Source organism: Telluria sp. ZB4P34, from assembly GCF_059686055.1.
The window spans coordinates 115,344-222,114 of record NZ_JCASIF010000008.1 but is presented as its reverse complement, the minus strand read 5'-3'; the positions used below and the strand labels follow the sequence as shown (position 1 = coordinate 222,114).

The following is a 106,771-nucleotide window of genomic DNA, read 5'->3' as shown; positions in this document are numbered from 1 at the left end:
GCGCTGATGCCGTGCTTGCGGGCCACCAGCGATACGCTCATGCCCGGCTCGTACGTTTCCTTGACCAGCGCAGCCTTTTCCTGCACTGACCAGCGGCGGCGTCGCTCTTCGGACACCATCACGACTTCGATGGTTTGGTTGTTCCTAGTCATACTCACAGTCATATTCCCATCCGTTAGGATACAGCATCGACTGTGTCTGGTGAATCAAGGGGCTATCTCATGACAGCTTGCGACGTCAACTCGAGCGGAGCCGCCTGTATGCTGCAGAGAACAACCTCGACTTCCAGGAAGCGACATACGAAGACCTAGGCATATCGGCGTTCGACCGCTCAAATCTTACGAAAGGTGCACTGAAGGCATTCATTACGGCCGTCGAGACCGGGAATATTTCCCGTGGCTCCTACCTTCTGGTCGAGAATTTAGACCGTTTATCACGTGCAGACGTCATGGACGCGATGGAGCTTGTCACCCGGCTTGTAAGGCTAGGTGTCAAGGTCGTCTCTCTGGATTTGCGACAAGTCCTTGATGAGGAGACCATTAAGGACCCTTTGGTCATGATGATGGTCATGATGAACTTCGTTCGCGCCAACGAAGAATCGGCAACAAAGGCAACCAGGGTGGCGAAGTCTCACGCACGCAAGCGCAAATGCAAGGACCCGTTCGCCTACGGACAGGGCCCCGGTTGGTTGCGTCCGAATGCGGATAAATCCGGATGGGAAAAAATTCCTGAGAAAGTTGAAAGCGTGCAGAAGGTGTTCGCGTATAGCGCTAACGGCTTCGGTGCAACGGCCATAGCTCGCATTGCTAATAGTGAGGGGTGGCCTGTTCCAGGAACGGCAGCAGACTGGCACAAAACTTTACCGAATAAGTTGCTGCATAACCGACGAGTCTTAGGGGAATTTGAGCCCCACATTAAGACGGACGGTAAACGGGTACCGACAGGGGAGCTTTGGGCCGACTATTACCCCAGAATCATCGATGAAACGCTGTTTAATGCGGCCAGCGCCGCCGCAAACCGCCGCCGCCATCTCCCTAAACGTCGTGACGGCGGATACCACAATATTTTCCAGGGGATGCTGCAATGCGGATTGTGTGGTGCTACGCTGGCTAGAAAGGCTAAGACAAGCTCTCGTAATAGTGTTGGATACGCCCTTTACACCTGTAGTAACGTTTTCTATGTTGGCCATCTCCCTTTAAGAATCACTTATGGCACAATGATTTATATACGACAACAATCTTCCTCGGGTACCATTCCGGTTTTTCATCAAAGCCGGTCACACTGCGACTCGGGGTATGACAGTCGCTAATTCCCAAATCGACTATATCGACTTCATGATTACGGCCCCAACTGAACCTCCTCTCCAGCAAGTTGCGTCTGACTTGTTCCGGGACTTTAAAGGAGATGAAATCGGTGGCCGGCATGCCATCCGTGGTTTCAGCTTTCAGGTGTGGCATGCGGTGCTGGAAGCACTCCGCGCGCACCGCACCGGTGACGACTATGCAGTTGTACTTGAGTGGCAGCAGGATGTCGCCGTTCTGGACTCATCTTTAGCGCCGACCGGGGTCCGGTTCGTGCAGCTGAAGAAACACGAGGCATCGACCCATTGGAAGCTTAATCACCTCATTGCCTCTCCGAAAGGTAAGGATGAGGATGCGCAAACTGAGGCAGATGAAGGCGATACCTCCGGGGCCGGTGGAGCCGAGACGGTGCCCCCCCTTGAGCCAGCCAAAAGCGGGAAGGCGGCGAAGGCAAAGGCGCCCAAGAAGCCGAAGCCGTCTATCTTGGCCAAGCTCTACGCACATCGCCGTCGCTTCAAAACCTTAGGAAAGTCGCGTCTGGAGTTCTCCTCCGACGCGCAGTTTGAAATGCCAGATGGCACGGGCACAAACTCACTGCATAGTAGTGTTGAGCTTTCGGACGCCGATTCGTCAGTTCAACAGGCCATCGAAGCGAAGCTGAGAGAACAGCTGGGCCTTGACCCGGCTGAGCCAGTGGACTTGTCCGATTTCGCCTTGGTAGTAAGCGACTGCCCAGTGAACGAGCCACACAAATATTTGGCCGGTGAGCTCGCTGAAATGCAGCTCGAGTCGGAGTTGAACCTCAGCGGCTCCGCTACCATTCTCGCGGTCCTAATAATCGCTTCGTACGTAAACCTCAGGGCCGGCAGCACTCGACACGCAAAAAATTTTGCGGAGCTGTTGGACCGTGCGGTCACGCGGGGCGATATTGACCTTTATCTGGCTGCGGCCGACGAAGAATCGGTGTCAGCGCGAGAGCTGGTGGAAGAAGTTATCGAGCGGCTGAACATCGAGGCGGCACCGTTCGCGCTGGTCAAAAACATGAAGAGGCAGGTAGTGCGGGCATGTATGGAAATCACGAACCGTGCAGGCCCGGTGCCGGTTGTAACTGCGCATCTTAAAGCGCTATACGAATTGAATTCGGAATACGACTCTCTACCCCAGGTTAGCAATATATTCTCCGCTTGGTACGAGGACTTCCAGCTGTTGCAGTTAAGCGAGGCTCGCCCTTACAGCCGCGAGTACATTTACTGTCTAATGTCCATGATTATTCAAAATGCAAACCCCACAAAACAACTACCATCTGTTCCGGCTGGTCCGCAATCTGAGGACTCGCAATGAGGCAAACCGTCACCTATCACGAACTCTGGCTGGTATCCGAAAGGGACGAGAGCGGCCGATTCCTGAAGTTCAATCCCCGCAAGAACCTGCTAGCGGGAACGAATGAAACAGGCAAGTCTCGTATCCTGAAGCACCTCGTTTGGGCGCTCGGCGGCGAACCATCCACGCGCATCGCTGGAAACTGGGATGTCAATGTCGCTGCAAGCGTAGTCCTAAGTATCGAACAGAAGCGGTTCACGTTCCTGCGTATGGGACGTGACCAGCGCGCCGCCTTCAACGCTGAAGGCAAGCTCCTGCTCGCTACGGAAAATGCTCAAACTTGGGCGAGGTTTTTTGCTGACACATTCGAGTTCCCCTTGAAGTTGCAGCGCCATCAGGAGGGGGCGTTTGCGTTGGCAGGACCTGAGTATGCGCTGCTGCCGTTCTACATCGACCAAGAGGGCGGCTGGGCAAGGAAATGGGGAAACTTCTTGCGACTGTCCCAGTTTGCACGGTGGGAGCCAGTTGTTTTCGAATCCTTCCTAGGCCTGCGGCCGCAGCGGTACTTTGATGCTCAGCTCACGCGTGACGAACTCGTCTTCAAGCTGCGCGAACTGCGGCTGCAAGCCAAGGTGCAGGCGACCGCCTATCAGCACGTCAAAGCAATGCTGCCTGCGTCTGATGCGATGCTTGACGAAAGCGTGTTCGCAGAAGAGCTGCAACAGGTTGCCAGCCAGGTCGAGGTCCTTGTCGATGACGAGAACCAGGTCCGCAACGATTTATTCTCCATCGCCCAAGAGCGGCAGGAGCTTACTGGCCAACTCCAGCTCGCAGCCCGGGCAGAGCAGGACTTGGTGGAGGACTTGGCGTATCTGTCCAAGTATCCCGATGACGAACAGTTGAGCTGCCCAACATGCGGCCAGGCGCACGGCTTGTCCTTCCGAGCGAAAGTGGAACTCGCCTCAGACGCGAACGACGCACATCAACTGTTCTTAACCATACGCGGCCAGCTGGACAAGTTGAGTAAGCGTGAGGAAGGCCTGCGCAACAAGCTCGCTAGCGTCACCAAACAAATGGAGAGCCTGCGCGTTTCGACGGAGAGGCAACCGGGGCAGGGTGGCATCGCTGAAATCGTCGCCGCAAAAAGCTTGGCTACCATTGAAGAGGCATACGGGCAGACACGCCGGCAACTTGCGGACTCCATTGATGAACTCGATGAAAGCCGAACCGAGCTTCAGGCTGAACTCGACGCGTTGACGGATGCTGAGCGGGTGAAAGAGGTGCGGGCCTTTTACAAGGCAGCAGTGAAATCATGCGCTGACCGTCTCGGTATCGATAAGGCGGAAATTGCCTCTGTCAAAATCGGAGCACGGCCAGCGATGGGCGCTGGTAGCTCGGGTCCTCGAGTCTACCTGGCGATGCACATGGCAATGCTGGAGACCAACGCAAAGTACGGCAATGGGCCGCGTTTCCCCTTTATTGTCGATACTCCTCGTCAGCAAGGATTGGATGACCCGAATACAGGGCGGCTCCTTAGCGCGGTCTACAACCATGCAGAAGCAGAGCAGATTTTTATTGCAAATGAATCTGTGCCCGCCGACTGGACGCCTCCACAGGACTGCACTGTTCAAACCTTCACGGAAAAACGCCATTTTCTGCGTGAAGACGAATATCGCGCTGGGGTTGAGCAGTTAGCGCCCTTAGTTGAAGCAATGCGTGATGCTATTGCAGCCGAGCGTGAACGCGTTGTGGAGATAGATGCGGAAAGCGAAGTTGTTGAACTGGCGGCTCAAGACGACGCCGGCGACTCTGACGAGGATGACGACTAATAGCGAGCCCGTGCTTTCCAAGCGTCTGCTTAGAAAGTGGCGAGGCTTGGTCATCCATGCACGATACCCCACCTGTTTCCACGTATTCGAGAAGGGGATTCAGGTAGGCGCCGTCGCGCGCTCCAGTTCATCCAGCCATCGAATAGCTTGTACCTGGCTGGACCCGCACATTTCTTCCGATGGCTGCAACCCGCCACAAAACGCCGGCCGCTCCGGCTTACCAAAGATGCGGCAACGATTGTTGTCCGCCAGCTGAATACACCTGATACCCGCTGGTTTTCCATCAGGCATTCCAGGAATCGGACTGGTAATCGAAGGGGCGATGCAGCACGCCCCGCAGTTGTCGCGGCAGTTCATGGCATCTCTTTAGTTGACAACCGGCTTCCCGCCGGGCATGCCGGGAATCGGGCTGGTGATGGAAGGCGCGGTGCAGCAGGCGCCGCAGTTGTCTCTGCACTGCATGGGTAGGATGGGTGGACAAGGCAGGGCGGCAGTATACCGCCGTCGCGGCCGAAGCGGGCGCGTCACCCGCCGTTTTCCTGCTACGTTGCATCCATCGCACATCCACCCGCAGGAGGTCCCATGTCCAGTCCCCTCAAACCCCTGGACCGCCAGGTCGTCGTGATCACGGGCGGATCGAGCGGCATCGGCCTGGCCACCGCACAGGAAGCCGCCAGGCAGGGCGCCAGGCTGGTGCTGGCCGCGCGCGGCGCCGACGTGCTCGAGGCCGTCGTCCACGGGCTGGTCGAGGACGGCTTCGAGGCGATTGCCGTCGTCGCCGACGTGGCCGTGCGCGCCGACGTCGAGCGCATCGCCCGGGTCGCGATCGAGCGCTACGGCCGCATCGACACCTGGGTCAACAATGCCGGAGGCACCATCTACGGCCGCCTCGACCAGGTGAGCGAGGAAGACAGCCGGCGCCTGTTCGACATCAACTTCTGGGGCATGGTGCACGGCTCGCTGGTGGCGCTGCCCTACCTGAAGCACCAGGGCGGCGCCCTGATCAACCTCGGCAGCGAGGCCTCCGAGCTGGCGATCCCGATGCAGGGCATGTACTCGGCCAGCAAGCATGCCGTCAAGGGTTTTACCGACGCGCTGCGCATCGAGGTCGAGCACATGGACGAGGCGCCGGTATCGATCACCCTCATCGAGCCGACCGCCGTCGACACGCCGCTGCCCCAGCACGCGCGTAATTACATGGACCGCGAACCGAAGCTCCCCTCGCCCCAGGTCGATCCGCACGAGGTGGCGGCCGCCATCCTGCACGCCGCCGTGGTGCCGATGCGGACGGTGCGCGTGGGAATCATGGCCCAGCTCGACGTCATGATGGAGAAGATCGCGCCCGGCGTGGTCGACCGCCTGTCAGTGTTCCAGGTGCCGCGCCAGCAGCAGGACGGACCGCCGCGCAACCCCGACGGTGCCCTGTACGCGTCGCGCGCCAACGGCCGCATCTATGGCCCCGGGGCGAGCTGAAGGAATGATGTAAATACCTGTTTATATTGACAGTTTCGGTGTTCAAGGATCGCTTGACTGCCTTGCAAGCCCCGTCTATATTCTTGACTCTTTCAGTTGGGTTCTAGGCAGAAATATGCAATGTCCTCTCGACAGCAAGCCACGGTGGGCGCGCCGGAAGGATGCTCGTCCTCACGAACTCCTTGCTGCCGCCATTGACATGTTCGTCGAGCGCGGTTTCGCCGCTACCCGCCTGGAAGACGTGGCGCGCCGCGCCGGCGTCTCCAAGGGCACCCTCTATCTCTACTATACGAACAAGGAAGAGCTGTTCAAGGCGGTGGTGCGCGAGAGCATCCTGCCCTTCCTCGGCGAGGCCGAGCTGTCGGTCGCCGGGTTCGACGGCCACAGCGCCGACCTGCTGCGCAGCGTCGTCAAGAACTGGTCGAGCCAGATCGGCCAGAGCAAGGCCTCCGGCCTGGGCAAGCTGATGCTCGCCGAGGCCGTCAATTTCCCGGAGCTGGCGAAGTTCTACCGCGACGAGGTCATGAGCCGGACCACGCGCATGATTTCGAGCATTATCGAGCGCGGCGTCAGCCGGGGCGACTTCCGTGGCGTCGATGTCGCGCAGATGACCCGGGTGCTGATCGCGCCGATGATGATGCTCAATGTATGGAAGCACTCGGCCGTCGCGCCCTGCGAATGCAGCGAACTGCAGCCCCAGGCCTTCCTCGACAATCTGCTCGATCTCACTTTGCACGGCCTGCTGCCCCGCGCCGCCTGAGCCGCCTGAGCCGGGCGTTTACGCCTGCGCGCCATTTTCCTGGCGTTCAACCCCTCCAAACTGCAGACTGTCGCAATTTCCCCTGGTCCCGGGTAGCCCATCGCTAAGATGTGCGTCCTGAGGCCGTTCAACGATAAAATATCGGATTATTTATTTTTCCACTGAGAACTCAGATGAATATCGAACAAGCCCGCTTCAACATGATCGAACAGCAGATCCGCCCGTGGAACGTGCTCGACCAGGACGTGCTGGACCTGCTGCACGTCGTCAAGCGCGAAGGGTTCGTGCCGGCTGCGTACCAGAACCTGGCGTTTGCCGACGTCGAGATCCCGCTGTCGGGCGGCGAAGCGATGTTCACCCCGAAGGTCGAAGCACGCATCGTGCAAGAAATGGCGGTGAAGAAGCATGAGAACGTCCTCGAAATCGGCGCCGGTTCGGGCTACATGGCGGCACTGCTGGCGCACAAGGCGCGCCACGTGACCACCGTGGAGATCCAGCCGGAAGCCGCCAAGCTGGCGCGCGAGAACCTGGCGCGCGCCGGTGTCGACAACGTGACCGTGGAAGAAGGCAATGGCGCCAGCGGCTGGGACAAGGGCGCGCCCTACGACCTGGTCGTGGTGTCGGGCGGCCTGCCGGTGCTGCCGGAAGGCTTGCTGAAGTCGGTGAAGGTGGGCGGCCGCATCGGCGTGATCCTGGGCGACGCGCCGGCGATGAGCTTCAACATCGTCACCCGCACGTCGGAAACCGGACATGAGACGGTCAAGCTGTTCGAGACCAATGTGAAGCTGCTGGCTGGCGCCCAGGCGCCGTCGCGCTTCCAGTTCTGAGGCGCCGATGCAGCACATTACCGCACCGGAACTGGCGGCCCGGCTTGCCGATCCGGCAGCCGAGCAGCCGCTGCTGCTGGACGTGCGCGAGAACTGGGAATTCGCCACCTGCCACATCGCAGGCTCGACCCAGATCCCGATGCACCTGGTGCCGATCCGTGCCGGGGAATTGCCGGATGACCGCGAAATCGTGTGCATCTGTCATCACGGGGCGCGCAGCATGCAGGTAGCGAGCTTCCTTGAACGGAACGGATTTGACAACGTAACGAATTTGACGGGCGGGGTACACGCCTGGGCCGTGCAGGTCGATCCTTCGATGCCGAAGTATTGACTTGAATCCAAACTTTTGATGACTCCTGTGGAGAATGTGATGCAGAAACCCCTTCTTGCCGTGCTGGTTGCCAGCGCTTTCTTTTCGCTCAATGCCAGCGCGGCCGATCTGATCCAGGTGTACCAGCAGGCGCTGGCCAATGACGCGGCCTTCGCGAGCGCGCGTGCGTTGGCCGCCGCCGGCAGGGAACGGATCAACCAGGGGCGTGCGGGCTTGCTCCCGACGGTCGGCATCACTGGCAGCAGCGTCAAGAACGACCGTGACGGTTCGCCCTGGAACGAGGGCCAGCCGACCACCAACCCGATCACTGGCCAGCCGGGCACGGTGCTGGGCTCCGCCAGCAACGAGCGCACCACCGAGTACACCATCGCTCTGTCCCAGCCGCTGTTCCGCTGGGATCGCTGGCAAACCTACCAGCAGAGCAAGCTGCAGCAGGCCATCGCCGAGGCGCAGTTTGCCCAGGCCCAGCAAGACCTGATCACCCGCGTGGCGCAGGCCTACTTCGACGTGCTGGCAGCCCAGGACAAGCTGGAATCGATCCGCGCCCAGAAGACCGCGGTGACCGAGCAGCTGGCGTCGGCCAAGCGCAACTTCGAAGTCGGTACCCAGACCATCACCGACACCCACGAGGCGCAGGCGGCCTATGACCTGGTCATCGCCCAGGAATTCGCGGCGGTGAACGATCTCGACAACAAGCGCAACTCCCTGCAGGCGATCATCGGCGCGGAGCCGGGCGGCCTGGCCCCGCTCAAGACCGGCATCACCCTGGCGCCGCCGTCGCCCGCCAACGTCGACCCGTGGGTGTCGTCGGCCGAGAACCAGAACTACGGCGTGACCGTGTCGCAGCTGCAGGTGGAAATCGCCAAGCGCGAGATCTCGCGCACCCGCGCCGGCCACTACCCGACCCTCGACCTGGTGGCCAGCAGCTCGCGCAGCGACACCAGCGGCCGTGTCAACAACATGTCGGGCGTCAACCGTAATAGCGGCATCGGCGTGCAGTTCAGCGTGCCGATCTTCAGCGGCTTCGGCGTCACCAGCCGCGTGCGCGAAACCATCGCGCTGGAAGACAAGGCCCGCAACGACCTGGAAGCGAACCGCCGCCAGGCCGCGCTGCTGGCGCGCCAGTCCTACCTCGGCGTGAACAGCGGCATGGCCCAGGTCAAGGCGCTGGAAGCGGCCGAAGTGTCGAGCCAGTCGGCGCTGGAATCGAACAAGCTGGGTTACCAGGTGGGCGTGCGCATCAACATCGACGTGTTGAACGCGCAGCGCCAGCTGTTCCAGACCCGCACCGACCTGTCGCGCGCACGCTACGACACCATCCTGAACGGCCTGCGCCTGAAGGCGGCCGCAGGCTCGCTGCGCGAGTCGGACCTGGCAGCGGTGAACAACCTGCTGGCAAAGTAATCGCCGCGCAGGCCCGTCCTGCCTGACGATTGTAAAAAGCCCGAACCATGCGGTTCGGGCTTTTGTTTTTCCGGATTGCGCTAACTCATTGATTGCACGTCAAAATAGTTGACGCACGACAAGTAGCGACTGGGCGAATTTTTTTGCAAAGCTGATAAACTGGCAACGTTAACGTGCCTTCAATGGTAGTGCGGAAGAGGCCGCCAGCCATGGATGCCACAGCCAGCTTCCGTCCAGTTCATCCCTAAGGAAAAACAACATGCAAAAGAACATCGCGATTGTCGGCGCCGGTTTTTCCGGGGCTGTCATTGCCAACCAGCTCGCCAAGGCTGGCTACACCGTCGAGATCTTCGAATCGCGTCCTCACATTGCGGGTAACTGCCACTCGGAGCGCGATGCCGAAACCGGTGTCATGGTGCACATCTACGGTCCGCACATCTTCCATACCGATATCGAACGCGTCTGGGAATTCGTCAACCGCTACAGTCGCTTCATGCCTTATGTGAACCGCGTGAAGGCGATCACCAACGGCGCCGTGTACACGCTGCCGATCAACCTGCTCACCATCAACCAGTTCTTCGGCAAGACCTTCCGTCCCGCCGAGGCCCAGGAATTCCTCGCTTCGCTCGGCGACAAGTCGATCGAGAACCCGGTGACCTTCGAAGACCAGGCGCTGCGCTTCGTCGGCCGCGAGTTGTACGAAGCCTTCTTCAAGACCTATACGGTCAAGCAGTGGGGCATGCAGCCGACCGAACTGCCGGCCAGCATCCTCAAGCGCCTGCCGGTGCGCTTCAACTACGACGACAACTACTTCGCGCACAAGTACCAGGGCATGCCGGAAGACGGCTATACCGCGCTGGTCGAGAAGATCATGGACGTGCCGGGCATCACCCTGCACCTGAACACGAAGTTCGACCCGGCTAACAAGGGCGACTACGCGCACGTGTTCTACAGCGGCCCGATCGACGCCTGGTTCAAGCATTCCGAAGGCCGCCTGCCGTACCGCACGCTCGATTTCGAGGTGTTCCGCGATACCGGCGACTACCAGGGCAACGCCGTCATCAACTACTGCGACAACGCCCAGCCGTATACCCGCATCACCGAGCACAAGCATTTCTCGCCCTGGGAAAAGCACGAGAAGACCCTGATGTACAAGGAATTCAGCCGCCAGTGCGAAGAAAAGGACATCCCGTACTACCCGATCCGCCAGGCGCGCGACAAGGAGCAGCTCGAACGCTACGTGAACGTGGCGCGCGAGGAGCCGAACGTGACCTTCGTGGGCCGCCTCGGCACCTACCGCTACCTGGACATGGACGTGACCATCAACGAAGCGCTCGCCACCGCCGACAAGTTCCTCGAATGCGCCAAGGACAAGGCACGCATGCCGGCCTTCGTGATCGATCCGCTGGCCTGAGTCTTCATTCAGGCGTGAAAGAAAACGGGCGGCAAGGTATTCCCTTGCCGCCCGTTCGCCGTCAGGCCCTTTTTCTTAGCTGCTCAGGCCGGCGCCGGCCGCATGGTCCTTACGCTCGATGAGCTCGACCTTGTAGCCGTCCGGGTCGGTGATGAAGGCGATCACGGTGCTGCCGCCCTTGACCGGGCCCGGCTCGCGCGTGATGTTGCCGCCCAGCGAGCGTACATTGTCGCAGGTGGCGTAGATGTCTTCGGTCGAGAGGGCGATATGGCCGTAGGCGCTGCCCATGTCGTAGCGGTCGACGCCGTAGTTGTAGGTCAGCTCGAGTTCGGCGTGCTCCGGGTTGCTGCCGTAGCCGAGGAAGGCGAGCTTGTACTTGTACTCGGGATTGTCGCTGGTGCGCAGCAGCTTCATGCCGAGCACCTTGGTGTAGAAGTCGATGGAACGCTCCAGGTCGCCGACGCGGAGCATGGTGTGGAGGATGCGCATGAGGATGTCCTTCAGGTGAGGCGGAAAGCGGCCATTCTATGCGCTGGCCGCGATTTCTGCCGGACGCTGCCCCGTAACGGCAGCGTCCAGGCGCACCTCAGTTTTCCAGCCGCGACGTCATCGTGATGTTCGCGTTCAGCAGCTTCGACACCGGGCAGTTTTCCTTGGCGGTGTTGGCCGCCTTGTCGAAGGCTTCCTGGCTCGCGCCGGGAATCCGCGCCACCAGGTCGAGGTGCACGGCCGTGATCGAGAAGCCGCCTTCGACCTTCTCCATCGAGACGGTCGCGGTGGTGCGCAGTTCCTCGGCCGTCATGCCGGCCTGGCCCAGCTGGCCCGACAGCGCCATCGTGAAGCAGCCTGCGTGGGCTGCGCCGATCAGTTCTTCCGGGTTGGTGCCCGGGCCGTCCTCGAAGCGGGTATTGAACCCGTACTGGGCGTCTTTCAGCACGCCGCTCGCGGTCGAGACCGCGCCCTTGCCGTCCTTCAGGCCGCCGCTCCAGACGGCGCTGCCATTGCGTTTGATGGTCATCGTTGTTCCTTAGAGGTTGTTCTTGTCTGATTCGTCATTGGTGGAGTCGTGCCGGCGCATCGAGCGGTTGGCGTCCGGCAGGGGATTGGCCTGGCCGGTGGCGCCTGCCGCCGGATCGACAGCCTGCTCGAGGTCGCCCTCGCCGTTGGTGCCGTACATGTCGGTGTTCACCAGCCCTTGCGCCATGTCTTCGGCGGCCTGCTTGATGATGCCGCGCGGTTCCTGGTCTTGCGCGTCCGGCGTTTCGTCGCGCTCGTGCGGCTGGCGCTTGACGTCGTCACCCGCTTCGATGGGCGCCTTCGTGTTGACGAAGCGGTCTTTGGTTTCAGTAACCATGTTGATCTCCTTGCATGTCTTTGGATGCATCGTAACCTTGCACCGCGGAGGAAGTCGCGCAATTGACTTCGGTCTTCGTGACAATGCGAGATGCTTTTTTGCAACCAACCCGATAACATGGCAGCCTGACTACCAGCCGGACATGCAAGGTGAGCACACACGCCCTCGATTCCCATGAACACGCTGCCAGCTGCAGGAATTGCGGCGCCACGACCAGCGGCAATTTCTGCCATCAGTGTGGCCAGGCGACCCACCTGCACGTGCCGAGCGCGCGCGAGTTCCTGCATGAATTCGTGTCTCATTACGTTGCCCTCGAAGGCAAGCTGTGGCGCTCCCTCAAGCTGCTGTTCTTCAAGCCCGGCCTGCTGAGCCGCGAATACATCGAAGGCCGGCGCGTACGCTACGTGGAACCGCTGCGCCTCTACCTGACCTTCAGTATCATCTTCTTTGCCCTGTTCAAGTTCAGCGGCGTCAACATCTACAACAACGACAGCCCGGGCGGCACCCCTGCGGCAGCGATCGGCGCGCCGGCAAGGAGCCAGCCGCCGCCGGCCGTACCCGTCATGCGCGAGGGGAGGGTAGAACTCAACGATGAGGAGCGCGAGTTCGCCCGCAAGCTGGGCACGATCAGTTCCCGGCTCGGTACGAGCGCCGAGAACTTCTTCAGGATGGCGCGAGTCTCGCAGACCGAGGCGGTGAAGCGGGCGTTCTACAGCTACACGCCGTATGCGGTATTCCTCCTGATGCCGGTGTTCGCACTGTTCCTGAAGCTGCTCTACTTCGGATCGGGGCGGCGCTACGGCGAGCACTTCCTGTTCGCCCTGCACAGCAATGCATTCGCCTTCTTCACGATGAGCCTGTTCATCGTGGCGGACGGCTGGGACTTCGTCCGCGTCATGCTGCTGGTCTGGCTGGTGTTCTACCTGCCCACGGCGATGCGGCGGGTCTATGGCGGCACCCGGGGCCTTACCGCGCTGCGCTGGCTCGTCCTGCTGGTCCTGCATCTGCTGAGCCTGAGCCTGGCCGTGGCGCTGGTGGTGATCGGGGGAGCCTTCCTGAGCAGCTGAACTTGTCGGGCGAGGCGGGTCCCAGTTATACTGTTTATTTGTACAGTCATTTGGCGGCCGCTCATAGGGGGCCGCCGTGGCCCGTATAGCAGACGCCGGGATAATCGGTTAATCTGCGTAGTCCCGACCCAACCGCCCGAAACCCATGACAGTGTCGCCTGAAAAGCAAGAAATCATCGCGCTCGTGGTGCGGCAGAATACCCCCGGCATCGAGGAGCCGGCCAGGCGCCTCACCGAATTCCTGAGCGGCGAAGGCTATCGCGTGGTGTTCGAAACCGACACCGCGACTTTCCTGGCCACCCTCGGCATCGACGGCGTCGAGGCCATGACGGTGGCCGAGATCGGGGAGCAGGGCAGCTACGCGGTGGTGATGGGCGGCGACGGCACCATGCTCGGCATCGCGCGCCAGCTGGCCAAGTACGACATCCCGCTGGTCGGCATCAACTCGGGCCGGCTGGGCTTCATCACCGACATCCCGCTCGACCGCATGGTGCCCGCGCTGCACGAGATCCTGCAGGGCCAGGCCCGGGCCGAAGAGCGCAGCCTGCTCGAGGCGCGCGTGATGCGCGAACACCAGGGGAAAGACGAGCAGATCTTCTGCGGCGTCGCCTTCAACGACGTGGTGGTGGCGCGCGGCACCGGCGCCGGAATGGTCGAGCTCAAGGTCAGCGTCGATGGCGAATTCATGTACAACCAGCGCGCGGACGGCCTGATCGTGTCCACCCCCACCGGCTCGACGGCCTATGCGCTGTCGGCCGGCGGCCCGCTGCTGCATCCGAGCCTGCAGGGCATCGTGCTGGTGCCGATCGCGCCGCATGCGCTGTCGAACCGGCCGATCGTCGTGCCGGAATCCAGCGACATCGTGGTGGAGCTGGTGGCGGGGCGCGACATCAGCGTCAACTTCGACATGCAGACCTTCACCAGCCTGCAGCTGGGCGACCGCATCGTCATCTCGCGCTCGCCCCACACCATCACCTTCCTGCACCCGCGCGGCTGGAGCTATTACCATACGCTGCGCGAAAAGCTGCACTGGAACGAATATCCGACCAACGAAGGCAAGCTCACGTAACGCGGCGCATCGAGGCCGATACGCAAGAACAGGAGACCTGATTTTTCATGCTGCGCACACTTACCATCCGTGATTTCGTCATTGTCGACGCCATCGAACTCGAGTTCGCGCATGGCTTCACGGTGTTCACCGGCGAGACCGGCGCCGGCAAGTCGATCCTGATCGATGCGCTGCAGCTGGCGCTGGGCGGACGCGGCGATGCCAGCATGGTGCGCGAAGGGGCGGCCAAGGCGGATATCACCGCCGAATTCACGCTGACCACCCTGGCGGCCTCATGGCTGATCTACAACGAGTTTCCTATCGACGAAGGCGTGGCGATGATGCGCCGCGTGATCGACAATGCCGGCCGCTCGAAGGCCTGGATCAATGGCATCAGCGCCACCGCCGCCCAGTTGCGCGAGCTGGGCGAGATGTTCGTCGACATTCACGGCCAGCATGCACACCAGTCGCTGCTCAAGAGCGACGCCCAGCGCGCCCTGCTCGACAACCAGATCGTGATGCGCGACGTCGATGCCCACGAGGACATTTCCAACACCTCGGTCGCCTACAAGAACTGGCGCGCGCTGGTGCGCCAGCGCGAGGAATTCGAGAACGACGCGCGCAACGTGCTGCTTGAGCGCGAGCGCCTGGAGTGGCAGGTGAGCGAACTCGACAAGCTGGCGCCGAAGGCGGGCGAGTGGGCCGAGATCAGCAACGAGCACAGCCGCCTGTCGCACGCGGCCAGCCTGCTCGAAGGCGCGCAGGAAGCGCTGCAGGCCATCTCCGAGGCCGACCATCCGATCCTGTCGCAGCTGTCCTCGCTGAACGCCAAGCTGGGCAAGCTGGTGGACGTGGACGCCCAGCTGCAGCCCGTGCTCGACTGCATGGAGCCGGCCCGCATCCAGCTGCAGGAAGCGGTCTACGCGCTGAACAACTACATCGACAAGGTGGAGCTCGACCCGGACCGCCTGCGCGAAGTAGACGCGCGTATGGAAGCGCTGCACGGCGCCGCGCGCAAGTTCCGCACCACGCCGGAAGAGCTGCACGAAGAACACGCGGCGCTCAGGACCAGGCTGCAGCAACTGGCCGACGCCAGCGACATCGAGGGCCTGCGCAAGCAGGAAGACAAGGCCAAGGCCGCCTACATGGAAGTCGCCGCGCGCCTGTCGAAGCGGCGCGCAGGGGCGGCGGTCGAGCTGGGCAAGGGCGTCACCAGCGCGATGCAGGAGCTGAGCATGAGCGGCGGCAGCTTCGCGGTGGCCCTGAATCCCGGCGAGCCGGGCGCGCACGGCCTGGAGCAGGTCGAGTTCCTGGTGGCCGGCCATACTGGCGTAGCGCCGCGGCCGCTGGCCAAGGTGGCATCGGGCGGCGAACTGGCGCGCATCTCGCTGGCGATCGCCGTGATCACCGCGCACGCCACCGCCACCCCGACCCTGATCTTCGACGAGGTCGACACCGGCATCGGCGGCGGCGTGGCCGAAGTGGTGGGGCGCCTGCTCAAGCGCCTCGGCCAGCAGCGGCAAGTGCTGTGCGTCACCCACCTGCCGCAGGTGGCGAGCCAGGCCAACCAGCACTTCCAGGTGGCCAAGGGCGCAACGAGCGAAGGCCGCACCGTGTCGCATATCGACGTGCTCGATACCCGGGCGCGGGTGGAGGAAGTGGCGCGCATGCTGGGCGGGATCGAGATCACGGAGACCACGCGCAAGCATGCTCGCGAGCTGCTGGCGTCCTAGCAGGGTTTAGATGCCGTAAATATTGTAAATACTTTTTTCTTGTGTGCCAGAAGGCAATAATATAGACTCCGGGCAATAAATTTCTCGGAGTCAACATGAAAGTGTTTCAGCGCACACTACTCCTTGGTCTTATCGCAGTCGCTTACGCAAGCCCGACTATGGCTTCCGGCACCTATTTGTCTCCATTGTCAAAATGGAAGGATGGCAAGCTGGTCTGGTACTACAACCCTACCCATACGCCGGCAGGCATGAGCCATAAATATGTGCTCGATGCGATCCGGGAAAGCTTCGCCGAATGGACCAAGGGCTGCCGGCTCTCGGCCACATACGGCGGCGAGACCATGGTACCGGCCGATCCCTCCGGTTTCGAGGCTACTGGGCAGGTGACGATCGGTTTCTTTCCTGTCGCCGAAGCATTCGCGGGACGAGGCGGCCTGCGAATCCAAATGGATTCGGCAGCGCCAGCTCGGGCATCGCGATGCTCAATACAACGCCCACGAGCGGGGCCAACACGCACTTGAAGCCGGGCAACGCGTTCAAGTATGTTCTGACGCACGAGATCGGCCACCTGCTCGGCCTGGGACATACTGCGAACCCGTATTCGATCATGTATTCGCAGACCTCGGGCGGCATCAATGACGGGAAGTCTCAGCCTTTTGGCGAGGACCTGACAACCTGTGCCAATCTATACGGAAGTAACGGGACAGTTGACCGTCCTTATTACGGTGGTGAATTCGCGGTCGACCCTTCCTACGATATCTCGGTGCAGATGGAGAGCCGCATGCCGGATAGACGCGCGCCGGAGAATCCGCCGGTGACGGTGTTCGACCTGTCCCAGCCGGTCACGCCTTACAAGGTGATTCGCTGGAACCGGATAGCCAGGGGTGGGCTTGACATCACATGGCGCCTGGTGGCGCCGGGTGGCGCCGAGCTGGTCAATCCGGAATACTACTCGATGACCGCGGATACCAAGAAAACCCTGGCGCTCGGAGGCATGCACTGGATGACATCGACCATGCCGACCGAAAAAGGTAGAACCAGCTCGTTCCTGCCGGCCGTCAACGGCATGTGGCGGCTGCAGGCGTTTGCCGACGGCCAGCCGGCTGCCGAGTACCGCTTCCATACCATCAACGGCGGTATCGCTGCCGACGAGCGCCACCTCGAGATGGCCCTGATCGTCGAGAAAAACGGCGACAACTACGCCGTGCGCACCCAGCACTTCGACCAGGTGGGGCTGGCCTCGTTCGACATTTACCTGAACGGCGACTACCGGCGCCGCATCCAGACGAGTTTCACCAAGCCGGCGGCGGCGAGCGTGGTCGAACTGTGGGCCGTGTCCGACCTGCCGCGCACCGCCGAGTGCGTGCCGCAAGACACGCCAGACGTGGTGCGCTATCTGCCGTTCCTGAGCGCGGACGGCGAATTCGCGGACAACCGCATCACGGTCACCGAAAGCGGCACTCTGGCCGCCTACTCGGCAAAGGCGGAGATCGAGACCGCACGGGCCGGGCAACAGCACGTGTTCGTGGTGGCGCTGGTCGGCGACCAGACGTATTACCGCCAGGCCGACGGCAGCTGGGACAGCGCCGAGCATGCGATGTTCTCGTTCAGCGCGCCGGGTGCGGCCAGCTTCGATGTGGCGCGCAATATCAACAGTTACGAGTTGCCGGCCGGCGCGAGGGTCCACGTCGCCTACGGCGCCAGCTACCAGGACGCGCTCGACCGCAAGCAGGTGGCCCTGGTGCGCTCGTTTGCCGATGCCCACGGTGTCGTGGGCGGGCTCGAGCCAGTCATCGCAGGCAGCCGCGATGCCTATACGGTCGCGGTGGACGGCTCGCAGGTGCGGGTGACGCGCACCACCGACCGCTACCAGCAGGCATTCAACGTCTCGCAGGAGCTGACCATCGGTGACCGCCGTGTTGCCTTCGATATCGACGGCGTGGCCGGCCAGGCCTACCGCCTGTACCAGGCGGCGTTCAACCGCGCCCCAGATCCGAGCGGCCTGGGCTTCTGGATCGCGCAGATGCGCAAGGGCGCTTCGCTGGCCCAGGTGGCGGCTGAGTTCCAGCGCAGTACGGAATTCAAGTCGATGTACGGCGCAGCCGTCTCGAACGAGCAATGGGTAAGGCTGGTGTACCAGAACGTGTTGCAGCGCGCTCCCGACGCCGAAGGCCTGAAGTACTGGGTCGGGCAGCTCGACAAGGGCGTGGACCGAGCGGCAACGCTGGCAGGCTTTGCGGAGAGCAAGGAGAACAAGGCGAATCTGCAGCCGGCGGTCGCCAACGGCATCGAATACAAGCCGAACGGGGGCTGAAGCGGCGCGCACATGCTGGGCGGACCGGGATTACGGAGATGACCCGCAGGCACGCGCGGGAGCTGCCGGCGTCCCGGGGGAGGGGTGATCCGGTTCATCAGGCCGGATCACCCCAAGCGTCATCCTCCTTTCACTATTCTGTGGCAAAGTGATAAACCCTCCGCCTCGCGGAGCCGTCCCAACCACCACAGGAGGAAGTTCGAATGAGCATCGACAACGTGCTGTACCGCGCCCAGGCCACCTCGCAAGGCGGCCGTGAAGGCAGCTCGAAAAGTTCCGACAACGTGCTTGACCTGAAGCTGAGCACCCCGAAAGAACTCGGCGGCGGCGGTGGGTCCGGCACCAATCCGGAGCAGCTGTTCGCGGCCGGCTATTCGGCCTGCTTCCTGGGCGCCCTGAAATTCGTGGCGGGCCAGCAGAAGGTGGCCTTGCCGCAGGACCTGAGCGTCAAGGGCGACGTCGGCATCGGCCAGATCCCGACCGGCTTCGGCATCGAAGTCGACCTTACCATCACCGCCCCTGGCATGGACCCGGCCCAGCTCCAGGAACTGGTCGACAAGGCCCATATCGTCTGCCCGTACTCGAACGCCACCCGCAACAACATCGACGTGCGCCTGCACACGGCAACTTGATACGGTAATTGAACCGTTGTTGTTCGCTGTACACACGTCAGGCCCCGGGACGCCACTTATAATACGGCGTCCCTTCAAGCACCTTCACTCATGTCCTTCAGAAAAGAGCCACCTTTCATCCACGGTAGCGTGCCCTCGGCCGCCATCGTCCTGGTCAACCTCGGCACCCCGGATGAACCGACCCGCAAGGCCGTCCGCCGCTACCTGAAGCAGTTCCTTTCCGACGGGCGCGTGGTCGAGATCCCGGCGCGGATCTGGTGGTTCATCCTGCACCTGTTCATCCTGCCGTTCCGCTCGGGGAAGTCGGCTGCCAAGTACCGGACGATCTGGACCAGGGAAGGCTCGCCGCTCAAGGTGCACACGCAGAAGCAGGCGGCGCTGCTCGAAAAAGCGCTGGGCGAGCGCGGCCATGAAGGCGTGAAGGTGGAGATGGCGATGCGCTACGGCTCGCCTTCGCTGCCCGAGGTGCTCGACCGCCTGCAGGAACAACACTGCCAGCGCATCGTCGTGTTGCCGGCGTATCCGCAATATTCCGGCACCACCACCGCGTCGGTGTGGGACGCCGTCTATGCCCATTACGCCCGGGTGCGCAACATTCCCGAGCTGCGCCTGGTGCGCCACTACCACGACCATGAAGCGTATATCGAGGCGCTGCGGGTGCAGGTGGAGGCCTACTGGGAAACGCACGGCCGCGGCCAGAAGCTGGTGATGAGTTTCCACGGCACGCCCAAGCGCACCCTGATGCTGGGCGACCCGTATTTCTGCGAATGCCAGAAGACCGCGCGCCTGCTGGCAGTGAGCCTGGGCATGGGCGCCGACGAATACATCGTCACCTTCCAGTCGCGCTTCGGCAAGGCCGAGTGGCTGCAGCCGTACACGGCCCCCACCGTGCAGGACCTGGCGCGCCAGGGAATCGAACGGATCGACGTGATCTGCCCCGGCTTTACCAGCGACTGCCTGGAAACCCTGGAAGAGATCAACATGGAAGTGCGGCACGACTTCGAGCTAGCTGGCGGCAAGGAATACCACTACATCCCCTGCCTGAACGAGGCGCCGGCCTGGATCACCGGGCTGGCCGAGATCGCCGAGCAGCACCTGATCGGCTGGCCGACCATCCTTACGCCGGCCCAGCGCGCGGCCCAGCGCCGCGACGTGCAGGTCGGCGCCCAGCATGCGGCCCTGTTGGGCGCCCAGGCGAATGTTGCCGACCTGTTAAAATAAACGGTTGACGTGGCCGGGCGAGCCGGCCGGCTCGGGTCGTCCTACACGTGCCAGGGTGTCGCGCCGATTCCGACATAGCACAGCCATGCCAGCACCACGAGGGTGTACAGGACAACGGCGCCGCTGATCAAGGGAAGTCTCATGATGTCTCATTCCTGAAAGTGCAGTCATTCCTGCAAGCTTGTCAGGAAGCGTAAAACTTTTCTTTGAGAAATGATTCAGGTAAACCGTAAATCTTGTAACTAAAGATGTCTATTTTTTCACGCGCTGAACTGGAAATGCCCCTTGAAAATGTAGGACATCGCCCCATGTAGGGCCCTGTGTGTCAGTCAGGACACGATACCAACTCAGCCAAGTCCTTGATTCTAGGAGTTTTTTCGATGCAAGACCAAGAAAACCAAGAGGTGACCCAGCAGGGCGCTGCTGCGTCGCAGCTCGATCCCGCGGCTGCCGCTGCGAACGAGGCTGCACAAGCCGGCGCCGGCCAGGCAGGCGTGCCGCCGGCCGCCGAGATGTCGGCGCAGTCGGACCTGGAAGCCCAGTTGAGCGCTACCGAAGCCAGGCTGGCCGAAACCCACGACGCCTTCATGCGCGCGAAAGCCGACGCGGAAAACATCCGCCGCCGCGCCCAGGAAGACGTGACCAAGGCCCATAAATTCGCCATCGAAAGCTTCGCCGAGGCCATGGTGCCGGTGCGCGACAGCCTGGAAATGGCGCTGAAGGTCGAGACGCAAACCGTCGAAGCCATCCGCGAAGGCGTCGAAATGACGCTCAAGCAGCTGACCGCCGCGTTCGAGAAGAACCGCCTGGTCGAAGTGATGCCGCAGCCGGGCGACAAGCTCGATCCGAACAAGCACCAGGCTGTCGCCGTGGTGCCGTCGGAGCAGGAGGCCAATACCGTGGTCACCGTGCTGCAAAAGGGCTACATGATCGCCGACCGCCTGCTGCGTCCGGCCATCGTGACGGCAGCAGCGCCGAAGTAAACAGCACTGGACGCTGCGTCTGTTAAAGCTCTCTTGAAAGCACGCAGTACTTCCCAATATTGAATTAATCCGAAACTACAGCATTTAAAAGGAAAACAACTATGGGCAAGATCATCGGTATCGACCTGGGAACCACCAACTCCTGCGTCGCGATCATGGAGAATGGCCAGCCGAAGGTCATCGAGAACGCGGAAGGTGCGCGCACCACGCCGTCGATCATCGCTTACCAGGAAGACGGCGAGATCCTCGTCGGCGCCCCGGCCAAGCGCCAGGCCGTGACCAATCCGAAGAACACCCTGTTCGCCGTGAAGCGCCTGATCGGCCGTAAATTCGCCGAGAAAGAAGTGCAGAAGGACATCTCGCTGATGCCGTACCAGATCCTCGGCGCCGATAACGGCGACGCCTGGGTCGGCGTGCGCGACAAGAAGCTGGCGCCGCCGCAGATCTCGGCGGAAGTGCTGCGCAAGATGAAGAAGACCGCCGAAGACTACCTCGGCGAAGAAGTGACCGAAGCCGTCATCACCGTGCCGGCCTACTTCAACGACTCGCAGCGCCAGGCGACCAAGGACGCCGGCCGCATCGCGGGCCTGGACGTCAAGCGCATCATCAACGAGCCGACCGCGGCCGCGCTGGCATTCGGCCTGGACAAGACCGACAAGGGCGACCGCAAGATCGCCGTGTACGACCTCGGCGGCGGCACCTTCGACGTGTCGATCATCGAGATCGCCGACGTCGATGGCGAGAAGCAGTTCGAAGTGCTGTCGACCAACGGCGACACCTTCCTGGGCGGCGAAGACTTCGACCAGCGCATCATCGACTACATCATCGACGAGTTCAAGAAGATCAACGGCCTCGACCTGTCGAAGGACGCGATCGCCCTGCAGCGCATCAAGGCCTCGGCCGAGCGCGCCAAGATCGAACTGTCGTCCTCGCAGCAGACCGAGATCAACGAGCCCTACATCGCCATGGCGAACGGCGCACCGGTCCACCTGAACCTGAAGATGACCCGCGCCAAGCTGGAATCGCTGGTCGAGGAACTGATCAACAAGACCATCGAGCCGTGCCGCACCGCGATCAAGGATGCCGGCGTGAAGGTCTCTGACATCGACGACATCATCCTGGTCGGCGGCATGACCCGTATGCCGAAGGTCCTGGAAAAGGTGAAGGAGTTCTTCGGCAAGGAGCCACGCCGCGACGTCAACCCTGACGAAGCCGTTGCTGTCGGCGCCGCCATCCAGGGCTCGGTCCTGTCGGGCGAGCGCAAGGACCTGCTGCTGCTGGACGTGACCCCGCTGTCGCTGGGTATCGAAACCCTGGGCGGCGTGATGACCAAGATGATCCACAAGAACACCACGATCCCGACCAAGTTCTCGCAGGTGTTCTCGACCGCCGACGACAACCAGCCGGCCGTGACCATCAAGGTGTACCAGGGCGAGCGCGAGATCGCAGCGGGCAACAAGGGCCTGGGCGAGTTCAACCTCGAGGGCATCCCGCCGGCAGCGCGCGGCACCCCGCAGATCGAAGTGACCTTCGACATCGACGCCAACGGCATCCTGCACGTGGGCGCCAAGGACAAGGCCACCGGCAAGGAAAACAAGATCACCATCAAGGCCAACTCCGGCCTGTCGGAAGAAGAAATCCAGAAGATGGTGAAGGACGCCGAGCTGAACGCGGAAGAAGACAAGAAGGTCAAGGAACTGGCCGAAGCCCGCAACGGGGGCGACGCGCTGGTGCACTCGACCAAGAAGTCCCTGGCCGAATATGGCGACAAGCTGGAAGCCGGCGAGAAGGAAGCGATCGAAGCGGCGATCACCGACCTGGAAGGCGCGATCAAGAGCGGCGACAAGGCCGACATCGACGCCAAGACCGCGGCCCTGTCGAGCGCATCGCAGAAGCTGGGCGAGAAGATGTACGCCGACATGCAGGCGCAGCAGGCTGGCGCGGCCGGTGGCCAGCAGGCCGGCGGCCAGGGTGGCGGTGAGCAGGCGCAGCAGGACGACGTCGTGGACGCGGACTTCAAGGAAGTGAAAGACGCGAAGTAATCCCCACTGGGGACGGACGAGCTGGGTTACACTCGTCCGTTTCCCAGTGCGGGACACGCCGAGCCGCTGCGACCGTTTGGTTTCCCGGCTCGGTTTTTTTGCCGCCTTTTCTGCATAACCCGTTTTACAAGTACAACAAGCAAGGTGCCGCCAATGGCAAAGCGTGATTTTTACGAGATCCTCGGGGTCGCCAAGAACGCGTCGGAAGACGACATCAAGAAGGCTTATCGCAAGCTGGCGATGAAGTACCACCCTGACCGCAATCCCGACAACAAGGAAGCGGAAGAGAAGTTCAAGGAGGTCAAGGAAGCCTACGAGATGCTGACCAATCCGGAGAAACGCGAGGCCTATGACCGCTACGGTCATGCCGGCGTGGATCCGAACATGGGCGGCGGCGGCGGCTTCGGCGGGGGCGCAGGCGGATTCGGCGACGCCTTCGGCGACATCTTCGGCGATATCTTCGGCGGCGGCCGCGGCCGCGGCGGCGGCGGGCCCCAGGTGTACCGCGGCGCCGACCTGCGCTACAACCTCGAGATCACCCTGGAGCAGGCGGCGCACGGCTACGAGACGACCATCCGCGTGCCGAGCTGGGACAAGTGCGACACCTGCCACGGCAGCGGCGCCAAGCCGGGCACCCAACCGGTCACCTGCACCACCTGCTCGGGCCACGGCCAGGTGCGCATGCAGCAGGGCTTCTTCAGCATCCAGCAGACCTGCCCGAAGTGCCACGGCAGCGGCAAGATCGTCCCGGAACCCTGCGCGGCCTGCGGCGGCGCCGGACGCATCAAGCGCAACAAGACGCTGGAAGTGAAGATCCCGGCCGGCATCGACAACGGCATGCGCATCCGCTCGACCGGCAACGGCGAGCCTGGCACGAACGGGGGACCGGCGGGCGACCTGTACGTGGAGATCCACATCAAGCCGCACCAGGTGTTCCAGCGCGAAGGCGACGACCTGCATTGCGAAATGCCGATCTCGTTCGCCAAGGCGGCCCTGGGCGGCGAGATCGAGGTGCCGACCCTCACCGGCAAGGTGTCGTTCACGGTGCCCGAAGGCACCCAGACCGGCAAGACCTTCCGCCTCAAGGGCAAGGGCATCAAGGGCGTGCGCTCGGGCTATACGGGCGACCTGTTCTGCCACGTGGTCGTCGAGACCCCGGTCAAGCTGACCGACAAGCAGAAGGACCTGCTGCGCGAGTTCGAACGCTCGACCAATGAAGGCGGGGCCAAGCATAGCCCGCAGAGCAAGGGCTGGATGGACAAGGTCAAGGACTTCTTCGAATAAGAAGCCGGATCGAGAGAAAACCGCTGACGGCGCAAGCCCTCGGCGGTTTTTTTGTAGGGTGGGCGGGTTCCCCGCCCACGCGGTGATAGTCGAGATATGAATAGCCGCGTGGGCTGCATCGCCGTGATTTGAACGCGTGGGCGGAAGACCCGCCCACCCTACGGTATACTCTTGCCTATTCAGCACGCATCAACAGGGAGAACAATTGGAAAACAAGACGACGGGCGTGACCGCCGAAGACCTCTTCGCACGCAACCGCAAATGGGCCGCCTCGATGGTGGCCGAAGACCCGAACTTCTTCAAGGCGCTGTCGGAACAGCAGGCGCCCGAATACCTGTGGATCGGCTGCTCGGACAGCCGCGTGCCGGCCAACGAGCTGCTGGGCATGGCGCCGGGCGAACTGTTCGTGCACCGGAACATCGCCAACGTGATCGCCCACTCCGACCTGAACGCCCTGAGCGTGCTGCAGTTCGCGGTCGACGTGCTGAAGGTGAAGCACATCATCCTGTGCGGCCACTACGGCTGCTCGGGCGTGGGCGCGGCGCTGACCGGCGCGCGCGTGGGCCTGGCCGACAACTGGCTCGGCCACGTGCGCGACGTGCGCGACAAGCACGGCAAGTACCTCGGCAACGTGGCCGGCCGCGCGGCGGTCAACCGCCTGGTCGAGCTGAACGTGGCCGAGCAGGTGATCAACGTGGCCCAGACCACCATCGTGCGCGACGCCTGGGAACGCGGCCAGCCGCTGACCATCCACAGCTGGGTGTACGGCGTGCACGACGGCCTGCTGCGCGACCTCGGCATCACCGTCAGCAGCTTCGAGGAGATCGGGCCGAAGCTCGAGCGCGTGCTGCAGGGCTACATGGACGGGGACCAGATTCGTGACGAGCGGCGCGGACAGTGACCTGGCCCGCCTGCGCGCCATCGTCCGCAGCTTCGTGGACGAGCGCGACTGGGACCAGTTCCACACCCCGAAGAACCTCGCTTCGGCCCTGAGCGTCGAGGCGGCCGAGCTGCTCGAGCACTTCCAGTGGCTCCAGCACGGCCGCGCCGAGGAACTGGGCGCCGACAAGCTGGAACAGGTGCGCCACGAGATGGCGGACGTGCTGGTGTACCTGGTGCGCCTGGCCGACAAGCTCGACGTCGACCTGTTCGCGGCGGTGCAGGAAAAGATGGTGCTCAACCGGGCCAAGTATCCGGCGGAGCAGGTGCGAGGGGACGCGCGCAAGTATCACGAATACAAGAAATAGCCGCCGGCCACATGGCGTCCCGCCGGCGCAGGCCATGAATTCACCGCTCATCGCGCAGGCTGCTCCGCAATTCGTGCAGCCTGTCGCATCCCCCTCCCGCAGCGGATTCCTCCCTTTGTAGAATCGCCCCATCGAACACAAAGGGAGTATCCATGGTACGCCGCATCATCGCGGCCGCAGTCTTCGCGGCCTTGTCCGGAGCCGCCTTCGCGCAGAACGCTGACCTGCTGGCGCAGCAGGGCCAGCAGGCCTATGAGGCGGGGCAGTATGCCCGCGCCGCCACGCTCTACCTGGAAGCGGCGCAGCAGAACCTGAACGGCGGCCTGCTGTACAACGCCGCCTGTTCGCAGACCCTGTCCGGCGACGTGCAAGGCGCGCTGGCCACGCTGCAGAAGGCCCTCGAGGCCGGTTACACCAATGCCCGCCATGCCGCGGGCGACACCGACCTGAACGCCCTGCATGCCGATCCGCGCTGGCAGCCGCTGCTCGCGGCGATGCGCGACAAGGAAGCGCGCGAGGCACGCCTGTTCGATTCGCCCGTGCTCGCCACGCCCTACCGCGAGAACATCGGCGTGGACGAGAAGATCGCCGGCCTGTCGAAGTTCTGGTCCGAGGTGAAGTACAACTTCGTTTACGTCGAGAAGCTCAAGGAACTCGACTGGGACAAGCTGTATCTGGAATACCTGCCCAAGGTGCGCGCCACCGCCTCCACCGCCGAGTATTACCAGGTGCTGATGGAGTTGTGCGCGAAGCTGCAGGACGGGCACACCAATGTCTACCCGGGGCCGGAGCTGCGCAATGCCATGACGCGTCCGCTATTCACGACCCACCTGGTCGAGGGCAGGGTGCTGGTGCGCGAAGTGTTCGACCCGGCCCTGACGGCGGGCGGGGTCGTCCCCGGCGCCGAGATCCTCGAAGTCGATGGCGAGCCTGTCGCCGCCTATGCGCAGCGCGAGATCGCGCCCTACGTGAGCGCCTCCACGCCGCAGGACATGGCGCGCCGCGTGTATGGCTACCAGTTCCTGGTGGGGCCGGGCGCCAAAACACCGCGCGTCACTTTCCGCACCGCCAATGGCAAGCCCTTCGTTTTGCCGGTGAAGCGCGTCGATGGTGAATCGTTTGGCAAGGCGGCGGGCGGCAGGCCGCCGTTCGAATTACGCAAGCTGCCGGGGAACGTGGCCTATGTGGCGCTGAACGGTTTTGGGGACAGCAAGGCGGCCGATGCCTTCCTGGCGGCCTTCGACCAGATCGCGGCGAGTTCGGCGCTCATCATCGACGTGCGCAACAACGGCGGCGGCAATTCGCACGAGGGCTACCGGGTGCTGGCCACGCTCACCGACAAGCCTTTCGCCACCAGCAAGTGGCAGACGCGCCAATACCTGCCGTCCTACCGCGCCTGGAAACGCCCGATGCCGAACTTCGAAGGCAAGGCCGAGACCTGGCAGCCGGATGGCAAGCGCCGCTTCAGCGGGCCGGTGGCGGTGCTGACTTCCGGCGGCACCTATTCGGCGGCGGAAGACTTCGCGCTGGCCTACGAAGGCCTGGGGCGCGGCCCGCTCGTGGGCGAGGCCACCGGCGGCAGCACCGGGCAGCCGTTGTTCATCAGCCTGCCGGGCGGCGGAATGGCGCGCATCTGCACCAAGGCCGATACTTATCCGGACGGGCGCGCCTGGGTCGGCCATGGCATCCAGCCGACCGTCAAGGCGGCGCCGACGGTGGCCGACCTGCGCCGCGGCCGCGATACCGTGCTGGAAGCGGCGCTGGCGCAACTGCGCAAGTAGGTGCAGCTCAGGGGCGGCGGCGGCGCGCGGCGCTCAGGCCCAGCAGGCCGGCGCCCAGGACCAGCAGCGTGGCCGGCTCCGGCACGTCGGCCGGGCGGGTGATGTCGGCGGTCAGCACCGAGCGGGCGAACATGACGTCCTGCGGGATGCAGGCGCCGAAGATGCGCGTACAGCCGACGCTGATCGACACCGACAGCATGCCGTCGGCCAGCAGCGCGGGATCCAGGCCGAAACGGTACTCCTGGCCCCTGAACGAGACATTGCGTACGGTATGCTGCGCGCCGTCGAAGCGCAGGGTGAGCGTCTCCGGCAGGATGTTCAGCGGATCGGTCAGGTCGTACAGGTAGATTGCCAGCGAGGCGCTGTCGACGCTTGCACCGGGCAGGCCCTGGGAACGCAGGTCGTGAGTATAGCTCAGCGGCGTCAGGGTCGTGACCCAGATATCGGCTGGATCATGGGTATCGGTGATGATGTCTGCAGAAGCGCTGCTGCAGGCGCCGAAGACGAGTGCTGCTGCGGCGAGGATGCGTTTCAGTCCGTGCACGTTGTGTCTCCCTGAGGTGATTGGGCCGGCATTCGCTGCCGCTGTTAATCATTCATTAAGCAAAAGGCGTGCCTGCTCAGGGAATTGCTGAAATTTCAATGACTTGGCCGTGAGTGTATTGACACGCCTGCATCTTTGTTAAATTTTCCGACAGGGCAGTATGGGAGGAATAGCTGAGGTGCGGCGCAAGGCGTGAAATCTTATTTCACTAAAATTATTACTGTGAAATATTATTTCATTAACAGGGTATGGCTTACCGTGTTGGCATGTTTCACGAGTTGCCGTTAAGCTTTTGCTATGGATTTCGAGCGCCCGGCCGCAAGGGGCGCTCTCCTGGCAGATCAGCAGAAGCAAGCATGTTCCACCGCGCCCATTGATTTAGCGCAGTTGATCTGAATCATAGACCTTCGCGCCCGGACCGGAAGCCCGTATCATGGTTTCGTGCGCTTCACGACAAGGTAGAGACCATGCGCCCCATCGTCATCGTCCCCGCATGCACGCGTGATTTCGGCGAACATCCGTATCACGCGGCCCAGCACAAGTACGTCGACGCCGTCTTCCTCGGCGCCGACTGCGCCCCCATGATCCTGCCCTCGCTCGGCGCGTCGATGGACCTGGAAACCGTGCTGGCCCTGTGCGACGGCATCATGCTGACCGGCTCGGCCTCGAACGTCCACCCCAGCTACTATTCCGAAGAAGTGCTCGACCCGTCGCTGCCCCAGGACCCGGCGCGCGACCAGACCACGCTGCCCCTGATCCGCGAGGCGGTCAGGCGCGGCATTCCGATCATCGCGATCTGCCGCGGCTTCCAGGAGATGAACGTGGCCATGGGGGGCAGCCTGCACCAGGCGGTGCAGGCCGTGGCCGGCAAGTTCGACCACCGCGAGAATCCCGAGCTCGGCATGGACGAGCAGTACGGCGACGCCCACAACGTCACGCTCACGCCGGGCGGCTGCCTCGAACGCATGCTGGGGGCGCCGGAAATCCCGGTAAACTCGCTGCACGGCCAGGGCGTCAACGAACTCGCGCCCGGCCTGACGGTCGAAGCGGTCGCAGAGGATGGGCTGGTCGAAGCCTTCTCGGTCTCCACGGCGCCCGGCTTCACGCTGGCGGTGCAGTGGCATCCCGAATGGCGCATCCAGCACAACCCGTATTCCATGAAGATGTTCGGCGCCTTCGGCGACGCGTGCCGCGACTACCAGGCCCGGAAACAGTCACGGTTGCAGGCCGCAGCACGGAGCAGCGCATGAACGGTTTGATCCCCGAAGCGGCCTTTTACCGGGCAACCAGCGCCGTCCCCTAGCTTCCCTGCCTGATGCGTACAGCGCAGCGGCCCTGTGGCCGTATGCACCGATCCAGACAGACAGAGAGGCAATCATGGCAATCCGCGACAATTTTTCTTACACCGACATGGAGGAGTGGCTCAACGCGAAACGGGTCACCGAAATCGAATGCCTGGTCCCCGACCTGACCGGCGTCGCCCGTGGCAAGATCCTGCCGCGCACCAAGTTCACCAATGACCGCGGCATGCGCATCCCCGAAGTGGTGCTGGGCATGACCGTTACCGGCAACACCCCCGAGCGCGACGAATCGTACAACCGCGCCATCGCGGCCACCGACCGCGACATGATCCTGAAGGCCGACCCCACCACCATCACCATGGTGCCCTGGGCCGTCGACCCGACTGCCCAGGTCATCCACGACTGCTATTTCGCCGACGGCAGCCTGGTGGACTATGCGCCGCGCAGCGTGCTGCGCCGCGTACTCAAGCTGTATGCCGAGCGCGGCTGGAAGCCGGTAGTGGCGCCGGAACTCGAGTTCTACCTCACCGCCAAGAACATCGACCCCAACCTGCCGCTCACGTCGCCGGTGGGCCGCAGCGGACGCGCCGAAACCAGCCGCCAGGTCTACAGCATCGACGCCGTCAACGAGTTCGACCCGCTGTTCGAGGACATCTACGACTATTGCGAGATGATGAACCTCGACGTCGACACGCTCATCCACGAGATCGGCGCCGGCCAGATGGAGATCAACTTCCTGCACGGCGACCCGCTCGGCCTGGCCGACAAGGTGTTCTACTTCAAGCGCACCCTGCGCGAGGCCGCGCTCAAGCACGAGATGTACGCCACCTTCATGGCCAAGCCGATGGCGGACGAACCGGGCTCGGCGATGCACGTGCACCAGAGCGTGGTCGACCTGGAAACCGGGCGCAACATCTTCAGCAACCCTGACGGCACCGAGGCACCGGCCTTCCGCCATTACATCGGCGGCCTGCAGCGCTACATGCCCTCGGCGATGGCCATCATCGCGCCCTACGTGAATTCCTACCGCCGCATCGTGCGCCATTCGGCCGCGCCGATCAATTTGCAGTGGGGGCCGGACAACCGCACCGTGGGCTTCCGGGTGCCGGTGTCGGGCGCCCAGGACCGGCGCATCGAGAACCGCGTGATCGGCGCCGACGCCAATCCCTACCTCGCGCTGGCCGTCACGCTGGCCTGCGGTTACCTGGGCATGCTCGATGCCGTCGAGCCGAGCCAGATGGTCGAAGTCAGCGCCTACGACATGCCGGTCGAGCTGCCGCAAGGCCTGTCCGAGGCGATCACGCTGCTGCGCCGCGAAGACCGTTTGCGCGACGTGCTGGGCGAGCGCTTCATCGACGTGTACTCTGCGGTGAAGGACCTCGAGCACCAGGAGTTCATGCGCGTGATCAGTCCGTGGGAGCGGGAACACCTGCTGCTGCACGTCTGAGGGGGCGCCCAGCCCGGGTCCACATGCATCGGAGCCGAACATGACCACCAATACCCCGGTCGCCTCGCTGCGCGTCAGCGCACCCGAGGCGCAAGAGAACTATGACACCCAGGAGCTGCAGCGGCTGGACTCGGCGCACTTCCTGCACCCCTTCACCGACCACGCCGCGCTGAGGGAGCGCGGCGCCCGTGTGATCGTGCGCGCCGACGACGTCTACCTGTGGGATTCCGACGGCAACAAGATCATCGACGGCATGGCCGGCCTGTGGTGCGTGAATGCCGGCTACGGCCGCGCCAGCATCGCCGACGCGGTGCATGCGCAGATGCTGCAGCTGCCTTTCTATAACAGCTTCTTCAATACCACCAACGTGCCCGCCGTGAAGCTGGCGGCGCTGCTGGCCAGCCTCGCGCCAGCCTCCTTCCAGCACGTGTTCTTCACCGGCAGCGGCTCGGAGGCGAACGACACCATCGTGCGCATGGTGCGGCGCTACTGGCAGCTGGCCGGCCGGCCCGGTCGCGAGGTCATCATCAGCCGCCGCAACGCCTACCACGGCAGCACGATGGCCGGGGCGTCGCTGGGCGGCATGCCCGGCATGCACGCGCAGGGCGGACTGCCGATTCCCGGCATCGTGCACATCGACCAGCCGAACTATGCCGAGGGCGGGCGCGGCATGAGCGAAGCGCAGTTCGGCCTGGCGGCGGCCGGATGGCTCGAGGAGAAAATCCTCGAAGTCGGCCCGGACCGGGTGGCCGCCTTCATCGGCGAGCCGGTGCAGGGCGCGGGCGGCGTGATCATCCCGCCCGCAACCTACTGGCCCGAGATCCAGCGCATCTGCGACAAGTACGACATCCTGCTGGTGTCCGACGAAGTCATCTGCGGCTTCGGCCGCCTGGGCGCCTGGTTCGGCTGCCAGCTGATGGGCTTCCAGCCCGACCTGATCGCCTTTGCCAAAGGCGTCACCTCCGGCTACGTGCCGCTGGGCGGGGTGCTGGTGGGGAGTCGCGTGGCGCATGCCCTGATCGAGAAGGGCGGCGACTTCAACCACGGCTTCACCTATTCCGGCCACCCGGCGGCCTGCGCGGCGGCGCTGGAGAACCTGCGCATCATCGAAAGCGAGCGCCTGGTGGAGCGCGTCGCGCTGGAGACGGGGCCGCACCTGAAGGCCTGCTTTGCCGCGCTGGCGACGCATCCGCTGGTGGGCCATGCCGAAACCTGCGGCCTGGCGGCGGGACTGAACCTGGTGCGGCGCAAGGGCGCCACCGTGCACGAGTGCGAGCCTTTCCCGTCGCTGCACGCGGTTGGCATGGTCTGCCGCAAGCACATGTTCGACAACGGCGTCATCATGCGTGCGGTCGGCGACCGCATGATCGTGGCGCCGCCGCTGTCGATCACGACGGCGCAGATCGACGAGATGGCGGAGCGGATCGGCTATTGCCTGGACCTGACGCTGGAGGAAGTAGCAGGACGGGGGTGGATGGACTGAAGCCCGGCGGCGCCGGTTTCCGGCAATGTGGGCAGCCTGGCAGGCACGCCGGCATCGCATGCCTGTCTGCCTTTTGGTAGACGCCTGCGCCGCGCCAAATGCCTCCCCTACGGATACAATTTCCCTTGGGAAAAATTAGGGGAAAGCGATGATCAGGAAGACCCTGGCGGGCGCCGTGCTGGCGCTGCTGTGCGGAACCGGAATGGCGGCCGCTGCGGACTACGCCGACATGGCCGCGGCGGTCAAGGCGGGCGACAGGGCGAAGGTGGAGGCGCTGCTGGACGGCGGGATGTCGCCGATGGTGGCAGGCACCGACAAGCAGTCGCCGCCGCTGGTGCTGGCCGTGGTCACCCGGCGTCACGACGTCGCACGCCTGCTGCTGGCGCGCGGCGCCGACCCCGATGCCCGCCACGCCACCTTTTACAAGGCCACGGCCCTGATGATGGCAGTGAACAACCGCGACGCCGAGATGGTCAGGCTGCTGCTGGAGGCCGGCGCCAAGGTGAACCTGACCGACAAGATGGGCGACTCGGCCCTGAACTGGACCACCTTCTACGGCGACCAGGCGATCGCCGAACTGCTGCTGGCGCGCGGCATCGACGCCACCCTGTACGGGCACGGCAATGCGCTCGACGTCGCCATGCGCCGCGGGCACCAGGCCCTGGTGGCGCGCTATGTCGACTACCTCGGGCGGCGCCTGCCGGTGGCGCCGAAGAACGCGCCGATGTTCGACGCGGTCGCGGCCGGCAATACGGCGGCCCTGCGGCAGGCCCTGGCGAACGGCGCCGAGGTGAACGCGCTCGACGCGACCGGCCGCCAGGCGCTGGGCCTGGCCGCACGCCGCGGCGACGTGGCGATGATCCACGCGCTGCTCGACGCCGGCGCCGACATCGCCTCAGCCGACCCGATCGGCTTCACGCCCCTGATGGAAGCGGCGCGCGACGGCAGGACCGATGCGGCCAAGGCGCTGGTTGCGCGCGGGGCCGACGTGCGGCGGCGTTCCGCGTCGAACGGACTGGAGCTGACCGCACTGCACCTGGCGGCGGCCGGCGGCCATGCCGGCCTGGTGAGCTTGCTGGTGCAGCGCGGCGCCGACATCGATGCGCGTGACAGCGAGCAGAGCACGGCCCTGATGTGGGCCGTCAACCAGCAGCCGGAGGTGGCGGTGCTGCTGGCGCAGCTCGGCGCCGATCCCGACCTGCCCTCGAGCACCGGCGACACGCCGCGCGCCCTGGCCGAACAGCGCAAGATGACGGCCCTGCTGGCCGCGATGAAGCCGCGCCGGGCGGGCTGAGCGCCAGACCATCTCCGCTTGCCAGCTTCAACACCGTCATCCCGGCGCAGGCCGGGATCCCATTCCGCTGAACAGTGTCAGCTCAGGCGCTCGCCCCTGCGATATGCTCCGTCGCCTCCCCGCCGTTGCGGAAGACCTGCGGCGCCAGCGACCCCGCGAACATGCCGGCGAAGGCCGCCAGCAAGCCCGCCAGCTGGCCCGGGAAGTGTTCGCCCCAGGTGGTCACGCCTTCGAAGAACAGCAGCCAGGTCACGATGCCCGCGCCGATCGAGACGATCGCGCCCTGGGTGGTGGCGCGCTTCCAGTACAGGCCCATCACCAGCGGCACGAAAGCCCCGACCAGGGTCACCTGGTAGGCGCTCGACACCAGTTCGTAGATCGAGGTGCCTTCCATGGCGATCGCATACATCAGCACCAGGGCCGCGAAGATCACGATGGTGATCCGCATGGCCAGCAGGTTCTGCTTGTCGCTCATGCCGGGCCTGAGGTTCTTGAGGATGTTCTCGACAAAACTGGTCGATGGCGCCAGCAGGGTGGCCGACGAGGTGCTCTTGATCGCCGACAGCAGGGCGCCGAAGAACAGGATCTGCATGATCAGGGGCATCTTGGTCATGATGAAGGTCGGCAGCAGGCGCTGGTAGTCGTTCTGGGCGATCTCCATCGCCGAGTTGCCCATCACCACCACCGCCGCGGCCACGATGAACATCGGCACGAAGGCGAACAGGATGTAGCTGGCGCCGCCGATCACGGCGCCGGTGCGCGCGGTCGGTGCGTCCTTGGCCGACATCACGCGCTGGAACACGTCCTGCTGCGGAATGGAGCCGAACATCATGGTGACGGCCGCGCCGACGAAGAAGGCGATGTCGGTGAAGCTGGGCTCCGGCAGCACGCGCCACAGGTCGGCCTGCTGCGCCATGGCCAGCACCTTGTCGGCGCCGCCGGCCAGGTCGGCCGCGAAGACGGCGATGATGGCCATGCCGACCACCAGCACGATCATCTGGACGAAATCGGTGATCGCCACGGCCAGGAAGCCGCCCACCACCACGTAGATCAGCACGGCCAGGGTGCCGACGATCATGCCCGCCGCCGGCGACATCGCGCCGCCCGTCAGCACGGTGAAGACCAGGCCCAGCGCCGTGATCTGCGCCGCCACCCAGCCCAGGTAGCTCAGGATGATCGCCACCGAGCAGAAGATCTCGATGCCCTTGCCGTAGCGCTGGCGATAATAGTCGCCGATGGTGAGCAGGTTAAGTTTGTAAAGCTTCTTGGCAAAGAACAGGCCGACGAGAATGAGGCACATGCCGGCGCCGAACGGATCCTCGATGATGGCGTTCAGGCCGCCCTGCACGAACTTGGCCGGCACCCCCATCACCGTCTCGGCGCCGAACCAGGTGGCGAAGGTGGTGGTGATCACCATGATCAGCGGCAGGCTGCGGCCGGCCACGGCGAAGTCGGCGGTATTCTTGATCCGCGTGCCCGCCCACATCCCGAGCCCCAGCGTGCCGAGCAGGTAAAGCGCGACGAAAACGATCAAAGTGGTGTTCATGCGGTGCAGGCTCCGAAGGAGGGAAAGTTATCGGGCGGAAAATTCGCGATTATAAAGGCAGAATTCGGCCCTTGGATCAACTTTGCTAGTATTTGGCATCGAGTGTTGCTCAACAGGGAAGGAAACCGACATGGGGACCCTATCTTGGCATGACCGGGCGTCGAAGCTCGCCATCGACGGCCGCGCCTTCATCGACGGATGTCGCGTCGACGCCCGCACCAGGGCGCGTTTCGATTGTTTTTCTCCCATCGACGGCCGCCAGCTGGCCGAGGTGGCGCGCTGCGACGCGGCGGACGCCGATGCCGCCGTGGCAAGCGCGCGCAGGGCCTTCGAGGACGGCCGCTGGGCCGGCATGGCGCCCGCTGACCGCAAGCGCGTGCTGATCCGCTTCGCCGACCTGATGCTGGCGCACCGCGACGAGCTGGCGCTGCTGGAAACCCTCGACATGGGCAAGCCGATCCGCTACAGCCTGAGCGTGGACGTGCAGCTGGCCCAGAACTGCATCCGCTGGTACGGCGAGGCGATCGACAAGATCTACGACCAGGTGGCGCCCACCGGCACCGACAGCCTGGCCCTGGTCACCCGCGAACCGGTCGGCGTGGTGGCGGCGGTCATCCCCTGGAACTACCCGATGCTGATGGCGGCCTGGAAGATCGGCCCGGCGCTGGCCGCCGGCAACAGCCTGGTGCTGAAGCCGTCCGAGAAGGCGCCCCTGAGCTCCCTGCGCCTGGCCGAGCTGGCGCTGGAGGCGGGCGTGCCGCCCGGCGTGTTCAATGTCCTGCCCGGCTACGGCAACGAGGCCGGCAGCGCGCTCGGCCTGCACATGGATGTCGACTGCATCGCCTTCACCGGCTCGACCCGCACCGGCAGGCAGATCGTGCAAATGGCCGGGCAGTCGAACCTCAAGCGCGCCTGGACCGAACTGGGTGGCAAATCCGCCAACATCGTGTGCGCGGATTGCCCTGACCTCGATGCCGCGGTGGAAAGCGCGATCGGCTCGATCTACTTCAACCAGGGCGAGAGCTGCAACGCGCCGTCGCGCCTGTTCGTCGAAGCGTCGATCAAGGATGCTTTCCTGGAGAAGGCCCTGGCATTGCTGCCGCGCTACGCGCCAGGCGACCCGCTCATTGAGGACACGGTGATGGGCGCGATCGTCGACCCGGTCCAGATGAAGACGGTGCTCGGCTATATCGAGGACGGCCAGCGGGAAGGCGCGCGCCTTCTCGCTGGCGGCGGCCCGGCGCGCCAGGACAGCGGCGGCCTGTACATCGCGCCGACGCTGTTCGACGGCGTCGACTCCGGCATGCGCATCGCGCGCGAAGAGATCTTCGGGCCGGTGCTGTCGGTGCTGTCCTTTACCGACCTCATCGATGCGGTGCGCCAGGCCAACGCCACGCCCTACGGCCTGGCCGCCGCCGTGTGGACTTCGGACATGAGCAAGGCGATCCGCACCGCGCGCGCCCTGCGGGCCGGCACCGTGCACGTCAACCAGTACGACAACGACGACATCACGGTGCCCTTCGGCGGCTACAAGCAGTCGGGCAACGGGCGCGACAAGTCGCTGCACGCCTTCGACAAATATACGGAACTGAAGACGACCTGGATCCAGATCGGTCAGGCATAAACGCTGCCTGGCCCCGCCATTTCCAGCGCCAACTGCCGCCGTGACATGCGCGCGGCGTCCTGGTCCGCTCGTGTATCCTAGGCCGCATCACGATCCCCGGACTGCCGTTTCTGCGGGGGGGCGGCAAAAGGTTTCTCATGAATAAATTCAAGCTGCGCGCGCCCGTCACCATCGCCACCATCCTGAGCCTGCTGTTGCTGAGCATTGCCCTGAGCGTGCTGGCCCGCGGCATCCGCAAGCAGGCCGATGCCTGGCAATGGGTCGTGCATACCCGCGAGGTGCTCGAGCACGTGCAGGCCGCCATGACGCTGACGAGCGAAGCGGAGGCCGCCCAGCGCGGCTACCTGATCACCGGGAACGACCGCTTCCTGGCCGGCTACCGCCAGGCCCGCGACACCGTACTGCCCGAGGTGGCGCAGTTGCGCGCCCTGATCCGCGACAATCCGCGCCAGCTGGCGGCCCTGCGCGTCCTCGAGGATGCGCTGCGGACGCGCCTCGACCTGCTCGAGCGCGTCATGCGGGAAAAGCGCGCCGGACGCGCGCCCGACATCGCCATGCTCGAATCCGGACAGGCCTTCAAGGAGCGCATCCTGGCGCAGGCAAGCCTGATCCGCTCCGAGGAAGAACGCCTGCTGCACGAGCGCCAGGACCGCGTCGAGGCCGGGCGCCGCGAGCTGATCATCGCGTTCGCGACCACGGCCGGCGTCGCGGTATTCCTGGTGGTGCTGTTATGGGTGATCTCCTCGCGCGACGCGGCGCGCCTGCTGGCCGAGCGCGCGCGGCTCGACGCGACCTTGCGCAGCATCGGCGACGGCGTGATCGCCACTGACCCGCAAGGCAATGTGAGCCTGATGAACCGGGTGGCCGAGGAACTCACGGGCACGCCCGAGGCCCGCGGCGCCGGCATGCGGCTCGAACAGCTGCTGCGCTTCCGCGAGCGCGGCAGCGGCAAGCCGGTCGCGCTGGACGAGGCCATCGGCGACGGCGGCGAGCACGCCGTGCTGGCGGCGGGCGACGGACGCGAATACGCCATCGAACTGAGCGCCGCGCCGATCCAGCCGCAGGGCAGCGCGGCAACGGGCACGGTACTGGTCGTACGCGACGTCACCGAACGCAATGCGCGGGCGCGCGCGCTTGCCGAGTCGGAAGCCAATTACCGCTATACGATCGAACTCAACCCGCAGATACCGTGGCGGGCCACGCCCGACGGCGCCATCGAGCGTTTCTCGGAGCGCTGGCTGTCGCTGACCGGGCAGGCGCGCGATGCCGTCCTCGGGGCCGGCTGGGCGGATGCCGTGTTCGCCGAGGACCGCCCCGCGATGATGCGGGCATGGGCGCATGCCATTGCCTCCGGCGACCCCTTCGACTTCGAATTCCGCGTCCGGGCCGCAGATGGACAGGGGCGCTGGTTGCGCTCGCGCGCCAATCCGCGCCGCGACGACACGGGCGCCATCGTGGCATGGTACGGCATTGTCGAGGATATCCATGCACGCAAGGAGTCCGAGCTGGCCCTGAGCAGCCGGCTGGCGCAGATCGAGACCATCTACCTTGCCGTCCCCGTCGGACTCGGCCTGGTCGACGCCAACCTGCGCCTGGCCGAGCTCAACGATGCGCTGGCGGAAGTGAGCGCCATGCCCAAGCCTGCCGTCGTCGGCAAGGCGCCGGCGGAGGTCTTGCCGGCGCCCCTGGGAGAACGGGTCAGCCGGGCGCTGGAGCAGGTCGTGCGCGAGCGCCGCCAGGTCGCCGGCGTCGAGTTCAGCATGCCGGCGACGGCGTCGACGCCGCAGCGCGACTGGCTGGCCAGCTATTATCCGGTGCTCGACGGCAGCGCACTGCAGGGCATCGTCGTCGCGCTGCTGGAAGTCACCCAGATCAAGGCCGTCCAGCGCGAGCTGATCGAGGCCAACCAGCTGCTCGAGCAGCGTGTCGAGGAACGCACCGCCCGGATCGCCGAAGCCAATGCCGAGCTGCGCGCCTTTGCCCACACCGTCGCGCACGACCTGCGCGCGCCGCTGCGCAACGTCGAGGGCTTCGCCACCGCCCTGCTGGAGGACGATGGCGAGCGCATGTCCGAAGACGGCAGGATGTTCGCCGGGCGCATCGTGGCCGCGGTGGTGCGCATGGACCAGCTCATCACCGACCTGCTGGCCTACAGCCGCCTGTCGCGCGCCGAACTGTACTTCGAACGGGTCGACCTCGGCACGGTGGTCAAGACGGTGCTGCGCGACCTGGAAGCCCAGGCCGACGAAAGCGGCGCCCGGATCGACGTCGACTACCCCCTGCCGGCCGTGTGGGCGAACGCCACCATCCTGGTCCAGGTCGTCGCCAACCTGGTGTCGAACGCGATCAAGTTCGTCGACAAAGGCGTGGCGCCGCACATCCACGTCGGTGGCGCGCGGGACGGAATGGCGGTGCGGCTGTCGATCGCCGATAATGGCATCGGTATCGCACCGCAACACCGCGAGCATGTGTTCGGGGTGTTCGAGCGCCTGCACGGCCACGAGCGCTATCCCGGCACCGGGATCGGCCTGGCGATCGTGAAGAAGGGCCTCGAGCGTATCGATGGGTCGGTACGGATCATCGCGCGTGAAGAGGGCGGCAGCATCTTCGAGCTGACCATGCCGGCGGCCGACGAACGACAAGGGGGAGTGGATGGAAAACACGTTGCATGACGACGGGGCGGGGCTGCCGGTCCTGCTGCTGGTGGAGGACAATCCCGACGACGTGCTGCTGGCGCGGCGCGCGGTCAAGAAGGCTGCCCTGCCGGCGTCGATGCAGGTCGTGGACGACGGCGACGCGGCCGTGGCCTACCTGGAAGGCAGCGGACACTTCGGCGACCGCGAACGCCACCCGCTGCCGGCGCTGGTCCTGCTCGACCTGAAGCTGCCCAAGCGTTCCGGCCTGGAAGTGCTGCGCTGGGTGCGCAGCCGGCCGGAGCTGGACACGACGCCCGTGGTGGTGCTGACCTCCTCGAGCGAGGACGAAGACATCCAGAAAGCCTATGCGCTGGGCGCCAACTCCTACCTGCAAAAGCCGGTGGCCTTCAACGGCCTGGTCCAGCTGCTCGGCGTGCTCGACCTGTACTGGTTCAGGAACAACCTGACCGTTCCGCCGGCAGTCGCCATGGCGCGGCAATGAAGGCGGGCACGGACCCACGATGACACTGACGATACTGCTGCTCGACGATAACCCGGATGACCGCGCGCTGGCGCGGCGCGAGCTGGAACGCCACCTGCCCGGCTGCGCCATCGGCGAAGTGGGCGACCGCGCCGGCTGGGAGCGCGAACTCCAGGCCGGCCTGCGCTGCGATCTCGTCATCACCGACTTCCAGATGCGCTGGATTACCGGCCTCGACATCCTCAAGCAGGTCAAGTCCTTCGACGCCCAGCTGCCGGTCATCATGTTCACTGCCACCGGCACGCAGGAAATCGCGGTCGAGGCCATGAAGCTCGGGCTCGACGACTACGTCATCAAGAGCCCGCGCCATTACGCGCGCCTGCCGGTGGCCGTGCGCACCTGCCTCGACCGCAACGAGATCCGCGCCCGCGCGATCCGCTCCGAAACCCGGCTGGCGGCCCTGCTGGAGAACATCCACCTGGGCGTGTTCCGCATGTCGCTCGATGGCAAGCTGATCGACGCCAACCGCGCCTTCTGGACCATGCTGGGCGGCGATCCCAGCGCCCCGGATTCTTTGCGCCACCCGCTGCTGGACCAGGTCAGGAACCGGCTGCCGCAATTGCAGGCGGTATCCGACAGCGCCGAACTGCAGACCGAACTCGGCGCCAGCGACGAGGCCGGACGCTTCTACGTCGTCAAGCTGGTGCGGGTGAAGGTGAACGGCCACGACGCCATCGACGGCATCGTCGAAGACGCCACCTCGCTGCGCCGGGCCGGCGCCGAGATCCACCGCCTGAACGCCGAGCTCGAGCAGCGCATCATCGAGCGTACCCGGCAACTGCAGGAAGCCAACGAGGCATTGGAGACCTTCGGGTTCTCTGTTTCGCACGACCTGCGCGAGCCGCTGCGCACCATCCAGGGCTACGCCGCCGCGCTGCGCCAGGACCTGTCGGCGCGTGACTTCAGCAACTTCGACCAGTACGTCGACCGCATCAACGCCATCGCGCGCCGCATCGACCTGATGGTGTCCGACCTGCTCGAGTTCGCACGCCTGTCGCGCGCCGAGATCAGCATCGACGTCCTGCCGCTGCGCGACGTGGTGCGCGACGCCCAGGCGGTCCTGCAGGGCGAGCCGGCCTACCAGGCGGCCGACATCCAGGTCGACGTGTCCGAGGACCTGATGGTGCGGGCGCACCGTGCGGTGCTGGTGCAGGCCCTGGGCAACCTGCTCGGCAACGCCGTCAAGTTCGTTCGGCCCGACACCCACGCGGCGGTGCAGATCGTGGCGCGCTCGCGCGGACGGGCGGTGCGCATCGAGGTGCAGGACAACGGCATCGGCATGGCCGACGAAGCCAGGGCGCGCGTGTTCAACGTGTTCGAGCGCCTGCACGGCGAAGAAGAATATCCGGGCACCGGCATCGGCCTGGCCATCGTCAAGAAAGGGGTCGAGCGCATGAACGGCAGCGTGGGTGTCGAGGCGGCGCCCGGCATCGGGTCGAACTTCTGGATCGAGCTGCCAAGTGCCTGACATCCCGGCCGCCCAAGGACCGCTGCGGGTCCTGCTCATCGACGACAATCCCGACGACCGGGCCCTGGTGGAGCGCGAGCTCAGGCTGCGCATCGAAGCGGTCGAGGTGCATCACATCAGCGACGCCGCCGCCCTCGCCGAGAGGCTGGACGCGGGCGGCTTCGACGTCGCAGTGACCGATTACCGGCTGCGCTGGACGGTCGGCACCGAAGTCCTGCGCGAGATCAAGGGGCGCTACCCCTCGGCGCCGGTGATCATGTTCACCGGCAGCGGCAACGAGGAAGTCGCCGTCGACGCCATGAAAGAGGGGCTGGACGACTACATCACCAAGACGCCCAAGCATTATCCGCGCGTGCCTTTCGCCGTGCAGGCCTGCTTCGAACGGGTGAGCAACCGCGAACGGCTGCAGGCATCGGTGGCGCGCGAGTCGCTGGCCAAGGCCCGGCTCGAGGTCGCCCTCCAGTCGGCGGGGATGGCGACCTGGCAGGTCGACCTGGCGAGCGCGCAGCTGTCCTGCTCGATCGAGGTTGGGCCGATGTTCGGCCACCCGCCGGGTTTCGTGCACGCCGGGCCCACGGAGGCGCTGGCCCAGGTCCATCCCGACGACACGGACCGGCTGCGGGCCTTGTGGGACACGGTCCTGGGTGGGGCCAGCCGCGTCGCCGCCGAGTTCCGCGTGCTGGGTGCGGACGGGCAGCTGCGCTGGATCGCCGGCAGCGCCAAGCTGCTGCAGCACGACGGCAGCCGGGCGCGCCTGGTGATCGGCACCCTGCGCGACGTCACGGCCGAGGTGATGGCGAAGGATGCGCAGCGCAAGCAGCAGGAAGAGCTGCAGACCATCCTCGACGTCCTGCCGGTCGGGATCGCCGTCAGCCACGACGCCGAAGCGCGGCAGATCTCCGTCACGCCGTATTTCTCGGAACTGCTCGGCATCGGCCACGGTGCCGGGTACAACCGGCTCGGCACGGAGGACCGTCCTTATCTCTACCTGCGTGAAGGCAAGCCGCTCGAGCCGGAAGACTGGCCGATGCGGGTGGCCGCGCGGCTCGGCCGGCCGGTGCGTGGCGAGGAGCTCGACGTCCAGTTCGACGACGGCCGTTCGCTCAGCATCCTGGTGAATGCGGCGCCGCTGTTCGATGCCTCGGGGCGGGTGCGCGGCACGGTCGCGGCCGTCATGGACGTCAGCGCCCTGAAGGATGTGCAGCGCGAACTTGAAAAGGCGAACCGGCAGAAGAGCGAGTTCCTGTCGGTGCTGGCGCACGAGCTGCGCAATCCGATGGCCGCGATCGGCTACTCGGTCGAGATGCTGCGCCATGTGGCCTCGCCCGGCACCATCGGCAAGGCGCGCGACGTGATCGCCCGCCAGACCCGCCACATGGGCCGCCTGCTCGACGACCTGCTCGACCTGAGCCGCATCACCCTCAACCGCATCGCGCTCGAGAAGCGCCCGGTCGACCTGCGGCGCACCATCGAACTGGCCTACGAGAGCACGCGCGCGCTGATCGAGTCGCTCGGCCACGACATCCGCTTCGAACTGCCGGCGCTGCCCATCATGGTCGAGGGCGACGAGGTCAGGCTGAGCCAGGTCATCAGCAACGTGCTGAACAACGCCGCCAAGTTCACGCCGGCGCACGGCGCGATCACGGTCCGTGCGGAAAGCGGCGACGGGTGGGCCGTGGTCACGGTGACCGACACCGGCGCGGGCATCGCGCCGGAACAGATCGAGTCGGTGTTCGAGATGTTCTCGCAGGGACAGTCGAAAGTCAGCGGCGGACCGGAAGGCCTGGGAATCGGGCTGGCGGTGGTGCGTAAACTCGTCGACCTGCACGGCGGCAGGGTAGAGGCCATCAGCGAAGGCCCGGGGCGCGGCGCCACGATACGCATCGAACTGCCTTGCATGGACCCCGCCACCGTGGCGGAACCGGTCGGCGCGGCTGCTACGCCCGCGGCCGGCGCCGCCGCACGGCTGCTGGTGGCCGACGACAACGTCGATGCGGCCGACCTGCTGGCCGAGGTGCTGCGGCTGGAAGGCTATCCGGTGCAGGTGGCCTATGATGGCCGTGAAGCGATGCAGATGGCGGAGCAATGGCGGCCGGATGCGCTGGTCCTCGATATCGGCATGCCGCATGCGAACGGGCTCGAGGTGGCGCGCTGGGTGCGTGCGCAGGACTGGAGCCGCGACATGGTGCTGATCGCCGTCACCGGCTGGGGCCAGCAGCAAGACCGCAGCGCCACGCTGGAAGCGGGCTTCGACGAGCACCTGGTCAAGCCGGTCAGTCCGCAGGAAATCCTCGATGCGCTCGGCCGGCACCTGGCCCGCTAGATCGCCCGCTTGGATCGCCCGCTTAGAAGGCCATATCGCGCAGGATCTTCGAGGCGTCCCGGTTCGCTCCCAGCACCGTGCCGTCGCGCATGTGGATCTGCAACTGCGACTGGTCGTCCGCCCGCATCGATTCCACGAAATCGAGGTTGACCAGTGCCGAACGGTGGATGCGCACGAAGCGCGCCGGGTCGAGCTGGGCCTCGAGTTCTGAGATGCCGATCCGCACCAGGAAGTTCTGCCCGCGCGCCACGATCACCGTGTACTTGGAATCGGCCTTCAGGTACGCGATCTCGCTTGCTGCCAGCGGGAAGATGCGGCCGCGGTCGCGCACCAGGATGCGTTCCAGCCGCGCCGGCGCCGCCTGCGCGCCCGTGGCCTGGGCCAGTGCCGCACCGAGCGCTTCGCGGCCATGGACCGGCCCCTCCAGCAGGCGCGCCACGGCGGCCGCGAAGCGCGCCTGCGTAAAGGGCTTGAGCAGGTAGTCCACGGCGTTCAGTTCGAAGGCCGTCACCGCATACTGGTCGTAGGCGGTGGTGAACACGATGCTCGGCAGGTAGTCGAGCCGGCGCAGCACTTCCAGCCCCGTCATCTCGGGCATCTGGATGTCCATGAACACCACTTCCGGCCGCAGGCGGGAGATCTGCGCCAGCGCGCTGGCGCCGTCGGCCGCTTCGCCCACCAGGCGCAGGGAGGGGTGGGCGTAGATGGCGTCGCGCAGCACGTCGCGCGCCAGCGGTTCGTCTTCCGCGAAAAAGGCGGTTTTCAGGATCGTGTTCATCTTATGCGTAGCTTTCTTCGCGCTCGGCGGGAATGGTCACGGACACACTGAAGCCGGCGCCCGGCGCACTCTGCACGCGCAGCGTGGCGCGGCTGCCGTAGTCGAGCTGCAGGCGCCGTTCGATGGTGCGCAGGCCCAGGCCGGACGAACTATTGATCAGCGCCGGGTCGGCCCCGGGGCCGGTGTCGCGTACCGTCATGGCCAGGGCGCCGGTGGAGGCGTCGCGCCGCGTGGCGATGTGCAGGATGCCCGGCCGGCTGTGCGGGTTGAAGGCGTGCTTGATGCTGTTCTCGACCAGCGGCTGCAGCGACAGGGCCGGCAGCAGGTGGTCGCCCGCGTCCTCGTCGAGGTCCCATTCGACGTGCAGGCGTTCGCCCAGGCGCAGCTGTTCCAGTTCCAGGTAGTCGCGCACGAAATCGAGTTCCGCGCTCAAGGTCACGCGGTCGCTGCCGCTGCCGCTGTGATGGCGTTCCGTGTCCAGCACGTAGCGCAGCATGTCCGAGAACTGGAACAGCGCGGTCTCGGCGGCCGCCGGGTTGCGCTGGGTGAGCGCAATGATCGAGTGCAGCGTATTGAACAGGAAATGCGGGTTGAGCTTGTTGCGCAGCGCGCTCAGTTCCGACGCAATCACCAGGTTCTGCGCGTCCTTCATGGCCAGCGCCTGCCGGTGCGCCGCCTGGTTCGCGCGGATCAGGTGGAAGATGCCGGCGCCGAGCAGGTAGGTCATCACCTGGTAGAGCAGCGGCCAGACATACCAGTTGAGCGGTTTCCCGGTGGGGAACAGGAGCCAGAACATTCCCTGCGACAGCAGTGCGAACAGGTTGGCCGCCCCGAGATGGGTAAAGATCAGCCTGGACGGACGGTAGGCTTTGCGCTCGAGGTAGCCGGTCAGCGGCCAGACCAGCGCCAGCAGGAGTGCCGAAGGAACCAGGCTGGCGAAGGTCAGCAAGGCGCGCCCGGCATCGAAGCTCCCCTGGGTGAGCTGGTCCAGCTGTTCGGCGAGCGACAGGAAGACCCCGTAGTCGAGCCAGGCGATGATGTAGACGCGCCACATCAGGCTGAGCCGGGGTTTTTTTGAAGGCGATGTATTCATGTCGCTAGTGTCGCCCCGGAGCGGGCGCAGCGGGACTGCCATGGTGCGAAATGCGGAATCCGGTATCCGGATGGCGGCTGGGCGACGCCGGCGGCGCGCAGCGCCGCCGGGCGGCCATCAAAGGCAGGGCAGGGTGATCGTCAGGCGCGTGCGGCCATGGCCCGTGTCCATGCTCACGCTGCCGCCCTGCACCTCGGCCATCAGGCGGATCGAGTAGGTGCCCAGGCCGTTACCGCCGATCTTGTCCGAAGGCGCGTACTTCTCGAAGAAGCGCTCGCGCGCCGCCTGCGGCACTTCGCCGGCATTGTCGATCGTGACGTGCAGGTTGCCGTAGCCGGGCGCGATGTTCACCAGCACGCGGCCGCCGGGCGGCGAGGCCTCGATCGCGTTCTTCAGCACGTTGTTGAACAGCGAATAGCACAGCAGCGGTTCGCCCAGGCACAGCACGTCCTGCGGTTCGTCGAAGACGACCGTCACGTCCTCGCTGTCGAAGGTGAACTGGGCCTGCTGGCAGACCCTGGCCAGCATGCCGCCCAGGTCGAACATCTGCAGCACCGGCTGGTAGGTGCCCTGCTCCATCTTGTAGACGTCGAGGGTACGGTTGATCATCTCGAGCGCGTTCTCGGCCGCGGTCTCGATCATGGACGCATGCTCGCGCTGCGTTTCCGTGAGCGAGCTGTCGAGCAGCGCCTGGCTGCCGTGCAGCGCCACCGCGATCGGGCTTTTCAGGTCGTGGCGGGTGATGCGCTCGACGTCCTCGCGCAGGCGCGCATTCTCGATCAGCAGTTCATTCTGGCGCTTGATGTCCTGCATCGCGGTGGCCAGCATCAGGTGCGCCGACAGGCGCGCCTTCAGGATGGTCGGGTCGGCCGGCTTGGACACGTAGTCCACCGCGCCCAGGCGCAGGCCGGCCACGACGTCCTCGGTGCCGTCGCGCGCGGACAGGAAGATGATCGGGATGTGCGCGGTCTTCGGGTTGCTCTTCAGCTGGCGGCAGGTCTCGAAGCCGTCCATGACCGGCATCATGATGTCGAGCAGGATCAGGTCGATGTGGAAGGCGTCCGCGATCTCGAGCGCCTTCTTGCCGCTGATCGCGACCTTGATCGCGTATTCGTCCTTCAGTACCCCGGCCAGCACTTCGATGTTGGTCGGGATGTCGTCCACGATCAGCACGGTGGATTTCCTCACCCGCTCGCCGATCGGCGCGTCCAGGCCGATGACGTTCGATTCCGGCAGCATGGCCGGCGGTGCCGGCGTGGGCCCCGGGGTGGGCACGGGGGCCGGCGCAGGCTTCGGCGCGGGCGCGGGCGGGTTCTGGCGCATGTACGGCGCCGGCGTGGTGTCGAGCTGCACGCCCAGCATGCTCATGAACTTGCAGGCGAAGCTGTGCACCGTGAACGGCTTGATCATGTAGGCGTTCACGCCGGCCTGCAAGGCCGTACGCACCGACTGCGGATTGGCTTCCGCGGTAAGCATCATGAACGGCGTGCCGGCATAGCGGTGATCGGTCCGCATCCATTTGAGCAGCTCGATACCGCTCATTACCGGCATGCCCCAGTCGCCGACCACGATGTCGATCTGCTGCTTGCGCATGAGGTCCTGCGCGGTCTTGCCGTTATCGGCCTGGAACACGTTCAGGAAGCCGAGCTCGGCCAGCACCTGGCGCACGTGGGTGCGGATCAGGAGGTAGTCGTCGACGATCAGGATGGAAGCGGACTTGTCCATAATGTTTCTCTTACTTAAGTAGATGAAGTTTAACAACTTCTAGGCAACCCGCCTACCGCTCAAATGGCGTGGTGTTGTATGCACAGCATCTCAAGGTTTGCTGCTTTATGCGTGTTGCTGCATAAACTTGCGTTATTTTGCATGTATATGTAAATTCATGCGGATTCATCAGGAGAAAGCATGCAACTTGCGGAAGAACGGCGGCAATCGATTCTCGCCATGATCGAGAGAGACGGACGGGTGCTGGCGGCCGAACTGGCCCAGCGCCTGGACACCTCCGAAGACACCATCCGGCGCGACCTGCGCGAGCTCGACGCCGCCGGGCTGTTGCGGCGGGTGCACGGAGGCGCGGTGCGGCGCACGCGCGAGGCCAGTTTCGGCGAGCGTGCCGAGGCCGACCTCGCGCGCAAGGGCGCGCTGGCGCAGGCACTGCGCGATTGCATCCGCCCCGGCGACACGGTGCTGATCGACGCCGGCTCGACCAACCTGGCGCTGGCGCGCCTGCTGGAAGACGGGCAGGCCGCCACCATCGTCACCAACAGCCCGCAACTGGCGCTGGCGCTGGGCGACTTCAGCCGCACCCGCATCGTGCTGCTGGGCGGGACCTACCGCGCCGTCAGCGGCGCGGTACTGGGCGCCTGGACCCTGGCCGAGCTGCAGCAGCTGCGCGCCGACCTGTGCATCGTCGGCATCTGCGCGCTCGACGCGAAGCGCGGACTGGCGGCATCCGACGCCGAGGAAGCCACGATCAAGGCGGCCATGGTGGCGGGCAGCACGCGCAGGGCCGCGGCCGTCCTGAACGAACGCCTGCTGGATGGCGCGCCCTTCGCCTTCGCGCCGCTGGCCGAACTCGATTACCTCGTGCTCGAGGCCGACGCACCCGACGACACCATCGCCCGCCTGCGCGACGCGCACCCGGGTCTCGAACTCCGCCTTGCCGCGAAAGCCAGGACATGACTCACATGCACACCCAAGCCGACGCCTCCCTTTCCGCAGCCCGCTGGTCGATCTCGACCGTTTTCCTGCTCAACGGCGCCGGCATCGGCCTGTGGGCCGCGCACGTGCCGGTGGTGCAGGCGCGCGCCGGCATCGATACCGCGACGCTGTCCATGGTCCTGCTCACCATCGCCGCCGGAGCGCTGCTGGCAATGCCGCTGATGGGCGGCTTCACGGCGCGCTGGGGCACGCGCCGCATGACCCTGCTGGCGGGCTTTGCCTTTGCCGCGCTGCTGGCCGTGATCATGGGCGTGAGCGACCTGCGCCTGCTGTTCCTGTCCGCGTTCGCCTTCGGCGTGTCCAACGGCGCGCTGGACGTGGCGATGAACGCCAACGCCAGCGAAGTCGAGACCGCGCGCGGCATCCCGACCATGTCGTCGTTCCACGGTTTCTTCAGCCTGGGCGGACTGGTGGGAGCGGCGCTGGGCGGCGTGATCATCAGCCAGGGCTGGGGCGACGGCCAGGGCGCCTTTGCGATGGGCGTCGTTGCCGCCATCGCACTGGCCGTGGCGGCGCCGCACGTGATGGCCTTCGCGCCGACCCACGAGGCGGGCAGCCATTTCCAGCTGCCGCGCGGCGCCGCGCTCAGCCTCGGCCTGCTGGCGCTGCTGTGCTTCGCGGTGGAGGGCGCACTGGTCGACTGGAGCGCGCTCCTGATGCAGGAACGCACCGGCTCCGGAGCGGCGCAGGCGGCGCTGGCCTATTCGGCCTTCTCGATCGCGATGGCGGCCTGCCGCTTCGCGGGCGATCGCATGATCCTGCGCTTCGGGGCGATGCGCGTGATGGTGCTGGGCGGGCTGGCGATGTTCGCTGGCCTCGCCACGGCGGTGCTCAGTACCCGGTTCCTGCTGTCGGCTGCGGGCTTCGCCCTGATCGGCATCGGCGCAGCCAATGTGGTGCCGCTGCTGTTCGGCGCGGCCTCGCGCATCCCGGGCATGAGCGCGGGCGCCGGCGTGGCGGCGGTGGCCACGCTGGGCTATGGGGGGCTGCTGCTGGCGCCCCCGGTGCTCGGTTACATCGCCTCGCACGCCAGCATCATGGCGGCGCTCGGGATGCTGTCGCTGTCGGGGCTCGTGATCGCGGCCAGCGCGGGCATCATCAAGCGCCAGGCCTAAGTACCCGCCCATAAATAAATGTGTTTTTGGCTGCCATAACCGGCGCGTTGCTGCGTTGACTCCTGCTTGCAGTGCTCGCACTGCGGCGCACTCGCCGCCTTGCCCCGCATCGGCGAGCCGCACCTCCGGTTCTGTTTGCCAAAACTCACATTTATTTCTCGTCGGGTACTTAGGGTCTTTCTGACCTGGGCGAGGCGAGGCATGTCGGTTTTCCCTACGACCATCGCAAGCACTTCGTTGAAATGAAAAGCCCTTCCGGACCTGGATCCGGAAGGGCTCGGCGGGAGCGATGAGGATCAGAAGATGAAGTCGCTCATCACCGGAATCGCCGTGTTGCCGTACATGGCGAAGATCATGTCGACGTCGCTCGAGTAGTTGCCGTCGCCGTTGACGTCGACCAGCATCCAGCCGTCGTCCACGCCGTACATGGCGAAGGCGAGCGAGCGCTGGTTGCCGTTGGCGTCGCTGAACACGCCGATGCCGTCCTTGAGGGTGCCCTGCAGGATGTGGTCGGTATTCGAGGCCAGCTTGATGGTGGCGAAGCCGTCCAGGTTGCTGCCTTTAGCCAGTTGCAGGGCCGACAGGTCGATCTTGTCCACGCCGGTCTGGAAGTCGTGGATGATGTCGTAGTTGTTGGCCTGCTTGGCGGCGCCCTTGGCCCAGATCAGCTGCGAATCGCTGGCCTTGGCGAACTTGACGACATCCCTGGCGTTCTCGTAGCGGTACAACAGCACGTCGTCCTTGCCCGCGTTGCCCTGGAATACCACGCCGTCCTTGGTCGCCGTGAAGTAATCCTGGCCCGAGCCGCCCTTGTAGTCCAGTGCCACGCTCGGGGCGCTGGCGCTGCGGGTGACGCCGTTGAACATCACGTTGCCGGTCGATCCGGTGGCGTCGAAGGTGGTCATCACGTCGGACGTCACCGTGAGCAGGCGCACGCTCGCATCGCCCGTCACCGTGACCGTCTTGGTTCCCTGGGCATACAGGTAGGAGAAGCCGTTCACGTAGTCCGCCGCGACACGGCCTTCGTTGGTGCCGGTGGCGGGATTATCCGCTTCCATCTTGTTGACGCTGGAGTGGATGGTGATCGTTTCGACTCCGCTGGTCTCCATGATGTTGCCCTGCACCAGGCCGCTGGTGCGGTTGTCGGCATGCGCATCGTTCGCGGTCATGCTGATGGTCAGCTTGTCGTTCGTGCCGGCGGCATCCTTCAGGAAGAACTTGACGGTCTGCCCGATCGTATGGTGCTCGGCCGGCTTGCCGTACTGGTCGATGTTGACGTCTTCGCTGACGAACTCGATGCGCGAGTTGGCGCGGCCGTTGGTGAACTCGACGGTGTCACGCAGGCGACCATGGCTGTGCAGGGTGGTGACGTCGCCTGCGCGGTCGAGGTTGTAGATGCCCTTGCCGGTCGAGAAGTCCAGGGTCTCGAAGTTGGTGTAGACCTGGTTGGCGGTGGCGCCCAGGAAGGCCGCGTCGGCCGCCACCATGGTGTCGATGCCGTCGCCGCCGTTCACCTTGGCGCCATTGAAGGCCGACTGCGAGAACTCGTAGCGGTCATTGCCTGCGCCCAGGTCCACCGATGCGGTGGCGGCCAGGCCGCCACTCATGACCAGCTTGTCGGCGCCCGCGCCGGTCTTGACGACGAGGTTGCCGGTGGTGGTGGCGCTCAGGGTCTGCGCGCCGGTCGACTGCGAGCCGTCGAAGGTCTTCAGCGACGAGATGTCCTTCAGCTCGGCGTCGAACTTGCCGGCGCCTTTCAGGGTCATGGTCACCAGTTTGTCGTCCGCGGCCAGGGCGGTGGTGGCCAGCTGGAAGCTGGCGGCGCTGTCGATATTGAGCGTGGTGGCCCTTGCTGCCGCCAGGTTGACGTGCGATCCGACCCCACCCTGTGCGCCGAGAACCTGCAGGTTGACCGTCTTCGCGTTGGCATCGGTGACCGTGGCGCCGTCGCCGACTTCGGTCAGGCGCAGGTTCAGGTCGTGGTCTGCGGTGGCATTGTTGATGCTTGCGGCCTGGCTGGTGTGGGCGAGGCTGACCGAGGTGAGCGCATTGCCGCTGAGGCTGGCCGCGCCCGTGTTGCCCCGCACCGAGACCGTGTGGCCGCCTTCGGTGGTGACGGCGCCGCCGCTCGTCCTGATACTCAGTTCGACCGCGTCGGCCACCTTGGCGTTCACGGCGCCGCCGGCATTGATCTCGACCCGCTCCAGGCCGGCGAAACCCGACATGTCGTAGGCAGCGGCATTGCCGACGCCGCCCTTGGTGCTGATGCTGAGGTGCTGGATGTTGGTGACCGAGACGCCGGCCGGTGCGGCGGTCCCCAGGGCGCTGCCCTCGTCGATGAGGAACATGGTGTTGTGGCCGCCGCCGCCGTGGATGGCGTCGCCGCTCGAGAAGCTCGCCGCGGTGGCATTGTAGCTGTCGTTGCCGCCGCCGCCCTTGAAGGCCACGCCCGCGTCGGCATTGGCGCTCAGCGTGAACACGATCGGGGCCTTGCTCGCCGCGACGAAGTTGGCGGTCAGGGTGTCCAGGTTGGCGGTAGCGGCCGCAAGCGATGCGTCGTCGGTGACGGCGGAGGTCAGCTGCTTGGCGTAGGCGAGGGCGTCGTTGCCGTTGTAGGCGGCCTGCTCCGGATGCAGGTTCAATGCTGCGGTGAAGCTGCCGGCGAACTTGACCTTGTTGTTGTAGGCGACCAGGTCCGCGTCGCGCGCACCCTTGGCGATCTCGGTCACCACCGCGTCGACGGTGAACAGGCGCTTGTCGAGCGCGGCGGCCCAGTAGTCCACGCCTGCCTCTTCGCCCGGACGGCCGAACAGGTTGCGGTAGACGGTGTCCACCACGGTGCGGTTGTCCTTGCCGCCATACACCGACACGTACTCGTCCGACGAAGCGAAGGCGGCGGTAACGATCGACAGGTCGCCGCCCTGGCCGTCGACCACGCCCTTCCAGAAGGCCAGGCCGGCCGGATCGGCGGGGCGGTTGTAGTAGGCGACGTAAAGTTGTTGGATCGCGGTTTCAGTATTTGCCATGTTGTGCTCCAGATTGCGTGGGTTCATCCGAGGGGAGCGACTGTCTCGTGCAGTCGATCGCTGGGACACATTCTGGCATGGCGTGCCGAGGAATACCGCCCCCTCCCAAGGGGGAAACGAGGGGATGCATATATGCACATTTATTGAATGAACGGAAAGAACATGCTGTCGAAACAGCCTTATGCGGAATAGTCCCTATACTGGATGGGAGACGTCCGATGTAGAGTGGGTATCATGATGACTGCGATTCTCCCTTCCCTCCTCACCCTGGCCGCGATCTGCTGGGTCCTGCGCGTCAATGCGCGCGATCGCACGCTCCTCGAAAAGGAGCTCGACGACGAGTTCGGGGAAGATTCCGACCGCTAGCAGCCGCTCAGGCGTAAGGGCGCAGCACGGTGTACACGCCGTTCTTCGATTCCACCAGCGCGTAGCCTTGCACTTCCCAGGACACGGGGGGATTGTCCTGCGGCACGCCGGCGCCGCCGGCGCGGCGCGCCATCGTCACATGCGGGCGGTAGCGGCGCGCTTCCGGCTGCAGGCCGAGGGCCGGCAATGCGTCCGACAGGCGCGCATGCAGGGCCGCGAGCGCCGCCGGCGTGTTGTCCGGTTCCAGCACCGCGATCCCGTTGTGCCACAGCGCGGCACGCGTCAGGTCGAGGCGAAAGGGTTCGAAAGGCACGGCGAAGCCCTCCAGCAGCTCGGGCAGGCGTTCGCGAGGGACGCCGCCGAGGAAGTGCAGGGTGAGGTGCAGCTTGTCGGCATGGACGGGCGACGCGGGTTTCGGCCAGGTCCAGGCGTCACGCCGGGCGGCGAGGAGATGGCGCACGCCGGGCTCGGGCCACAGGGCCAGGAACAGACGGGTGGTGGGCGCTGTCGCCTGTCCGTCCATGTCGATCGTCAGAAGCAGTGTTCCGGCGCCGGGAAGCTGCCGTCCTTGACCGCCGCCACGTAGGCCGTGACGGCCGCGTCGATGCTGGACTGGCCTTCCATGAAGTTGCGCACGAAACGCGCCTTGCGGCCCGGGAAGACGCCCAGCAGGTCGTGCATCACCAGCACCTGGCCGGAGCAGTCCGGGCCCGCGCCGATGCCGATGGTCGGGATGGCCAGCAGTTCGGTGACTTCCTTGCCCAGCGCCGCGGGAATCGCTTCCAGCACCACCAGCGAGGCGCCGGCCGCCTGCAGCGCCAGGCCGTCCGCCTTGAGCTGCTCGGCCGCCGCGTCGGTCTTGCCCTGCACCTTGAAGCCGCCGAAGGCGTGCACGAACTGCGGGGTCAGGCCGATGTGGGCGCATACCGGGATGCCGCGCTCGACCAGGAAGCGCACGGTCTCGGCCAGCCAGGCGCCGCCTTCGATCTTGACCATCTGGGCGCCGGCGCGCATCAGCGTGACCGCGTTGTTGTAGGCCTCCACCGGCGTCGTGTAGCTGCCGAAGGGCATGTCGGCCAGCACCAGGGCCAGCTTGTTGCCGCGCGCGACCGAGGCCGTGTGGTAGGCGACGTCCGCCACCGTCACCGGCAGGGTCGAATCGTAGCCGGCACAGACCATGCCCAGCGAGTCGCCGATCAGGAGCACGTCCACGCCGCAGCGGTCCATCAGAGAGGCGAAGCTGGCGTCGTAGGCGGTCAGCATCGCGATCCTGTCGCCGGCCGCGCGCATGGCGAGCAGGGATGGCGCGGTGACGGCCTTGCGGACGGGTTTCGGGGCATCGTTGGCAGCCGGATCCTGACCCTGCAGGTAAGCGCTCATGGAAATCCTTTTAAGACGGTCGTTCGGAAACGCGTAGTGTAATGCGGCCGCGGCAAACGCGCAGAATATCGCCAAAACAGCTAGGTAGGGTGGTCGGCTCTGCCGACCGCGCGTTCAGCCACATCCAGCTTTATCGAAGCGCGTCCGCTCCTTGAACGCGCGCACGGCAAAGCCGTGCACCCTACGAAGCCGCCATGCCAGTTTACGACCGGAAGATAAAGTACACCGCCCCGACCAGGCACAGCGCCGCCCACACGTAATCGAGCTTGAACGGCTGGTTCATGTAGAACATCGCGAAGGGCACGAACACGCTGAGCGTGATCGCTTCCTGCATGATCTTGAGCTGGGCCAGGCTGAACTGGGTGTGGCCGATGCGGTTTGCAGGCACTTGGAGAAGATATTCGAACAGGGCGATGCCCCAGCTGACCAGGGCGGCGACGTACCAGGCGCGGTTGTTGAGGCTCTTCAGGTGGCCGTACCACGCGAAGGTCATGAAGATATTCGACAGCACCAGCAGGCCGGCGGTCTGGAACCAGATGGGCAGGCCCATGCTCAGCCGATCTTGTCGACCGCCTGGCTGGCAACCAGGGGCAGGAAGTCGTGCACCGGGCCGACGCCGGGGATGACGAGACCGGGCGCGATCTCGGCCAGCGGCGCCAGCACGAAGCCGCGCTCGTGCATGCGCGGGTGCGGCACCGTCAGGGTATCGGTGGCGATCTGCTGGTCGCCGTACAGCAGCAGGTCGAGGTCGAGCGTGCGCGGCGCGTTACGGTAGGGGCGCTCGCGGCCGTGCGCCAGTTCGATGTCCTGCAGCGCGGCCAGGAGCTGGTGCGGATCGAAGGCGGTGTCGATGCAGGCCACGGCATTGATGTAGTCGGGGCCGCTGGAGTCGACCGGCGCCGTGCGGTACAGGCCGGAGGTCTCGATCACCATCGTGCCCTCCAGCAGGGCAATCCGGCGCAGCGCGTCCAGCACGTTGCCCTGGGCGTCGCCCAGGTTGGCGCCGATGCCGACGTAGGCGATCATTCCTCGCTGCCGCCCTGTGCCGGCTGCGTCCCTGCGCCATCGCTCGTCTTGCGAGGACCGCGGCGCGGCGCGCGCTTGCGTTTTGCGCCCTCGCCGCTGCCTTCGCCACGGTCGCGCCGGTTGGCGGCCGCCAGCAGTGCTTCGCGTTCGCCGCCTTCGGCTGCGTAGAACGCGGTCCACCATTCGCCGATCTCGCCCGGCAGCTCGCCCGATTCGCAGCGCAGCAGCAGGAAGTCGTAGCCGGCGCGGAAGCGCGGATGCTCGAGCAGCTTGAACGGCGCCTTGCCGGTGCGGCGTTCGAAGCGGGGCTGCATGGCCCAGATGTCGCGCATGTCGGTGGCGATGCGGCGCTGCAGGGCCAGGTTCTCGGTCTGGGTCTCCAGCACGGCGTCGGCAGCCAGGTGCAGGGCCGGGATCGGCGCCTCGCCGGCGGCGCGGTAGGCATTCCACTTCTCCAGCACCTGGTGCCACAGCAGTGAGGCGAACAGGAAGCCGGGCGAGACGCCCTTGCCGGCTTTCACGCGCCCGTCGGTCGATTCCAGGGCGAGCGTGACGAACTTCATGCCGATCGGCTGCTCCAGTACGACGTCCAGCAGGGGCAGCAGGCCGTGGTGCAGGCCGGCCGAACGGAGTTCCTTCAGGCAGGCCAGCGCGTGGCCCGACAGCAGGAGCTTCAGCATTTCGTCGAACACCCGCGCGGCCGGCACGTTGTCGATCAGGGGCGCCATGACGGGAATCGGCGCGCGCGTGGTCGGCTCGATGGTGAAGCCGAGCTTCGCGGCGAAGCGCACCACGCGCAGCATGCGCACCGGGTCTTCGCGGTAGCGCGCTTCCGGCACGCCGATGATGCGCAGCAGCTTGGCGCGGATGTCCTCCATGCCCCCATGGTAGTCCAGCACGGTCTGCTTGGCCGGATCGTAGTACATGGCGTTGATGGTGAAGTCGCGGCGCGCCGCGTCTTCGTGCTGGGGACCGAAGTTATTGTCGCGCAGGACCCGGCCATGCTCGTCCTTCGGCGCATTGTCGCTGCCGTTGCCGCGGAAGGTGGTCACTTCCAGCAGGTCCTGGCCGAACATCACGTGCACGATCTGGAAGCGGCGGCCGATGATGAAGGCGCGCCGGAACAGGCGCTTGACCTGCTCGGGCGTGGCGTCGGTGGCGATGTCGAAGTCCTTGGGCTTGACGCCCAGCAGCAGGTCGCGCACGGCGCCGCCGACGACGAAGGCCTGGAAGCCGGCCTCCTGCAGCGTCTGGGTGACCGTGATCGCGTTGCGCGAGACGTTGCGCGGGTCGATCTTGTGCTCTTCGGGGCCGAGGATGACTGCCTGGGTCGGGTCGCGGCCGTCGTCCTTGACGCCCAGGATCTTGCGGATGAATTTCTTAATCATTGAAGAGATGGAGTGTTGGCCAACCCTGCGATTGCGCGTGGGCGGCGAGCTTAGCGCTCGGGTTGGTGGCGACCGGATGGCTGACGATCGACAGCAGCGGCAGGTCGTTGTGCGAGTCGCTGTAGAAGTGGCAGCGCTCGAACGCGTCGAAGCGCGTGCCGAGCCGCTCCAGCCAGGCGTGCATGTGCGTGATCTTGCCCGGCCCCGAGGTCGGGGTGCCGAGCAGCCTGCCGGTCAGCTTCCCTGCGGCGTCGTATTCCGGCATGGCGCCGATGTGGTGCTCGACGCCGAAGCGCCCGGCGATCGGCGCCGTGATGTGGTAGTTGGTGGCCGTGATGATGGCCACCAGGTCGCCGGCCGCCTGGTGCTCGCGCACCAGCGCCAGCGCCCGCGGCCTGATGGCGGGCTCGATGACTTCCGCCATGTAGCGTGCGTACAGGGCGTCCAGCTCGGCGCGCGGGAAGCGCGCCAGCGTGCCGAGGGCGAACTCGAGGTACTCGACCGGATCGAGCACGCCTTCCTGGTACTGGGCGAAGAATTCGTCGTTACGGCGGCGGAAGGCGGTTTCGTCCACCGCGCCAACGCGGACCAGGAACTCGCCCCATTCATAGTCCGAATCGATCGGCAGCAGGGTGTGGTCGAGGTCGAACAGCGCAAGGTTTTTCATTCTTTGGTTTCCGACTGCTGGTTTTCTTGCAGCAATAAATCACGCAGCAGCGGCAGGGTGACCGGGCGCTGGGTCTCGAGCGAATACTGGTCGAGGGCGTCCAGCATCGTTGCCAGCGACCGCATGTCGCGCTTGAAGTGAGACAACAAATAGGGTAACACGCTGGCCGAGAGCGTCAACCCGCGCGCTTCGGCGGCCTGGGTGAGGGCGGCGATCTTCTCGTCGTCGGACAGCCCTTTGATCTGGTAGATCAGGCCCCAGCCCATGCGCGTGCGCAGGTCTTCGCGCACGCCCAGCACCGCCGGCGGTACCGGGCCGGTGCTGACCATGTAGGCGCCGTGCTCGCGGATCTGGTTGAACAGGGCAAAGGCGTCGATCTGGCGCCGCGGCGACAGGCGGTCGCAGTCGTCCAGCAGGTACAAGGTGACGTCCGGGTGATGCACGAACTGGTCGGCCGGCGCATCGAAGGGGATGTAGCGCGAGGCCGGGCTGGCCGCGAGGGCCTGCAGCAGGTGGGTCTTGCCGGCGCCGGTGTCGCCCCACAGGTAGGCGAAATGCTCGCGCGAAGCACGCTGCGCGAACTGGTGCATCAGGTGCGCCAGTTCGGCATTCTCGCCCACCTGAAAGGTGTCGAGGCTGTGCGCCGGCTCGGCGCCTAAATCGAGCACCAGCTGTTTCATGGCGTCGGGCTATCGTTGGATATCATATGCTTCAGGCATTATAAAAGCTGCTGCGCAAGTAGTGGGTGCGCACGTGGCGGAAACCGACCATCAGCAGCGCCGATGCCGGGAGGGCCAGCAGCACGCCGGCGAAGCCGAACAGCTCGCCGAAGGCCATCAGGGCGAAGATCACGGCCAGCGGATGCAGGCCGATGCGCTCGCCCACCAGCCTCGGGGTCAGGAAGAAGCTTTCGATCAGCTGGCCCGCCGTGTAGATGGCCACCACCCAGGCCAGCGCCACCCAGCCGGGGAACTGCAGCAGGGCCGCCACCAGCGCCAGCAGCATGCCGAGACCGAAGCCCAGGTAGGGCACGAAGCCCAGCAGACCGGTGAGCACGCCGACCGGCAACGCCACATCCAGCCCGAGGACGGCCAGCGCCGCCGAGTAGTACACGGCCAGCACGATCATCACCAGCAGCTGGCCGCGCAGGTACTGGGCCAGCAGTTCGTCCGATTCCCGCGCCATGCCGGTCACGCGCTCGACCCAGCGGCGCGGAATGGCGCCCTCGATGCGCGCCATCAGCGCATGCCAGTCGAGCAGCAGGTAGAACAGCACCACGGGCACCAGGGTCAGGGTGGCGATCCAGCCCAGCACCGCGCTGCCGCCCACCCGCACCTTGGCCAGCACCGAGGTCCAGAGGTCGTCGCCGCTGGCCGCAACCTGCTGCTGGAGCAGCTCGCGCAGCCCGGCGCTGTCGAGCTTCACCTTGATGCCGTAGCCGGCCAGCCAGGGCGAAACGAAGGTGTCGAGCCAGGTGAAGAAGGCGGGAATCTTGGCCTGCAACAGCGGGATTTCGGCGCGCAGCACCGGCACCACGGTCAGCACCAGCGCGATGACGACGGCGAAGAAGGCCGTCAGGACGATGGAGACCGCCACCACGCGCGGCATCCTGCGCTTGCCTGCCAGCCGATCCACGGCCCCGCCCAGCATGTAGGCGAGGATGGCCGCTGCGATGAAGGGGGAGAGGATCGGACCCAGGGTGTACAGCAGCAGCGCCACCGCCAGCCAGAGCGCCACCCAGAATGCGGACTGTTTTTGCTCGGGCGTGAGGAAGAGTGGCATGCGTGTTCTTGTTTTGTTATTTTTACGGTGTTTACCAACGAATCGGGTGGCAATCAGGTGAAAGCAGGGCTGGGCGGGCCCGTTTTGCTAAAATAGCGGATTGACCAGGTCCGACGGTCTGCCGCCTTCTATTTTACCGCCTCCGCTGCCAAATACCATGAGCCAACCATCTAATGTTTCCCTCTCCTACCGCGACGCCGGTGTCGACATCGACGCAGGCGACGCCCTGGTCGAAGCGATCAAGCCGTTTGCCAAGCGCACCATGCGCGAAGGCGTCCTCGGCGGCATCGGCGGTTTCGGCGGGCTGTTCGAGATCAGCAAGAAGTACAAGGAACCAGTGCTGGTGTCCGGCACCGATGGCGTCGGCACCAAGCTCAAGCTGGCGTTCGAGCTGAACCGCCACGACACGGTCGGCATCGACCTGGTGGCCATGAGCGTCAACGACATCCTGGTGCAGGGCGCCGAGCCGCTGTTCTTCCTCGACTACTTCGCCTGCGGCAAGCTGGACGTGGCGACCGCCACCGCGGTCATCAAGGGCATCGCCCAGGGCTGCGAACAGTCCGGCTGCGCCCTGCTTGGCGGCGAAACCGCCGAGATGCCGGGTATGTACCCGGACGGCGAATACGACCTGGCCGGCTTTGCCGTCGGCGCGGTGGAAAAGTCGCAGATCATCGACGGCAGCAAGATCGCCCCCGGCGACGTGGTGCTGGGCCTGGCCTCGTCGGGCATCCACTCGAACGGCTACTCGCTGGTGCGCAAGATTATTCAAGTGGCCAAGCCCGACCTGGAGGCCGATTTCCATGGCCGCAAGCTGGCCGACGTGCTGATGGCCCCGACCCGCCTGTACGTCAAGCCGCTGCTGGCGCTGATGCAATCGATGGAAGTGAAGGGCCTGGTGCACATCACCGGCGGCGGCCTGGTCGAGAACATCCCGCGCGTGCTGGCCGATCATCTCACCGCGGTGCTCGATGCCAAGTCCTGGACCATGCCGCCGCTGTTCCAGTGGCTGCAGCAGCACGGCGGCGTGGCGGACGCGGAAATGCACCGCGTGTTCAACTGCGGCATCGGCATGACCGTGATCGTGGCGAAAGAGAACGCGGACGCGGCAATGGCCCAGCTGCAGGCAGCCGGCGAAACCGTGTACCGCATCGGCGAGATCCGTGCGCGCGAAGAAGGGCAGGCGCAGACCGTCGTGCAGTAATACACCAGCTGCACTCTTGTGTGACGGGCGCCCTGAGGCGCCCGTTGTCGTTTACGGAGGCGTGCGGGCTGACGGCGGCCTGCGCGTCAATGCTTGCCCGGGCTCTCCTCCTCCGGCGCCCGGATATAGTCGACCATGCCCAGGCTGGCATGGCTCGGCGGGCTGCTGGCCAGGCTGCCGATCACCGTTGCCAGCAGCCCGGCCGGCACCCCGAACACGCCCGCCGCCAGCGGCTGGATGCCGAGCCAGGACGCGTCCAGGCTGCCGCCCAGGGTCGGGCTGGCGCGCAGCATGTACCACAGGCAGACCAGGAAGCCGGTGAGCATGCCGGCGATCGCCCCGGTGTGGTTGGCGCGCTTCCAGAACACGCCCAGCACCAGCACTGGAAAAAGTGTAGAACCAGCGAGCGAGAACGCGGCGCCTACCAAAGAGAGGATATCGGCCGGTTTCTGCGAGGCCGCGTAGGCCGCGATGAAGGCCACGGCCAGCAGCAGGAGTTTCGAGATCGTCACCCGCTTCTGGGTCGAGGCGCCCGGGTCGACCATCTTGTAGTAGACGTCGTGCGAGAGGGCGTTGGAGATCGCCAGCAGCAGGCCGTCGGCGGTGGACAGCGCCGCCGCCAGGCCGCCGGCCGCCACCAGGCCCGAGATCACGTAGGGCAGCCCACCGATCTCGGGCGTGGCCAGCACCAGCACGTCGGCGTCGATCGCGATCTCGGCCAGCTGCACCACGCCGTCGCCATTGACGTCGGCGATGCTGAGCAGCGGATTGACCTTGTCGACATTGGCCCAGTACGAGATCCAGGTGGGCAGCGCGGAAAAATCGCTGCCGACCAGCGAGGTATAGATGTCGTACTTGGCCAGCACCGCCAGCGCGGGAATGGTCAGGTAGATCAGCAGAATGAAGAACAGGGTCCAGAACACCGACACCCGGGTTTCGTTGACCGAGGGCGTGGTGTAGGCGCGCATCAGGATGTGGGGCAGGGCGGCGGTGCCGAACATCAGGCAGAACACCACGGCCAGGAAGTTGTTGCGGCGCTTGTCCGACTCTTCTTCGGTCGCGCCGGGGAAGGGAGCGGCATGCGGCACCAGGGGGCGGGCGCGCGCCAGGTTGGCGTCGCGCTGTTCAAGCCACAACGCGCGCGCTTCGTCGGGCGAACCGGGGTAGGTGTTGAAGGCGCGCTCGGCCTGGCGCACTTCGCCCAGCGAGGCATTGCTGGTGCGCGCCGCCCTGAGTGCGCGCTGGGCTTCGAGCTTGCCGGCTTCCCACGAGGCCGGCAGCGCGGCCAGGCGCGCCGTGTATTCGTCGGCGCGGCGCCGGAACTCGGCGCGCACCTGTTCCTCGCGCGGATCCTTGTCGAGCTGGTGCTCGCGCGCGGCCAGCTTCGGCAGCAGCGAGCCGTAGGCCACCTGGGGCACCGGGTTGTCGGCATGCTTGGCCGCCAGCCAGATACTCGGGATCAGGAAGGCCACCAGCAGGATGATGTACTGCGCCACCTGGGTCCAGGTGATGCCGCGCATCCCGCCCAGGAACGAGCAGACCAGGATCGAGGCCAGGCCCAGGAAGATGCCGACCGAGAAGTCGACGCCGGTGAAGCGCGAGGCGATCAGGCCGACCGCGTAGATCTGCGCCACCACGTAGGTGAACGAGACCAGGATGGTGGCGGCCACGGCCAGCGCCCGCACCGGCCCGCCGCGCCCGCCCGCGCCGCCGCCGTAGCGCGCCGCCAGGAAGTCGGGGATGGTGTACTGCCCGAACTTGCGCAGGTAAGGCGCGATGAGCAGGGCGACCAGCACGAAGCCGCCGGTCCAGCCCATGATGTAGGCCAGCCCGTCGAAGCCATACAGGTAAAGGCCGCCGGCCAGGCTGATGAAGCTGGCCGCCGAGATCCAGTCGGCGGCGGTGGCCATGCCGTTGAACAGGGCCGGTACGCGCCGCCCGGCCACGTAGTACTCGGTGACGTTCGAGGTGCGCGCCACCACGCCGATGGTGGCGTACAGCGCGATGGTGGCGAACATGAAGATATAGCCGATCCACAGGCGCGGCATGCCTTCCTGCTCGAGCAGGGCGAGCGACACCAGGAACAGGGCGAAGCAGGCGGTGTACCAGAGGTAGTAGCGCGACAGCTTGCGGAAATAGGGCGGCTTGCTGGTAGTCACGCACCCTCCTGGGCCGGGCCGGCATGCAGGCGGTCGAGCCGGCGCATGCGCCAGGCGTAGAAGGCGATCACGGCCAGCGATACCAGCGACGCTCCTTGCGCCGCCATGTAGAAGGACAAGGGCCAGCCGAACAGGGAGAAGTGCGACAGCTCGCGCGCGAAGAACACGGTGCCGAAGCCGGTGCACAGCCACAGCGTCATCAGGACCAGGGTCAGGCGGCGGGTGGCGCGCCAGTGGGCGGCGCGCGCTGCCTGCAGTCGTGCGTGGTGGGCGTTCTGCCCGGCCGGCAGCGGCGGCATGGGTTCACTCGGCATCGTCGGGCTCATGGACAGGAGGCGGGAAGGTCAGGCGGAACAGGCTGCCCGGGTACTTGGGCGCATGGCTGCGCGGATTGTTGAAGATGTCGATCTCGGCGCCATGCTGCTGCGCGATCTCCCGCACGATCGCCAGTCCCAGGCCGCTGCCCTGCACGTTGCTGCCGAGGATGCGGTAGAAGCGCTCGAACACGTGGGTGCGCTCGCTTGGGGCGATGCCGTGGCCGGTGTCCTCGACCTCGAGCAGCACGTGCTCGCCGTCGCGCCGCACGCGCACCGTGACGCTGCCGCCCTGGGGCGTGTAGCGCAGCGCGTTGTCGATCAGGTTCGACAGCAGCTCGCGCAGCATCAGCGCGTTGCCGGCGATGCGCAGTTCCTTGTCCTGCGGCGCATCGGGCGGCGCATCGGGGAATTCGAAGCCGAGGTCGATGCCGTGCGCGAACGAGGCCTGCACCCAGTCCTGCACCGTGGTCCGGGCCAGCTGCACCAGGCCGACCTCCTCGAAAGCGAGGCCGGCGTGGGGCTGGTTCTCGGCGCGCGCCAGCGCCAGCAGCTGGTTGACCAGGCGCGTGGCCGATTCCGAGCTCTTGGCCAGCTGCTCGAGCGAGCGGTGGATCTCGCCCGGGTCGACCTGGCGCAGGGCGAGCTCGGACTGCATGCGCATGCCGGCCAGCGGCGTCTTCATCTGGTGCGCGGCGTCGGCGATGAAGCGCTTCTGCATCTCGACGGTCTGGGCCAGGCGTTCGAGCATGTCGTTGAACGAGCCGACCAGCGGCGAGATCTCTTCCGGCACCTGGCGCGGGTCGATCGGCGACAGGTCGTCCTGCGGACGCGCGCGGATGCGTTCCTGCAGCTCGGCCAGCGGCGAGAGGCCGCGCGACAGGGCGAACCAGACCAGGGCCAGGATGACGGGCAGGATGATGAACTGGGGCAGGATCACGCCCTTGATGATCTCGTTGGCGAGGTGGGCGCGCTTGTCGAGCGTTTCCGCCACCTGCACCAGGGCCGGCGCGCCGCCCGGTCCGGCCGGGCGGCTGCCTTCGTGCAGCGGGTCGAGGTTGACCCAGGAATAGGCGATGCGCACCGGCGTGCCGTGGATGCTGTCGTTACGGAACGCCACGGCGCCGCCACGCATGCGCCCGTCCGGATCGTCGGCGCCGTCGCCGGCGCCTTTACCGAGACCCGGGCGCGGCAGGTCGCGGTCGCCGTCGATGTGCGCGCCGTCGGGTCCGCTGATCTGGAAATAGACGCTGTCGACGTCGTCGGCGCGCAGCACGTCGCGGGCGCTGCCGGGCAGTTGCACCACGGGCCGGCCTTCCACCGTGCGGATCTGCTGCGACAGCACGGTAACGCGGTCTTCCAGGGCGTCGTCGAAGGGCTGGTTGGCGATCGACTTCGCCACCAGGTAGGTGATCGCGATGCTCATCGGCCACAGCAGCAGCAGCGGGGCCAGCATCCAGTCGAGGATCTCGCCGAACAGCGAGTGGCGGATGTTCTCGTCCGGTTCCGGGTTGGGCGGAACGTAGGGACGGTAGCCGGCCGCCCCGTACGGCAGGGCCGCGTCCTGCCCGGCGCCCGCAGGCGCGTCGGCAAGCCCGGCGTCGCGTTCGTTCACTTGTGCTCTGGCGCCGGCGCGCGCGGCGCGTCGGAGAATTTTTCGAGGCAGTAGCCGAGGCCGCGCACGGTGGCGATGCGCACGCCGCCGACCTCGATCTTCTTGCGCAGGCGGTGCACGTACACCTCGATGGCGTTGTTCGAGACTTCCTCGCCCCATTCGCACAGGTGATCCACCAGCTGCTCCTTGGAGACCAGGCGCCCGGTGCGCGCCAGCAGCACTTCCAGCAGGCCGAGCTCGCGCGCCGACAAATCGAGCATCTGGTCGTTGATGTAGGCGCTGCGGCCGACCTGGTCGTAGACCAGCGGGCCGTGACGCACCACAGCGGGACCGCCGCCGGCGCCGCGCCGGGTGAGGGCGCGCACCCGCGCTTCCAGCTCGGACAGCGCGAAGGGCTTGGCCATGTAGTCGTCGGCCCCCAGGTCGAGGCCCTCGACCCGCTGCTCGACCGAATCGGCCGCGGTGAGGATCAGCACCGGCAGCAGCGAGGACCGCGCACGCAGGCGGCGCAGCACTTCCAGCCCGGACAGCCTGGGCAGGCCGAGGTCGAGAATGAGGAGGTCGAACTCCTGGGTGGACAGGGCGGTGTCGGCGTCCTGGCCGTTTTTCACGCAATCGATGGCGTAGCCGGACTGGCGCAGGGAACGCGTGAGTCCGTCGGCAAGTACGCTATCATCTTCGGCGAGCAGAATTCGCATGGGGACACCTGTAAAACGTTAAACCATCAACAGGCCGTATTGTGTTTGATTTATCGCAACAATGCGAGCCTCATAGATAACAACACCGCGACTTTTTTCGCTTGCCTAAACCACTGGATTTATATACAGTAGTGGCTTGATTTCGCTTGTGGGAACACCTGGATTTTTATACAGTGGTTCTCTTGATTTTAGCGGTAGCGCCCCTACCTTGCCTACTCCACAGCTGAAAGTACACCATGGACGACAAAAAAATCGCATTGAACGTTGCCGAAAAGGGCAAAGCGCTGGCAGCCGCCCTGGCGCAAATCGAAAAGCAGTTCGGCAAGGGCTCGGTCATGCGTATGGATGCCAACATGCCGGTCGAGGAAGTGCAGACTGTTTCCACCGGCTCGCTGGGCCTGGACATCGCGCTGGGCGTCGGTGGCCTGCCGCGCGGTCGTATCGTCGAGATCTACGGTCCGGAATCGTCGGGTAAAACCACCCTGACGCTGCAGACCATCGCCCAGATGCAGAAGCTGGGCGGCACCTGCGCCTTCATCGACGCCGAGCACGCGCTCGACGTGACCTATGCGCAGAAGCTGGGCATCAAGCTGGACGAGCTGCTGATCTCGCAGCCGGACACCGGCGAACAGGCCCTCGAAATCACCGACGCCCTGGTGCGTTCGGGTTCGGTCGACCTGGTGGTCATCGACTCGGTGGCGGCGCTGACCCCGCGTGCCGAGATCGAAGGCGACATGGGCGATTCGCTGCCGGGCCTGCAGGCGCGACTGATGTCGCAGGCGCTGCGCAAGCTGACCGGTTCGATCAACCGCACCAACACGCTGGTCATCTTCATCAACCAGATCCGTATGAAGATCGGCGTGATGTTCGGCAGCCCGGAAACCACGACCGGCGGTAACGCGCTGAAGTTCTACGCCTCCGTGCGCCTGGACATCCGCCGTACCGGTTCGATCAAGTCGGGTGACGAAGTGATCGGTAACGAAACCAAGGTCAAGGTCGTCAAGAACAAGATCGCGCCGCCGTTCAAGGAAGCCCACTTCGACATCCTGTATGGAGAAGGCACCTCGCGCGAAGGCGAAATCCTGGACCTGGGCGCCGACAACAAGGTCGTCGAGAAGTCTGGTTCCTGGTACAGCTACAACGGTGAGCGTATCGGCCAGGGCAAGGACAACGCCCGTCAGTTCCTGAAAGACCGTCCGGCACTGGCACGCGAAATCGAGAACAAGGTCCGTGCTGCGCTGGGCGTGCGCGAACTGCCGCCGGTCCTGGCTGCTGTTGAAGACAGCGGCAAGGACAAGCTGAAGGCAGTCGGCGAGTAAGTAAGCGATGCCTGCACCCCAGCTAAGCCTGAAAGGGCGCGCGCTTCGCTACCTGTCGATGCGCGAGCACAGCCGGCTCGAGCTGGGGCGCAAGCTGGCCCGTTATGCCGAGGAGGGCGATGACGTGGAAGCCCTCCTGGATTTCCTTGAAAAGAACAACTGGCTGTCGCAGGAACGCTTTGCCGAATCGCTGATCAACCGGCGGGCGGCGCGCTTTGGCAACAGCCGCGTCATGGCCGAGCTGCAAAGCCATGGCGTCAAAGGTGAAGCCTTGGACGACATCAAAGCCTCGCTTGCCGACAGCGAGACGGCGCGTGCCTCCGAAGTGTGGCAGCGCAAGTTCGGCACCGTCGCCGCCGACGCGGCCGAGCGAGCCAAGCAGATGCGTTTCCTGCTGCAGCGTGGTTTCTCCCAACGCGCTGCACGGACCGCGATGCAGGGCGCTCCCGACGACGACGAGCTGTAAGCAGGCTGGTTCCAGCCTGTTCTTGACGAGCCGGCCTGGCCCCAGGCTTGCTCCGACGATATGCCAGGCTTGGCCGCAGGCCTGTTGTATCACCTTCGCAGTACCCTCTGCTTCACTTCGCTGCATCCTCCTTGTTGCTGCACCTGCGCAGCACTGGCTGTAACGACGTCGCCTCTTATATAGCGAGGATATGGCTTCGGCGCCAGCGTGGAGCGTCATTTCCGATATGCTTCGGCATATTCCTCAACGGATAATGGCGCTGCACGCTGGCGCTGTCCGTTAGAGGCGTTCTCTTCCCAGCAGCAAAGATTGGTCTTGCCACCCTCAGAAGTCGTCCAACCGCCTGCAAGCTTGACGACTCGGCAAGAAATCCCGGTTCTTGTCGCTGCACCGCGGCAAAAAGGCCTCTGTTGCAGTGCAACCGCCAACGCCCTGTGCTAAACTTTCACGGTTTAAGCAGCGCCGCATGAGCGGTTGTTGTCGTAGAAGCTACGTCAACGTGCATGAAGCACAAGGCTGCACCACTAACGGCCGCGCAAGCGGCATTGGTTTTTATGCCCCTGTCTCCTCCCGTATCGCGCTCGCTCCGGCATACGCGCGCCATCACCGTCGAAGCCTATGCGCGCGACGATGGCTTGTGGGATCTGGACGCCATTATCCGCGACGTCAAAACCCGTGACATCCAGCTCGGCTCCGGCACCCGCCCCGGTGGCCTGCCTGTCCACGACCTCAAGCTGCGCGTCACCATCGACCGCGCGCTGACCATCGTGGACGCCGAAGCCGCGTCCGACGCCGTTCCCTATCCCGGTTTCTGCGAGACGATCGTCCCTGCTTACAAAAAGCTGGTCGGCCTGTCGCTGATGAAGCATTTTCGGCTGCACCTGAAAGACCGCCTGTCCGGCGTGCTCGGCTGCACCCACCTCACCGAATTGGCCCAGGTGCTGCCCACTGCAGCGCTGCAGGCCTTTGCCGACGACGAGTTCGACACCCGCGGCGGCGCCGACGCGAATGTCAATCCTGACTCGTCCGAACGGCCGTTCGAGCTCGACCGTTGCCATGCGCTGCGCAGCGACGGACCGACTGTGGCCACCTACTATCCCCGCTGGTCGATCAAAGCCGTGTCGGGTTAGGATTCGCTGTTTGTCATTTTTGTAAGTTAACCGTATTTCTCATTCAGTACATAGAAAAGAAGGGAAGCCAGCATGAAAATCCATGAGTATCAGGGCAAAGAGATCCTCCGAAAGTTCGGAGTGACCGTTCCGCGCGGTATTCCGTGCATGACGGTGGAAGAGGCCGTCAAGGCCGCTGAAGAGCTGGGCGGCCCGGTCTGGGTCGTCAAGGCGCAGATCCACGCCGGTGGCCGCGGTAAAGGCGGCGGCGTCAAGGTTGCCAAGTCGCTGGAACAGGTCAAGGAATACGCCGACCAGATCATGGGCATGCAGCTGATCACCCACCAGACCAGCCCGGAAGGCCAGAAAGTGCGCCGCCTGCTGATCGAAGAAGGCGCCGACATCAAGAAGGAACTGTATGTTTCCCTGGTGACCGACCGCGTCAGCCAGAAGGTCGTGCTGATGGCCTCGTCGGAAGGCGGCATGGACATCGAAGAAGTCGCGCACAGCAACCCGGAAAAAATCCACAACGTCGTGATCGAACCGTCGGTCGGCCTGACCGATGAGCAGGCAGACGACATCGCCCGCAAGATCGGCGTGCCGGAAGCGTCGGTCGCCGACGCCCGCACCAACCTGCAGGGCCTGTACAAGGCGTACTGGGAAACCGACGCATCGCTGGCCGAAATCAACCCGCTGATCCTGACCGGTTCGGGCAAGGTCATCGCGCTGGACGCCAAGTTCAACTTCGACTCGAACGCCCTGTTCCGTCACCCGGAAATCGTCGCCTATCGCGACCTGGACGAAGAAGATCCGGCGGAAGTCGAAGCATCGAAGTTCGACCTGGCTTACATTTCGCTCGACGGCAACATCGGCTGCCTGGTGAACGGCGCCGGCCTGGCCATGGCTACCATGGACACCATCAAGCTGTTCGGCGGCGAGCCGGCCAACTTCCTGGACGTCGGCGGCGGTGCAACCGCAGAAAAAGTGACCGAAGCATTCAAGATCATGCTGAAGAACCCGGGCCTGAAGGCCATCCTGGTCAACATCTTCGGCGGCATCATGCGCTGCGACGTGATCGCCGAAGGCGTCATCACCGCATCGAAAGCTGTGTCGCTGCAGGTGCCGCTGGTCGTCCGCATGAAGGGCACCAACGAAGACCTGGGCAAGAAGATGCTGGCCGACTCGGGCCTGCCGATCATCGCCGCAGACACCATGGAAGACGCAGCGAAGCAGGTCGTTGCCGCTGCCGCTGGCCAAGCCTAATTCGCGAAGGAATACAACATGTCCATTCTGATTAATAAAGACACCAAAGTCATCACCCAAGGTATCACCGGCAAGACCGGCCAGTTCCACACCCGCATGTGCCGCGACTACGCGAACGGCCGTGAAGCCTTCGTGGCAGGCGTGAACCCGAAGAAAGCTGGCGAAGACTTCGAAGGCATCCCGATCTACGCATCGGTCAAGGAAGCCAAGTCGGAAACCGGCGCCACCGTGTCGGTCATCTACGTCCCGCCGGCAGGCGCTGCCGCTGCCATCTGGGAAGCCGTCGAAGCCGAGCTGGACCTGGCAATCTGCATCACCGAAGGCATCCCAGTCCGCGACATGATGGAAGTCAAGGACCGCATGGCCAAGGCCGGCTCGAAGACCCTGCTGCTGGGCCCGAACTGCCCAGGCCTGATCACCCCGGACGAGATCAAGATCGGCATCATGCCGGGTCACATCCACCGCAAGGGCCGTATCGGCGTCGTGTCGCGCTCGGGCACCCTGACCTATGAAGCAGTCGGCCAACTGACCGCACTGGGCCTGGGCCAGTCGTCGGCAGTCGGTATCGGCGGCGACCCGATCAACGGTCTGAAGCACATCGACGTGATGCGCATGTTCAACGACGATCCTGACACCGACGCCGTCATCATGATCGGCGAGATCGGTGGTCCGGACGAGGCGAACGCTGCTCAGTGGATCAAGGACAACATGAAGAAGCCGGTCGTCGGCTTCATCGCCGGCGTCACCGCGCCTCCGGGCAAGCGCATGGGCCACGCCGGCGCGCTGATCTCGGGCGGCGCCGACACCGCGCAAGCCAAGCTGGAAATCATGGAAGCCTGCGGCATTACCGTCACCAAGAACCCGTCGGAAATGGCACGCCTGCTGAAGGCCATGCTGTAATCCTGACCAGTTGGTAAAAAAGCGGGGAGCGTGAGCTTCCCGCTTTTTTTTCGTCTTCTCATGACGTGTTGACCTGTGAGATGGCGGCAGTCATCCCAAATTTCTTCCAAGGATGACAAATTGCGTTACGTAAACTGTCCACGTGACAAAAATTGCTGGGCTGTGCTGACAAATTTTGTCACAGCTCAAGCCAAAACTTGCGTTGGCACGTCGTTTTGTTATCTCCGCACTAATAAAATCAGCATTTTTGGGGCTGGCATACGGCTTGCATATAAGAAAGCGTGGCAACAAGCAGTAACCCAATTACCTGACACACCACCCTGGAGAGATAGAAATGAACATCCAACAAATGCGCAACAAAAAAGCTGAAGGCGGTTTCACCCTGATCGAACTGATGATCGTCGTTGCGATCATCGGCATCCTGGCAGCCGTGGCGATCCCGGCATACCAGGACTACATCGCCAAGGGCAAGGCGACCGCCGCTTACGGCGACATCGCCGCCGGTAAGACCGGTTTTGAAATGGCTGTCGTTGAAGGCAGCGCTGCCGATGCAGCGGAATACCTCAGCAAGGCTGGCCTGGCTGCCCAAACCGGTAACTGCAGCACCATCGCAGCAACTGTTCCTGGTGCCAACACCGCCGTCCTGACCTGCACTATTGCCAGCCCGGGCCGTCTGGGTGAAGCACCCACCATCTCGCTGCACCGTTCGACCAAGGGTATCTACACCTGCGTGACGAGCGGCTTCGAAGAAGAAGACAAGTACCTGCCGGCAGGCTGCCTGACCGCTGCTGGTGAGGACGACGCCGACGCATAATAGCGACCCGACCTGAGACCGCGACAGCGGTCCTTGAGAAAGAGACCGCCCTGGCGGTCTCTTTTTGCTTAGGCGAAGCGAACGAAGCAACTTAACGGCATCTGGCTTACGGGTTCAGACAAGGTCCAGCCAAGATAGGCGCCGCCATTCCCATTCCGCGAACCATTGAAAGGGAAGGGGACGGCATACAAAGGGCCGCAATGTACCACGGGCACTACAACGAAACAGGTGAGCGGGCTCGACGGTGAATTTGGCGAGACTCTGGGTAGCCAATCGTTTTACAATTGCCGACTGGAAATCACAACCGCGCACGCGGCGCATTATTCGGAAGATCACCATGGCCACCGTCAGGATCACACTATCGCAGGGCGTCGTCGACCAGCAACGCGCAATGGCTGCCCAGGATCCGGTGACCAGCGGGCACGTGGGCAGCATGATCGATTTCTATACCGCCACGCTCGCAGGCATCGAACAGGATTACGCACAGTTCTCGTCATGGAACATGCTCGGCGCCTCACTGCGCACGAGCTACGCGGACGGCGCCGTCGGCGTGTATTCCGGCCTGGTGATGGAGAACCCGCTGGCCCCGCGCGGCCGCGCCAGTGTGACCGGCTTCGATTTCAGCAAGCCGGGACTGGTCGAGCTGGCTGTAACCGGCAAGATGAGCTACGACTACGACATGAGCGGCGCTGCGCTGGTGTTCAACCCGGTAGCGGAAGGCATGAGCATCCATGGACTGCGCGTCAAGACCCTGCTGCCGGCCTCCAGCCCGGATTACGACCCGATCCTCGGCAATCTCACGGTATCGATGAATGGCGCGCTCAGCCTGCAGCCGGACGGCGAACTGCGTGGCAGGATCGACCGCATCGACATCGCTGCGGACAAGTTCGTCCGCTCAGTCTCGATAGAAGGCGACTTCCAGCTCGGGGAGACCCTGCTGGGCGCTCAGGCTGCCCCGGTGTTCGAAGGCGCCCTGACCGCCTTCAGCACGACTTTCCACGACGGCAGCCTGATCAGCGTCAGCAATGCCGGCATCGTCATCCGGCCCGGCGAAACGATCGAGCAGGCCATCCTGCGCGGCTCCGACGGCGAGGACGACATCAGCATCGACCTGCCGGCCACGATCTACGAGGACATGGTCGTCGCAGCGGGCGCGGGCGACGATACCATCGCGCTCAAGGGCGGCGGTGGGCGCTTGAGCGTGATGGCCGGCGACGGCAACGACCTCATCAGCCTGCTGGGCGACCGGCAGATGGTCGACGGCGGAAACGGCGCGGACACTGTCAAGCTGGCCGGCGTCCGGGCCGACTACGTTCTCAGCCGCCTTCCCCAACCGATCAACCCGGATCCGCGCTATCCGTCGGTGGCGCAGTTCACCGTGACCGACAAGAGCGGCGCGCTCAGCTCGCTGCTCAATGTCGAGCGAATCGCTTTCGCCGATGCGACGCTGGCGCTCGACATCGACGGCAATGCCGGCCAGGCCTACCGCCTGTACCAGGCCGCCTTCGACCGCACCCCCGATACGGGTGGCCTGAGTTTCTGGATCAACAGCATGGATCGGGGCGTCAGCCTGAACGAAGTTGCGGCGGCCTTCCTGACGCAGAACGAGTTCAAGGCAGCGTACGGCGGCAGCCAGTCGAACCTGGAACTGGTCACGCGCTTCTACCAGAACATCCTGGGGCGCGAACCAGAAGCGGCCGGCCGCGACTTCTGGGTCCACCACCTCGATGACAAGACGGCGAGCGTCGCCGAGGTGCTGGCGGGGATCAGCGAAAGCAAGGAGAACAAGGCGGGCCTGGTCGACATCATCGGCAACGGGTTTACCTACACGCCCTGGGGCGGGGCCTGAGCGCATCCTGCGCCCGGCGGGGCATGTCAAAGCTGCGCGCTCCAGTCCCCGCTCTTGCCCCCGTGCTTCTCAAGCACCCGCACATTCGTCATAACCATCCCCCGGTCGACCGCCTTGCACATGTCGTAGATCGTCAGCAGCCCCACCTGCACCGCGGTCAGCGCTTCCATCTCCACCCCGGTCTTGCCGATGGTTTCGACCTGCGCCCGGCAGTGCACGCTGTTCGCCGCCGCATCCACCTCGAAATCCACCGCCACCCGCGTGATCGGCAGCGGATGGCACAGCGGCACCAGGTCGCTGGTGCGCTTCGAGGCCATGATCGCCGCGATGCGGGCAATGCCGATCACGTCGCCTTTCTTCGCATGGCCGGACTGGATCAGGGCCAGGGTCTCGGGCTGCATGCGGATGCTGCCGGCCGCGACGGCGATACGGTGGGTGTCCTGCTTGGCCCCGACGTCGACCATGTGGGCCTGGCCGGTGGCGTCGAAGTGGGTCAGTTCGCCTGCTGAGGGATTGGAAGCGCTCATTGCAATGTAAATAAGTTGTGGAACAAAGTGTTTCGCCATGCAGCAAGCTGGCTGCGGATAGGGTTATCATAGCATTGTGAAATATGCTCCCAGCCCAGCACCGGCGCGCCGCTGGCGCCCTGCGTTGACCGCCATTGCCCTGTGCACGGCGGCCGCTTTCGCCATTGCCGCCCCCGCCGCGCCCCTGCAAAAGCCGGACAATCTGCGCCTGCCGACGCTCGGCGACGCCGCGCGCCAGGACCTGTCGCCAGTGGTCGAACGCAAGCTGGGCGAAGAGATCATGCGCGATGTACGGCGCGACCCGGCCTACCTCGACGACGACCCGATCGTCGAGTACCTGAACAATCTCGGCAATGCGCTGGTCGCGTCGGTGCCCGGCACGCGCGGCGAAACCAATGCCGACTTTTCCTTCTTCGCCATGCGCGATGCGAACCTGAACGCGTTCGCGCTGCCGGGCGGCTTCATCGCGGCGCATACGGGCCTGATCGTCGCGGCGCAGAACGAGTCCGAACTGGCCGGGGTGATGGCGCACGAGATCGGTCACGTGTCGCAGCGCCACATCGCCCGCATGCTGGGCCAGCAGAAGCAGGACGTGCTGCTGCCGCTGGCGGCGATGATCCTGGCCGCGCTGGCTGCCAAGTCCAGCCCCGACGCCGCCATGGGCGTGCTGCTGGGCGGACAGGGCCTGGCCGTCCAGCGCCAGCTGAACTTCAGCCGCGACGCCGAGCGCGAGGCCGACCGCGTCGGTTTCCAGATCATGGGCGCCGGCGGCTACGACGTCACCGGCATGGTGGGCTTCTTCAAGCGCCTGCAGGGCGCGTCCAGGCTGGCGGGCGAGATTCCTGCCCACCTGGCCCACCTGAGCAGCCACCCGCTGACGGCGGAGCGCCTGGTCGATATGCAGGCGCGCATCCGCGAGATGCCGAAGAAGGCGCGCGTGGACAACCTCGACTTCCAGCTGGTGCGCGCCCGCGCGCGTGTGTTGCAGGACGAGACGGTCAGCGGCCGGCGCGACACCAAAATTGCCCTGGAAACCCAGCTCAAGGAAAGCCACCGCCACCAGCAGGCTGGCGCCCAGTATGGCCTGGCCCTGCTGGCGCTGCGCCAGGGGAACCTGGCCGAGGCACAGGGCTGGCTCGACAAGGCGCGCGCCACCGTGAAGCCGAAGGAGGGCGTGCTGTCGGCGGAAACGAGCGCCGGCGACGGCGCGGCCATGTTCGCCGGACTGTCGCTCGAGATCAAGCTGGCGCCGGGGCAAACGCCCCTGGTGGCCGAGCAGGCAATGAAAGAGGCGGACGCGGCGCGCCAGCGCTATCCGCTGTCGCGCGCCATCGCGCGGCAGTACGGCGAAGCGCTGATCGCGGCCGGCAAGCACGAGGAAGCGACCCGCTACCTGCGCGACCAGACCCAGCTCTACCGCGAAGATCCGAAACTGCACGACATGCTGGCGCGCGTGTACTCGAAGCAGGGCAAGATCGCCCTGCAGCACATGGCGCTGGCGGAATCCTACGTGCTGGCGGGCGCGCTGCCGGCGGCGGTGGCGCAGCTCGACCTGGCGCGCAAGGCCGGCGACGTGTCCTTCTATGACCAGGCCGTCATCGATGCGCGCGAGCGCGAACTGAAGGCGCGGCAGAAGGCCGAGAAGGAAGAAGAGAAAGAGCGGTGATGCGGGGAGCCGTCCGAGCACCGTAGGGTGGGCCGGGGCGCGCAGCCGGCTACACCCGACGCGCCGATCAGCCAGTGGCGTGTTTGCCGCCCGCGCGTTCAAACAGTCGTAGCGAATCGATGCGCCTCTCTATGCCACCGTGCGTTGAACGCGCGGGCGGCGTCCAAGCCGCTGGCGGTTCACCTTTCAGGGTATAGCCGGCTGCGCGCCCCGGCCCACCCTACGGGCTCGGCATCTGCACGTAGCCGAAGCGGCGCGGCAAGGCATCCGCCGCCAGCCGTTCCACCTTGAAGCGCCCGTCATCCGTCACCAGCACCAGTTCACCCGTGCTGTCCTCCAGCCACGCCATGATCGCCTCGATCGAAGCCGCCTGTCCGTCCAGCTCCATGCGCGCCAGCACCTGCGCCACGTCGCGGTCGTCCAGCTGGGCGGCCATCTCGCCCGCCTGCAGGACCAGCGCCCCGGCGTCGGTCATGAAGGCGCCGTCCAGGCTGGCCAGCGCCTGCCCGGTCTGCAGCATGAAACCCTGGCTCGGGTCGGTGCGCGCGATGAAGGGCGTCGTTTCCAGGTTCACGTACACGCGCTGCGGCCCGTTCTGGAAATACCAGCGGCCCTGGTCGTCGTGCGCATAATTGCGGTTGATGAAGCCGAGCAGGGCCGTATTCGCCAGCTTGTCGCCCGGCGCGTTCGCGCGCTGGGCCGCCTCGTCGCGCATGCGCCAGTTGCCGCGCGCATCCAGCGCCAGCCAGCCGTAGCAGTGGGGTACGTTCGGCCATCTGGCCATTGCCTGTTTTACGATGTCGTCCATGGCCTCAAGCTTCGCATGGTTCCGGGGCGGCGGGCGCGCGCATCGATGCCGACGCATCGAAGAAACCCAGCATGCGCCCCGGCAGCCAGTCGATCCGCCCCGGAAACGGCCCCACCGGGAAGCCGACATGGCCGCCTTCGTCGGGATACTCGAGCGTCACCGCCGTCGATGCGGATCCGGGTAAATGGTGGCCTGGCAGGAAGGGATCGTTGCGGGCGTTGAGCACCAGTGTCGGCACCGTGATCTCGTGCAGCACGTGGCGGGCGCTGGCGCGGTGCCAGTAGTCGTCGGTGTCGCGGTAGCCGTGCAGCGGGGCGGTGACCACGTTGTCGAAGGCGTACAGGTCGCGCGCCTGCAGCAGGGCGGCGCGGTCGAACAGGCCGGGATAGCGCTCCAGCTTGGCCAGGCACTTGGGTTTGAGCGTTTGCAGGAACATGCGCGTGTACAGCATGTTGAGGCCCGACGAGAGCGCCTCGCCACCGCGCGCCAGGTCGAGCGGCGCGGACACCGCGCAGGCCGCCGCCACGATCTCCGCCCCATGGCCCGATTCGCCCAGCCAGCGCAGCAGGGCATTGCCGCCCAGGGACACGCCGGCGACGAACAGCGGGCCGCAGTGTACTGTCCTGCGGGCATGCAGCTTGCGCACGATCCAATCGACCTCGGCGGCGTCGCCGGAATGGTAGAAGCGCGGCGTCAGGTTGGCCTCACCCGAGCAGCCGCGGAAGTGCGGCACCGCGCCCGACCAGCCGCGTGCCTGCAGCGCCGCCATCAGGGAGCGCGCGTAATGGCTGTTGGAAGAGCCTTCCAGTCCGTGGAACAGCACGACCAGCGGCTGGCCAGGTGCGCCGTCGACGAAATCGACATCGACGAAATCGCCGTCCGCGGTCGGCCAGCGCTCGCGCCGGTAGGCAACGGGCGGCCTGGACACGCAGGTGGCCGGGTAGATGGTCTGGAGGTGGCCGCCAGGCAGCCACGCGGGCGCACGGTAGTGCATGCTGGGGTGGCGCGGCGGCATCTGGTACCGCCCGGCGCCCAAAAGATCAGTGGTGCTTGAAGGCGACGCCCGGCGCCAGGCGGTACTGGGTGCCGCAGTACGGGCACTTCGCGTCGCCATGGTGGTCGAAATCGAGGAAGATGCGCGGGTGCGAGGACCACAGCGGCATTGCCGGATTCGGGCAGTGCGCCGGCAGGTCCTTGGCCTCGAGCTCCACCACGGGCATCGTCTTTTGGTTCATCTGGGGTTCTCCGTCAAAGGAATGTAGACAAAGACGCGATTCTACCGGATTCGCCCTGCATACCGAAATGATCGGTAAAATGACAAGCTGAGTACCGAACTGATTCGAATTGACCCGAATTGACCCGAATTGACCCGAATTGACCATTACCGAGCCCGGGATGCAGGCTGACCGCATGCACTGCCAGCCCGGCGCCGCTCCTGCCCATGTGCTTCATGCCCGACCGTTTCAAGCCCCTCGCCCCATCTGCCCGCCACGGTAGTTGCAGGAAAGCCACATGAATCCGGCGCCGCCGCCAGGCCGGCCGCACGCTGCCGCCGCCGAAGCCGCCACAACTGCAGAAGCCCACGATCCTGCTGCCTGGCGCGAAGGTTTCAAGACCGGCCTGCCGACCCTGTTCGGGATCGGCGCCTGGGGCCTGGTGGTCGGCATCGCGATGGTCAAGAGCGGCCTGAGCGCTGCGCAGGCGGTCGGCATGACCCTGCTGGTCTTTGCCGGCTCCGCCCAGCTCGCTTCGCTCCCCCTGATTGCGGTCGCGGCGCCGATCTGGGTTATTTTTGCGACCGCACTGGTCGTCAACCTGCGCTTCGTCATCTTCTCCGCACTGCTCGGACCGCATTTCGCCCACCTGCATTGGCGCCAGCGCTTCCTGCTCGGCTACGTCTCCGGCGACCTCACCGTGGCAATGTTCCTGCAGCGCTATCCGACCGCCGAGCGCGTTGCCGGCAAGCTGTCCTACCTGAAGGGGCTGATGTACCCGAACTGGTTCGCCTGGCAGATCGGTTCGCTGGCCGGCATCTTCGTGGGCAGCGCCATTCCCGCCGAATGGGGACTGGGCTTTGCCGGGACCCTGGCCATCCTGTGCATCACGGTTCCCCTGATCATCAACAGCGCCGCGCTGTGCGGTGTGGTGGTGGCCGGCGCCACCTCGGTCCTGGCCTACGGGCTGCCGTACAAGCTCGGCCTGCTGCTGGCAGTCGTGGTCGGCATGCTCACGTCGATGATCGTCGAAGAGTCCCTTGCCAAACGAAAGGCGAGCCATGTCTGACTGGGAAGTCTGGGCCACCATCGGCGTGCTCTGCGTCGCCACGGCCGCCACCCGCAGTTCGTTCTGGCTGATCGGCCACCGCGTCACCATTCCGCCACGGGTGCAGGAGATGCTGCGCTATGCGCCGGCCTGTGCGCTGGCGGCGATCATCGGGCCCGACCTGCTGGTCGATCCGCAGGGCCAGGCCCAGTTCACCCTGGCCAACCCGAAGCTGATCGGCGGCCTGGCGGCACTGGCCTTCTACCTGTGGCGCCGCAACATGCTGATGACCATCATCTTCGGCATGGCGGTCTTCACACTGTTGCGCGTGTTACACGTTTTTCCATAAGCGCGCTAATGTACAATGACGTTTTTTCACTATTTCATTGTTGACTAGCCAATGGACGACGTTCTCAGTTTCACCCGCCTGCAAGACCTGATCGATCGCGACGCGTTGAAGAACAAGCGCGTTTTCATCCGCGCCGACCTGAACGTACCGCAGGATGACGCTGGCAATATCACCGAAGACACCCGCATTCGCGCCTCCGTGCCCGCGATCCAGGCTGCCCTGCAAGCCGGCGCCGCCGTGATGGTGACGTCGCACCTGGGCCGTCCGACCGAGGGCGAGTTCAAGCCGGAAGACAGTCTGGCGCCGGTCGCCGCGCGCCTGTCCCAGCTGCTCGGCCAAGCCGTGGAACTCAAGCAAAACTGGGTCGACGGCGTGGATGTCGCGCCGGGTCAGGTCGTGCTGCTGGAGAATTGCCGCGTCAACAAGGGCGAAAAGAAGAATTCGGAAGAGCTGGCCGAGAAAATGGCCAGGCTGTGCGACGTCTACGTCAACGACGCTTTCGGCACCGCGCACCGCGCCGAAGCCACCACCCATGGCATCGCCAAGTTCGCACCAAGCGTGGCCGCCGGCCCGCTGCTGGCGGCCGAACTGGATGCGCTGGGCAAGGCCCTGGGCCAGCCGAACCGTCCGCTGCTGGCCATCGTGGCCGGCTCGAAGGTGTCGAGCAAGCTGACCATCCTGCAGAGCCTGGCCGGCAAGGTCGACAACCTGATCGTCGGCGGCGGCATCGCCAACACTTTCATGAAGGCCGTCGGCCTGAACATCGGCAAGTCGCTGGTGGAGAACGACCTGGTTGGCGAAGCGAAGCAGATCATCGACATGATGGCCGCGCGCGGCGCCCAGGTGCCGATCCCGGTGGACGTGGTCTGCGCCAAGGAGTTCAGCCCCACCGCCGCTGCAACGGTGAAAGACGTGGCGGATGTGGCGGACGACGACATGATCCTCGACATCGGCCCGAAGACCGCCGCCATGCTGGCGGAACAGGTGGCGAAAGCCGGCACCATCGTCTGGAACGGCCCGGTGGGCGTGTTCGAGTTCGACCAGTTCGCCGAAGGCACCAAGACCCTGGCCATGGCCATCGCCAAGTCCAAGGGCTTCTCGATCGCCGGCGGCGGCGACACCCTGGCCGCGATCGCCAAGTACGACATCGGCGACCAGATCGGCTACATCTCGACCGGCGGCGGCGCCTTCCTCGAGTTCCTGGAAGGGAAGACCCTGCCGGCAGTCGAGATCCTGCTCCAGCGTCAGGCCCAGTAAAAAGAACGACAGCACCAGCGCAGCCCAGAAGCTGCGCTTCTCTTTTCAGAACCAAGGATTTCATACCCATGCAAGCTGCGCGCCCCATGTACAACGCCACCAAGATCGTTGCCACCATCGGCCCTGCGTCGACCGACTTCGACATCCTCGTCAAAATGATCCGGGCCGGCGTCGACGTCGTGCGCCTGAATTTTTCGCATGGCAAGGCCCAAGACCACATCGACCGCGCCACGCTGGTGCGCCGCGCTGCCGCCGAATGCGGCGTCGAAGTGGCGATCATGGCCGACATGCAGGGCCCGAAGATCCGCGTGGGTAAGTTTGAAGAGGGCAAGATCTTCCTGAACAATGGCGATAGGTTTATCCTCGACGCCAAGTGGGGCGACAACGGTGAGCTCGGCAACCAGGAGCGCGTCGGCCTCGACTACAAGGCCCTGCCGCGCGACGTCAAGCCGGGCGACAAGCTGCTGCTGAACGACGGCCTGATCGTGCTGATCGTCGACAAGGTCATCGGCCACGAAATCTTCACCACCGTGAAGGTGGGTGGCGAGCTGTCGAACAACAAGGGCATCAACCGCCAGGGCGGCGGCCTGACCGCGCCGGCCCTGACCTCGAAGGACATGGAAGACATCAAGACCGCGATGAGCTTCCAGGCCGACTACCTGGCGATTTCCTTCCCGAAGAACGCCACCGACATGGAAATGGCGCGCCAGCTGGCCAACATCGCCGGCGAGCCCTTCGGCCACAAGCCGATGATGATCGCCAAGATCGAGCGCGCCGAAGCGATTCCCGTGCTGCAGGAAATCCTGGACGCCTCGGACGGCATCATGGTCGCCCGCGGCGACCTGGCTGTCGAGGTGGGCAATGCGGCCGTGCCGGCGCTGCAAAAGCGCATGATCAAGATGGCGCGCGCATCGAACAAGCTGGCCATTACCGCGACCCAGATGATGGAGTCGATGATCGTCAATGCGGTGCCGACCCGCGCCGAAGTCTCGGACGTGGCCAACGCCGTGCTGGACGGCACCGACGCCGTGATGACCTCGGCCGAGACCGCATCGGGCAAGTACCCGGTCGAGACCGTCGAGATGATGGCCGCCATCTGTCTTGAAGCAGAACAGTCCGAATACAACAAGCAGGATGCAGATTTCCTGAATGTCCAGTTCACCCGCATCGACCAGTCGATCGCCTACGGCACCCTGTTCACGGCCCATCACCTGAAGGTGAAGGCGATCGTGGCGCTGACCGAATCCGGCTCGACCGCACTGTGGATGAGCCGCCACTCGATCGACACCCCGATCTTCGCCCTGACCCCGCTGCAGACGACGCAGCGCAAGGCCTCGCTGTACCGGAACGTGCGAGCATTCCACCTCCTGCAGGAAGGTGGCAGCCACGCGGTGCTGCGCAAGGCCGAAGAAGTCCTGATTCGCGAAGGCATGGTGCGCAAGGGCGACCTGATCGTCGTGACCTGGGGCTCGCCGATGGGCCAGGCCGGCGGCACCAACGCGCTCAAGATCGTGCGCGTGGGCGAGCTGGACGAAATAGTTTCTTAATTGTTTGGAGTAATCAACCATGGCACTCGTATCTTTGCGCCAACTGCTGGACCATGCCGCCGAAAACGGCTACGGCCTGCCGGCTTTTAACGTCAACAACCTGGAACAGGTGCAGGCCATCATGGCTGCCGCCGACGCAGTCAACGCGCCGGTGATCATGCAGGCCTCGGCCGGCGCCCGCAAATATGCAGGCGAAGCCTTCCTGCGCCACCTGATCGACGCCGCCGTCGAAGCCTACCCGCACATCCCGGTCGTCATGCACCAGGACCACGGCCAGTCGCCGGCGGTCTGCATGGCCGCGATCCGTTCGGGCTTCAGCTCGGTGATGATGGACGGTTCGCTGGAAGCGGACGGCAAGTCGGTCGCTTCGTACGACTACAACGTGGAAGTGTCGCGCGAAGTGGTCAAGTTCGCGCACTCGATCGGCGTGACGGTCGAAGCGGAACTGGGCGTGCTCGGTTCGCTGGAAACCATGAAGGGCGACAAGGAAGACGGCCACGGCGCCGACGGCACCATGACCCGCGAGCAGCTGCTCACCGACGTGGACCAGGCTGCCGACTTCGTGGCGAAAACCCAGTGCGACGCCCTGGCCATCGCCATCGGCACCTCGCACGGCGCGTATAAATTCACCCGCAAGCCTACCGGCGACATCCTGGCGATCGACCGCATCAAGGAAATCCACGCGCGCATCCCGAACACCCACCTGGTGATGCACGGCTCCTCGTCGGTGCCGCAGGAACTGCTGGCGATCATCCGCGAATTCGGCGGCGACATGAAAGAGACCTACGGCGTGCCGGTCGAAGAGATCCAGGAAGGCATCAAGCACGGCGTGCGCAAGATCAATATCGACACGGACATCCGCCTGGCCATGACCGCGGCGATCCGCAAGTACATGTTCCAGAACCCGTCGAAGTTCGACCCGCGCGACTACCTGAAGCCAGCCCGCGAAGCCGCGATGGAAGTCTGCAAGGCGCGCTACCTGTCCTTCGGCTGCGAAGGCATGGCGGCGAAGATCAAGCCGGTGCCGCTCGAGAAGATGGCCGAGCGCTACAAGGCGGGCGAGCTGGCCCAGATCGTGCAGTAAGCATCGCGTCCATTGTCTCACCGCCCCAGGGGCGGTGAGACAAGCTGAATTGACGTAAAATGTCGCATTCGGTCCAGGCCATCCCCGGCCTGGACACCTTCACCGGAGGCCTTCTCCGGCTCTGTTTCCCTGATATCCCTTCTATGAACAGCCTCTACAAATCCACCATCCAGTCCCTGCCATTGCTCGGTCACGGCAAGGTGCGTGACAACTACGCTGTCGGCGACGACAAGATCCTGATCGTCACCACCGACCGCCTGTCGGCCTTCGACGTGGTCATGAACGAGCCGATCCCCGGCAAGGGCATGGTGCTGAACCAGATGAGCGACTTCTGGTTCGAGAAGCTCGGCCACATCGTGCCGAACCACCTGACCGGCGTGGCGCCGGAATCGGTCGTCGCACCAAGCGAAGTGGAGCAGGTGCGCGGCCGCGCCGTGGTGGCCAAGCGCCTCAAGCCAATCCTGGTGGAAGCCGTCGTGCGCGGCTACATCATCGGTTCGGGATGGAAGGATTACCAGGAAAGCGGCGCCATTTGCGGCATCCAGCTGCCGCCCGGCCTGCGCCAGGCCGACAAGCTGCCGCAGCCGCTGTTCACCCCGGCCGCCAAGGCCGACATCGGCGAACACGACGAAAACATCTCTTTCGAAGAGATGGAAAACCGCATCGGCAAGGAACTCGCCGCCAGGATGCGCGACATCAGCATCCAGCTCTACACCGCCGCTGCCGAATATGCGGCCACCCGCGGCATCATCATCGCCGACACCAAGTTCGAGTTCGGCCTGGACGACGACGGCGTGCTGCACCTGATGGATGAAGTGCTCACCGCCGATTCCTCGCGCTTCTGGCCGGCCGACTCGTACGCGCCGGGCATGTCGCCGCCCAGTTTTGACAAGCAGTTCGTGCGCGACTATCTCGAGACCCTGAAGGACTGGGGCAAGACCGCCCCGGCCCCGGCGCTGCCGCAAGACGTCATCGAAAAAACCCAGGCCAAGTATTTCGAAGCCATCGAGCGCCTCACCGGCGAGAAGCTGAAGGCCTAAGCAGATGAGCGAACAAGCAAAACCTGTCGTCGGCGTCATCATGGGTTCCTCGTCCGACTGGGACGTGATGAAGAATGCGGTGGACGTCCTGAAGCAGTTCGGCGTTCCCTTCGAAGCCCAGGTCATCTCGGCGCACCGCATGCCGGACGAGATGTTCACGTATGCCGAAACCGCGCGCGCGCGCGGCCTGCGCGCGATCATCGCCGGGGCGGGGGGCGCCGCCCACCTGCCGGGCATGGTGGCCGCCAAGACCATCGTGCCGGTGCTGGGCGTGCCGGTACCCTCGAAGTACCTGCGCGGCGAAGACTCGCTGCTGTCGATCGTGCAGATGCCGAAAGGCGTCCCGGTGTCGACCTTCGCCATCGGCGAAGCCGGCGCCGCCAACGCGGCCCTGACCGCGGTGGCGATCCTGGCAGCGACCGACGACGCGTTGGCGCAGAAGCTGCTGGCTTTCCGGGCCGAACAGACCGCGGCTGCCCAGGCAATGACCCTTCCCGTCCTGACGCATGAGTGAATCGTTTCTCCCCACCGCTAACCCCTCCGCCTGGCTCGGCGTGATGGGTGGCGGCCAGCTGGGCCGCATGTTCGCCCACGCCGCCCAAAGCATGGGCTACAAGGTCGCGGTGCTCGAACCGAGCCGGGACTGCCCGGCAGGGCAGGTCGCCGAGCGCCTGATTAACGCCAGTTATACCGATGCGGACGGCCTGGCCGAGCTGGCGCGCACCTGCGTGGCCGTCACCACCGAGTTCGAGAACGTCCCGGCCGACAGCATGGCCTGGCTGGGCGAGCGCAGCTTCGTCGCGCCAAGCGCCTCCTGCGTGTCGATCGCCCAGGACCGCATCGCGGAAAAGCGCTTCTTCGTCGAATGCGCGCCAAGCTCCGGCGTGATGCCGGCGCCGCACAAGACCATCGCCTCGCACGCCGACATCGACGCCATCGGCGACGACCTTCTGCCGGGCATCCTGAAGACCGTGCGCATGGGCTATGACGGCAAGGGCCAGGTGCGCGTGCGCACCCGCGAGGACGTGCGCGCCGCCTTCGACGCCATGAAGGGCGTCACCTGCCTGCTCGAGAAGATGCTGCCGCTGGCCTACGAGGTGTCGGTGCTGACCGCACGCGGTCATGACGGCGCCTCGGTGGTCTACCCGATCGCCGAGAACGTGCACCGCGGCGGCATCCTGTTCACGACCACCGTGCCGGGACCGAACGTGTCCGCGGCCTGCGCCAGACAGGCCCAGGATGCCGCGCGCGCCATCGTCGCCCAGCTGGGCTATGTGGGCGTGCTGTGCATCGAGTTCTTCGTGCTGCAGGATGGGACCCTCGTCGTCAACGAGATGGCGCCGCGTCCGCACAACAGCGGCCACTATACGATCGACGCCTGCGTCACCAGCCAGTTCGCGCAGCAGGTGCGCGCGATGGCGCGCCTGCCGCTGGGCGACGTGCGCCAGCATTCGCCCGCCGTCATGCTCAATATCCTGGGCGACGCCTGGTTCGAAGGCGACAGTGAGACACCACGCGAGCCGGCCTGGGACCGCATCCTGGTGCTGCCGGGCGCCAACCTGCACCTGTACGGCAAGGACGACCCGCGCCGCGCGCGCAAGATGGGCCATGTCACCTTCGTGGCGCCGACCCTGGCGCAAGCGCAGGAGAGCCTGCGCCAGGCCTGCGCCATCCTGGGCATCGCGGAGTAAGAATGGCGCACCAGGACCTCGACCAGGCCGCCATCGACGCCGCCGCCCGTGCGTTGGAAACGGGCGCGCTGGTCGCCTTCCCGACCGAGACCGTATACGGCCTCGGCGCCGATGCCGAGAACCCGGCAGCGGTGGCGGCCATCTATGCCGCCAAGGGGAGGCCGCAAGACCATCCGGTGATCGTGCACCTGGCGCCGGATGCGCCGCTCGACTACTGGGCCACCGACATTCCCCGGGAAGCGCATGCGCTGGCGGATGCGTTCTGGCCCGGCCCGCTGACCATGATCCTCAGGCGCGCACCGAACATCCCGGACGCCGTCAGCGGCGGCCAGGATACGGTCGGCCTGCGATGCCCCTCGCATCCGGTGGCCATCGCGCTGCTGCGCGCCTTCAAGGGCGGCAAAGGGGGCGTGGCGGCGCCGTCGGCCAACAAGTTCGGCGCGGTCAGCCCGACCCTGGCCCAGCACGTGCGCGACGAGTTTGGCCAGGACGGCCATGTCGCCATGGTGCTGGACGGCGGCGCCTCCGCGGTCGGCATCGAATCGACCATCGTCGACCTGTCGCGCCTGGCCACGCACGGCCCGGTGCTGCTGCGCCCCGGGCACATCAGTGCCGAGGCCATCGCCGCGGTGATCGACCAGTTGCCGAGCGCGCCCGACGCCGCGGCGCCGCGCGCCTCCGGCACGCTCGAATCGCACTATGCGCCGCACACGCCGGTGGCGATGCAGGACAGCGTCCAGCTGCGCCAGACCTTGTCCGAGCTTGGCGCCGCAGGCCGCAAGGTCGCACTGATCCATTATTCCGAGGCGCCGCTCACGGACATGCCGCCGACGCACGCCGCCCTGCGCCTGCCGGCCACCCCGGACGGTTTCGCCCACGCCCTGTACGCCGCGCTGCGCGCGATGGACGGCCATGGCGCCGACCTGATCCTGGTCGAAGCGCCGCCGCAGGACGGGGCCTGGCTGGGCGTCAACGACCGCCTGCGCCGCGCCGCGCACGGCTCGACCGGCATCGTGCACGGCCTGCTGAACCGCTCGGCTCCGCTCCCCTGAGACCAAACGACAGAACGCCTGTTCTTACAGGCGTTCTGTCGTTTGCGCCTGGTCAAACGGCGTGGCCTCCTCTTCGTTCATCGTTCACCGATCTGCTCGTCACTTGTCACTAAAAACTGACGTGGCGGCAACCATTTTCTATACAAGCCAGGTGAACACTGGCATATTATTGTTGAACGAATAGCACGCCCGTTCGAATGAAAATAATTCCATCAATAGGAGACACGATGCGTCAAACCAATCTCGCGCTTGCCTTGCTGACGGCAGTGGTGCTGGCAGCCTGTGGCGGCACCAGCCCGGCCGGTGGCGACCAAACGCAAAAACTCACGTTTACCCAGCAGGTCTCCTTCGGCGACAGCCTGTCCGACGTCGGAACCTATGCCGTGGGTGCGGTCAAGCAGGCCGGCGGCGGCAAGTTCACCATCAACGGCGACGGCACCGCGAAGAATCCCGAGTTGAACGGCAAGATCTGGGTCGAGTTCCTGGCCGCCGAACTGAAGCTGCCGGCGCCTTGCGCCGCCCAGACCGGCCTGTTGGGCAATGCGGCCCAGGGCTTTTCGGTGCCCATCGTGAACCACCTGAACTGCTTCAACTACGCGCAAGGCGGTTCGCGCGTGACCAACCCGATCGGCCCGGGCAATCCCGGAACCGGCTCGCCGATCGGCGAAATGACCGTGCCGCTGGTGACCCAGATCGCCAACCACCTGTCCCGAACCGGCAACAAGTTCAGCGGCACCGAGCTGGTCACCGTCCTGTCAGGCGGCAACGACGTGCTGATGGCCCTGAGCACCCTGCAGGCATCGGCGACTGCCGCCGGCAGCGCTGCCGGCGCCCAGACCTTCGCCACCTCGCTGACCATGCAGCTGGCGGCTGGCGCCACCAATCCGCAGACCGCCGCGCAGGCGATCGGCGCGGCCATCGGGGCCGAGAGCGCACGTCCGGGCAATACCTCCCAGACCATCGTCGCTGCCGCCGTCGGCGCCGCCGCGCGCCAGCCGGGCAATGCCGCTGTGGCGCAAGCCTCGGTGTACGGTCCGATGGTGACCAAGGCCCAGGCCGACGCAACCGCCGCCGGCAACAAGGCCGGCGCCGACTACCTTACCGCCAACGGTCCGAAGCTGGTGCAGGACCTGGGCGTCGCCGGGGCACAGATGGCGACCCTGGTGAAAAACGAGATCGTCGGCAAGGGCGCCCGCTACGTGATCGTCGCCAACCTCCCGGACGTGGCCAGCACCCCGGCCGCCAAGTCGCGCACGGCCGACATCCAGGCGCTGATCGCCGCCATGGTCAACGCCTTCAACACCCAGCTGAAGGCCGGCCTCGGTGCGGAGGATCCGCGTGTCCTGTACGTCGACCTGTACACCATCAGCAATGACCAGGTGAAGAACCCGGGACCGTACGGCCTGACCAACGTCACGACCCCGGCCTGCGGCCCGAACGCCCTGGGCAGCACGTCCCTGATCTGCACCAACAACAACACGGTGGCCGGCGACGTGAGCCGGTACATGTTCGCCGACGACATCCACCCGACGCCGTACGAGAACAACCTGGTGGCGCGCTACGTCCTCAAGGACATGGCCGTCAAGGGCTGGCTGTAAAACGACTGGGAGGCCGGCGCCTGGAGTGCGGGCCTCTACAAAAAAAACAGGAGAAAAAATGAAAGTACGTTTCAACAGCCTCGTCAAGGTACTGGGCGTGGCCGCCGCGCTGGCCTGCGCCTCGACGGCGTCGGCGCAGTCGGCCGGCCAGCTCACCGCCAAGATCGGCCTCAACCAGCTGACCCCGAAGGTCGAGAGCGGCGACATCAGCGCCCCGGCCCTGCCGGGCACCAAGGCGGACGTCGGCCGCGACACCCAGCCGGTGCTGACCTTTGCCTACGGCCTGACGGACAATATCTCGCTGGAGACTTGCCTGGGCACGCCCTACAAGCACGAGATCTACGGCGCAGGCGCGATTGCCGGCACCGGCAAGCTGGGTACGGTGCAAGCGCTGCCGGCGACCATGTTCGCGCAATACCGCTTCGGCGCGCCGACTGCACTGTTCCGTCCCTTCGTAGGCGTCGGCGCGACCTACGCCTACTTCATGAAGGAACGCGGTTCGGCCAGGATGACCGCCATCACCAACCCGGGCAGCGGCGTGCCGACCACCTTCAGCATCGATAACAAGTTCACCTACACGGTGCAGGCCGGCGTGGCCTTCAACTTCCACGAGAAGTGGTTCGCCGACGTCACCGTCAACAAGGCGCGCCTGCGCACCGACGTGCACTTCTCGACCGGCCAGACCCAGCACATGAAGCTGGATCCGGTGGCGGTGATCCTGGCCGTCGGCTACAAGTTCTGAGCAGCGTTTTTGCTCTGCCCGAAGGCCCGCCGCGTGCGGGCTTCTTTATTCCTGAGGCAGATTCACGTAGGGGGTCGGCTCTGCCGACCGCGCGTTCAACCAGGGCAAGATCAGCCGCACAGGCAGCATCGCTGTGATCTGATAAAAAAAGCCCGCGCAAGCGCGGGCATGAAAACCACTGGGAGAGCAGGTGTGGATCAGAACTTGTAGCGCAGGCCAGCCAGGAACTCGCGTCCGGTGACGTTGTTCACCACCACGCTGTTGCGCGCGCGGCTGATGAACTGGTCATTCGGCTCGTTGGTGAGATTCACGCCTTCCAGTGTGAATTCCAGCTTCTCGTTCCACTTGTACGACAGCGACACGTCCACGTTGAAGGTTTCGTTCTTGCCCTCGACGTCGTTGTTGTTCTGGCCCGGCACGCGGGTCAGGAAGGACGAACGCTTGGCGCCCGAGACGCGCGCGCTGAACTTGCCGTCGTCATAGTAGAAGGTGGCGTTCCAGGACTTCGGCGACAGGTTGAGCAGGTCGTCGACGATGCGCTGGGTGCTGGTCGGCGAGACCGCGTACTCGATCTTCGAACTCACCTTGGTGTAGTTCAGCACCGTGCCGAAGTTGCGGCCCCAGGCCGGCAGGAAGGTGAAGGGCTGCTGGTAGTTCAGCTCGAAGCCTTTCAGCTTGCCGCCATCGGTATTGATCGGCGCCGTCACCTGGAACACCTCGTCGCCCGTGAAGTTCGAGGGCAGCAGCGACAGCGGCAGGCCGGTCTCGCGGAAGGGCACGTTGGTGCGCAGCGACTGGATGTAGGTGTCGATGTTCTTCTGGAACAGGCCCAGGCCCACGAAGGCGTTCTTGCCGAAGTAGTACTCGAAGCTGGAGTCGAAGGTCTTGGCGCGGAAGGGCTTCAGCAGCGGGTTGCCGGTGTTGATGGTCAGCGTGCCGGTGGTGGCGATGGCGCCGCCCGGCGACAGGAAGCCCAGCTGCGGACGGGTCATCACCTTGGCCGCACCGAAGCGGACGATGAAGTCGCGGGTCAGGTTGGCCGCCAGGTTGAACGAGGGCAGGGTGTCCTTGTACTCGTGGTCCACCTTCACCGCGGTGCCTCCGCCGGCCGCCTGGTAGCCGATCGCTTCCAGTTCGGTTTTCACATGGCGTACACCGAAGTTGCCGCGCACCGGGATGTTCCACAGGTCGTACTTGAATTCGCCCATCAGGTAGAAGCCGGTGTCGCGCTCGGTGACGGTGCGGTTGTTGCCGCGTGCGTTGCCGTTGGTGATCGAGGACAGCGTGAAGTCGCCAGGACCGCCCGCGGGACCCGCCTTGATGCAGTTGCAGTAGATGTCGTAGGCGGCGGCGATCGCGCGCAGGTTCGGGATCACCCAGCCGGTCGCGTTACCGGACGGCATATCGAGTCCCTTGCCGAAGCCGCTCACGCTGGTGGTCAGGTTGCTGCCGGCCGCCGGGGCGAAGATCGTGTCGTTCTGGTTCACGCGGCGGAACTCGTAGGTGTCCGACTCGTACTTCTTCTTGTTCAGCCCACCCTTGAACGTGAGGTGCTCGCTCGCTTCCCATGCCAGGTCGAACTGCGCCACGTCGTTGACGTTGGTGGCGCCCTGCGGACGGATGCGGATCTCGCTGGTGGTCGTGTTCGGCACCGTGTTCGGCTGGGTCCCGCTGGCCACCTGGGGCACGCCGATGATGCCCAGCGCGCCGCCTGCCGCCATCGGATCGAAGGGGTAGCTGATCGCCGGCATGCGGTCGTTGCCGCGGAAGTCGATCGCGTAGCCGTTCACGTTCAGCGCGTCCAGCGTGACCGTGGTCTGCACCGGGTTGCGGAATTTCGAGTTGGCGCGGCCGAGCTTTGCGCTCATGCTCCAGCTGTCGTTGAACTTGTGCTCGAGCGTCAGGGTCGGCTGCGAGAAGGTGGTGGTCAGTTCGTCGAAACGCGACTCGGAGCGGATGTCCACGCCGTTGTATTTGCCGTACAGGAGGGCGCCGTTCGGCGCGTACTGCGCTTCGACCACGCTCATCTGCGGCTTGCCGCCCTGGCCGGCGCTGCGGCTGAACGACATCGCCTGCAGGAAGTCTTCCTGGCGGGTTGCATCCAGTTTCGAGTACAGCATGTCGAAGGTGAGCAGGGTGCCGCGTTGGGGGCGCCATTGCACCGACGCGGTCAGGCCGAGGCGGTCCTGGTCGTGGGTCAGGCGGCCGTAGCGCGGCAGGCGCGGATGGAAGTTGGCCGGACTGCTGGCCAGGTTGTAGGCGTCGGTGGCGGCCTGCGATGCGGGCAGGCGCGGCACGCCCTGGGCCGCCGGGCCGCAGGTGGTGGCAGTCGAGTTCGACGGGTTGGCGGCGACGCCTTGCGGCGCACACCAGCCGCCCGACGAGGGGCCGTTATCCCAGCGCACCGTGCTGAAGCCTTCTTCCAGCACGCGGCGCTTGGAGAAGGCGCCCGAGACCAGCACGCCCAGGGTGCGGTCCATGAAGGTATTCGACAGCATGAAGGCGACGCGCGGATCGACCTTCTCCGAGCCGTCGTTGTACTTGCCCTTGGCCGCGATGGTGGCGTTGAAGCCGCGCAGGTCGAAGGGACGCAGGGTCTGCAAGTCGACGGTGGCGCCGAGCGAGCCTTCGTCGACGTCGGCCGAGGAACTCTTCCGCACCGTGAGGGAGCTGAACAGCTCGGAAGCGAACACGTTGAAGTCGAAGCCGCGGCCGCGGTTGGTGCCGCCCGAGCTGTCGGTGCCGCCGGTGGTGGCCAGGCCCTCGATGCCGTTGATGCGCACGCGGGTGAAATCCTGGCCCAGGCCGCGCACCGTGATGTTGCGGCCTTCGCCGGCGTCGCGGTCGATCACGACGCCCGGCACGCGCTGCAGCGACTCGGCCAGGTTCGTGTCGGGGAACTTGCCCATGTCTTCCGACTTGATGACGTCGACGATGCCGTTGTCCTCGCGCTTGGCGTTCAGGGCGCTTTCGAGCGAGGCGCGCAGGCCGGTCACCTGGACCGTCTGGATCTGCTGCTGGCCGGCAGGCGCGTCCTGCGCCGCGGTTTGCCCATAAGCGGCGCCGATGGACAGGGTGGATATGGAAGCAGTGCCGAGCAGGCACAGGGTGAGTTGACGTAAGGCGGCACGTTGCTGTTTGTGTTTCATGCTGTCTCCATGCGTATTTTTATCCAGGCGAAAGCGCTTGAGGGATCTCGCCCACTGCGGCAATGCTGTATCTGGTCAGGCCAGTTGCTAGATTTTACGACAATATTGACAGATGTGGTCAGGCCAATTCAAATAAATACAAAAAATTGGCCTGACCTATCCCTGTTTAGGGATTGCTGGAAGACAAAGTCGTGTTGTAGAGCTTGCCGCCGATGGTGACCTTGTCGAGGACGATGCCGCTCGCGTTGTGCAGGAACCACGGCTGGGCGGCGTTCTTCGGGTTGCCGAAGTCCGAATCGCTGATGCGCACGCGGGTGATCGGCAGGATCGGGGTGCCCGCCGGGCCGTTGAAGCTGGACGCCACGGGGCCGAGCAGCACGAAGGCCTGGTAGCAGGAGAACTTCCCATCCTTCGTGTCGACATTGCCGGTCCGTATGCCGCGGATGTCGATGTCGGACACCTGCGGCGGACGGATGCGCACCGCGTCGTCGCCGGGCACGTAGTCGCAGTCGATGGTGATGATCGCGCCCGCCGTCGAGGCCACCGGCTGCGTGATTTCCCTGGCGCCCGGCAGCGGCTTGTACAGCATCGGCTCGATCCGCACGCCGTTCGGCAGGGTGACGTCGCGCACGTACAGGTGGCGCAGGAAGCCGCCCCGGTTCATGTTGGTCTTGAGGCGGATCGCGGTGTTCAGCGGCTTCTTGGCCCAGTGCTGGTTGCGGAACTCGAGCTGCTGCGCGTAGACGTGCTCGATGCCGCCGGCCATCTCGCTGCCCAGGGTCACGCCGCCGTGGCCGCTGTTCATGACGCAGCGCTGGATCACGATGTTGCGGGTCGGGCCGTGCTGGGTGTCGCGGTTCTTGCCGGCCTTGATCGCGATGCAGTCGTCGCCGTTGTTGAACGTGCAGTCTTCCACCAGCACGCCGTCGCAGGCTTCCGGGTCGAAGCCGTCGCTGTTCGGGCCCAGGCTTTCCATGTTCACGCCGCGCATCGCCAGGTCCCGGCAGGCCACCGGATGGTGCAGCCAGAACGGCGCCGCGTTCACCTGGTAGCCCTGCAGCAGCACCTTGCTGCAGCCGATGAATTCGATCATGCAGGGACGCAGGAAGTGGCCGTGGCCGAACACGCGGCGCGCCACCGGCACGCCCGCTTCCGACAGCGCCGGCAGGTAGCGCGAATCGGTTTGCCAGCCTTCGCCCTGGATCAGGGCGCGCTGCGCTTCAGGCAGGTTCGGCGCCACCTGGCCGATCGGCAGGTTGGCCGGGTTGGCCGCGATCTCGGTGCGGGTGCGCAGCGGCGTGCCGCGGCCTTTCCAGTCCCACCAGCATTCGTCCGGCTTGTTCTCGAAGGGCACGCCGCCCTGGCCGTTCAGGATGCTGGTCCAGTCGGCGCCGGTGAGCGCGATGTTGGTCTGGTTGCGGGCGTAGACCAGCGGCGAGTAGTTCAGGACGTCGTTGCCCTGCCAGCGCGACAGGGTCAGCTTGCCGTTGGCGCCGCAATCGAATTCGCCGTGGCGCGCATAGTGTTCCGGGTTGCTTGAAAAGTGCACGCGTGCGCCGGCGGCCAGGTGCACGTGCACGTTCGAGCGCAGCACGATCGGGCCGGCGCAGTACCAGTCGCCGGCCGGGATCACGACCCGGCCGCCGCCCTTGGCGTGGCAGGCCGCGATGGCGGCGGCAATGGCCGGATAGGCGTCCGGCGAAGCGGCGGCCGGGGTGCGCAGGCTACCCTCCACGAGGGAGGCAACCTGGCCCTTGACCTCGACCATGGAACAAGGTGTCGCGCCGTAGGCGGTGATCGGAAAGTCTTCCTCGCGGAAGCGCAGCGGGGTGGCGAAGCGCGCGATGATGTCGTCCGCGCGCCGCCATGGATCGGCGGGGTCCGGCTTGGCGGAGGGGATGGCGCAGCCGGCTCCACCCAGGAGCAGGCCGGCGGCGGGGACGGTGCGCAGCAGGGCGCGGCGGCGAGGCTGGAAATCCATGTCTGTTCCCTTATTGCTGGCGCGCGAGGCTCACGCGCACCGGGTTGCCGGCGCGCGCCGCGGTGTCCTGCGCCAGGCGCTGCCACTGTTCCATCGAGGTGATCTCGCCGGCGCGGCTCCAGGCGCCGCCCGCATAGTAGCGCACGGGCTTGCCGGAGCTGGCCTTGGTGAGAATGAGTTCATTGAGCGCGTCCTGGGTGAAGCCTTCCGCGCCCGGCAGCACGACCGCGGTGCCGAAGGCGCCATTGCTCTTCTGTTCGATCCATTGCAGCAGCACCGGGCCTTCGCGCTTGACGGCGATGACCGGGTCCTGGCCCTTGTCGCTGGGGTTCTTGTTCAGGCCCACGGCCACGGTGATCGGCTCCTTGCCTTCGTACTGGAAGGTGGAATCGATGCGGTCCAGGTAGTGGCCGGCATCGACCGTGAAGCGCTTGATCTCGCTGACCGGCTTGCCGGCCGCATCCCAGGCGGCGTAGTGCAGCTCGAAGACCGCGCGCACCGGGCCGTTGGCCAGCACCTTCCACGAGGCGTAGTTAACGCTCGTATGCAGCTGCTTGCCGTCCCATACGCCGGTGCCGCCCGCGCCGCGCGACTTGCCGACCTGGTACATGTCCATGCCCTCGCCCTCGTCCTTGTGGTAGTGGTCATGGCCCTTGTTGTACCAGCGGTCGACGATCGGATACGGTACCCGCTTGAACCACAGGTCCAGGCCGCTCGTGACCAGCACTTCCTTCTTCATGCCTTCCGGCGAAGGGGCAGCCAGGGCCGGGCCGTAGGTGCGGTGCGCCACCTTGTCGTTTTCCCAGGCGAAGTCGTCGAGGCGCTCCTGCACGTAGCGGGCATAGGCCTTCTGGGGGAACACCGGGGCCACGCCCTCGCTCTTTTCCACCGTGAAGCTGGCGCTCTTCTCGCCCGGCGCGAAGCTGTGCTGGAACAGCAGCTCGCCATAGGCGATGCCTACGTTCTGCGGATCCTTGGCGAGCGGCGCCACGTTGATCACCTGGAAGGGCAGCACGCGGCCTTTGGCGTCCTTCACCGTGATTTTCTGGATCAGGGCGCCCGGCAGGGCGGCGTTGACGTCGCTCCACGGAATCGAGATCGTCTCGGACGGGCGGGCGATGGACAGGTCGTGCTGGACGGTGACGGCCAGTTTCTCGGCGGCGTAGGCGTTCAGCGATGCGGCGCATGTGGACACTGCGGCCACTGCAAGGATCAGTCGTTTCATGGGTTCGCTCGGTGATTGGCGCATCATTGCTGATGCTTGTTGTAGTCGGTCTTGCCCCCCTTGGGCACGTAATGATACGTCCGGACCTTGTGCTGGATCTCGAAAGCCGGATTGTTCATCAGCTTGATGATCTCGGCGCCGGCCAGCAGCATCGGGCCGTAGCCGTGCAGGGCGTCGACGCTGGTCGGACGATTGTAGTAATAGACCATGTCGCCGGCGAGCGTGGTGCCGACGCAGGTGCCTTCCACCTGGCCCTTGGCGTTGATGCGGGTCGACAGTCCCGCCCAGCCGGCCTGGGCGATCGAGCCGTAGGCGGTCGGGCTGACCCAGCCCTGGTTGACCGCGTGCGCGATCACGTAGGTGAACATGGCGCTGGCGGAGGTCTCGAGGTAGGAATCGTTCCGGTCCAGCATCTGGTGCCACAGGCCGGTGCCCGACTGCAGCTCGGCGATGCCCTTGATCGAAGCGCGCAGCTGTTCCAGCACCTTTGGATAGCCCGGGTGGTCTTTCGGCAGCACGTCGAGCAGGTCGGACATGGCCAGCACTGCCCAGCCGTTGGCGCGCGCCCAGTAGAAGCGCGGCGCATCCGGGTGGTTGGCGTGCCAGCCGTGGGCGTACAGCCCGTTCTGTGCATTGAACAGGCGCTTGCTCATGCCCATGACGTTGTTGACGGCGTCGTCGAAGTGCTTGCGATCGCCCGTCAGGCGGCCCATCTCGGCCAGCAAGGGGATGCTCATGTACATGTCGTCACCCCACAGCGATACTGCCTGCGGGCGCTTGCGCGCCATGGTGCCGTCTTCGAGGCGGAACTGCTTGTTGATCACCCAGTCGCTGCAGGTGTCGATCATGGGCTTCAGGTCCGGGCCGAGCTTGGCCAGGCGGGCGCGGATCAGGGCGGCGCACATCGAGCCGGAATCGTCCAGCGAGTGCGGGTCGAGGAAGCGGATGAAGCTGTTGGCCCGGTCGAGGCGGAACTTCTGTTCCTGGGCGCGGAAGTAGGGGAGCGTCTGGGCGAAGAACCCGAAGTGGCGCTGGCTCATCGCCGTGAAGCCCTGGTCGCCGGTGGCTTCCGCCGCTTTCAACAGGCCCGAGTGGACCACGCCCATTTCATAGACCTGGATGCCATAGTCGCCACGGCTGGGCTCGAAGATGGCGTCCGCATTCGGCGTCTTCAGGTCGGTGATCTGGTCGCCCGTCTTCCTGCTGATGATCCGGGTCGGCGTGGCGCTGTCCAGGTAGGCGCGGATCGACTTGAGCTGGGCGGTGACTTCCGCCACCACGGGCTTCTTGTAGGGCACCGGGTAGCTGCCTTCCGAATGGTCCAGCAGGTTCTTGTTGTCGGTATTGCGGTACTGGCCGCCCTGGGCCAGGGCGGTGTCGCAGGCGAGGGTAGAACCTAAAAGGACAGCCAGCGAGGCTGCCAGCACGGTCGTCTTCATATGTCTCCAGTCGAAGGATTTGCCTAAACTTTACGTCTAGCTCTTGGTTGACTATTTATTGGTCAGGCCATTCTAATTTGGTCCGACCAAAATCGCAAGGTGGACTAGCCACCGTCCGAATTTGTATGGCATACTGAAAAAGAACCTACCGACCAAGGCACCGCACCATGACCACCCAAGTTCCGCGCACGATCCGCATGCAGGCCAGCGACAACGTCGCCATCGTCGTCAACGACGGCGGACTGCCCGCGGGCACCGTCTTCCCGGACGGCCTGACCCTGCAGGAAGGCGTGCCGCAGGGGCACAAGGTGGCCCTCGTGGACCTGGCGGACGGCGAGGCCGTGGTCCGCTACGGCGTGACGATCGGCTATGCCAACGGCGCGATCCCGCGCGGCAGCTGGGTGTCGGAGCGCGTGCTGCACATGCCGGCCGCCCGCTCGCTCGAGGACCTGCCGGTCGGCACCCGCGCGGTGCAGGCCGGGCCTGCGCTGGAAGGGTATACCTTCGAAGGCTATCGTAACAAGGATGGCTCGGTCGGCACCCGCAACATGATGGCCATCACCAGCACCGTGCAGTGCGTTTCGGGCGTGATCGACTACGCGGTCAGGCGCATCAGGGAAGAGCTGCTGCCACGCTACCCGAACGTCGAGGACGTGGTCGCGCTCGAGCATGTGTACGGCTGCGGCGTCGCGATCGACGCGCCGGGCGCCGACATTCCGATCAAGACCATCCGCAACCTGTCGAAGAACCCGAATTTCGGCGACCACGTCATGGTCGTCAGCCTGGGCTGCGAGAAGCTGCCGCCGGCGCGCCTGTTCCCGGCCGGCTCGATCCCGATCGGCAATGCGGAACCCTCGGTGATTACCCTGCAAGACCAGCAGCATGTCGGCTTCATGTCGATGATCGACAACCTGATGCAGACCGCCGAGAAGCACCTGCAGCTGCTCAACGCGCGCCAGCGCGTCACCTGCCCGGCATCCGACCTGGTGGTCGGGGTGCAGTGCGGCGGCAGCGATGCCTTCTCGGGCGTCACCGCCAACCCGGCGGTCGGCTTTGCCACCGACCTGATCGTGCGTGCGGGCGGGGCCGTGATGTTCTCCGAGATTACCGAAGTCCGCGACGGCATCGACCAGCTGACGGCGCGTGCCTCGACCCCTGAAGTGGCCGCGGCGATGGTGCGCGAGATGCAATGGTACGACGATTACCTGGTGCGCGGCGGCGTCGACCGCAGCGCCAACACTACACCCGGCAACAAGAAGGGCGGCCTGTCGAACATCGTGGAAAAGGCCATGGGCTCGATCGTCAAGTCCGGCACCACGGCGATCACCGGCGTGCTGTCGCCGGGCGAGAAGCTGCAGCAGAAGGGCCTGATCTACGCCGCCACCCCGGCCAGCGACTTCATTTGCGGTACCCTGCAGATGGCTGCCGGGATGAACGTGCACATCTTTACCACCGGCCGCGGCACGCCCTACGGCCTGGCCGCGGTCCCGGTCATCAAGGTGGCCACCCGCACCGAACTGGCGAACCGCTGGCACGACCTGATGGACGTGAACGCCGGCCGCATTGCCAGCGGGGAAGCGACGATCGAAGACGTGGGCTGGGAACTGTTCCGCCTGATCCTCGACGTGGCCAGCGGGCGCAAGACCTGGGCCGAACACTGGAAACTGCACAATGCGCTGGCGCTGTTCAATCCGGCGCCGGTGACGTAAAGAATACTGCGCTGTTCAGTAGGGTGGTCGGTTTGTAATTCAGGCCACTGGTCTGAATTACTGCCGACCGCGCGTTCAAATCACGTATCCTGTCCCGCTCCGTAGTGCGCACCGGTACCTTGAACGCGCGGTCGGCAGAGCCGACCACCCTACGAAAGGCGCCACAAGATCAAGGAGTTTCGACATGACTGAAGTTGCAAAAGGTAAGCCTTTCAAACGCATCCTGCTGACCGGCGCCGCCGGCGGCCTCGGCAAGGTGCTGCGCGACCGCATCAAGCCCTGGGCCGAGGTGGTGCGCCTGTCCGACGTCGCCGACATGGGCGAAGCGCGCGAGGGCGAGGAAATCGTCCAGTGCGACCTGGCGGACAAGGAAGCGGTCCTGCAACTGCTCGAAGGTGTGGACGCCGTGCTGCACTTCGGCGGCATCTCCACCGAGAAGCCCTTCGAGCCGATCATGCAGGCCAACATCCTGGGGGTGGCCAACCTGTACGAAGCCCTGCACAAGGCCGGGACGAAGCGCGTGATCTTCGCCAGCTCGAACCATGCGATCGGCTACCACCACGTGAACACCGTGCTGGACGCGAATTCGCCGACCCGCCCGGACAGCTACTACGGCCTGTCGAAGGTCTTCGGCGAGCAGATCGCGCGCTACTACTTCGACCGCTTCGGCATCGAGACCGTCTGCATCCGCATCGGCTCGAGCTTCCCGGAACCGGCCAACAAGCGCATGATGAGCACCTGGTTCTCCTACGACGACCTGACCGAGATGCTGCGTTGCGCGCTGTTCGCGCCGCGCGTCGGCCATACCATCGTGTACGGCGTGTCGGACAACGACAGCGTATGGTGGGACAACCGCCTGGCATCGCACCTCGGCTACAAGCCGAAGGACAGCTCGTCGAAGTTCGCGCACCTGTTCCCGGACAGCGCCGAATTCCCGGCCAAGGACGACGTCACCACGATGTACCAGGGCGGCAAGTTCCTGCTCGACGGTCCGCAATACTGATTCGATGCCCCCGCCCGTGCTGGAACGCCTCCTGCTCCGCAACGACCGCCTGCTGGCCGAGGTCGTTCCGCAGATCGGAGGCGGCCTGGCGCGGCTGGACTGGCTGGACGGCGGCGCAGCGCAGCCACTGCTGCGCGCCCTTCCGCCCGACTTCACCGGCCTGCCGCTTCCCGGGCAACTGGCCTGCTTCCCCCTGTTGCCCTGGTCGAACCGGATGGCGCCCTCGGGCTTCGCCTTCGAAGGCCAGCGCCATGTGCCGGCGCCGAACCGGGCCGGCGAAGCCTGCCCGATCCACGGCGATGGCTGGCAGCAGGCCTGGCGCGTCGTCGCCCACGCCACGGCTTCCCTCAGCCTGGGCCTCGACCGCCGGGCCGCGGCCCCCTTCGCCTACACCGCCGAATTGCACTACACGCTGACGGAGGATGCGCTGGTGGTGGAACTCGGCGTGCGCAACGCGGGGAACAGCGCCCTGCCGTTCGGGCTCGGCCTGCATCCCTGGATGCCCGATCCGCAGGGAGCGCGGCTGGAGGCGCGCGCCAGCAGCGTCTGGATGGCCGGTCCCGACAAGCTGCCGCTGATGCGGCAGGACATTCCCGTCCACTGGCGCTTCGGCCAGGCCGCCCCGCTGCCGCCGGACGGCGTCGACAACGTATTCGAGGGCTGGCAGGGCGCCGCCCGCATCAGCTGGCCGCAGCGCGGCCTCGCACTGGAGATCCAGGCCGACATGGACTACTTCATCCTCTACGCGCCGCAGGGGCGCGACTTCTTCTGCTTCGAGCCGGTGGACCACCCGATCAATGCGCACAACCTGCCGGGCTACCCGGGCCTGACGGTGCTGGCGCCGGGGGCGACCCTACGCAGGCGCTGCGTGTTCCGGGGAACTGCGCTGTGAGGCGCTTGCCGCTTGGCCTGCTGCTGGCCCTGACAACGTCGACGGCGCTTGCCCAGGCGCCGTACAACGCCGAGACCACTTTCGGCAAGCTGGTCCGCGACTATCCCGATATCCGCATCGCCAGCGCGGAGGCGCCGGCGCCCGTTCAGGTGCGCAAGGACCTCGTGTATGCGCAGCGCGGCGACCTGGCCCTCGGGCTCGACCTCTACCTGCCCAGGTCCAGCGGCAGGCCGGCGCCGCTGGTGATCCTGGTTCATGGCGGGGGCTGGGGCAGCGGCGAGCGCAGCAACATGGCGCCGCTGGCGGCGCGCCTTGCCGCACGCGGCTACGCGGCCGCCACCGTCAGCTACCGCCTGTCCGGGCAGGCGCGCTACCCGGCCGCCATCGACGACGTCAGGGAAGCGACGCACTGGCTGCGCAAGGGCGCAGGCGGCTACGGTATCGATCCTTCCAGGGTCGCCATCGCCGGCGGCTCGGCCGGCGGCCAGATCGCTTCGCTGGTCGGCATGCTCGAACCCCAGGCGATCCGGGCGGTGGTGAACATCGACGGGCTGTCGGATTTCACGTCGGAGGAAGCGCGCAGGCACGAGGACGACCCCAGGAAAAATCCTTCTGCTGCGGGCGCCTGGTTCGGCGGCCGCTATGCCGACAAGGAAGCGCTGTGGCGCGAGGCGTCGCCGATCAGCCACGTCGGCGAGCACAGCCCGCCAGTTCTCTTCATCACCAGCAGCGTGCAGCGCTTTTCGGTGGGACGCGAAGCGATGGCGGAGAAACTCGCCTCGCACGGCGTCCAGTCGGAGTCCGTCGCGCTGGCCGGCACCCCGCATTCCTTCTGGCTGTTCGACCCATGGGTGGCGCCGACCGTCGATGCGATGACGGCCTTCCTGGAGCGCGTGCTCGGACCCCTGCCGGCACAGGCGCCCTGGTCGCCCGACCTCGGCGACGGCCGCTACCGCAACCCGATCCTGCACGCCGACTATTCCGACCCGGACGTCATCCGCGTGGGCGACAGCTACTACATGGTGTCCTCGAGCTTCGCCAACGCGCCGGGCCTGCCGCTGCTGGTGTCGAAGGACATGGTCAACTGGGAGCTCAAGGGCCACGCGTTGCCGCAACTGACACCGGGCGCGCAGTTCGCGGCGCCCCAGCACGGCAAGGGCGTATGGGCGCCCTGCCTGCGCTACCACGACGGCAAGTTCTGGATCTTCTATCCCGACCCCGACAACGGCGTCTACGTCACCACCGCAAAAGCCTTCAACGGACCCTGGAGCACGCCGCACCTGCTCCTGCCGGGCAAGGGCATCATCGACCCGACGCCGCTGTGGGACGACGACGGCAAGGCCTACCTGATCCATGCCTGGGCCAAGAGCCGCGCCGGTTTCAACAACGTGCTGACCCTGCGCAGGATGGATCCGGGCGGACGCCGCCTGCTCGACAGCGAAGGCAAGGTGGTCATCGACGGCAACGCGCTGCCCGGCTACCGCACGCTGGAAGGACCCAAGCTGTACAAGGCGAACGGCTATTACTACGTGTTCGCGCCGGCCGGCGGGGTCGAGCATGGCTGGCAGTCGGTATTCCGCTCGCGCAGCATCGAGGGGCCCTACGAGTCGCGCATCGTGATGGAGCAGGGCGCGACCGATATCAACGGACCGCACCAGGGCGCCTGGGTCAGGACGCCGCAGGGCAGCGACTGGTTCTTCCACTTCCAGGACAAGCGCGCCTACGGACGCGTGGTGCACCTGCAGCCGATGCGCTGGATCGATGGCTGGCCGCTGATCGGCGAGCCGTCAAGCAAGCCGGGTGTGGGCCAACCTGTCACCGAGCATGCCAAGCCGGTGGCCGGCAGCTTCCCGCCACGTGTTCCCGCCACAAGCGATGCATTCGACAGCAAGCTGCTGGGCCCGCAGTGGCAATGGGCGGCCAATCCGGACCGGCGTTGGTATGCGCTCGATGCCCGTCACGGCCAGCTGCGCCTGTTCGCGCAGCCGGACATGCCGGTGCGCAGCCTGCCGTCGGTGCTGACGCAGAAATTCCCGGCCGCGGCGTTTGGTGTCACCGCGAAGGTCGAACTGCAGGCGCAGCGCGACGGCGACCAGGTCGGGCTCGGCACGATGGGCCTGGCCAGCCACTGGTTCGGCCTGCGCCGCCTCGGGGGCAAGCCGCGCATGGTGCTGGTGCGCTGCGCCCAGGACGGCAAATGCAGCGAGGAACTGGGCGCGGAACTGCCCGGCTTTGCGGCCCACCTGCGCATGCATGTCACGGCCGGCGCCCGCGTCGCCTTCTCGTACAGCGTGGATGGCCGGCGTTATACGCAGATCGGGCCAGCGTTCGAGGCCACGATGGGCCGCTGGGTCGGGACGCAGGTCGGCCTGTTCGCGACCGGCGCGCCCGGCAGCTACGCCGACATCGACTACCTGCGCGTCACGCCTTGATCCCAGGCGGCAGGCCGCATCGCGGGTGTTAGTATTGCCGGACTTCCGCTCTCGAAGAAGGAGCCGTCATGGTGATCAACCCACAGCATACCTATGTGCACCTTGCCGAGGACGGCAAGGCACGCAGCGTTTCCGGCGAGTCTTTCTGGCAGCTGCCGGCAACCGAACTCGCGCCCTTCGGCAAAGGCTGGCTGATCAGCGAATTCACATTCACCGAAGACTGGCCGACCTGGGAAATGCATCCGCAGGGCGATGAATTCGTGTACCTGCTGTCCGGTGCGGTCGAGCTTCAACTCGAGCGCGCTGGCGGGGTGGAAAGGATCGTGCTGGACGGCAGCGGCGCCGTCATGGTGCCGCGCGCCGTGTGGCATACCGCCAAGGTGCTGGCGCCAAGCCGCATGCTGCACGTGACGCGCGGGGAAGGAACCGAGACGCGGCCAGCGTAGCCGACATCTCGTGCGAGGAAGCCGCTTGTGCGGCACCATTGCCTGCCAGGCGTCCGGCCCGATCGGGAGCGCCAGCCACTGCTATTGCGTCATGTGCCGGAAGCAGCACGGCGCTGCTTGGCGTATAGTTCACATGACAGGCATAACGGCCGCCATGTTGCCGGAGTAGACGATGACCTTCTTCGCTCGACGTCGTAACGCCCTTGCAGTCCTGGCAGCGCTTCCTGGCTGCTTTCTCCCTGCAATTGCCGGAGCTTCTGATCCGGACGAGGATTTCGTTAGCATCGAAGAAGAACTCGGCGGGCGCCTGGGGGTCTGGGCAGTCGATACGGGCAGCGGCCGGGTGCTTGCGTACCGCGAGTACGAGCGTTTCGCCATGTGCAGCACCTTCAAGGTGCTTGCGGCCGCCGCCGTCCTGGCGCGCAGCGTCGACGAGCCGGACTTCCTGCGCCGGCGCATCCGCTATTCCGAAGAAGACATGATCCTGTTTTCGCCGGTGACGGAACGGTATCACGCTGGTGGAATGAGCCTGCAGCAGCTCTGCGCGGCGGCACTCACGCATAGCGACAACACTGCCGCCGACCTGATCCTGCGGCAGGTCGGCGGTCCGGAAGGACTGACGCAGTACGCCCGCGATATGGGTGATTCGATGTTCCGGCTCGACCGCTGGGGACTCGAATCCCACACGGCCTACCCCGGCGATCCCCGCGACACGACCACGCCGGCCGCCATGGGCGCGACGCTCGAGGCGCTCCTGCTGGGGCAGGTACTGCCGCCGCGCGAACGGGCGCTGCTCACCGGATGGATGCGCGACTGCACCACCGGCATGGGCCGTATCCGGGCCGGCATTCCGGCGCACTGGGACCTGGCCCACAAGACCGGCACCGGCGGCTACGGCAGCGCCAACGATGTCGGCATGATCTGGCCACCGGACCGTGCGCCCATCGTCCTGTCGATCTACACCACCCGGCACCAGAAAGACAGCAGGCCGCGCAGCGACATCGTCGCCGCGGCGGCACGCCTGGTGGCCGGACAACTGGCGTCTGCGGCGGCGCCGTGAAGGAGGGACCGCCGGCGCTCAGCCGCTGGCGGCCTGCGCGCCGCCCGCGCGCAGCCGGTACCAGGCCATGCCGATCAGTTCGTACATGGCGTACCAGGAGCGGCGCAAGCCCTCTGCGCTCGGGATCCAGGCGTGGACAGAGCGTGCCTGGCCGGTGAAGAACATGGTCGGTGCGTCGACCACCTCGAGCCCTGCGCGCTCGAAGGCGGCGCGCGCGCGCGCCATGTGCATGGCATCGGTCACGAGCAGGACACGCCTGGCCTCGCCTGCACGCAGCAGGGCGGCGCTGAAGGCGGCGTTTTCGGCGGTGTCGCGCGAGCGTGCTTCGACCCATTGCACCGGGACGCCGAAATCCTCGCGCAAGGCCGCGGCCATCGCATCGGCCAGCGAATATGGACGTTCCCCTGCGCTGGGAGTGCCGGCGGTGCCGCCGCTGACCAGGATGGGCAAGCCGGTGCGCCGCTGCAGGTGGGCCGCATAGCGCAGGCGCGCCAGCGCGACATGGTCGGGGATGTCGCGGCCGCCGTACTCGGGGGCGTTTCGCAGCCGCCCGGCGGCGAGCACGACGATCGCCTGGGCGCCGGCGCGCTCCGGCGCATGCAGCGGCCGGGTCATGCGCTCCAGCGGCCGGATGAACAGCTCGGCCACCGCAGGCATCGACAGCAAGGCGAGTGCCGCCACCCCGGTTCCCGCGAGGGCGCGTCCGGCGCGCGGCCAGCGGCGCCACATCGCCAGGCCGGCCAGGATCAGCAGGAACAGGCTGGCGGGAGGAAGAATCAGGCTGCGCGGGATGGCGTTGATCAGGTCGAGCATAGGGGCAGTGGATAGTGAAAGCGTGGTGGGGCGGTCCGCTAGCGGACGGAGGGCGGGCCGCGATGCGGCATGCCGGCCGATCCGGCGGCGCCGTCGAGGTAAGCGGACAGTTCGTCGGGTGTTCCCTTCGGGAAGGCTTCCTTCAGGTAGTCGAGGAAGGCGGATACCCGCGCGCTCAGGAGCCGCCGCGACGGATAGAGCGCCCATAGGGCGATCTCCGGCGCATCCGCATCGCCCCAGTGCACCAGCGTCCCGGCAGCCAGGTCGTGGGTGACGAGCGACACCGGCAGGCGCCCGGCGCCGACGCCCATCCGCACCGCGTCGCGCACCATGGTCAGGGAAGACAGCGACAGGACAGGGTCGACCGCGATGGGCACGGAGCCGCTCGCGCCTTTCACTTCCCAGGCAGCCTGGCGGCCGAATCCGCGCACCACGGCCGGGACGGCGGCGTCGCCTGCCGGCCGCGCCAGTTCCGGGCTGGCCACCACCACCAGCCGGTCGCGCAGCAAGATCCGTCCCACCAGGTTCGCGTCCGGCGCCGGGTCGACCCGGATGACCAGGTCGTAGCCTTCCTCGACCATGTCGACCTGCCGGTCTTCGGTCGTCACTTCCAGCCGTACTTCAGGATACCGCAGCGCGAAGCCTGCCGCCAGCCGTCCCATCGCGGTCTGCGCGAACAGCAGGGGCACGCTGAGCCGCAGGCGCCCGCGCGGGCGTTCGCCGCCGGAAGCGATCCGGGCCGCCGTCTCGTCGACCTCGGTGAGCAGCACGCTCGTGCGCTCGTACAGCATCCGTCCTTCCTGGGTGAGCTTCAGGCTGCGGGCCCCGCGTTCGAACAGGCGCAGTCCGAGGCTGCTTTCGAGTTCCGCCACGCGGCGCGACAGGGTCGCCTTGGGCCGGCCGCTCAGGCGCGCCGCGCGCCCGAAGCCGCCATGCCTGGCGACGAGGTTGAAATCGACGAGGGCAAGCAAATCCATGTGTTTCACCAGTGAGACGGTCTGTCTAACTATACAGGCTATCGGTCCACCTGTGGGATGGCTACCATGGATTCGCCTACCCACCACACCAAGGAGTAACACCATGACTATCCTCGTCACCGGCGCCACCGGCCACATCGGCCGCCAGGTCGTCCAGCAACTCGTCCAGCGCGGCGCCGACGTGCGCGCCCTCGTGCGCGATCCGGCCAGGGCCGATTTCCCGGGCGGCGTCACCATCGTCCAGGGCGACCTGCTCGATCCCGATGCGCTGCGCGGCGCCTTCGAAGGCGTGTCGACGCTGTTCCTGCTGAACGCGGTCGTGCCCGACGAGTTCACCCAGGCGCTGCTGGCGCTGAACCTGGCCAGGGAGGCAGGCATCGAACGGCTGGTCTACCTGTCGGTCATCCACAGCGACCTGTACGCGAACGTCCCCCATTTCGCCGGCAAGTACGGCGTCGAGCGCGCGATCGGACAGCTGGGCTTCGGCGCCACCATCCTGCGTCCGGCCTATTTCATGGAGAACGACCTGACGGTCAAGGATGTCGTACTCGGATACGGTGTCTACCCGATGCCGATCGGCGCCAGGGGACTGGCCATGATCGCGACCGCCGACATCGCGGAAATCGCCGCCATCGAACTGGTCCGCCGCGAGCAGGCCGGCGAGGCGCTCCCTTCGGAGTGCTTCACCCTGGTCGGCCCGGATGTCCTGACCGGCGCCGGCGTCGCGGCGACCTGGTCGGAGGTGCTGGGACGCCCCATCGCCTACGGCGGCGACGACACGCAGGGGTTCGAACGCCAGCTGCGCCAGGCCATGCCGGCCTGGATGGCCGCCGACATGCGCCTGATGAGCGAGCGATTCCTGCGCGACGGCATGCTGCCGGGAGCCGGCGACGCCGCGCGCCTCACGGCCCTGCTTGGGCGGCCACTGCGCTCCTATCGCGACTTCGCCGCGCAGTTCGCGGCCTGACCCGCTACGCCGACAGCGTCGTGTCGTAGACCTTGCCCCCGATGGTGACCTTGCTGAGCCTGACGTTGCGGACGTTGTAGATGAACCAGGGCTGGGCCGCGTTCACCGGCGTGCCGAAGTCGCAGTCGGTGATGGTCACGTCGCGGATCGGCAGGATCTCGGCCGGTGTGGCGCCGTTATAGTCAAAGGCGACCGGACCGAGCAGCAGCAGCGCCTGGTAGCAGGAGCGCGGCCCATCCTTGGTCGCGACGTTGCCCACCTTGATCCCCGAGATATGGATGTGCTCCACGACCGGCGGGCGGGTGCGCACGTTGTCGGCGTTCGGCGCATAGTCGCAGTCGAAGGTGATCACGGCGCCCGCGCCGGCCCCCACCGATTTCGGCGGGATCGGCGAGCCGGGGAGCGGGGTGTAGAACTGGGGCTTCAGGTTCACG

95 protein-coding genes and 2 pseudogenes (1 of these 97 running past the window's edge) are annotated in these 106,771 nt (G+C 65.5%); 63 read left to right on the top strand and 34 right to left on the bottom strand.

Features of this window, described 5'->3' with window-relative positions:
• Nucleotides 1–152: transposase (locus AC56KL_RS15265; RefSeq protein ID WP_497181013.1), on the bottom strand; the 152-nt coding region annotated here is incomplete at its 3' end.
• 77 nt (nucleotides 153–229) lie between these two features.
• On the opposite strand from AC56KL_RS15265, the gene AC56KL_RS15260 reads away from it, so the two are divergent.
• The 3 genes from AC56KL_RS15260 to AC56KL_RS15250 are packed head-to-tail and all read left to right on the top strand — an operon-like array spanning nucleotide 230 to nucleotide 4,450.
• Complete coding sequence (locus AC56KL_RS15260) at nucleotides 230–1,309, top strand: recombinase family protein (RefSeq protein ID WP_497181004.1); 1,080 nt, start codon at nucleotides 230–232, stop codon at nucleotides 1,307–1,309.
• Nucleotides 1,296–2,642, top strand: coding sequence for a dsDNA nuclease domain-containing protein (locus AC56KL_RS15255; RefSeq protein WP_497181003.1), 1,347 nt, complete (start codon nucleotides 1,296–1,298; stop codon nucleotides 2,640–2,642). The genes AC56KL_RS15260 and AC56KL_RS15255 overlap by 14 nt, the downstream gene beginning before the upstream one ends.
• Nucleotides 2,639–4,450 (top strand): ATP-binding protein, encoded by a 1,812-nt coding sequence (locus tag AC56KL_RS15250; protein WP_497181002.1) that lies wholly within the window; start codon nucleotides 2,639–2,641, stop codon nucleotides 4,448–4,450. The genes AC56KL_RS15255 and AC56KL_RS15250 overlap by 4 nt, the downstream gene beginning before the upstream one ends.
• Before the next feature lie 99 nt (nucleotides 4,451–4,549).
• Here the strand turns inward: AC56KL_RS15250 and AC56KL_RS15245 are convergent, their stop codons facing one another.
• Nucleotides 4,550–4,807: a YkgJ family cysteine cluster protein gene (locus AC56KL_RS15245; RefSeq protein WP_497181001.1), complete on the bottom strand. Its 258-nt coding sequence runs from the start codon at nucleotides 4,805–4,807 to the stop codon at nucleotides 4,550–4,552.
• A 225-nt stretch (nucleotides 4,808–5,032) separates the two neighbouring features.
• Here AC56KL_RS15245 and AC56KL_RS15240 point away from each other — a divergent pair, with 225 nt between their 5' ends.
• From AC56KL_RS15240 to glf, 6 genes and pseudogenes are all read left to right on the top strand, one after another.
• Nucleotides 5,033–5,923 (top strand): SDR family oxidoreductase, encoded by an 891-nt coding sequence (locus AC56KL_RS15240; RefSeq protein WP_497181000.1) that lies wholly within the window; start codon nucleotides 5,033–5,035, stop codon nucleotides 5,921–5,923.
• 115 nt (nucleotides 5,924–6,038) lie between these two features.
• Nucleotides 6,039–6,683, top strand: a complete 645-nt coding sequence (locus AC56KL_RS15235; RefSeq protein ID WP_497180999.1) for a TetR/AcrR family transcriptional regulator — start codon at nucleotides 6,039–6,041, stop codon at nucleotides 6,681–6,683.
• Between the two features lie 173 nt (nucleotides 6,684–6,856).
• Complete coding sequence (locus AC56KL_RS15230) at nucleotides 6,857–7,510, top strand: protein-L-isoaspartate O-methyltransferase family protein (RefSeq protein ID WP_497180998.1); 654 nt, start codon at nucleotides 6,857–6,859, stop codon at nucleotides 7,508–7,510.
• 7 nt (nucleotides 7,511–7,517) lie between these two features.
• Complete coding sequence (locus tag AC56KL_RS15225; protein ID WP_497180997.1) at nucleotides 7,518–7,841, top strand: rhodanese-like domain-containing protein; 324 nt, start codon at nucleotides 7,518–7,520, stop codon at nucleotides 7,839–7,841.
• A 39-nt stretch (nucleotides 7,842–7,880) separates the two neighbouring features.
• Nucleotides 7,881–9,245, top strand: coding sequence for a TolC family outer membrane protein (locus AC56KL_RS15220; RefSeq protein ID WP_497180996.1), 1,365 nt, complete (start codon nucleotides 7,881–7,883; stop codon nucleotides 9,243–9,245).
• Nucleotides 9,246–9,468: 223 nt separating this feature from the next.
• Nucleotides 9,469–10,659: pseudogene (gene glf, locus AC56KL_RS15215) on the top strand (UDP-galactopyranose mutase); the annotation flags it as partial.
• Nucleotides 10,660–10,734: 75 nt separating this feature from the next.
• Here the strand turns inward: glf and gloA are convergent.
• From gloA to AC56KL_RS15200, 3 genes are all read right to left on the bottom strand, one after another.
• Entirely contained in the window at nucleotides 10,735–11,148 is a 414-nt protein-coding gene (gene gloA / locus AC56KL_RS15210; RefSeq protein ID WP_497180995.1) for a lactoylglutathione lyase, read from the bottom strand.
• 97 nt (nucleotides 11,149–11,245) lie between these two features.
• Nucleotides 11,246–11,677, bottom strand: a complete 432-nt coding sequence (locus AC56KL_RS15205; RefSeq protein ID WP_497180994.1) for an OsmC family protein — start codon at nucleotides 11,675–11,677, stop codon at nucleotides 11,246–11,248.
• 9 nt (nucleotides 11,678–11,686) lie between these two features.
• Complete coding sequence (locus tag AC56KL_RS15200; RefSeq protein ID WP_497180993.1) at nucleotides 11,687–12,013, bottom strand: hypothetical protein; 327 nt, start codon at nucleotides 12,011–12,013, stop codon at nucleotides 11,687–11,689.
• 149 nt (nucleotides 12,014–12,162) lie between these two features.
• On the opposite strand from AC56KL_RS15200, the gene AC56KL_RS15195 reads away from it, so the two are divergent.
• The 14 genes and pseudogenes from AC56KL_RS15195 (at nucleotide 12,163) to AC56KL_RS15130 (ending at nucleotide 27,365) form a co-directional block, all read left to right on the top strand.
• Nucleotides 12,163–13,080 carry a DUF3667 domain-containing protein gene (locus AC56KL_RS15195; RefSeq protein ID WP_497180992.1) on the top strand — a complete coding sequence of 306 codons (918 nt, stop codon included), beginning with the start codon at nucleotides 12,163–12,165 and terminating at the stop codon, nucleotides 13,078–13,080.
• 145 nt (nucleotides 13,081–13,225) lie between these two features.
• The gene (locus AC56KL_RS15190) at nucleotides 13,226–14,149 is read left to right on the top strand and encodes an NAD kinase (RefSeq protein ID WP_497180991.1); all 924 of its coding nucleotides are present in this window, start codon (nucleotides 13,226–13,228) and stop codon (nucleotides 14,147–14,149) included.
• Between the two features lie 47 nt (nucleotides 14,150–14,196).
• The gene (recN, locus tag AC56KL_RS15185) at nucleotides 14,197–15,861 is read left to right on the top strand and encodes a DNA repair protein RecN (RefSeq protein WP_497180990.1); all 1,665 of its coding nucleotides are present in this window, start codon (nucleotides 14,197–14,199) and stop codon (nucleotides 15,859–15,861) included.
• Nucleotides 15,862–15,956: 95 nt separating this feature from the next.
• Nucleotides 15,957–16,382, top strand: coding sequence for a hypothetical protein (locus tag AC56KL_RS15180; protein WP_497180989.1), 426 nt, complete (start codon nucleotides 15,957–15,959; stop codon nucleotides 16,380–16,382).
• Nucleotides 16,340–16,543: pseudogene (locus AC56KL_RS15175) on the top strand (matrixin family metalloprotease); the annotation flags it as partial. The gene AC56KL_RS15180 and the pseudogene AC56KL_RS15175, both read left to right, overlap by 43 nt.
• Before the next feature lie 99 nt (nucleotides 16,544–16,642).
• Nucleotides 16,643–18,175, top strand: coding sequence for a DUF4214 domain-containing protein (locus AC56KL_RS15170; protein ID WP_497181012.1), 1,533 nt, complete (start codon nucleotides 16,643–16,645; stop codon nucleotides 18,173–18,175).
• Between the two features lie 203 nt (nucleotides 18,176–18,378).
• Entirely contained in the window at nucleotides 18,379–18,807 is a 429-nt protein-coding gene (locus AC56KL_RS15165) for an organic hydroperoxide resistance protein (RefSeq protein ID WP_497180988.1), read from the top strand.
• A gap of 90 nt (nucleotides 18,808–18,897) precedes the next feature.
• Nucleotides 18,898–20,028: a ferrochelatase gene (gene hemH / locus AC56KL_RS15160; RefSeq protein WP_497180987.1), complete on the top strand. Its 1,131-nt coding sequence runs from the start codon at nucleotides 18,898–18,900 to the stop codon at nucleotides 20,026–20,028.
• Between the two features lie 380 nt (nucleotides 20,029–20,408).
• Nucleotides 20,409–21,011 carry a nucleotide exchange factor GrpE gene (grpE, locus tag AC56KL_RS15155; protein ID WP_497180986.1) on the top strand — a complete coding sequence of 201 codons (603 nt, stop codon included), beginning with the start codon at nucleotides 20,409–20,411 and terminating at the stop codon, nucleotides 21,009–21,011.
• Nucleotides 21,012–21,112: 101 nt separating this feature from the next.
• Nucleotides 21,113–23,053 (top strand): molecular chaperone DnaK, encoded by a 1,941-nt coding sequence (gene dnaK, locus AC56KL_RS15150; protein ID WP_497180985.1) that lies wholly within the window; start codon nucleotides 21,113–21,115, stop codon nucleotides 23,051–23,053.
• Nucleotides 23,054–23,206: 153 nt separating this feature from the next.
• Nucleotides 23,207–24,337 carry a molecular chaperone DnaJ gene (dnaJ, locus tag AC56KL_RS15145; protein WP_497180984.1) on the top strand — a complete coding sequence of 377 codons (1,131 nt, stop codon included), beginning with the start codon at nucleotides 23,207–23,209 and terminating at the stop codon, nucleotides 24,335–24,337.
• A 205-nt stretch (nucleotides 24,338–24,542) separates the two neighbouring features.
• Nucleotides 24,543–25,238, top strand: a complete 696-nt coding sequence (can, locus tag AC56KL_RS15140) for a carbonate dehydratase (protein ID WP_497180983.1) — start codon at nucleotides 24,543–24,545, stop codon at nucleotides 25,236–25,238.
• Nucleotides 25,216–25,584, top strand: coding sequence for a nucleotide pyrophosphohydrolase (locus AC56KL_RS15135; protein ID WP_497180982.1), 369 nt, complete (start codon nucleotides 25,216–25,218; stop codon nucleotides 25,582–25,584). Before can ends, AC56KL_RS15135 begins: the two co-directional genes overlap by 23 nt.
• Before the next feature lie 152 nt (nucleotides 25,585–25,736).
• Complete coding sequence (locus AC56KL_RS15130) at nucleotides 25,737–27,365, top strand: S41 family peptidase (RefSeq protein WP_497180981.1); 1,629 nt, start codon at nucleotides 25,737–25,739, stop codon at nucleotides 27,363–27,365.
• Nucleotides 27,366–27,372: 7 nt separating this feature from the next.
• Here the strand turns inward: AC56KL_RS15130 and AC56KL_RS15125 are convergent, their stop codons facing one another.
• Nucleotides 27,373–27,909, bottom strand: coding sequence for a PEP-CTERM sorting domain-containing protein (locus AC56KL_RS15125; RefSeq protein WP_497180980.1), 537 nt, complete (start codon nucleotides 27,907–27,909; stop codon nucleotides 27,373–27,375).
• 467 nt (nucleotides 27,910–28,376) lie between these two features.
• Between AC56KL_RS15125 and AC56KL_RS15120 the strand changes: the two genes are divergently transcribed.
• The 4 genes from AC56KL_RS15120 (at nucleotide 28,377) to AC56KL_RS15105 (ending at nucleotide 33,434) form a co-directional block, all read left to right on the top strand.
• On the top strand, nucleotides 28,377–29,159 hold the full coding sequence (locus tag AC56KL_RS15120) for a gamma-glutamyl-gamma-aminobutyrate hydrolase family protein (protein ID WP_497180979.1): 783 nt from the start codon (nucleotides 28,377–28,379) through the stop codon (nucleotides 29,157–29,159).
• 127 nt (nucleotides 29,160–29,286) lie between these two features.
• Nucleotides 29,287–30,657 (top strand): glutamine synthetase family protein, encoded by a 1,371-nt coding sequence (locus AC56KL_RS15115; protein WP_497180978.1) that lies wholly within the window; start codon nucleotides 29,287–29,289, stop codon nucleotides 30,655–30,657.
• A 40-nt stretch (nucleotides 30,658–30,697) separates the two neighbouring features.
• Nucleotides 30,698–32,140: an aspartate aminotransferase family protein gene (locus AC56KL_RS15110; RefSeq protein WP_497180977.1), complete on the top strand. Its 1,443-nt coding sequence runs from the start codon at nucleotides 30,698–30,700 to the stop codon at nucleotides 32,138–32,140.
• Between the two features lie 148 nt (nucleotides 32,141–32,288).
• The gene (locus AC56KL_RS15105) at nucleotides 32,289–33,434 is read left to right on the top strand and encodes an ankyrin repeat domain-containing protein (protein ID WP_497180976.1); all 1,146 of its coding nucleotides are present in this window, start codon (nucleotides 32,289–32,291) and stop codon (nucleotides 33,432–33,434) included.
• A gap of 82 nt (nucleotides 33,435–33,516) precedes the next feature.
• Here AC56KL_RS15105 and AC56KL_RS15100 read toward each other — a convergent pair whose 3' ends face one another.
• Nucleotides 33,517–34,980 carry a high affinity choline transporter 1 gene (locus tag AC56KL_RS15100; protein ID WP_497180975.1) on the bottom strand — a complete coding sequence of 488 codons (1,464 nt, stop codon included), beginning with the start codon at nucleotides 34,978–34,980 and terminating at the stop codon, nucleotides 33,517–33,519.
• A gap of 130 nt (nucleotides 34,981–35,110) precedes the next feature.
• Between AC56KL_RS15100 and AC56KL_RS15095 the strand changes: the two genes are divergently transcribed.
• The 5 genes from AC56KL_RS15095 to AC56KL_RS15075 all read left to right on the top strand — a co-directional run bounded on the left by AC56KL_RS15095 (nucleotide 35,111) and on the right by AC56KL_RS15075 (nucleotide 43,572).
• Nucleotides 35,111–36,604: an aldehyde dehydrogenase gene (locus tag AC56KL_RS15095; protein ID WP_497180974.1), complete on the top strand. Its 1,494-nt coding sequence runs from the start codon at nucleotides 35,111–35,113 to the stop codon at nucleotides 36,602–36,604.
• 137 nt (nucleotides 36,605–36,741) lie between these two features.
• Complete coding sequence (locus AC56KL_RS15090; RefSeq protein ID WP_497180973.1) at nucleotides 36,742–39,276, top strand: sensor histidine kinase; 2,535 nt, start codon at nucleotides 36,742–36,744, stop codon at nucleotides 39,274–39,276.
• Nucleotides 39,257–39,742, top strand: coding sequence for a response regulator (locus AC56KL_RS15085; protein ID WP_497180972.1), 486 nt, complete (start codon nucleotides 39,257–39,259; stop codon nucleotides 39,740–39,742). Before AC56KL_RS15090 ends, AC56KL_RS15085 begins: the two co-directional genes overlap by 20 nt.
• 19 nt (nucleotides 39,743–39,761) lie before the next feature.
• On the top strand, nucleotides 39,762–41,249 hold the full coding sequence (locus tag AC56KL_RS15080) for a sensor histidine kinase (RefSeq protein ID WP_497180971.1): 1,488 nt from the start codon (nucleotides 39,762–39,764) through the stop codon (nucleotides 41,247–41,249).
• Nucleotides 41,242–43,572 (top strand): hybrid sensor histidine kinase/response regulator, encoded by a 2,331-nt coding sequence (locus tag AC56KL_RS15075; protein ID WP_497180970.1) that lies wholly within the window; start codon nucleotides 41,242–41,244, stop codon nucleotides 43,570–43,572. Before AC56KL_RS15080 ends, AC56KL_RS15075 begins: the two co-directional genes overlap by 8 nt.
• Before the next feature lie 22 nt (nucleotides 43,573–43,594).
• Here the strand turns inward: AC56KL_RS15075 and AC56KL_RS15070 are convergent, their stop codons facing one another.
• The 3 genes from AC56KL_RS15070 to AC56KL_RS15060 all read right to left on the bottom strand — a co-directional run bounded on the left by AC56KL_RS15070 (nucleotide 43,595) and on the right by AC56KL_RS15060 (nucleotide 47,168).
• Nucleotides 43,595–44,350: a LytR/AlgR family response regulator transcription factor gene (locus AC56KL_RS15070; RefSeq protein WP_497180969.1), complete on the bottom strand. Its 756-nt coding sequence runs from the start codon at nucleotides 44,348–44,350 to the stop codon at nucleotides 43,595–43,597.
• A gap of 1 nt (nucleotide 44,351) precedes the next feature.
• On the bottom strand, nucleotides 44,352–45,404 hold the full coding sequence (locus AC56KL_RS15065; protein WP_497180968.1) for a sensor histidine kinase: 1,053 nt from the start codon (nucleotides 45,402–45,404) through the stop codon (nucleotides 44,352–44,354).
• 156 nt (nucleotides 45,405–45,560) lie between these two features.
• The gene (locus AC56KL_RS15060) at nucleotides 45,561–47,168 is read right to left on the bottom strand and encodes a response regulator (protein ID WP_497180967.1); all 1,608 of its coding nucleotides are present in this window, start codon (nucleotides 47,166–47,168) and stop codon (nucleotides 45,561–45,563) included.
• Nucleotides 47,169–47,348: 180 nt separating this feature from the next.
• Here AC56KL_RS15060 and AC56KL_RS15055 point away from each other — a divergent pair, with 180 nt between their 5' ends.
• Together AC56KL_RS15055 and AC56KL_RS15050 are read left to right on the top strand one after the other, a co-directional pair.
• Nucleotides 47,349–48,125, top strand: a complete 777-nt coding sequence (locus AC56KL_RS15055; protein WP_497180966.1) for a DeoR/GlpR family DNA-binding transcription regulator — start codon at nucleotides 47,349–47,351, stop codon at nucleotides 48,123–48,125.
• Between the two features lie 5 nt (nucleotides 48,126–48,130).
• A complete protein-coding gene (locus tag AC56KL_RS15050) occupies nucleotides 48,131–49,279 on the top strand; it encodes an MFS transporter (protein ID WP_497180965.1) in 1,149 nt (382 codons plus the stop codon).
• 296 nt (nucleotides 49,280–49,575) lie between these two features.
• Here AC56KL_RS15050 and AC56KL_RS15045 read toward each other — a convergent pair whose 3' ends face one another.
• Nucleotides 49,576–52,305 carry a DUF4214 domain-containing protein gene (locus AC56KL_RS15045; RefSeq protein ID WP_497180964.1) on the bottom strand — a complete coding sequence of 910 codons (2,730 nt, stop codon included), beginning with the start codon at nucleotides 52,303–52,305 and terminating at the stop codon, nucleotides 49,576–49,578.
• A gap of 234 nt (nucleotides 52,306–52,539) precedes the next feature.
• On the opposite strand from AC56KL_RS15045, the gene AC56KL_RS15040 reads away from it, so the two are divergent.
• Nucleotides 52,540–52,671 (top strand): hypothetical protein, encoded by a 132-nt coding sequence (locus AC56KL_RS15040; protein ID WP_497180963.1) that lies wholly within the window; start codon nucleotides 52,540–52,542, stop codon nucleotides 52,669–52,671.
• A 7-nt stretch (nucleotides 52,672–52,678) separates the two neighbouring features.
• On the opposite strand, the gene thpR is transcribed toward AC56KL_RS15040, so the two are convergent.
• From thpR to AC56KL_RS15000, 8 genes are all read right to left on the bottom strand, one after another.
• Nucleotides 52,679–53,194: an RNA 2',3'-cyclic phosphodiesterase gene (thpR, locus tag AC56KL_RS15035; RefSeq protein ID WP_497180962.1), complete on the bottom strand. Its 516-nt coding sequence runs from the start codon at nucleotides 53,192–53,194 to the stop codon at nucleotides 52,679–52,681.
• Between the two features lie 8 nt (nucleotides 53,195–53,202).
• Nucleotides 53,203–54,051 carry a 3-methyl-2-oxobutanoate hydroxymethyltransferase gene (gene panB / locus AC56KL_RS15030; protein WP_497180961.1) on the bottom strand — a complete coding sequence of 283 codons (849 nt, stop codon included), beginning with the start codon at nucleotides 54,049–54,051 and terminating at the stop codon, nucleotides 53,203–53,205.
• 202 nt (nucleotides 54,052–54,253) lie between these two features.
• The gene (locus AC56KL_RS15025) at nucleotides 54,254–54,601 is read right to left on the bottom strand and encodes a DMT family protein (protein ID WP_497180960.1); all 348 of its coding nucleotides are present in this window, start codon (nucleotides 54,599–54,601) and stop codon (nucleotides 54,254–54,256) included.
• A gap of 2 nt (nucleotides 54,602–54,603) precedes the next feature.
• Nucleotides 54,604–55,077, bottom strand: coding sequence for a 2-amino-4-hydroxy-6-hydroxymethyldihydropteridine diphosphokinase (folK, locus tag AC56KL_RS15020; RefSeq protein WP_497180959.1), 474 nt, complete (start codon nucleotides 55,075–55,077; stop codon nucleotides 54,604–54,606).
• The gene (pcnB, locus tag AC56KL_RS15015; RefSeq protein WP_497180958.1) at nucleotides 55,074–56,465 is read right to left on the bottom strand and encodes a polynucleotide adenylyltransferase PcnB; all 1,392 of its coding nucleotides are present in this window, start codon (nucleotides 56,463–56,465) and stop codon (nucleotides 55,074–55,076) included. The genes folK and pcnB overlap by 4 nt, the downstream gene beginning before the upstream one ends.
• Nucleotides 56,458–57,132: an HAD family hydrolase gene (locus AC56KL_RS15010; protein ID WP_497180957.1), complete on the bottom strand. Its 675-nt coding sequence runs from the start codon at nucleotides 57,130–57,132 to the stop codon at nucleotides 56,458–56,460. Before AC56KL_RS15010 ends, pcnB begins: the two co-directional genes overlap by 8 nt.
• Nucleotides 57,129–57,812 (bottom strand): DnaA regulatory inactivator Hda, encoded by a 684-nt coding sequence (gene hda / locus AC56KL_RS15005; protein WP_497180956.1) that lies wholly within the window; start codon nucleotides 57,810–57,812, stop codon nucleotides 57,129–57,131. Before hda ends, AC56KL_RS15010 begins: the two co-directional genes overlap by 4 nt.
• Nucleotides 57,813–57,843: 31 nt before the next feature.
• Complete coding sequence (locus AC56KL_RS15000; protein ID WP_497180955.1) at nucleotides 57,844–58,914, bottom strand: AI-2E family transporter; 1,071 nt, start codon at nucleotides 58,912–58,914, stop codon at nucleotides 57,844–57,846.
• 157 nt (nucleotides 58,915–59,071) lie between these two features.
• On the opposite strand from AC56KL_RS15000, the gene purM reads away from it, so the two are divergent.
• The gene (gene purM / locus AC56KL_RS14995; RefSeq protein ID WP_497180954.1) at nucleotides 59,072–60,115 is read left to right on the top strand and encodes a phosphoribosylformylglycinamidine cyclo-ligase; all 1,044 of its coding nucleotides are present in this window, start codon (nucleotides 59,072–59,074) and stop codon (nucleotides 60,113–60,115) included.
• Between the two features lie 86 nt (nucleotides 60,116–60,201).
• On the opposite strand, the gene AC56KL_RS14990 is transcribed toward purM, so the two are convergent.
• The 4 genes from AC56KL_RS14990 to AC56KL_RS14975 are packed head-to-tail and all read right to left on the bottom strand — an operon-like array spanning nucleotide 60,202 to nucleotide 64,901.
• Nucleotides 60,202–62,274, bottom strand: coding sequence for a sodium:solute symporter family protein (locus AC56KL_RS14990; protein WP_497180953.1), 2,073 nt, complete (start codon nucleotides 62,272–62,274; stop codon nucleotides 60,202–60,204).
• Nucleotides 62,271–62,588, bottom strand: a complete 318-nt coding sequence (locus AC56KL_RS14985) for a DUF4212 domain-containing protein (RefSeq protein ID WP_497180952.1) — start codon at nucleotides 62,586–62,588, stop codon at nucleotides 62,271–62,273. Before AC56KL_RS14985 ends, AC56KL_RS14990 begins: the two co-directional genes overlap by 4 nt.
• Nucleotides 62,578–64,203 carry a sensor histidine kinase gene (locus AC56KL_RS14980; protein WP_497180951.1) on the bottom strand — a complete coding sequence of 542 codons (1,626 nt, stop codon included), beginning with the start codon at nucleotides 64,201–64,203 and terminating at the stop codon, nucleotides 62,578–62,580. Before AC56KL_RS14980 ends, AC56KL_RS14985 begins: the two co-directional genes overlap by 11 nt.
• Nucleotides 64,200–64,901 carry a response regulator gene (locus AC56KL_RS14975; protein ID WP_497180950.1) on the bottom strand — a complete coding sequence of 234 codons (702 nt, stop codon included), beginning with the start codon at nucleotides 64,899–64,901 and terminating at the stop codon, nucleotides 64,200–64,202. The genes AC56KL_RS14980 and AC56KL_RS14975 overlap by 4 nt, the downstream gene beginning before the upstream one ends.
• A 236-nt stretch (nucleotides 64,902–65,137) precedes the next feature.
• Here AC56KL_RS14975 and recA point away from each other — a divergent pair, with 236 nt between their 5' ends.
• The 7 genes from recA (at nucleotide 65,138) to AC56KL_RS14940 (ending at nucleotide 72,621) form a co-directional block, all read left to right on the top strand.
• Nucleotides 65,138–66,220 carry a recombinase RecA gene (recA, locus tag AC56KL_RS14970; protein ID WP_497180949.1) on the top strand — a complete coding sequence of 361 codons (1,083 nt, stop codon included), beginning with the start codon at nucleotides 65,138–65,140 and terminating at the stop codon, nucleotides 66,218–66,220.
• Nucleotides 66,221–66,227: 7 nt separating this feature from the next.
• The gene (gene recX, locus AC56KL_RS14965; protein WP_497180948.1) at nucleotides 66,228–66,686 is read left to right on the top strand and encodes a recombination regulator RecX; all 459 of its coding nucleotides are present in this window, start codon (nucleotides 66,228–66,230) and stop codon (nucleotides 66,684–66,686) included.
• 554 nt (nucleotides 66,687–67,240) lie between these two features.
• Nucleotides 67,241–67,816 (top strand): DUF2889 domain-containing protein, encoded by a 576-nt coding sequence (locus tag AC56KL_RS14960; protein ID WP_497181011.1) that lies wholly within the window; start codon nucleotides 67,241–67,243, stop codon nucleotides 67,814–67,816.
• A gap of 72 nt (nucleotides 67,817–67,888) precedes the next feature.
• Nucleotides 67,889–69,058 carry an ADP-forming succinate--CoA ligase subunit beta gene (gene sucC, locus AC56KL_RS14955; RefSeq protein WP_497180947.1) on the top strand — a complete coding sequence of 390 codons (1,170 nt, stop codon included), beginning with the start codon at nucleotides 67,889–67,891 and terminating at the stop codon, nucleotides 69,056–69,058.
• 18 nt (nucleotides 69,059–69,076) lie between these two features.
• Complete coding sequence (gene sucD, locus AC56KL_RS14950) at nucleotides 69,077–69,958, top strand: succinate--CoA ligase subunit alpha (RefSeq protein WP_436104085.1); 882 nt, start codon at nucleotides 69,077–69,079, stop codon at nucleotides 69,956–69,958.
• 334 nt (nucleotides 69,959–70,292) lie between these two features.
• The gene (locus AC56KL_RS14945) at nucleotides 70,293–70,772 is read left to right on the top strand and encodes a pilin (RefSeq protein ID WP_497180946.1); all 480 of its coding nucleotides are present in this window, start codon (nucleotides 70,293–70,295) and stop codon (nucleotides 70,770–70,772) included.
• A gap of 337 nt (nucleotides 70,773–71,109) precedes the next feature.
• Nucleotides 71,110–72,621 carry a DUF4214 domain-containing protein gene (locus AC56KL_RS14940; protein ID WP_497180945.1) on the top strand — a complete coding sequence of 504 codons (1,512 nt, stop codon included), beginning with the start codon at nucleotides 71,110–71,112 and terminating at the stop codon, nucleotides 72,619–72,621.
• A gap of 26 nt (nucleotides 72,622–72,647) precedes the next feature.
• Here the strand turns inward: AC56KL_RS14940 and moaC are convergent, their stop codons facing one another.
• Nucleotides 72,648–73,148, bottom strand: a complete 501-nt coding sequence (gene moaC / locus AC56KL_RS14935; RefSeq protein ID WP_497180944.1) for a cyclic pyranopterin monophosphate synthase MoaC — start codon at nucleotides 73,146–73,148, stop codon at nucleotides 72,648–72,650.
• 124 nt (nucleotides 73,149–73,272) lie between these two features.
• On the opposite strand from moaC, the gene AC56KL_RS14930 reads away from it, so the two are divergent.
• A complete protein-coding gene (locus AC56KL_RS14930) occupies nucleotides 73,273–74,814 on the top strand; it encodes a M48 family metalloprotease (RefSeq protein ID WP_497180943.1) in 1,542 nt (513 codons plus the stop codon).
• A 220-nt stretch (nucleotides 74,815–75,034) separates the two neighbouring features.
• Here AC56KL_RS14930 and AC56KL_RS14925 read toward each other — a convergent pair whose 3' ends face one another.
• Genes AC56KL_RS14925 through AC56KL_RS14915 form a run of 3 tightly spaced genes read right to left on the bottom strand, consistent with a single transcriptional unit; the run spans nucleotide 75,035 to nucleotide 76,857 of the window.
• Complete coding sequence (locus tag AC56KL_RS14925) at nucleotides 75,035–75,622, bottom strand: DUF2946 family protein (RefSeq protein ID WP_497180942.1); 588 nt, start codon at nucleotides 75,620–75,622, stop codon at nucleotides 75,035–75,037.
• 4 nt (nucleotides 75,623–75,626) lie between these two features.
• Nucleotides 75,627–76,616 (bottom strand): YheT family hydrolase, encoded by a 990-nt coding sequence (locus tag AC56KL_RS14920; RefSeq protein WP_497181010.1) that lies wholly within the window; start codon nucleotides 76,614–76,616, stop codon nucleotides 75,627–75,629.
• 46 nt (nucleotides 76,617–76,662) lie between these two features.
• On the bottom strand, nucleotides 76,663–76,857 hold the full coding sequence (locus tag AC56KL_RS14915; protein ID WP_497180941.1) for a zinc-finger domain-containing protein: 195 nt from the start codon (nucleotides 76,855–76,857) through the stop codon (nucleotides 76,663–76,665).
• 277 nt (nucleotides 76,858–77,134) lie between these two features.
• Here AC56KL_RS14915 and AC56KL_RS14910 point away from each other — a divergent pair, with 277 nt between their 5' ends.
• From AC56KL_RS14910 to AC56KL_RS14860, 11 genes are all read left to right on the top strand, one after another.
• Complete coding sequence (locus AC56KL_RS14910) at nucleotides 77,135–77,905, top strand: AzlC family ABC transporter permease (RefSeq protein ID WP_497180940.1); 771 nt, start codon at nucleotides 77,135–77,137, stop codon at nucleotides 77,903–77,905.
• Nucleotides 77,898–78,233 (top strand): AzlD domain-containing protein, encoded by a 336-nt coding sequence (locus AC56KL_RS14905; RefSeq protein WP_497180939.1) that lies wholly within the window; start codon nucleotides 77,898–77,900, stop codon nucleotides 78,231–78,233. Before AC56KL_RS14910 ends, AC56KL_RS14905 begins: the two co-directional genes overlap by 8 nt.
• 51 nt (nucleotides 78,234–78,284) lie before the next feature.
• Nucleotides 78,285–79,490, top strand: a complete 1,206-nt coding sequence (locus AC56KL_RS14900) for a phosphoglycerate kinase (protein ID WP_497180938.1) — start codon at nucleotides 78,285–78,287, stop codon at nucleotides 79,488–79,490.
• An 86-nt stretch (nucleotides 79,491–79,576) separates the two neighbouring features.
• The gene (pyk, locus tag AC56KL_RS14895; RefSeq protein WP_497181009.1) at nucleotides 79,577–81,037 is read left to right on the top strand and encodes a pyruvate kinase; all 1,461 of its coding nucleotides are present in this window, start codon (nucleotides 79,577–79,579) and stop codon (nucleotides 81,035–81,037) included.
• 19 nt (nucleotides 81,038–81,056) lie between these two features.
• Nucleotides 81,057–82,121, top strand: a complete 1,065-nt coding sequence (fba, locus tag AC56KL_RS14890) for a class II fructose-bisphosphate aldolase (RefSeq protein ID WP_497180937.1) — start codon at nucleotides 81,057–81,059, stop codon at nucleotides 82,119–82,121.
• 143 nt (nucleotides 82,122–82,264) lie between these two features.
• Nucleotides 82,265–83,161 carry a phosphoribosylaminoimidazolesuccinocarboxamide synthase gene (locus AC56KL_RS14885; protein ID WP_497180936.1) on the top strand — a complete coding sequence of 299 codons (897 nt, stop codon included), beginning with the start codon at nucleotides 82,265–82,267 and terminating at the stop codon, nucleotides 83,159–83,161.
• A 4-nt stretch (nucleotides 83,162–83,165) separates the two neighbouring features.
• Nucleotides 83,166–83,675, top strand: coding sequence for a 5-(carboxyamino)imidazole ribonucleotide mutase (purE, locus tag AC56KL_RS14880; protein ID WP_497180935.1), 510 nt, complete (start codon nucleotides 83,166–83,168; stop codon nucleotides 83,673–83,675).
• The gene (locus AC56KL_RS14875) at nucleotides 83,668–84,852 is read left to right on the top strand and encodes a 5-(carboxyamino)imidazole ribonucleotide synthase (RefSeq protein ID WP_497180934.1); all 1,185 of its coding nucleotides are present in this window, start codon (nucleotides 83,668–83,670) and stop codon (nucleotides 84,850–84,852) included. The genes purE and AC56KL_RS14875 overlap by 8 nt, the downstream gene beginning before the upstream one ends.
• A 2-nt stretch (nucleotides 84,853–84,854) precedes the next feature.
• Nucleotides 84,855–85,904, top strand: a complete 1,050-nt coding sequence (locus AC56KL_RS14870) for an L-threonylcarbamoyladenylate synthase (RefSeq protein WP_497180933.1) — start codon at nucleotides 84,855–84,857, stop codon at nucleotides 85,902–85,904.
• A 227-nt stretch (nucleotides 85,905–86,131) separates the two neighbouring features.
• Nucleotides 86,132–87,502, top strand: a complete 1,371-nt coding sequence (locus AC56KL_RS14865) for an SGNH/GDSL hydrolase family protein (protein ID WP_497180932.1) — start codon at nucleotides 86,132–86,134, stop codon at nucleotides 87,500–87,502.
• Nucleotides 87,503–87,560: 58 nt separating this feature from the next.
• Nucleotides 87,561–88,244: an OmpW/AlkL family protein gene (locus AC56KL_RS14860; protein WP_497180931.1), complete on the top strand. Its 684-nt coding sequence runs from the start codon at nucleotides 87,561–87,563 to the stop codon at nucleotides 88,242–88,244.
• A 197-nt stretch (nucleotides 88,245–88,441) separates the two neighbouring features.
• Here the strand turns inward: AC56KL_RS14860 and AC56KL_RS14855 are convergent, their stop codons facing one another.
• From AC56KL_RS14855 to AC56KL_RS14840, 4 genes are all read right to left on the bottom strand, one after another.
• Complete coding sequence (locus tag AC56KL_RS14855) at nucleotides 88,442–91,393, bottom strand: TonB-dependent receptor (protein ID WP_497180930.1); 2,952 nt, start codon at nucleotides 91,391–91,393, stop codon at nucleotides 88,442–88,444.
• A gap of 166 nt (nucleotides 91,394–91,559) precedes the next feature.
• A complete protein-coding gene (locus AC56KL_RS14850) occupies nucleotides 91,560–93,374 on the bottom strand; it encodes a glycoside hydrolase family 28 protein (protein ID WP_497180929.1) in 1,815 nt (604 codons plus the stop codon).
• A gap of 10 nt (nucleotides 93,375–93,384) precedes the next feature.
• Nucleotides 93,385–94,599, bottom strand: a complete 1,215-nt coding sequence (locus tag AC56KL_RS14845; RefSeq protein ID WP_497180928.1) for a BT3233 family polysaccharide utilization protein — start codon at nucleotides 94,597–94,599, stop codon at nucleotides 93,385–93,387.
• Between the two features lie 23 nt (nucleotides 94,600–94,622).
• On the bottom strand, nucleotides 94,623–96,038 hold the full coding sequence (locus AC56KL_RS14840) for a glycoside hydrolase family 88/105 protein (RefSeq protein WP_497180927.1): 1,416 nt from the start codon (nucleotides 96,036–96,038) through the stop codon (nucleotides 94,623–94,625).
• 167 nt (nucleotides 96,039–96,205) lie between these two features.
• On the opposite strand from AC56KL_RS14840, the gene garD reads away from it, so the two are divergent.
• From garD to bla, 7 genes are all read left to right on the top strand, one after another.
• Nucleotides 96,206–97,747, top strand: coding sequence for a galactarate dehydratase (gene garD, locus AC56KL_RS14835; RefSeq protein ID WP_497180926.1), 1,542 nt, complete (start codon nucleotides 96,206–96,208; stop codon nucleotides 97,745–97,747).
• A gap of 184 nt (nucleotides 97,748–97,931) precedes the next feature.
• Nucleotides 97,932–98,750 carry an NAD-dependent epimerase/dehydratase family protein gene (locus AC56KL_RS14830; RefSeq protein ID WP_497180925.1) on the top strand — a complete coding sequence of 273 codons (819 nt, stop codon included), beginning with the start codon at nucleotides 97,932–97,934 and terminating at the stop codon, nucleotides 98,748–98,750.
• Nucleotides 98,751–98,766: 16 nt separating this feature from the next.
• Nucleotides 98,767–99,642, top strand: a complete 876-nt coding sequence (locus tag AC56KL_RS14825; RefSeq protein WP_497180924.1) for an aldose 1-epimerase — start codon at nucleotides 98,767–98,769, stop codon at nucleotides 99,640–99,642.
• Nucleotides 99,639–102,074: a family 43 glycosylhydrolase gene (locus AC56KL_RS14820; RefSeq protein ID WP_497180923.1), complete on the top strand. Its 2,436-nt coding sequence runs from the start codon at nucleotides 99,639–99,641 to the stop codon at nucleotides 102,072–102,074. The genes AC56KL_RS14825 and AC56KL_RS14820 overlap by 4 nt, the downstream gene beginning before the upstream one ends.
• A 68-nt stretch (nucleotides 102,075–102,142) precedes the next feature.
• Complete coding sequence (locus AC56KL_RS14815; RefSeq protein ID WP_497180922.1) at nucleotides 102,143–102,520, top strand: cupin domain-containing protein; 378 nt, start codon at nucleotides 102,143–102,145, stop codon at nucleotides 102,518–102,520.
• Nucleotides 102,521–102,530: 10 nt separating this feature from the next.
• Nucleotides 102,531–102,689, top strand: a complete 159-nt coding sequence (locus AC56KL_RS14810) for a GFA family protein (protein WP_497180921.1) — start codon at nucleotides 102,531–102,533, stop codon at nucleotides 102,687–102,689.
• Nucleotides 102,690–102,692: 3 nt separating this feature from the next.
• Nucleotides 102,693–103,580 carry a class A beta-lactamase gene (gene bla / locus AC56KL_RS14805; RefSeq protein WP_497180920.1) on the top strand — a complete coding sequence of 296 codons (888 nt, stop codon included), beginning with the start codon at nucleotides 102,693–102,695 and terminating at the stop codon, nucleotides 103,578–103,580.
• Nucleotides 103,581–103,598: 18 nt separating this feature from the next.
• Here bla and AC56KL_RS14800 read toward each other — a convergent pair whose 3' ends face one another.
• Both AC56KL_RS14800 and AC56KL_RS14795 read right to left on the bottom strand, forming a co-directional pair.
• Nucleotides 103,599–104,393 (bottom strand): YdcF family protein, encoded by a 795-nt coding sequence (locus AC56KL_RS14800; protein WP_497180919.1) that lies wholly within the window; start codon nucleotides 104,391–104,393, stop codon nucleotides 103,599–103,601.
• Nucleotides 104,394–104,431: 38 nt separating this feature from the next.
• Nucleotides 104,432–105,370: a LysR family transcriptional regulator gene (locus tag AC56KL_RS14795; RefSeq protein ID WP_497180918.1), complete on the bottom strand. Its 939-nt coding sequence runs from the start codon at nucleotides 105,368–105,370 to the stop codon at nucleotides 104,432–104,434.
• A gap of 103 nt (nucleotides 105,371–105,473) precedes the next feature.
• Between AC56KL_RS14795 and AC56KL_RS14790 the strand changes: the two genes are divergently transcribed.
• Nucleotides 105,474–106,337: an SDR family oxidoreductase gene (locus AC56KL_RS14790; RefSeq protein ID WP_497180917.1), complete on the top strand. Its 864-nt coding sequence runs from the start codon at nucleotides 105,474–105,476 to the stop codon at nucleotides 106,335–106,337.
• A gap of 4 nt (nucleotides 106,338–106,341) precedes the next feature.
• Here the strand turns inward: AC56KL_RS14790 and AC56KL_RS14785 are convergent, their stop codons facing one another.
• Nucleotides 106,342–106,771, bottom strand: the 3' end of a protein-coding gene (locus AC56KL_RS14785; protein ID WP_497180916.1) for a glycoside hydrolase family 28 protein. It continues 1,412 nt past the right edge of the window; 430 of the gene's 1,842 nt are visible here — the last part of the coding sequence; its start codon lies off the right edge, out of view — the gene reads right to left on this strand; it ends in the stop codon at nucleotides 106,342–106,344.

Excerpts from the sequence above, each read along its gene's own strand:
- AC56KL_RS15255 (WP_497181003.1), top strand. The coding sequence starts at position 1,296 with ATGACAGTCGCTAATTCCCAAATCGACTATATCGACTTCATGATTACG.
- AC56KL_RS15250 (WP_497181002.1), top strand. The coding sequence starts at position 2,639 with ATGAGGCAAACCGTCACCTATCACGAACTCTGGCTGGTATCCGAAAGG.
- AC56KL_RS15245 (WP_497181001.1), bottom strand. The coding sequence starts at position 4,807 with ATGAACTGCCGCGACAACTGCGGGGCGTGCTGCATCGCCCCTTCGATT.
- AC56KL_RS15240 (WP_497181000.1), top strand. The coding sequence starts at position 5,033 with ATGTCCAGTCCCCTCAAACCCCTGGACCGCCAGGTCGTCGTGATCACG.
- AC56KL_RS15235 (WP_497180999.1), top strand. The coding sequence starts at position 6,039 with ATGCAATGTCCTCTCGACAGCAAGCCACGGTGGGCGCGCCGGAAGGAT.
- AC56KL_RS15230 (WP_497180998.1), top strand. The coding sequence starts at position 6,857 with ATGAATATCGAACAAGCCCGCTTCAACATGATCGAACAGCAGATCCGC.
- AC56KL_RS15225 (WP_497180997.1), top strand. The coding sequence starts at position 7,518 with ATGCAGCACATTACCGCACCGGAACTGGCGGCCCGGCTTGCCGATCCG.
- AC56KL_RS15220 (WP_497180996.1), top strand. The coding sequence starts at position 7,881 with ATGCAGAAACCCCTTCTTGCCGTGCTGGTTGCCAGCGCTTTCTTTTCG.
- gloA (WP_497180995.1), bottom strand. The coding sequence starts at position 11,148 with ATGCGCATCCTCCACACCATGCTCCGCGTCGGCGACCTGGAGCGTTCC.
- AC56KL_RS15205 (WP_497180994.1), bottom strand. The coding sequence starts at position 11,677 with ATGACCATCAAACGCAATGGCAGCGCCGTCTGGAGCGGCGGCCTGAAG.
- AC56KL_RS15200 (WP_497180993.1), bottom strand. The coding sequence starts at position 12,013 with ATGGTTACTGAAACCAAAGACCGCTTCGTCAACACGAAGGCGCCCATC.
- AC56KL_RS15190 (WP_497180991.1), top strand. The coding sequence starts at position 13,226 with ATGACAGTGTCGCCTGAAAAGCAAGAAATCATCGCGCTCGTGGTGCGG.
- recN (WP_497180990.1), top strand. The coding sequence starts at position 14,197 with ATGCTGCGCACACTTACCATCCGTGATTTCGTCATTGTCGACGCCATC.
- AC56KL_RS15180 (WP_497180989.1), top strand. The coding sequence starts at position 15,957 with ATGAAAGTGTTTCAGCGCACACTACTCCTTGGTCTTATCGCAGTCGCT.
- AC56KL_RS15170 (WP_497181012.1), top strand. The coding sequence starts at position 16,643 with ATGCCGGATAGACGCGCGCCGGAGAATCCGCCGGTGACGGTGTTCGAC.
- AC56KL_RS15165 (WP_497180988.1), top strand. The coding sequence starts at position 18,379 with ATGAGCATCGACAACGTGCTGTACCGCGCCCAGGCCACCTCGCAAGGC.
- hemH (WP_497180987.1), top strand. The coding sequence starts at position 18,898 with ATGTCCTTCAGAAAAGAGCCACCTTTCATCCACGGTAGCGTGCCCTCG.
- grpE (WP_497180986.1), top strand. The coding sequence starts at position 20,409 with ATGCAAGACCAAGAAAACCAAGAGGTGACCCAGCAGGGCGCTGCTGCG.
- dnaK (WP_497180985.1), top strand. The coding sequence starts at position 21,113 with ATGGGCAAGATCATCGGTATCGACCTGGGAACCACCAACTCCTGCGTC.
- dnaJ (WP_497180984.1), top strand. The coding sequence starts at position 23,207 with ATGGCAAAGCGTGATTTTTACGAGATCCTCGGGGTCGCCAAGAACGCG.
- AC56KL_RS15130 (WP_497180981.1), top strand. The coding sequence starts at position 25,737 with ATGGTACGCCGCATCATCGCGGCCGCAGTCTTCGCGGCCTTGTCCGGA.
- AC56KL_RS15120 (WP_497180979.1), top strand. The coding sequence starts at position 28,377 with ATGCGCCCCATCGTCATCGTCCCCGCATGCACGCGTGATTTCGGCGAA.
- AC56KL_RS15115 (WP_497180978.1), top strand. The coding sequence starts at position 29,287 with ATGGCAATCCGCGACAATTTTTCTTACACCGACATGGAGGAGTGGCTC.
- AC56KL_RS15110 (WP_497180977.1), top strand. The coding sequence starts at position 30,698 with ATGACCACCAATACCCCGGTCGCCTCGCTGCGCGTCAGCGCACCCGAG.
- AC56KL_RS15105 (WP_497180976.1), top strand. The coding sequence starts at position 32,289 with ATGATCAGGAAGACCCTGGCGGGCGCCGTGCTGGCGCTGCTGTGCGGA.
- AC56KL_RS15100 (WP_497180975.1), bottom strand. The coding sequence starts at position 34,980 with ATGAACACCACTTTGATCGTTTTCGTCGCGCTTTACCTGCTCGGCACG.
- AC56KL_RS15095 (WP_497180974.1), top strand. The coding sequence starts at position 35,111 with ATGGGGACCCTATCTTGGCATGACCGGGCGTCGAAGCTCGCCATCGAC.
- AC56KL_RS15090 (WP_497180973.1), top strand. The coding sequence starts at position 36,742 with ATGAATAAATTCAAGCTGCGCGCGCCCGTCACCATCGCCACCATCCTG.
- AC56KL_RS15085 (WP_497180972.1), top strand. The coding sequence starts at position 39,257 with ATGGAAAACACGTTGCATGACGACGGGGCGGGGCTGCCGGTCCTGCTG.
- AC56KL_RS15080 (WP_497180971.1), top strand. The coding sequence starts at position 39,762 with ATGACACTGACGATACTGCTGCTCGACGATAACCCGGATGACCGCGCG.
- AC56KL_RS15070 (WP_497180969.1), bottom strand. The coding sequence starts at position 44,350 with ATGAACACGATCCTGAAAACCGCCTTTTTCGCGGAAGACGAACCGCTG.
- AC56KL_RS15065 (WP_497180968.1), bottom strand. The coding sequence starts at position 45,404 with ATGTGGCGCGTCTACATCATCGCCTGGCTCGACTACGGGGTCTTCCTG.
- AC56KL_RS15060 (WP_497180967.1), bottom strand. The coding sequence starts at position 47,168 with ATGGACAAGTCCGCTTCCATCCTGATCGTCGACGACTACCTCCTGATC.
- AC56KL_RS15055 (WP_497180966.1), top strand. The coding sequence starts at position 47,349 with ATGCAACTTGCGGAAGAACGGCGGCAATCGATTCTCGCCATGATCGAG.
- AC56KL_RS15050 (WP_497180965.1), top strand. The coding sequence starts at position 48,131 with ATGCACACCCAAGCCGACGCCTCCCTTTCCGCAGCCCGCTGGTCGATC.
- AC56KL_RS15045 (WP_497180964.1), bottom strand. The coding sequence starts at position 52,305 with ATGGCAAATACTGAAACCGCGATCCAACAACTTTACGTCGCCTACTAC.
- AC56KL_RS15040 (WP_497180963.1), top strand. The coding sequence starts at position 52,540 with ATGATGACTGCGATTCTCCCTTCCCTCCTCACCCTGGCCGCGATCTGC.
- thpR (WP_497180962.1), bottom strand. The coding sequence starts at position 53,194 with ATGGACGGACAGGCGACAGCGCCCACCACCCGTCTGTTCCTGGCCCTG.
- panB (WP_497180961.1), bottom strand. The coding sequence starts at position 54,051 with ATGAGCGCTTACCTGCAGGGTCAGGATCCGGCTGCCAACGATGCCCCG.
- AC56KL_RS15025 (WP_497180960.1), bottom strand. The coding sequence starts at position 54,601 with ATGGGCCTGCCCATCTGGTTCCAGACCGCCGGCCTGCTGGTGCTGTCG.
- folK (WP_497180959.1), bottom strand. The coding sequence starts at position 55,077 with ATGATCGCCTACGTCGGCATCGGCGCCAACCTGGGCGACGCCCAGGGC.
- pcnB (WP_497180958.1), bottom strand. The coding sequence starts at position 56,465 with ATGATTAAGAAATTCATCCGCAAGATCCTGGGCGTCAAGGACGACGGC.
- AC56KL_RS15010 (WP_497180957.1), bottom strand. The coding sequence starts at position 57,132 with ATGAAAAACCTTGCGCTGTTCGACCTCGACCACACCCTGCTGCCGATC.
- hda (WP_497180956.1), bottom strand. The coding sequence starts at position 57,812 with ATGAAACAGCTGGTGCTCGATTTAGGCGCCGAGCCGGCGCACAGCCTC.
- AC56KL_RS15000 (WP_497180955.1), bottom strand. The coding sequence starts at position 58,914 with ATGCCACTCTTCCTCACGCCCGAGCAAAAACAGTCCGCATTCTGGGTG.
- purM (WP_497180954.1), top strand. The coding sequence starts at position 59,072 with ATGAGCCAACCATCTAATGTTTCCCTCTCCTACCGCGACGCCGGTGTC.
- AC56KL_RS14985 (WP_497180952.1), bottom strand. The coding sequence starts at position 62,588 with ATGCCGAGTGAACCCATGCCGCCGCTGCCGGCCGGGCAGAACGCCCAC.
- AC56KL_RS14975 (WP_497180950.1), bottom strand. The coding sequence starts at position 64,901 with ATGCGAATTCTGCTCGCCGAAGATGATAGCGTACTTGCCGACGGACTC.
- recA (WP_497180949.1), top strand. The coding sequence starts at position 65,138 with ATGGACGACAAAAAAATCGCATTGAACGTTGCCGAAAAGGGCAAAGCG.
- recX (WP_497180948.1), top strand. The coding sequence starts at position 66,228 with ATGCCTGCACCCCAGCTAAGCCTGAAAGGGCGCGCGCTTCGCTACCTG.
- AC56KL_RS14960 (WP_497181011.1), top strand. The coding sequence starts at position 67,241 with ATGCCCCTGTCTCCTCCCGTATCGCGCTCGCTCCGGCATACGCGCGCC.
- sucC (WP_497180947.1), top strand. The coding sequence starts at position 67,889 with ATGAAAATCCATGAGTATCAGGGCAAAGAGATCCTCCGAAAGTTCGGA.
- sucD (WP_436104085.1), top strand. The coding sequence starts at position 69,077 with ATGTCCATTCTGATTAATAAAGACACCAAAGTCATCACCCAAGGTATC.
- AC56KL_RS14945 (WP_497180946.1), top strand. The coding sequence starts at position 70,293 with ATGAACATCCAACAAATGCGCAACAAAAAAGCTGAAGGCGGTTTCACC.
- AC56KL_RS14940 (WP_497180945.1), top strand. The coding sequence starts at position 71,110 with ATGGCCACCGTCAGGATCACACTATCGCAGGGCGTCGTCGACCAGCAA.
- moaC (WP_497180944.1), bottom strand. The coding sequence starts at position 73,148 with ATGAGCGCTTCCAATCCCTCAGCAGGCGAACTGACCCACTTCGACGCC.
- AC56KL_RS14925 (WP_497180942.1), bottom strand. The coding sequence starts at position 75,622 with ATGGACGACATCGTAAAACAGGCAATGGCCAGATGGCCGAACGTACCC.
- AC56KL_RS14920 (WP_497181010.1), bottom strand. The coding sequence starts at position 76,616 with ATGCACTACCGTGCGCCCGCGTGGCTGCCTGGCGGCCACCTCCAGACC.
- AC56KL_RS14915 (WP_497180941.1), bottom strand. The coding sequence starts at position 76,857 with ATGAACCAAAAGACGATGCCCGTGGTGGAGCTCGAGGCCAAGGACCTG.
- AC56KL_RS14910 (WP_497180940.1), top strand. The coding sequence starts at position 77,135 with ATGAATCCGGCGCCGCCGCCAGGCCGGCCGCACGCTGCCGCCGCCGAA.
- AC56KL_RS14905 (WP_497180939.1), top strand. The coding sequence starts at position 77,898 with ATGTCTGACTGGGAAGTCTGGGCCACCATCGGCGTGCTCTGCGTCGCC.
- AC56KL_RS14900 (WP_497180938.1), top strand. The coding sequence starts at position 78,285 with ATGGACGACGTTCTCAGTTTCACCCGCCTGCAAGACCTGATCGATCGC.
- pyk (WP_497181009.1), top strand. The coding sequence starts at position 79,577 with ATGTACAACGCCACCAAGATCGTTGCCACCATCGGCCCTGCGTCGACC.
- fba (WP_497180937.1), top strand. The coding sequence starts at position 81,057 with ATGGCACTCGTATCTTTGCGCCAACTGCTGGACCATGCCGCCGAAAAC.
- AC56KL_RS14885 (WP_497180936.1), top strand. The coding sequence starts at position 82,265 with ATGAACAGCCTCTACAAATCCACCATCCAGTCCCTGCCATTGCTCGGT.
- purE (WP_497180935.1), top strand. The coding sequence starts at position 83,166 with ATGAGCGAACAAGCAAAACCTGTCGTCGGCGTCATCATGGGTTCCTCG.
- AC56KL_RS14875 (WP_497180934.1), top strand. The coding sequence starts at position 83,668 with ATGAGTGAATCGTTTCTCCCCACCGCTAACCCCTCCGCCTGGCTCGGC.
- AC56KL_RS14870 (WP_497180933.1), top strand. The coding sequence starts at position 84,855 with ATGGCGCACCAGGACCTCGACCAGGCCGCCATCGACGCCGCCGCCCGT.
- AC56KL_RS14865 (WP_497180932.1), top strand. The coding sequence starts at position 86,132 with ATGCGTCAAACCAATCTCGCGCTTGCCTTGCTGACGGCAGTGGTGCTG.
- AC56KL_RS14860 (WP_497180931.1), top strand. The coding sequence starts at position 87,561 with ATGAAAGTACGTTTCAACAGCCTCGTCAAGGTACTGGGCGTGGCCGCC.
- AC56KL_RS14855 (WP_497180930.1), bottom strand. The coding sequence starts at position 91,393 with ATGAAACACAAACAGCAACGTGCCGCCTTACGTCAACTCACCCTGTGC.
- AC56KL_RS14850 (WP_497180929.1), bottom strand. The coding sequence starts at position 93,374 with ATGGATTTCCAGCCTCGCCGCCGCGCCCTGCTGCGCACCGTCCCCGCC.
- AC56KL_RS14845 (WP_497180928.1), bottom strand. The coding sequence starts at position 94,599 with ATGAAACGACTGATCCTTGCAGTGGCCGCAGTGTCCACATGCGCCGCA.
- AC56KL_RS14840 (WP_497180927.1), bottom strand. The coding sequence starts at position 96,038 with ATGAAGACGACCGTGCTGGCAGCCTCGCTGGCTGTCCTTTTAGGTTCT.
- garD (WP_497180926.1), top strand. The coding sequence starts at position 96,206 with ATGACCACCCAAGTTCCGCGCACGATCCGCATGCAGGCCAGCGACAAC.
- AC56KL_RS14830 (WP_497180925.1), top strand. The coding sequence starts at position 97,932 with ATGACTGAAGTTGCAAAAGGTAAGCCTTTCAAACGCATCCTGCTGACC.
- AC56KL_RS14815 (WP_497180922.1), top strand. The coding sequence starts at position 102,143 with ATGGTGATCAACCCACAGCATACCTATGTGCACCTTGCCGAGGACGGC.
- bla (WP_497180920.1), top strand. The coding sequence starts at position 102,693 with ATGACCTTCTTCGCTCGACGTCGTAACGCCCTTGCAGTCCTGGCAGCG.
- AC56KL_RS14800 (WP_497180919.1), bottom strand. The coding sequence starts at position 104,393 with ATGCTCGACCTGATCAACGCCATCCCGCGCAGCCTGATTCTTCCTCCC.
- AC56KL_RS14795 (WP_497180918.1), bottom strand. The coding sequence starts at position 105,370 with ATGGATTTGCTTGCCCTCGTCGATTTCAACCTCGTCGCCAGGCATGGC.
- AC56KL_RS14790 (WP_497180917.1), top strand. The coding sequence starts at position 105,474 with ATGACTATCCTCGTCACCGGCGCCACCGGCCACATCGGCCGCCAGGTC.